The sequence below is a fragment of the Ramlibacter sp. AN1015 genome (genome assembly GCF_037726105.1).
Taxonomy (GTDB): Bacteria; Pseudomonadota; Gammaproteobacteria; order Burkholderiales; family Burkholderiaceae_C; genus Ramlibacter.
The window spans coordinates 1-113,576 of record NZ_JBBJUM010000007.1 but is presented as its reverse complement, the minus strand read 5'-3'; the positions used below and the strand labels follow the sequence as shown (position 1 = coordinate 113,576).

Genomic DNA, 113,576 nt, shown 5'->3' with positions numbered 1-113,576 from the left:
TCTTCTCGAGTTCGGCGTTCAGTGCCCCCCGGTCGAAGATCTCGCCGGTGTCGGTGTCGCGGTACTCCTGGTCCTGGATCCAGAAGTCGGCATAGGTCACATAGCGGTCGAAGATGTTCTGGCCGTACTCGGAATACGACTCCAGGTAGGCCGTCTGGATCTCCTTGCCGATGAACTCGGCGTACCGCGCCGCCATGTGCTCCTTGATGAAGGAGAGGTACTTCTGCTCGGTCTCGGGCGGGAACTGCTCGCGCTCGATCTGCTGTTCGAGCACGTACATCAGGTGCACCGGGTTCGCCGCGACTTCGTTGGAGTCGAAGTTGAAGACCTTCGACAGGATCTTGAACGCGAAGCGCGTGGAGATGCCCGTCATGCCCTCATCGACGCCGGCATAGTCGCGGTACTCCTGGTAGCTCTTGGCCTTGGGGTCGGTGTCCTTGAGGTTCTCGCCGTCGTAGATCTGCATCTTGGAGAAGATGCTGGAGTTCTCGGGCTCCTTCAGCCGCGTGAGCACCGCGAACTGCGCCATCATCTTGAGCGTGCCCGGCGCGCAGACCGCGTCCTTAAGCGACGAGTTGCGAATCAGCTTCTCGTAGATCTTCACTTCCTCGGTGACCCGCAGGCAGTAGGGCACCTTGACGATGTAGATGCGGTCGAGGAACGCCTCGTTGTTCTTGTTGTTGCGGAAGGCCTTCCACTCGCTCTCATTGGAGTGGGCCATCACGATGCCGTCGAACGGGATGGCGCCGAAGCCCTCGGTACCCTTGAAGTTGCCTTCCTGGGTGGCGGTGAGCAGCGGGTGCAGCACCTTGATGGGCGCCTTGAACATCTCGACGAATTCGAGCAGGCCCTGGTTGGCCAGGCACAGGCCGCCGGAGTAGCTGTAGGCGTCCGGGTCGTCCTGGGCATAGGACTCGAGCTTGCGGATGTCGATCTTGCCGACCAGCGAGGAGATGTCCTGGTTGTTCTCGTCACCCGGCTCGGTCTTGGCGATCGCGACCTGCTTGAGGATGGAGGGGTAGCGCTTGACCACGCGGAACTTGCGGATGTCGCCGCCGTACTCCTGCAGCCGCTTGACCGCCCACGGCGACATGATGCGCTGCAGATAGCGCGGCGCGATGCCGAACTGCTGCTCGAGCAGCGGCGCGTCCTCGGCGTTGTTGAACAGCGCCAGCGGCGACTCGTTCACCGGCGAGCCCTTGATCGCATAGAACGGCACCTGCTCCATGAGCGCCTTGAGCCGCTCGGCGATCGAGGACTTGCCCCCGCCCACCGGACCGAGCAGATACAGGATCTGCTTCTTTTCCTCGAGACCCTGCGCCGCATGGCGAAAGTGCGAGACCACCTGTTCGATGGGCTCTTCGAGACCGTAGAAATCTTTGAACGCAGGGTAGATGCGCACCATCTTGTTGCCGAAGACGCGCGACAGGCGCGGGTCGTGGCGGGTGTCGATGACCTCGGGTTCGCCTATGGCAGCCAGCATGCGCTCGGCGGCCGTTGCATAGACGAGGGGATCGCGTTTGCACAGATCCAGGTACTCCTCGAGCGACATCTCCTCCTCGCGCGTCTGTTCATAACGCGCCAGGAAGTTGCGGATCACGTCCATGGAACCTCCTTCCAACTACACGGTGATGCACTGCAGATTGCGGTGCCCACTGGTGCGTCCCACTTTAGCGCAGCAGGGTTTGCGGCCCCGCTTGCCCACTGTCAGTCGGCACCTGTCATCAATGTAGGTGAACGACAGACAAATGAGAAGCGCGCAAGTTCCCCCGGAAAACCCTTTACACACACCCGCTGCTTCCGGGCAACGGGCGCGAAAAACCCGCTTGCGAAGTGCTGCGCGTGCTATGCGAGACCGAGGAGACGCACCGCATTGCCCTTGAGGATGCCGGGCATCACTTCGGGCTTGAAGCCCGCCTCCTCGAAGTCCTTCATCCACCGCTCCGGCGTGATCAGCGGATAGTCGCTTCCGAAGAGCACGCGGTCCTTGAGCAGCGTGTTCGCGTACTGCACCAGCTGCTTCGGAAAGTACTTCGGGCTCCAGCCGGACAAGTCGATCCAGACGTTGGGCTTGTGGGTCGCCACGGAGAGCGCCTCGTCCTGCCACGGCCAGCTCGGATGCGCCATCACGATCTGCATGTCGGGAAAGTCGATGGCGACGTCGTCGAGGTGCATGGGGTTGCTGTACTCCAGGCGCAGCCCGCCTCCGCAGCGCATGCCCGAACCGATGCCGCTGTGGCCGGTGTGGAAGATCGTGGGCAGCTTGTGCGCGTTGATCACCTCGTAGATCGGCCACGCCATCTTGTCGTAAGGGTGGTAGCCCTGCACCGTGGGGTGGAACTTGAAGCCTTTCACGCCGTGTTCCGCGATCAGCCGCTCGGCCTCGCGCGCCCCCATCTTTCCCTTGTGCGGATCGATGCTGGCGAAGCACATCATCATGTCGGCGTTCTCGCGCGCGGCCTGCGCGATCTCCTCGTTGGGGATGCGCCGTCGACCCAGCTTGGCCTCGCTGTCCACCGTGAACATCACCAGCCCGAGCTTGCGCTCTCGGTAGTACGCGATGGTCTCGGCGATGGTCGGGCGCCGGCTCGAGCGGAAGTACTTGTCGGCCGCGCGGTCGTACTCCTCGCCGTAGTTGTCGAAAGGGTTCCAGCAGCTCACCTCGGCATGCGTGTGGATGTCGATGGCGATGAGGTTGTGGTGGTCCATGGACGGGTTTCCTAGGGTAAATCCCAGAGGGATCGGGTCTTGATTTGGTTATCGTACATAACAATAATCGCCACCACAGGCAAAACCCTCATATGACAACGCAAGACATCCAGCTCGAGGTCCGCGGCCAGGTCGCCGTGGTCCGCCTCAACCGCGCAGCCAAGCGCAACGCCCTCTCCGACGGGCTCGTGCTGGCCATCCGCGATACCTTCGACCAGCTGCCGGCGGAGGTCGGCGCGGCCGTGCTCGACGGCACCGGCGAGCACTTCTGTGCCGGGCTGGATCTGTCCGAGCTGCAGGAGCGCGATGCCGGGGCCGGGCTGCACCACTCGCGCATGTGGCACAAGGCGCTGGACAGCCTGCAGTACGGACGCGTGCCGGTGGTGGCGGCCCTCCACGGGGCGGTGGTCGGCGGCGGCCTCGAGCTCGCCTCCGCCTGCCATGTCCGCGTGGCCGACGAGTCCACGTTCTACGCACTCCCCGAAGGCTCGCGCGGCATCTTCGTGGGCGGCGGCGGGGCGGTGCGGATTCCGCGGCTGATCGGCGCCGCGCGCATGACCGACATGATGCTCACCGGCCGCGTCTACAACGCACAGGAGGGCGAGCGCATCGGCTTCGCCCAGTACCTGGTGCCGGCCGGCACCGCCTTCGACAAGGCCCTCGAGCTCGCAGAGCGCATTGCGCAGAACGCCCCCTTGACGAACTACGCCCTCATGCATGCGCTGCCGCGCATCGCCGAACAGCCGGCCGACCAGGGCTTCTTCACCGAAGCGCTGATGGCCGCCATCGCGCAGAGCGCACCCGAGGCCAAGGAGCGGGTGCGCGCCTTCCTCGAGAAGCGGGCCGACAAGGTCAAGCGGGCGGACTGACATGGACACCGCCAACTCCGCCCCCCGCTACCGTCCCCTGCGTTTCGGCGTCACCCGGGTCGCAGTGCGCGAAGGCCTGCAGGGCATCCGCTACGTGCGCGCCGACCAGGAGCTGCAGCCCTACGCCCACCGGATGACCGACCGCCTCGTGCACTGGGCCGAAACCGAGCCGCAGCGCACCTTCATCGCCCGACGCGAGAAGCAGCCCGACGGCAGCAGCGGCCCCTGGCGCCGCATCAGCTATGCCGAGGCGCTGCACGCGGCGCGCAGCATCGGCCAGGCGCTGCTCGAGCGCGGCTTGTCGGCCGAGCGCCCGGTGGTGATCCTGAGCGAGAACGACCTCGAGCACGCCCTGCTCGCGCTCGGCTGCCTCTATGCCGGCGTGCCGTGGTGCCCGGCCTCGCCGGCCTACTCCACCGTGAGCCAGGACTACGACAAGCTGCGCCACATCCTGTCCACGCTCACGCCCGGGCTGGTGTTTGCAGCCGATGCGCAGCGCTATGGACGCGCCATCGCCGCGGCGGTGGGCGACGATGTCGAGGTGGTGCTCGCTGCCGGCGAGCTCGCGCGGCCGACCACCGCGTTCTCGGCGCTGCTCGCCACGCCCGCAACGCCCGCGGTCGATGCGGCGATGCAGGCCACCGGCCCCGACACCATCGCCAAGTTCCTCTTCACCTCCGGCTCGACCAAGCTGCCCAAGGGCGTGGTCAACACCCACCGCATGTGGTGCGCCAACCAGCAGCAGATGCGCCAGAGCATGCCCCTGCTGGCCGAGGAGCCGCCGGTGCTGGTCGATTGGCTGCCCTGGAACCACACCTTCGGCGGCAACCACAACGTCGGCCTCACCCTCTACAACGGTGGCACGCTCTACATCGACGACGGCAAGCCCACGCCGGCGTTGATGGGCGAGACCCTGCGCAACCTGCGCGAGATCGCCCCCACGATCTACTTCAACGTGCCCACCGGCTTCGAGGCCATCGCCAACGCCATGAAGCAGGACGACGTTCTGCGGCGCAACCTGCTGTCGCGCGTGCGCATGTTCTTCTACTCCGGCGCAGCGCTCGCGCAGCCGGTCTGGGACGCGCTGCACGAGGTGCAGGAGCGCGAGATCGGCGAGCGCATCGTGATGGGCACCGGCCTGGGCATGACGGAGTCGGCGCCCTTCGCGGTGTTCGTCACCAGCCCCGAGGTGAAGTCGGGCTACCTGGGCGTGCCCACGCCCGGGGTCGAGCTGAAGCTGGTGCCGGTGGACGGCAAGACCGAGGTGCGCTATCGCGGCCCCAACATCACGCCCGGCTACTGGCGCAACGAGGCCGCCACGCGCGAATGCTTCGACGAGGAAGGCTTCTTCTGCACCGGCGACGCCGTGTTGTGGATCGACGAGTCCGACCCGCACAAGGGCCTGAAGTTCGACGGCCGCATCGCCGAGGATTTCAAGCTCGCCACCGGCACCTTCGTGAGCGTGGGGCCGCTGCGCGCCAAGATCATCGCGGCCGGCGCCCCGTATGTGCAGGATGCGGTGATCACGGGCCTGAACCGCAAGGAAGTCGGCGCGCTGATATTCCCCACCCTGGCGGTGCGCCAGCTCGCCGGGCTCGGTGCCGACGCCTCCCTGCGCGAGGTGCTCGAGAGCGCGCCGGTGCAGGCCCACTTCCAGCAGGTGCTGGACACGCTCGCGGCTTCCGGCACCGGCAGCGCCAGCCGCGTCGCGCGCATGCACCTGCTGCACGAGCCGCCCTCGATCGACCTCGGCGAGGTCACCGACAAGGGCTCGATCAACCAGCGCAGCGTGCTCAAGCACCGCGACGCACTCGTGCAGGCCTTCCACGACGGCCAGCTTCCCTTCACCCTCACGCCCCGCTGAAGACGCCATGAACGCCCAGGACCAGGCCGCCCTCGTCACCGGCGGCGCCTCCGGACTCGGCGAGGCCACCGCCCGCGAACTCGCGCGCCTGGGAGCGTGCGTCGCCGTGCTCGACATGCAACGCGAGCGCGCCGAGCGGGTGGCCGCCGACATCAATGCGCAGCACGGCGCCGGCCGCGCGATCGCCTGCGAATGCGACATCACCCGCACCGAGAGCCTGCAGTCGGCGATCGAGCAGGCCGCCGCCGCGCACGGCCCGGCCCGCATCCTGATGAACGTCGCCGGCATCGGCACGGCCAAGCGCATCGTCCAGCGCGACGGCAGCCCGGCACCGCTCGAAGACTTCACGCGTGTGGTCACCGTGAACCTGGTGGGCAGCTACAACGCCGCGCGGCTGTTCGCGGCCGCCTGCGCCCGGCTCGACCCGCTGGCCGACGGCGAGCGCGGCGTGATGGTGTTCACCGCGTCGGTGGCAGCGTTCGACGGGCAGGTCGGCCAGCAGGCCTACAGCGCATCCAAGGCGGGCCTGGTCGGCATGACCTTGCCGATGGCCCGCGACCTCGCGCAGCACGGCATCCGCGTGTGCACCATCGCACCGGGCCTGTTCGCGACACCGCTCATGCAGGAGCTGCCCGAGGCGGTGCAGCAGTCGCTGGCCGCATCCATCCCGTTCCCGCCACGCCTGGGCAAACCCGAAGAGTTCGCCCAGCTCGCAGCGCATATCGTCGGCAACGCCCATCTCAACGGCGAGGTGATCCGGCTGGACGGGGCGCTGCGCATGGCGCCGCGCTAGTTGCACACCTCGCCCACCGGCTTTCCACCACCACCACCACGACACTTCGGAGACCACCGCATGACCACGCGTCGCCAGTTCACCCAATGGGCGGCTTCGGCCGCTGCCCTCTCGGCATTCCCGCTGTCCGCCCTCGCGCAGGCCTTCGAGCAGGTGCGCATCGTCAACGGCTTCCCGGCGGGCGGCACGGCCGACGCCACCAGCCGCCGCATCGGCGAGAAGATGGGCGGCACCGCCTACTCGAAGAACGCCGCGGTGATCGAGAACAAGCCCGGCGCCGGCGGCCGCATCGCCTGCGAAGTGGTCAAGAACGCCGCGCCCGACGGCTCCACGCTGCTGCTCACGCCCTTCTCCTGCACGGCGATCTACCCGCACATCTACAGCCGCCTGAGCTACGACCCCTTCAAGGACCTGATGCCCGTATCCATCGCGGCCGTGATGACGCACGCGCTGGCGGTGGGCCCGATGGTGCCGGCGAGCGTCAAGACGGTGAAGGACTACCTCGCCTGGGCCAAGGCCAACCCCAACCTGGCCAGCTACGGCTCGCCGGCCGCCGGCAGCACGCCGCACTTCCTGGGTGCGCTGCTCGGCCTGAACAACAAGGTCGATCTCAAGCACGTGCCCTACCGCGGCTCGCTGCCGGCGGTTGCCGACATGATCGGCGGCCAGCTCGCCTCCACTTCCACGCCCACCGGCGATGCGCTGGCCAACCACCGCGCCGGCAAGATCCGCATCATCGCCACCTCGGGCGCGCAGCGCACGCCCTTCACGCCCGACGTCGCCACCTACGCCGAGCAGGGCTTCCCCGAGCTCACCACCGAGGAATGGTTCGGCTTCTATGCGCCCGCACGCACGCCGGCCAACGTGATCGCCAGCGCCAACGCCGCCATCAACACCGCCCTCAAGGAAAAGAGCGTCATCGACTCGCTGGCGTTGATGGGCCTGGTGGCCCAGGGCTCCACGCCGGCCGAGATGGACAAGAGCCAGCGCGAGGAGAACCTGCGCTGGGGCCCGCTGGTCAAGCAGATCGGCTTCACCGCCGACTCCTGATACGGCCTTGCGCCTCCGCTCCGCCGCAGCACGATGCACTACCAGCCGCCCCTCGCCGACAACCGTTTCCTCCTGCTCGAGGTGCTCGACGCGCCGGGCCAGTTGCGCCCCGCCTGCGGCGACGAGCGCACCGACCCCGAACTGCTCGGGCAGGTGCTCGAGGAGGCGGCGCGTTTCGTCGGCGGCGTGGTCGCGCCGCTGCGGGCGACCGGCGATGCGCCCGGCTGCCGCTTCGAGGCCGGCCGGGTCGAGACGCCGCCCGGCTTCCGCCAGGCCTACCGGTCCTTCTGGCAGGCCGGCTGGCCGGCGTTGTCCTGCGCGCCCGAGGACGGCGGCCAGGGCCTGCCCTGGGTGGTCGAGGGTGTGCTGTACGAATGGCTCAGCGCCGCCAACCACGGCTGGACGATGGCGCCCGGCCTGCTGCACGGCGCCTATGAATGCCTGCGCCACCACGGCAGCGACGCACTGAAGGCGCAATACCTGCCGAAGATCGCCAGCGGCGAGTGGCTGGCCACCATGTGCCTGACCGAGCCGCACGCCGGCAGCGACCTCGGCCTCGCGCGCACGCGCGGCACGCCCCAGGCCGATGGCAGCGTGCGCGTGTCCGGCACCAAGATCTTCATCTCCGGCGGCGAGCACGACCTCAGCGACAACATCGTCCACCTGGTGCTGGGGCGCCTGCCAGATGCGCCCGCCGGGCCCAAGGGGCTGTCGCTGTTCCTGGTGCCCAAGCTGCTGCCGGACGGCGAATGCAACGCGGCCCACTGCGAGCGCATCGAGGAAAAGATGGGCCTGCACGGCAGCCCCACCTGCGTGATGCGCTTCGACGAAGCGACCGGGTGGCTCGTGGGCGAGGCGCACCGCGGACTGGCCGCGATGTTCGTGATGATGAACGCGGCCCGCCTGCACGTCGCCTTGCAGGGCGTGGGCCTGCTCGACGCCGCGCTGCAACTGGCCCGCGGCTATGCGGCCGAGCGCCGGCAGATGCGGGTGCCGGGTCCGCGTGACGCGAGCCAGCCGGCCGACGCCATCGCGGGACACCCCGCCGTGCGCCGCATCCTGGAGACGCAGCAGGCCTGGGTAGACGCCGGACGTGTGCTGGCCTATCAGACCGGCATCGAGCTCGACCTCGCACGCAGCCACCCCGATCCGACGCGCCGCGAGGCGGCGCAGCAGTGGTGCAGCCTGCTCACGCCGGTGCTCAAGTCGGCCTTCACCGAGCAGGGCTTCCATGGTGCGAGCGACTGCCTGCAGGTGTTCGGCGGCCATGGCTACGTGCGCGAGTGGGGCATCGAGCAGATCGTGCGCGACGCCCGCGTCGCCATGATCTACGAGGGCACCAACGAGATCCAGGCGATCGACCTGCTGGTGCGCAAGGTGCTGCCCGATGGCGGCGCGTCGCTGGGCGCCGTGCTGGACCGGCTGGCGGGCGACCTGGACGCCGCGCGCGACGCACCGCTGCTGGCGTCTGTGCAGCGCCTGCGGGCCGCCACCACCGCCGTGACCGAGCGCGCCCGCTCCGATCCCGAACACGCCTACTGGGTCGCCGGCGACTTCCTGCGCGCCACCGCGCTGGTGCTGATGGGGTGGGCCTGGTCGCGCGTCGCACGGCACGGCGCAGCCGCGCAGCCGCGCTGGCGCCTGCCGGCCGAGGCCTTCGGCCGCTGGATCCTGCCGGAGCTGTCGATGCGCCTGTCGATGCTCGACGACCGCACCGCCTGACGCCCATGGTCCCGCGCTCCGATCTTCCCTGCGTCGAGCAGGTCGACACCGGCTTCCTGGAAGGCCTGCTCGGCTATAACGCGCGCCGCGCCGCGCTGGCCGTGATCGAGGTCTTCGTCGAACGCATGACTCCCTTCGGCCTGCGCCCGGTCGATTTCTCGGTGTTGTCCCTGGTGCATCACAACCCGGGCATCACCTCCCGCCAGCTCTGCGCCAGCCTGGGCATCCTGCCGCCCAACCTGGTGGGGCTGGTGAACACCCTCGAAAAGCGCGAGCTCGTGGAGCGACACCCCCATCCGCGGGACGGCCGCGCGATGGGCCTGCATCTGACTCCCGCGGGCCGGAAACTGGCCGAGGACGCCGAACGCACGGCCGCCGCGCTCGAAGCCGAGGCGGCCGGGCGCCTCAGTACGGCAGAGATGAAGACGCTGATCCGTCTGCTCAAGAAGGTCTATCTCTGAGCGTTACGTAAGGGCGCGGCGGCAGCGCGGCGCAGTGCGGGCAGGGCCGCTGGGGCGCGGACGGACCGCTGTGCCAGGCGTCTTGCGCCACATGCAGCCCGGCTAGCACGGCTCTTTCGCTATTGTTTATGTAGCATCATCTGCGTACACTGGGCGCCGCCGGGCAGCCTCGCCTGGCCCGGAGACCCGATACGCATGAGTTCCAAGGAGAACGCCGCCATCACCCAGCTGCTTGCGCTGCTCGAGGCCCGGTACGCGCTGCGCGTGCTGTGGGCCCTGCGCGACGGCCATCCGCAGACCTTCCGCCTGCTGCAGGACAGCGTCGGCGGCATCACGCCGAACACGCTCAACACCCGCATCAAGGAACTGCGTGAAGCCGGCCTGCTCGCCCACGAGGGCGAGGGCTACCACCTCACGGCGACCGGCACCGACCTGGTGCGACGGCTCGCGGAACTGCAGGGGTTTGCCACCCGCTGGTCGCCCGCCAAGGCACGGAAGAAGCAGGCGCCGGCGCCCTGACGCCCGCCGCGGCAGGCCGTGTGCGGCCCCTCCGCCCCCGGCTTGCACGGCTAAACTGGCCGGCTTTGCCAAGGAAAACCAGCATGAACACCACTCCCTCCGGCCTGCAGTACGAAGACACGACCGAAGGTCAGGGCGCCGAAGCGCGCGCCGGCCAGCAGGTGCGCGTGCACTACACCGGCTGGCTGTTCGAGAACGGCCAGCAGGGCCGCAAGTTCGACTCCAGCCGCGACCGCAACGACCCCTTCGAGTTCTCGCTGGGCGCCGGCATGGTCATCCGCGGGTGGGACGAAGGCGTCGCCGGCATGAAAGTGGGCGGTCAGCGCACCCTCATCATTCCGCCCGAGCTGGGCTACGGCGCCCGCGGTGCCGGCGGCGTCATTCCGCCCAATGCCACGCTGAAGTTCGACGTCGAGCTGCTGGGCACCCGCTGACGCCTGTCGCCCGGGCGGCTCTGGCGGGGCCGGCTGCGCCCCGGGGCACGCCCGCGTGCCGAATTTTCCTGGGCTCGCGCTTGAAATGAGCTGGCGTGCCCCCAAGCTGCTGCGGACTCCATCCTGTAGCAAGTTGCTTGCGCATCCGTAACCAATGTCCGAACAACGAACCGAACCCACCTTCGATCCCGACGGCCTGCCCGAGGATGTCAGCCCGGAAGAGCGCGAGGCGGCGCAGCTGGCCAACGAAGCCGAAAACGCACAGCTGCAGGCCGAGATCCAGTCGCTGCAGGCGCGGGTCGCCGAACTCGCGGCCAAGAACACCGAACTCTCCGAACAGTACCTGCGAGCCCAGGCGGATGTGCAGAACACCCGCCGCCGCGCGGACGAAGAGGTGTCCAAGGCCCGCAAGTTCGCCGTCGACAGCTTTGCCGAAAGCCTGCTGCCGGTTGCCGACAGCCTCGAGGCGGGCCTGGCGATCAAGGACGCCACGCCAGAGCAGATCCGCGAAGGCGCCGAGGCCACGCTGCGCCAGCTCAAGACCGCCCTGGAGCGGCACAAGGTCCTCGAAATTGCCCCGCCCGGAGGCACCAGGTTCGACCCGCACCAGCACCAGGCGATCTCCGTCGTGCCGCTGCCCGAGGGCAGCGACCAGGGGCCGAACACCGTCGTGACGGTGCTGCAGAAAGGCTATTCCATCGCCGAGCGGGTGCTGCGTCCCGCGCTGGTGACGGTTACCGCCTCGCAATGAGTCACGGCTTGAAACATCGGCGCGTCGCCACCAGCTAGACGCCAGCACACCCCACAGCATCCAGGAGAACACACATGGGAAGAATCATCGGCATCGACCTCGGCACCACGAACTCGTGCGTCGCGATCATGGAGGGCAACAGCCCCAAGGTCATCGAGAACAGCGAAGGTGCCCGCACCACCCCTTCGATCGTCGCCTACCAGGAAGACGGCGAGATCCTCGTGGGCGCCTCGGCCAAGCGCCAGGCGGTCACCAACCCCAAGAACACCCTCTATGCGGTCAAGCGCCTGATCGGCCGCAAGTTCGAGGAAAAGGAAGTCCAGAAGGACATCAACCTGATGCCCTACTCGATCGCCCGCGCCGACAATGGCGACGCATGGGTCGAGGTGCGGGGCAAGATGCTGGCGCCGCCGCAGGTGAGTGCCGAAGTGCTGCGCAAGATGAAGAAGACGGCCGAGGACTACCTGGGTGAGCCGGTCACCGAGGCGGTGATCACCGTGCCCGCGTACTTCAACGACGCGCAGCGCCAGGCCACCAAGGATGCCGGCCGCATTGCCGGCCTCGAGGTCAAGCGCATCATCAACGAGCCCACGGCCGCGGCGCTGGCCTTTGGCCTGGACAAGCAGGAAAAGGGCGACCGCAAGATCGCCGTGTACGACCTGGGCGGCGGCACCTTCGACATCTCGATCATCGAGATCGCCGACGTCGATGGCGAGAAGCAGTTCGAGGTGCTCTCGACCAACGGCGACACCTTCCTGGGCGGCGAAGACTTCGACCAGCGCATCATCGACTACATCATCGGCGAGTTCAAAAAGGAACAGGGCGTCGATCTGTCCAAGGACGTGCTCGCGCTGCAGCGCCTGAAGGAGTCTGCCGAAAAAGCCAAGATCGAGCTGTCCAACAGCTCGCAGACCGACATCAACCTGCCCTACATCACGGCCGATGCCTCCGGTCCCAAGCACCTGAACATCAAGCTCACGCGCGCCAAGCTGGAAAGCCTGGTCGATGAGCTGGTCGAGCGCACCATCGCGCCCTGCCGCACCGCCATCAAGGACGCCGGCGTGTCGGTGTCCGACATCCATGACGTGATCCTGGTGGGCGGCATGAGCCGCATGCCCAAGGTGCAGGAGAAGGTCAAGGAGTTCTTCGGCCGCGAGCCGCGCAAGGACGTCAACCCCGATGAAGCCGTCGCCGTGGGCGCGGCCATCCAGGGCCAGGTGCTGGGCGGCGAGCGCAAGGACGTGCTGCTGCTGGACGTCACCCCGCTGTCGCTGGGCATCGAGACCCTTGGCGGCGTGATGACCAAGATGATCGTGAAGAACACGACCATCCCGACCAAGTTCGCGCAGACCTTCTCCACCGCCGACGACAACCAGCCCGCGGTGACCATCAAGGTCTTCCAGGGCGAGCGCGAGATGGCAACGGGCAACAAGCTGCTGGGCGAGTTCAATCTCGAGGGCATCCCGCCGGCGCCGCGCGGACTGCCGCAGATCGAGGTCACCTTCGACATCGACGCCAACGGCATCCTGCACGTGAGCGCCCGCGACAAGGGCACGGGCAAGGAGAACAAGATCACCATCAAGGCCAACTCGGGTCTGTCCGAGGAGGAAATCCAGAACATGGTGAAGGACGCCGAGCTCAATGCCGCCGAGGACAAGCGCAAGCTGGAACTGGTGCAGGCCCGCAACCAGGGCGAAGCCCTGATGCACAGCGTCCGCAAGAGCCTGGCCGAGCACGGCGACAAGCTCGAAGCCGGCGAAAAGGAGCAGATCGAGGCAGCCCTCAAGGAAGTCGAGCAGGCGCTCGCCGGCGAGGACAAGGGTCAGATCGAGGAAAAGACCAACGCACTGATGACCGCAAGCCAGAAGCTCGGCGAAAAGATGTACGCCGACCTGCAAGCGGCGCAGGCCGCTCAGGCGGCCGGTGCCGGCGCAGGCGCAGGCGCAGGCGGCGCGCAAGGCGGCCCGCAGGGCTCCGCTTCCGGCGGTGCACGTGAAGCGGACGACAACGTGGTCGACGCGGAAGTCAAGGAAGTCAAGAAGGGCTGATGGCCTCGCCGGGGGGCTAGGGACCGGGGGCTCGGGACCACGGAGCGCGTGAACCGCGCCCGCTGGTCCCGAGATTCCAGGCCCTAGCCCTCGCTCCGTTTCCAAAGCCCTTCCCACCACACACAAGATGGCGACCAAACGCGATTACTACGAAATCCTGGGCGTGACCAAGAACGCCTCGGACGACGAGATCAAGAAGGCTTATCGCAAGCTGGCGATGAAGTACCACCCTGACCGCAACCAGGGGGACTCCGCCAAAGAAGCCGAGGCCAAGTTCAAGGAGGCCAAGGAAGCGTACGAGATGCTGTCCGACGTGGACAAGCGTGCCGCCTACGACCAGTACGGACACGCGGGGGTCGATCCCAACCTGCGCGGCGGTCCCGGGGCTGAAGGCTTCGGTGGGTTTGCCGAGGCCTTCGGCGACATCTTCGGCGACATCTTCGGCCAGGGCCGCGGTGGCCGCCCGGGCGGGCGCCAGGTGTTTCGCGGTGGCGACCTGTCCTACGCCATGGAGGTCACCCTCGAAGAGGCGGCGGCCGGCAAGGAGGCGCAGATCCGCATCCCGACCTGGGAGTCCTGCGACACCTGCCACGGCAGCGGCGCCAAGCCGGGCACCCAGGCCAAGACCTGCTCCACCTGCCAGGGGCAGGGCGTGGTGCAGATGCGCCAGGGCTTTTTCAGCGTGCAGCAGACCTGCCCCCAGTGCCGCGGCACCGGCCGGATCATCCCCGAGCCCTGCACCACCTGCCATGGTCAGGGCCGGCTGAAGAAGCAGAAGACCCTCGAAGTGCGCATCCCCGCCGGCATCGACGACGGCATGCGCATTCGCAGTGCCGGCAACGGCGAGCCGGGCATGAACGGGGGCCCACCGGGCGACCTGTACATCGAGATCCGCCTCAAGAAGCACGACATCTTCGAGCGCGACGGCGACGACCTGCACTGCGTGGTGCCGGTCAGCGTCACGCGTGCCGCGCTGGGCGGCGAGATCGAAGTGCCCACCCTCTCGGGAAAGGCCGCGATCGACATTCCCGAAGGCACTCAGCACGGCAAGCAGTTCCGTCTGCGCGGCAAGGGCATCAAGGGCGTGCGCTCCAGCTACCCGGGCGACCTGTACTGCCATGTCAGCGTCGAGGTGCCGGTGAAGCTCTCGGAGCACCAGCGCAAGCTGCTCAAGGAGCTCGACGATTCCTTGCGCAAGGGCGGCACCAAGCACACGCCCAGCGAGGGCAGCTGGACCGACAAGCTCAAGGGTTTCTTCAGCGCCTGACCGGAGGACCTTCGGCACACAGGGGCGGCTGCGGCATGCTGGCGCCGCAGCCGCCTTTTTCTTTGGAGTTCCGGCTGGGGTGCCGCCTGCGGATGGGCGTCCCAGCGGCATTGCTCGTCGTGCGTTCCCGTGGTTCCGTGCAGCGCCTCACCGTTGGCAAATCCCCACGTATTTCGCGGACCAACGTCCTTACTGCTGAGCCAGCAGGCGCACAATGGCGCGCCAGGAGGGTGGGGTAACCAGCATGTCACTGAAACTGTTCCGGTCCACGGGCTATTCGACCTTGCTCGCACCCGGCGAGGCGCGGCTCGCGCTGCATCCGCGCTGGGCCGTGGCCGGCGTCAGCGCATGGGTGGGTCTGGCCTGCAATGTCGCTCTCTGGCGGTCGCTGATCGACTGGCAACCGACGGGCCTCGCGCGCGCGTTGGCGCTCGGGCTGCTAACCACGGGCATGCTGGGCGCGGTGCTGAGCCTGCTGTGCTGGCGCCGCACCTTCAAGCCCGTGGCAACGGTGCTGCTGATGTTGGCCGGGGCCGCCGCCGCGGGAGCGTGGTCCCATGGAGCCGCAGCTCCGGTTTCGGAGCTCGGCGGTCCGTGGGTGTTCCCCGGATGGGCCAGCCTGCTCGGCTGGCGCGTGCCCCTGATGCTGTGCGTGCTGGCCCTGCTGCCCATGCTGGTCACCTGGAACACCCAGCTGCGGCGCCTGAGCGGCCCATCCCAGTGGGCTGCCAATGTTCGGGGCATCGGGTGGTCGGTGCTGCTGCTCGTCGCTGCCGGCGCAACGCTGCGCGCGCTGCCCGGCGCCTGAAGCAGCACGGTGCTGCGCTTCTCACCGGCGCCTCGCCAGATCGACGGGCGCGAACAAGCGGGTGGCGGCACACGCTGGGGGCCTCGGCCCCGTGCCGGGTAACAGCGTTCCCGAATTGCAAGCGCGAGCCGCACGCCGCGGCGCGCCGGGCGAGCATGCGCAGTCTGCCTGCAGCGCCTGCCGGGCGTCGCTCGCCTCTACGCGCAGCAGCCGCAACCGCCCATGGAACTCCTCGACTTCTCCCATCGCTCGCTGACCACCACCCTGGCCGTCTTCGCGGCCGCGGCCCTCGTGGTCTGGATCGCGGGCACCCGCGTGGCGGCCTATGCAGACCGCGTTGCGACGGTCACCGGCGTCGGACATGCGGCCGTCGGACTGGTGCTGCTGGCAGGGATCACGTCATTGCCGGAGGTGGCGGTCTCGCTCAGCGCCGCCGTCAGCGACACGCCGGCGCTTGCGGTGAACAACCTGCTGGGCAGCATCGCCATGCAGATCGCGATCCTCGCGGTGGCGGATGCGGTGTTCGGCAGGCAGGCGCTCACCGTCATCGCCGGCTCGTCGGTGGTGCTGCTCCAGGTCGTCCTGAACGTGCTGTTGCTGCTCGCCCTTGCCGCCGCGCTGATGGTCGGCGACGTGCCGGTGCTCGGCGCCGGCGCCTGGTCCTGGGCGCTGCTGCTGCTGTACGTGTTCGCGATCTGGAAGGTGTCGCACTCGCAGGACCGGCACACCTGGGTGGCGAACATGAGCGCGGGCCAGCGCAGGAAGCGCGAAGAGGAGAAGCGCCGCCGTACCGAGCAGGCGCGGGCCCGGCACGAAGACGACACGCTGCGCGCGCTGGTCGTCAAGCTCGTGGCGGGCGGCGTGGCGATCCTGGTGGCGGGCTATGTCCTCAGCCGCACCGGCGATGCGATCGCGCAGCAGACCGGCCTGGGCCAGAGCTTCGTCGGGGCGGTGCTGGTGGCCGTCTCCACCTCGCTGCCCGAGCTCAGCTCGGTGATCGCGTCCGTGCGCCTGCGGCAGCTCGAGATGGCGATCTCCGACATCTTCGGCACCAACCTCTTCAACGTCGGCCTCGTCTTCGCAGTCGATATGGCCTACCAGGGCGAGCCGGTGCTGAACCAGGTGGGACGGTTCTCGTTGTTCGCGAGCCTGCTGGGCGCGCTGCTGGCGGCGCTCTACCTCGGGGGCCTGATCGAGCGGCGCGACCGTACGGTGGCGCGCATGGGCGTGGATTCGATCGCGGTGCTGGTGGCGTACTTCGGCGGCCTCGCGTTCCTCTACCAGATGCGCTGAGCGCGAACGGGCCGGCGCAGGTCGCGGCCACGCCGGCGCACGCGCGTCAGAACAGCGCCTGCTGCCCGTTGCGCGCGGGGGGTCGGAACGCAGAGGCATCGAGCGCCACGCGCTCACGATTGAAGCCCAGCCGCTCGCAGGCGCGCCGGAACCGCTGCGCGATGAGGTCTGCCCACACCCCCTGCCCTTTCATGCGCGTGGCGAAATCGCTGTCGTAGTCCTTGCCGCCGCGCATGTCCTGCACGCGCGCCATCACCCGGGCGGCACGCTGCGGGTAGTGCAGTTGCAGCCACTCGCGAAACAGCGGCGCGACCTCCCAGGGCAGGCGCAGCACGTGATAGAAGGCGCTGCGCGCGCCGGCTTCCCACGCAGCCTCCAGCACCTGCTCCATGTCTTCGGTGAGGAAGGGAATCTGCGGCGCCAGGCTCACCCCCACCGGGATGCCCTGCTCGGCCAGCGTGCGGATGGTGCGCAGCCGCCGATGGGGCGCGGCAGCCCGGGGTTCGAGCTTGCGGGTGAGGCCGGCGTCCAGGGTGGTGAGCGTGACGAACACGCTTGCCAGGCGCTTGCCGGCCATGGGCGCGAGCAGGTCGATGTCGCGTTCGACGCCGCTCGACTTGGTGACCAGCGTCACCGGGTGCTCGCATTGCGCGAGCACCTGCAGCACCGAGCGGGTGAGCTGCAACTCGCGTTCGACCGGCTGGTAGCAGTCGGTGGCGGTGCCGATTGCCAGTGTCGCGGGTTGATAGCGCGGGCGGGCCAGCTCGTTGCGCAGCAGCTCGGCAATGTTGCGCTTGGCGACGATGCGGGTCTCGAAGTCCAGCCCGGGAGAGAGGTTCAGATACGAGTGGGTGGGCCGGGCGTAGCAGTAGATGCATCCGTGCTCGCCGCCTCGGTAGGGGTTGAGCGAGCGGTCGAAGAAGATGTCGGGCGAGTCGTTGGTGGTGATGGCGCTGCGGGCTTCTTCCCACATCACCTCGGTGGCCGGCGGCGGCTGCCCGCTCGCCTCGGCCAGGCTTTCCCAGCCGTCGTCGAATGCGCGCCGGTCTTCGCTCTGGAAGCGGTGCGCAAGCCGGCTCGCGGCGCCGCGGCCCTTGATGGCGGAAAGCGGAACCGCTACTTGGACGGAGTGCTCCGATGAACTGTGCATGCGTACAGTATCTCCCATGTGAGCGACGCCGGGCAAGCGCGACCGCTGCATTTCCGTGACGCGCGGCCGCGCGAAACCCTTCCATGAGCATTTGAATTTTCAGTAAGTCCTGAAAGTTCGGTAGGTCGAGAAGATAATCGCCGCCATGTCCTTGCACGAGCGCCTCCCTCCCCTCAGCCGCGAGTTCGTCGCCCACTTCGGCGAAATGGGCAGCCGCTGGGGCATCAACCGCACCGTGGGCCAGATCTACGCCCTGATCTTCATCGCGCAGCGCGCCCTCAACGCCGACGAGATCGCAGAGACGCTGGAGTTCTCGCGCTCGAACGTGAGCATGGGCCTGAAGGAGCTGCAGGCCTGGCGGCTGGTGCGGCTCAAGCACCAGGCCGGCGACCGCAGGGAGTATTTCGAGGCGCCTGCCGACGTGTGGGAGATCTTCCGCGTGCTGGCCGAGGAGCGACGCCGCCGCGAGATCGAGCCCACGCTGTCGATGCTGCGCAGCGCGCTGATGCAGGAGCCGGCGAGCGATGCGGACCGCCATGCGCAGGAGCGCATGCGCCAGATGCACGACCTCATCGACCGGCTGCTGCGCTGGCTCGACGACGTGCAGAAGCTCTCGCCCGAGACGGCGATGCAGCTCATGGGCATGGGCAGCACCGTCACCCGCGTGCTCGAACTCAAGGACCGCGTGACCGGTCGCACCGCCACCCGGAAAACAGGCGACAAGGAGGCCTGAAAACCATGGACGATCCCCTGCTGCTCTCGCGCATCCAGTTCGCCGCGAACATCAGTTTCCACATCCTCTTTCCCACCATCACCATCGCGCTGTGCTGGTTCCTGCTGTACTTTCGCCTGCGCTTCAGCGCCGCCAAGGGCAGCCCCGAGGCGCAGGCCTGGGAGGAGGCCTACTACCTCTGGACCAAGGTCTTTGCCCTGAGCTTCGCGCTGGGCGTGGTCTCGGGCGTGGTCATGAGCTTCCAGTTCGGCACCAATTGGCCGGGCTTCATGGAGCGCGTGGGCAACATCGCCGGTCCGCTGCTCGGTTACGAGGTGCTCACGGCCTTCTTCCTGGAGGCGGCCTTCCTGGGCGTGATGCTGTTCGGCCGCGGCCGGGTATCCGACCGCATGCACCTGCTGGCCACGTTCATGGTGGCGCTGGGCACCACGCTGTCGGCCTTCTGGATCCTGAGCCTGAACTCGTGGATGCAGACGCCTGCGGGCTATCGCGTGGTCGATGGGGTGCTGCACGCCGACAACTGGCTGCAGATCGTGTTCAACCCGTCGTTCCCGTACCGCCTCGCGCACATGCTGCTGGCGTCCACCTTGACGGTGAGCTTCCTGATCGCCGGTCTCTCCGCCTGGCAGATGCTGCGTCGCACGACGAACGCAGGCACGGTGAAGGCGCTGCGCACCGGCGTGGTGGCAGCGGCCATCGCCATTCCGCTGCAGATCGTCGCGGGCGACCTGCACGGGCTGAACACGCTCCAGCACCAGCCGGCCAAGATCGCCGCCATCGAGGGCATCTGGCACACCGAGCGTGGCGCCGCGCTCACCCTGTTCGGCATCCCGCGCGAAATCGCCGGGCGCACCGACTACGCCATCACCGTGCCGGGCCTGGCAAGCCTGATCCTCGCGCACGACATCAACGCCGAGTTGAAGGGGCTCAACGAGTTTGCCGGTGCCCACCCGCCGGTGGCGCCGGTGTTCTGGAGTTTCCGCGTGATGGTCGGCATGGGCATGCTGATGCTGGCTGCCTCCTGGTGGTGCGCCTGGTCGCTCTGGCGCGGCCGCCACAAGGTGGGCGTGGTGGCGCAGCCGGCCACCGGGGGGCTGCCGTCGCCTCCGGTGCGCCAGCTCGCCCTCTCCCGGCTGCAGCTGCGGCTGCTCGCGGGCATGACGTTCTCCGGCTGGGTGGCGACGCTGGCGGGGTGGTACGTGACCGAGATCGGCCGCCAGCCTTTCATGGTGTATGGCGTGCTGCGCACGGCCGACCTGGTGGCGCCGCACGCCGCCGGCATGGTGCTGGCCACCTTGATCGGCTATCTCGCGGTGTACGCCTTCCTGCTCGTCGCCTATGTGGTCGTGCTGATGTACATGGCCAGCCACCCGGCGCTGCCGGTGCCTGCAAGCCCCCAGGCGGCCGGGGCAGCGACCCCGATCGGCGGCATCGCCTGAGCCCGAACTTTTCGAGGATGACACCATGGACCTGAGCTGGCCCGAATTGCTCCCCCTGATCTTCATGGCCGTGATGGGGCTCTCGCTCCTGGCCTACGTCGTGCTCGACGGATACGACCTCGGCGTGGGCATCCTGCTGCCGCTGGCGGACGACGCGGAGAAAGACCTGATGGTCGCCAGCATCGGTCCGTTCTGGGACGCCAACGAGACCTGGCTGGTGCTGGGCATCGGTGTGCTGCTGGTGGCTTTTCCGTTCGCGCACGGCATGGTGCTCACCGCGCTGTACCTGCCTGTGGCCGTGATGCTGCTGGGCCTGATCCTGCGCGGCGTGTCCTTCGACTTCCGCGTGAAGGGACGCGCGCGCTTCAAGGGCATGTGGAACGCACTGTTCGCCGGCGGCTCGCTCATGGCCGCGATGGCGCAGGGCTGGATGCTGGGCAGCTATCTCACCGGCTTCGGCAGCACCGGCTGGTCGCTCGCCTTCGCCATGCTGATCGCGCTCACCATGCCCACGGCCTACGCGATGCTCGGCGCCGGCTGGCTGCTGATGAAGACCGACGGGGCCTTGCAGCGCAAGGCCGTCACCTGGGGGCGGCGCGCGCTCTGGCCCATGGGCCTGGCGCTGGTGGCGATCTCCGCCGCCACGCCTCTGGTGAGCCAGGCGGTGTTCGACAAGTGGTTCACCATGCCCGACTTCATCGGACTGCTGCCGATCCCCGTAGCCTGCGCGGTGGCCTTCTTCGCAGCCTGGCACGTGCTGTCGCGCCCGCCGGTGCTGGCGGCCGGCTACGGCTGGGTGGTCTTCGCGAGCACGGTGCTGATCTTCATCCTGGCCTTCCTGGGCCTGGCGTACAGCATCTATCCGTACATCGTTCCCGAGCGCATGACGGTGTGGGAAGCGGCCAGCGCCCACGAGTCGCTGGTGATCATCTTCGTGGGCGTGGCGATCACGCTGCCGGTGATCGTCGCCTACTCGGTGTTCATGTACCGGGTGTTCTGGGGCAAGGCGACGGCGCTGAGCTACCTGCCGGTGCCCGGACGTGAAGAGCCCGCGTCGCGCGGGACCTGATCTGGAAGGAGAAAAAGGTCAGGCGGCGCCGCGCAGGACGGCCATGCCTCAGCCGGCGCAAAGCCGGCTGCGTGCCTCGCGGTACTCGCGCGCGAGCCGCGCCACCAGCTGCGCGGTCGAGGTGATCTCGGTGACCGCACCGATGCCCTGACCGGAACCCCAGATGTCTTTCCACGCTTTCTTCGAGCCTTCCCCGCTCTGGAAGCTCATCTTCGTGGGATCGCTCTCAGGCAGGTTGTCGGGGTCGAGGCCGCTGGCGCGGATGGACGCCTTGAGATAGTTGCCGTGCACGCCGGTGAACAGGCTCGAATACACCACGTCGTCGCTGCTGCCCTCGACGATGGCCTGCTTGTAGGCCTCCGAGGCACGGGCTTCGTGGGTCGCGATGAAGGCCGAGCCGATGTAGGCGAAGTCGGCTCCCATGGCCTGTGCCGCCAGCACCGCACCGCCGGTGGCGATGGCCCCGGAGAGCGCCACCGGGCCGTCGAACCACTGGCGGATCTCCTGTATCAGGGCAAAGGGGCTCTTGGTGCCGGCGTGCCCCCCCGCCCCCGCGGCCACGGCAATGAGCCCGTCGGCCCCTTTCTCGATGGCCTTGCGCGCGAAGGTGTTGTTGATGATGTCGTGCAGCACCACGCCGCCGTAGCCGCGCACCGCCTCGTTGACGTCGGTGCGCGCACCCAGCGAGGTGATGACCACCGGGACCTTGTGCTTGACCACCAGCTCCATGTCGTGCTCGAGCCGCTCGTTGCTGCGGTGGACGATCTGGTTGATGGCGAAGGGCGCCGCCGGCTGCTCGGGATGGTCGCGGTTCCAGGCTGCCAGCGTCTCGGTGATCTCGTGCAGCCATTCGTCGAGCTGGGAGGCAGGCCGCGCGTTGAGCGCCGGCATGGCGCCCACGATGCCGGCCTTGCACTGCTCGATCACCAGCGTGGGGTTGCTGATGATGAACAGGGGCGAGCCGATGATGGGCAGGGGCAGGGAACGCAGGGCGGCGGGCAGACGGGACATGCGGTGCTCTCGGGTGGCGGTCAGAAGGAATCGAGGGCCAGCGCGGTGACGCTGTCCGCGCCCTCGACGATGCTGTCCCGCAGCCCTGGGGCCTTGGCCAGGATGTGGTCGGCGTAGAAGCGCGCAGTGGCGATCTTGGCCTGCATGAACTCGGTGTCCTCGCCCGCCGCGGCCAGGCGCTCGGCCGCCAGCAGGGAGCGCGCGAGCTGCCATCCGGCCACCAGGTTGCCCGCCAGCATGAGGTAGGGCACCGAGCCGGCGAAGGCCGCATTGGGAGCCGTCCTGGCCTGCTGCACCATGAAGTCGACCACGTCCAGGAAAGCCTGGCGCGCGGCGTCGAGCCGCCGCAGCACCGCGCGCGCGGCCACGCTGTCCGAGCGCGCCAGGTCGGCCTGCGTGCGCTCGATCTGCGCGGCCACCGCCCGGGCGGTCTGGCCCCCGTCGCGCACGGTCTTGCGCCCGACCAGGTCGTTGGCCTGGATGGCCGTCGTGCCTTCGTAGATGGTGAGGATCTTCGCGTCGCGGTAATGCTGCGCGGCGCCGGTCTCTTCGATGAATCCCATGCCGCCGTGCACCTGCACGCCCAGCGACGTGACCTCCAGGCTCATCTCGGTGCTGTAGCCCTTGACCAGCGGCACGAGGAATTCGTAGAAAGCCTGGTTCTGCCGCCGGCTGTCGGCGTCGGGGTGGTGGTGCGCGGCGTCGTAGGCCGCCGCGGCCACGGTGGCCATCGCGCGGCAGCCTTCGGTCATGGCGCGCATGGTCATGAGCATGCGGCGCACATCGGGGTGGTGAATGATGGGCGCGCTGGTGTTGAGCGAGCCGTCCACGGGGCGCGACTGGATGCGCTCGCGGGCGTAGGCCACAGCCTGCTGGTAGGAGCGCTCCGCCACCGCGACGCCCTGCACGCCCACCGCGTAGCGCGCGGCGTTCATCATGATGAACATGGTCTCGAGGCCGCGGTTTTCCTGGCCTACCAGCCAGCCGACGGCACCGGGCCCGGCGCCGTTCACGTCCTGGGCCGCCGTGCCGTCGCCGTACTGCAGCACGGCGGTGGGCGAGGCCTTGATACCCATCTTGTGCTCGATGCTCACGCAGTGCACGTCGTTGCGCACGCCGGGCGAACCGTCGGGCTGCGGCAGGAACTTCGGCACCACGAACAGGCTGATGCCCTTGACGCCCTCGGGCGCGCCGCTCACCCGCGCCAGCACCAGATGGACGATGTTGGCGGCCATGTCGTGTTCGCCGTAGGTGATGAATATCTTGGTGCCGAAGATGCGGTAGCTGCCGTCCGCCTGCGGCTCGGCGCGCGTGCGCACCAGCGCCAGGTCGCTGCCGGCCTGCGGCTCGGTGAGGTTCATGGTGCCGGTCCACTCGCCGCTCACCAGCCTGGGCAGGTAGGTGGCCTTGAGCTCGTCGGAGCCGGCGGTGAGCAGCGCCTCGATGGCGCCGTCGGTGAGCAGCGGACACAGCGCGAAGCTGAGGTTGGCCGAGTTGAGCATCTCGCCGCAGGCCGCGCCGATGGTCTTGGGCAGCCCCTGCCCGCCGAAGTCGGCGGGGTGCTGCAGGCCCTGCCAGCCACCCTCGGTGTACTGCCGGTACGCCTCGCGAAAGCCCGGCGTGGTGTGCACCTCGCCGTCCCGCCACAGCGAGGGCTCGCGGTCTCCTGCGACGTTCAGCGGCGCAACCACTTCCTGGTTGAAGCGCGCGCACTCCTGCAGCACGGCCTGCGCCGTCTCGAACCCGGCGTCCTCGAAACCCGGCAGCCGGGCGATGGCATCGATGTCCGCGAGGTGGCGGATGTCGAACAGCATGTCCTTGAGGGGTGCGTGGTAGGTCATCGGGGCAAGGCCTTGAAGCTGAGGTGAAGGGGCCGGAGATCGGAATGTTGGGTGGGCGATCGGGTGTCGAAGACGCAGGTACTCGGATTCTCCGGGGGGCGGGGCGCAAGGACGACTCTGATACGGAAGGCCCGCGCCACCGAAGCCGCAGGTGGCGCGAGACGGTCTCAGGGCACGGGCGGCGGACCCGCGGGGCCAGATGGATGCGTTGGCTCCATCCGGCCTGGCGCTCACAGCGCCTTCACGAGCTCCGGAACCGCCGTGAACAGATCGGCTTCGAGGCCGTAGTCGGCCACGCTGAAGATCGGCGCCTCGGCGTCCTTGTTGATCGCCACGATCACCTTGGAGTCCTTCATGCCCGCCAGGTGCTGGATGGCGCCCGAGATGCCGGCAGCGACATACAGCTGCGGCGCGACCACCTTGCCGGTCTGGCCGACCTGCCAGTCGTTCGGGGCATAGCCTGCATCGACGGCGGCGCGGCTGGCGCCGAGCGCCGCGCCAAGCTTGTCGGCCAGCGGCGTCATGACCTCGTTGAACTTCTCCGCGCTGCCGAGTGCCCGGCCGCCGGAGACGATGACCTTGGCGGCGGTGAGCTCGGGCCGGTCGCTCTTGGCGATCTCCTGGCCGACGAAGCTGCTCTTGCCGCTGTCGGCCACGGCATCCACCTTCTGCACCGAGGCGCTGCCGCCCTCGGCCGGCGCAGCGTCGAAGCCGGTGGTGCGCACCGTGATCACCTTCACCGCGTCCTGGCTCTGCACCGTGGCGATGGCATTGCCGGCGTAGATCGGGCGCTCGAAGGTGTCGGGACCCTGCACGCGCGAGATCTCGGAGATCTGCGCGACGTCCAGCTTCGCAGCGACGCGCGGCGCGCTGTTCTTGCCGTAGGACGTGGCTGGGAACAGGATGTGGCTGTAGTCGCCGGCCAGCGCCAGCACCTGCGCCGCGACGTTTTCGGCCAGCCCGTGCTCGAGTGCCGGGCTGTCGACATGGATGACCTTGCTGACGCCGGAGATCCGGGCGGCCGCCTCGGCGGCTGCGCCGGCGTTCAGGCCGGCGACCAGCACATGCACCTCGCCCGCACCGCAGGCTGCGGCGGCGGTGACGGTGTTGAAGGTGGCTCCCCTGATGGAGGCGTTGTCGTGTTCGGCGATGACGAGGGCTGGCATATCAGATCACCTTGGCTTCGTTCTTGAGTTTGTCCACGAGGGTGGCCACGTCGGGCACCTTGACGCCGGCGCCGCGCTTGGGCGGCTCGCTGACCTTGAGCGTCTTCAGGCGCGGCGTCACGTCCACGCCGAGGTCTTCGGGCTTGAACGTCTCGAGCGGCTTCTTCTTGGCCTTCATGATGTTGGGCAGCGTCACGTAGCGCGGCTCGTTCAGGCGCAGGTCGGTGGTGACCACCGCGGGCAGCGTGATCGCCACCGTCTCGAGACCGCCATCGACCTCGCGCGTCACCGTGGCCTTGCCGTCGGCGATCTCGACCTTCGAGGCGAAGGTCGCCTGCGGAAGGTCGGCCAGCGCGGCCAGCATCTGTCCGGTCTGGTTGCAGTCGTCGTCGATGGCCTGCTTGCCCAGGATCACCAGCTGCGGCTGCTCCTTGTCCATGACTGCCTTGAGCAGCTTGGCGACCGCCAGGGGCTGGAGCTCTTCGCTGGTCTCGACCAGGATGGCCCGGTCGGCGCCGATGGCCATGGCCGTGCGCAGCGTCTCCTGGCACTGTGCGACGCCGCAGGAGACGGCGATCACCTCGGTCACCACGCCCTTCTCCTTGAGCCGCACGGCCTCTTCGACGGCGATCTCGTCGAAGGGGTTCATGCTCATCTTCACGTTGGCGATGTCCACACCCGTGTTGTCCGACTTCACGCGGACCTTCACGTTGTAGTCCACCACCCGCTTGACCGGTACCAGGGCCTTCATGCTGGGGGTGCTCCTTGAGGTTGGGATTGACGTTTACGTAAACCAGTTGATTCTATGCCGCACCGCTGGCGGCAGTTGTCGCGGGCGCAGCGCCCCAGCTCAGCTATTGCTGAGGTGCACGACGCGCTGCGGATAGGGGATTTCGATGCCTGCGGCGCGCAGCCCCCGCAGTACGGCGAGGTTGACTTCCGAGCGCACGTTCAGCTGTCCGTTCGCGGGGTCGGCGATCCAGTACAGCAGCTGGAACTCGAGCCCGTCCGGACCGAAGCGCACCAGCCGCGCCGCCGGCGCCGGCGAGGCCAGAACGCGTGCGCAGCCCTGGGCCGCGGCACACAGGATCCGCTGCACCTCGTCGGGGTCGCTGTCGTAGGGCACCGAAACATCCGAAGTCAGCAGGATCAGGGTGTCCGCCAGCGACAGGTTTTCGATGCGCTCGGTGATCAGCTTCTCGTTCGGCACGATGGACTCGCGCCCGTTCGCTGCGCGGATGAGGGTGTAGCGGGTCTTGATGTCCATCACCTGCCCCTCGAAGTTGTCCACCCGCACCATGTCCCCGATGCGCAGGCTGCGCTCGAACAGGATCACGAAACCGCTGACGTAGTTGGACGCCAGCTTCTGCAGCCCGAACCCCAGGCCCACACCAAGCGCGCCGCCGAGCACGGACAGCGCCGTGAGATCGACGCCGACGGTGGACAGCGCCACCAGCGCGCCCACCACCAGCAGGGCCGCGCGCACCACGTTGGCCGCCACCCGCCGCAGGGAGAGATCGCCGGTGGACTGGCGCATCACGCGCTTTTCGATCGCTGCCGACACCCACAGGGTCAGCACGAGCACGGCGCCGGCCGACAGCACACCTTGCATCAGCCCCAGCACGCTCACGCGCGACTTGCCCAGCGAGAAGCGGATGGCGTCGAGCTCGGCCAGCAGCGGCGGCAGCACGCCCGCGATCCACAGCACCGCGGCGATCCAGGCCAGCCACGAGAAGAGCCGCTCGACCAGCCGCGCCAGCCCCGAGGTGGGAAACCCGAGCGTGAGCACGCGCGCCAGAAAGCGGATGCCCGCCAACGACATCAATACAGGAATGGCGATGCGCAGCAGCGCGACTTCCTGCACGCGCGCCAGCGCCAGCAGCGCGCTGTAGACCAGCGCCAGCGCGACCAGCGGGAACAGCAGGCCATCCACGATGAAGCGGCCGAACCAGACGGATTCGTTGCCGCTGCGCCGTCCGATGGCCCAGGCAATGCCACCTGCCGCGAGCAGGCAGGCCAGCAGCGCGCCCAGCTCCCACAGCAAGGCCGGTTGCCCCACCTGGCGCACCAGGCTCTGCAGCGCGCCGTTCACAGGTCGGCCAGGGCGCGCAGGTGCGCCTCGACGCTGCGGCCCAGCGCATCGAGGTTGTAGCCGCCCTCCAGGCAGGAGACGATGCGCCCTTTGGCGTGGCGACGTGCGACATCGCGGATGCGACCGGTGATCCAGGCGTAGTCGCTCTCGACCAGGCCGAGCTGCCCGAGCTCGTCCTCGCGGTGTGCATCGAAGCCAGCGCTCACGAAGATCATCTCGGGGCGGAAGGCCTCCAGGCGCGGCAGCCACACCTGCTCGACCAGCTCACGCACCTCCATGCCACGGGTGTAGGCAGGCACGGGGAGATTGACGATGTTGTCCGCGCGCGGCGACTCGCCGCTGAACGGATACAGCCCCTGCTGGAAGATGCCCACCATGAGGACCCGTTCGTCACCGGCCAGGATGTCTTCGGTGCCGTTGCCGTGGTGCACGTCGAAATCGATGACCGCCACCCGCGCGAGGCCATGCCGCTGCAAGGCATGCCGGGCGGCGATGGCCACGTTGTTGAAAAAGCAGAAGCCCATGGCCTGGTCGCGGCAGGCGTGGTGCCCCGGTGGGCGCACCGCACAGAAAGCGTTCTCGAGTTCGCCGCCGATCACCGCGTCGGTGGCCGCCACGGCCGCCCCGGCCGCGCGCAGCGCCGCCTCGAAGGTATGCGGGTTCATGGAGGTGTCGGCGTCCACGTGCACGTAGGGCGGACCGCCCGCATCGCGCTGCTCGTCGAGCTCGAGGCCGAGGCCGCGCAGGGCCGACACGTGACGGTGCGCGTGGGCGAGTTCGAGGTCGGCCAGGGACGCGGGGGGCGCCTCGCGGCGATCGAGCGCATCGGCCACGCCGCACAGCAACAGCCGGTCTTCGATGGCGTCGAGCCGTTCGGGGCATTCGGGGTGGCCTCGCCCCATTTCGTGCCGCCGGCAATCGGGATGCGTGAAATATCCGGTCTTGTGGGCTGGCATCGGCAACGGCTCGGGAGATGCGGGCATTTTCGGATAACGTCGGGCCATGCAAGCGCAACGTCAACTCGCAGGGCTGCTCGATCAGCTTAACACGGTGATCGTGGGCAAACCGGACCAGGTCCGCGACTGCGTGGCCTGCCTGCTGGCCGGCGGCCACCTGCTGATCGAGGACGTTCCCGGCGTCGGCAAGACCACTCTGGCGCACGCCCTCGCCCGGGCCTTCGGTCTGCAGTTTTCGCGCGTGCAGTTCACCGCCGACCTGATGCCCAGCGACCTCTCCGGCGTCTCGGTCTACGACCGCGGGCGCGAAGACTTCGTCTTTCACGCGGGGCCGGTGTTCGCGCAGGTGCTCCTGGCCGACGAGATCAACCGCGCCAGCCCCAAGACCCAGAGCGCACTGCTCGAAGCGATGGAGGAACACCAGGTCACCATCGATGGCGAGACGCGGCCGCTGCCCTCGCCCTTCTTCGTCATCGCCACCCAGAACCCGATGGACCAGCTCGGCACCTTCGCGCTGCCCGAGTCGCAGCTCGATCGATTCCTCATGCGCATCTCGCTGGGCTTTCCCGACCGAGCCGCCGAGCGCGAGCTGCTGCGCGGCGAGGACCGCCGCGAGATGGTCCACGGCATGCGCGGCACGCTCACGCCCGAGGCGCTGTCCGAGCTGCAGGCGCGGGTGCTGCAGGTACATGCCGCAGACAAGCTGCTCGACTACGTGCAGGACCTGGTGGCCGCCACGCGCTCGGGCCGCTGGTTCCTGCAGGGGCTGTCGCCCCGCGCGGCCATCGCCGTGCTGCGCGCGGCCAAGGCCCAGGCGCTGCTCGGCGGGCGCGACTACGTGGCGCCCGACGATATCCAGGCCGTCCTGCCACAGACCATCGCCCACCGGCTGCAGCCCGTCGGCGGCGCCGGCCGCGGCGCGGTGGAACAGGTGCGGGCCCTGCTGGAGGCCGTGCCGCTGCCGTGAGCTCCCTCCCCGCGCGAACGTCGCTGCGAGGCTGGCTGCACGCCCGCCTGCCCTTGACCGACAACCTGCTGCTGACGCAGCGCAACGTCTACGTCCTCCCCTCGCGCGCCGGCTGGCTGCTGCTGGCAACGCTCGCCGTCCTGCTGCTCGCCTCGATCAACTACCAGCTCAGTCTGGGTTATCTGTTCACGTTCCTGCTGGCCGGGTGCGCCGTGGTCGGCATGCACCTCGGGCACGCCACGCTGCGCGGGATGCGCCTGGGCCTGGAGACGCCGGCGCCTCAGTTTGCCGGGGCCAGCGCCGTGCTCGGCGTGGTCCTCACCAACGAAGGCCGGCGCATGCGCCACGCCATCGGCCTTGCGCTGCTCGATGCGCCCACGGCGGATCGATGGAGCTGGACCGACGTCGCGCCACAGGCCAGTGCCACCGTGCGCGTGTCCTTCCAGCCTACGCGGCGCGGCCTGCACCGGGTGCCGCCACTGGTCGCCGAAACGCGGTTCCCGATGGGCGCCTTCCGCATCTGGACGGTGTGGAAGCCGGCCGCCCAGGTGCTCGTGTGGCCGGCGCCCGAGGCGCATCCTCCTCCGCTGCCCCAGCCGCCACCCGGCGCATCCGGCGCTCCCGCCCCCCACCGCGCCCGTCAGGTGGGTGAGTTCGAGGGCGTGCGCAGCTACCGCCGCGGCGATTCGCTGGGGCAGGTGGTCTGGAAGAAGGCGGCACGCACGGGCGAACTGGTCAGCCGCGACAGCCAGCCGGCTCGCCGCGGCGAGCTCTGGCTGGATATCGCGAGCGCAGGCGACGGCGACATCGAGCAGCGCCTCGCACGCCTGACCGCCTGGGTGCTGCAGGCCGAGCGCCTCGGGCTGCGCTATGGCCTGCGCGTGCCGGGCCGCCAGATCGCGCCAGACGCCGGCGAAGCCCACAAGCGGCACTGCCTGGAGGCGCTGGCCCTATGTTGACCGCTGCCCTGCCACGCTTCGGCCGGCCATTTTCCGCGCTGCCGCGCGAAGGCCGCGACACCCTGTTCCTGCTGGCCGTGATCGGCTGGATCGTGCTGCCGCACACCGCGCGCCTGCCCTGGTGGTGCAGCGTGCTGGTGATCGCGATGCTCGGCTGGCGCGGATGGCTCGCCGTCACGAGCCGGCCGCTGCCCCGAAGCCGCTGGCTGGTAGGTTTGCTGGCGCTGGCGGTCGCGGCGGCGGCGCTCTCGCACGGCACGCTGCTGGGGCGCGATGCCGGCGTGACGCTGGTGGTCGTGCTGCTGTCGCTCAAGACGCTCGAGCTGCGCGCGCGCAGGGACGCCTTCGTGGTGTTCTTCCTCGGCTTCTTCACCATGCTCACCAACTTTTTCTTCTCGCAGTCGCTCGCCACGGCGATTGCGATGCTGGTGGGCCTGATGGGGCTGCTCACGGCGCTGGTGAACGCCCACCTGCCGGTGGGGCGGCCGCCGCTGCTGCAGTCCGCCCGCACCGCCGGATGGATGGCGCTGCTGGCGCTGCCGGTGATGGCCGTGCTGTTCGTGCTGTTTCCGCGGTTCGGACCCTTGTGGGGCATCCCCGCGGACGCCATGAGCGGACGCAGCGGCCTGAGCTCGAGCATGGAAGTGGGCAACGTGGCACGGCTGGCCCTGGACGACAGCATCGCGATGCGCGTGCGCTTTCGCGGGGAGGCTCCCGCGCGCAGCGAGCTGTATTTCCGCGGACCCGTCCTGACGCGATTTGACGGCCGCAACTGGCAGCCGCTCTATGGCACCGCGGCGCGGCTGCCGCCGCCCGGTCTGGTCGAACGCCGCAGCGCAGTACGCTTCGCAGGCGAACCGCTGCACTACCAGGTCACGCTCGAGCCGAACAACCGTCCCTGGCTGCTCACGCTCGACGTCGCAGGCGGGGCGCCGGACGTGGCAGGGCAGCGTGCGATCGGCACGCCCGAGCTGCAGTGGCTGCTGCCCCGGCCGGTGACCGACCTGCTGCGCTACGACGCCCACAGCTACCTGCGGTGGACGCAGGGGCCCCTGGGCAGCGCCGCGGCCCTGCCGCCCGAATACCGCGAACTGCCACCCGGCATGAATCCCCGAACGCTGCAGCTGGCCACCGACCTCATGCGCGAATCCCCCGCCCCGCCCGAAGACAAGGCGGCGCTGGTGCGCACAGCGATGCAGCGACTGCGCACCGGCGGCTATCGCTACACCCTCGAGCCGGGCCTGTACGGTGAGCACACCGCCGACGAGTTCTGGTTCGACCGCAAGGAGGGCTTCTGCGAGCACATCGCTTCGGCCTTCGTCGTGCTGATGCGCGGCATGGACATCCCGGCGCGCATCGTCACCGGCTACCAGGGCGGCGAGCGCAACCCGATCGACGGTTACTGGGTCGTGCGGCAAAGCGACGCCCACGCCTGGACCGAGGTCTGGCTGGCCGGTCAGGGCTGGGTGCGGGTCGATCCCACCACGGCCGTTGCGCCGGGTCGCATCGGCGCGCTGCAGCGCCTGCAAGCCCCGCCCGGCGTGCTGGCCAGCGCCATGATCACGATGAGCCCCGATCTCGCCGCCACGCTGCGCGCGGGCTGGGAGGCCATCAACAACGCCTGGAACCAGCGGGTGCTGAACTACACGCACAGCCGCCAGATGGACCTGCTGCGCAAGCTCGGCTTCCGTGCACCGGGCTGGGCCGACCTGGCCTACACGCTGATCCTGCTGGTGGTCGCGGTGTCCGCCGCCGGCGCGGCCTGGGCTGCCTGGGAGCGGCACCGCCAGGATCCCTGGCTGCGCTTGCTGGCGCGTGCGCACCAGCGCCTGCACCGCGCCGGCCTCGTGTTGCCCGCCACCCACGGCCCCCGGCAGCTCGCCACGGCCGCCACCACACGTTTCGGCGCAGCGGCCTCGCCGCTGGCAGACTGGTTGATACGCCTCGAGGCGCAACGCTACGCTGCGACACCCGGCCCCTCCCTCGCCGCTTTGCGGCGTGAGTTCAAGCACCTGCCATGGCCGGAGCCGCAGCCCGGAAACCGGCCACCGCCCCAGCCCCAGACCACCTGATCGATGCTCCGCCACCTCGCCACCAGCCTGATCGCCGCCGCCGCGCTCACCCTGTGCCTGCCAGGCACTGCGCAGCCCACCGGGGTTCCCGCTCAAGGAACGCCGTCGCCCAAACAGACGCCCAAGCAAGCGGGGGCGCAGAAGGCTCCGGGTTCCAAAGGTGCCGCGCATGCGACCGAGCGCAGGAAAGCCACACCGAAGCAGGCAGCCGCGCCACAGAACAAGGGCCGCCCGGTCGCCAAGAAGGTGGCCGCCAGTGCCGCCGAGCGTCGCAGCGGCGGCGCCCGGCAAGGCATTCCCTACTCCGGCAGCGAGGAAGCAATGCGCTTCGCCGAGGAGGTCGCCGAGCGGCGCGGGCTCGACCCGGCATGGACCCGCCGCGCCATCGGCGAGGCGCGCCAGCTCTCCGTGGTGCAGCGCCTGATGCAGCCCGCCGCGCCCGGCACGCGCAAGAACTGGGCGGTCTACCGCAGCCGCTTCATCGACCCCGTTCGCATCGACGCGGGCGTGCGCTTCTGGCAGGAGCACCGCGCCACGCTGGAGCGCGCCGAGCGCGAATGGGGCGTGCCGGCCGACATCATCGTCGGCATCATCGGCGTGGAGACCCTGTACGGGCGCCACATGGGCGACTTCCGCGTGATCGACGCCCTCACCACCCTGGCGTTCGACCACCCGCCCCAGCATCCGCGCGCGGCCGAGCGGGCGGCGTGGTTTCGAAGCGAGCTCGAGCAATTCCTCTCGACCCAGCACCGCCGCGGCGCCGACCCGCTGCTGCCCCTGGGCAGCTTCGCCGGCGCCATGGGCCTGCCGCAGTTCATGCCGAGCAGCTGGGTGAAATGGGCGGTTGATTTCGACGGCGATGGCACCGTGGACCTGCGCAACAGCCCGGCCGATGCGATTGGCTCGGTGGCCAGCTACTTCAAGGGGCACGGCTGGCAGACCGGCATGCCGACGCACTACCCGGTCCGCTTCGATCCCGAGCGGCTACAGCTGGACGCGCTGCTGGCGCCGGACATCCTGCCGACCTTCCCGGTGGCGCGCTTCACGGCGCAAGGCGCGCTGCTGGAGGGTGCGGCACTCGAGCACACCGGACCGCTGGCGCTGGTCGAACTGCAGAACGGCGAAGCGCCCCCCAGTTTCGTTGCGGGCACCGAAAACTTCTACGTGATCACGCGCTACAACCAGTCCAGCTACTACGCCATGGCCGTGATCGAGCTGGGTGCGGCGGTGGCGCAGCAGATGCGGTTGCAGCCTTGAGCGGTCGCCGTGGCCGCCAGATGACGCGGCCACCGCGTAGAGCGAGGCGCGCTCACACAGGTGGGTGGAGTAGCACGGGCTGGGGCTCGATGTGCCGGGTGAACCTGATCGGTCCGAGCAGCCGTGGCGGCATGTCGGCGCCGACCATGACGGACATCGTCGCGGTCATCATCGATCGCGATGGATCGAGTGCCGTGACGTCCTCCCCGCCGATCTGGGTCAGGCCGGCCGGGTACATGCCGATCGCGGTGCGGGTCAGAACGAAGTCGATCTGCGCGCGGCCTGGTGCGACGCGCTGAATCGAGTAGGAGCATTCCTCCTCCGCAGGCATCAGCACGACGGGTTGCTCCTTGTCGAGAATCGGAGTCGTTTCGTGCGTCAATGCCTTTTGGAGGGGTGCCATGCCGCCTTGGTGCGCGACGTGGGTGACCGCATACAGCAGCTCGTCGCTTCCGAGATGGTTCCTGAGCTCGCGCAGCGCCTCCTGAACTGCGGCGGTCCGTTCGGGCGAATTGATCGAAGTCGTCTGGTTGATGTTCAAGCTTGGCTTGTCATCCGGTCCGAACCGATAGGTGTCCCGCTCCAGGTCCTTGACGAAATCTTTGTGGATCTGCAGCTCCATACCCTTGTGGCCTGCTGCCGCGGGCACCTTGAAGTTGACGGCGGCCCGGCCCTCCCGCCCGATATCGTCGAAGCCTTTTCGCACCAGTGCAGTGAACCGCTGCCCCCTGCTCTGCGGAACCAGCGACAGCGCGTCGAGCGAGAGCCGCGGCAGCCGGCGCTGGAACGCCACCAGGCGGGCGCTGAACTTCGCATAGCTCTGTCGCAGCTGGGCGAGCAGCCCCTTCGGCGGCTGGCTTGCCGCAGGCGATTGCAGGTGCCGCGCTTGGGAAACGCTGGTGGAGCGGGGATCGATTGGCATGGTGGGTCTTTCTGTGAAAGGCCCCGGGTCAGTGACCGAACCAGCGCCCCGTATCCCGCCTTTGGCGAAAACGATGCCCACCTCTCATGGTTACGTCAGCGTGGAGCGGTATACGTCTGCGTGCCATTGCGTCACTTCGAGCCGGGGCTGGATCCGATCCACACGGCCCTGTTGCTGCGCTGCTGTGCGGCATGTGGCGTTCACGTCGGTCCGCGTCGCCACCAGCCCGGCCTCAACCCACGCCGGCGCCGCGTTCCTCCAGCCGCAGCACTTTCAGGGCACACGCCGTGGCGAGCAGCCCCAGCACGGTGGCGACCGCGTACATGCTCACGTAGCCCCAACGCGACACCAGCTGCCCACCCGCCAGCACGCCGACCACCCCGCCGATGCCATAGCCGATGACGGTGAACAGCGCCTGCCCACGCCCGCGCAGCCGACCCGGGAAATGCCGCGTCACCATGGCGATGCAGGCCGTATGGTGCGTGGCGAAGGTGAGCGCGTGCAGCACCTGCGCCGCGAACAGCGCCAGCAGCCAGTCGGCAGCGCCGGCGATCAGCGCCATGCGCAGCGCCGTGGCGGCGCCGCAGATCACCAGCCAGCGCGACATGGGAAAGCGCTTGATCAGCCGTCCCTGCCAGTAGAACCACAGGATCTCGACCAGCACCGAAACCGCCCAGAGCACGCCGATCATGGCCTTGCTGTAGCCGCGCGCGTCGAGGTAGAGGGAGATGAAGCCATAGACCGCAAAGTGCGCGGTGACGTGGAAGAACAGTGAAGCGAAGAACCAGCGCACCGCCGGCTGGCGCAGCACCGGCAGGATGGGCGCGCCGGCTGCCGAGCCGACCACCGGCGCGTCGCGCGTATCGGGCAGCCACCAGGTGCATGCCAGCACCAGGCCCAGCGTGAACAGCGTCCAGCCGGGAAAGTGGCCCATGCCGAAACGCTCGAACCAGGCGCCCGCCACGAACACGGTGACCATGAAGCCCACCGAGCCCCACAGCCGCACGCGCCCGTAGCGGCCCCAGTCGCCGGCGACGAGCTGCGCCATGGCGGCTTCGGTCAGCGACATCATCGAGCCGGTGTGCGTGAACATGAGCAGCAGCACCAGCCCGATCCAGACCGGCCCACCTGCAACCCACAGGCCGAGTGACGCCAGCAGCGCGACCAGTGCGCTCAGGCGCAGCAGGCGCACCCGCTCGCCGGTGCGGTCGCTCAGCGCGCCCCAGGCATAGGGCGCGAACACCCGTGTGACCGACTGCGTCGCCACCAGCAGGCTGATGACGACCACCGGCAACCCGAGGTGCTTGAGCCACAGCGGCAGGTAGGGATTGAAGAAGCCAATGTGCGCGAAATAGCTGGCCGACAGCCCGGCGAACGGTGCGAGCTGCCGCACCAGCGGCGCGGCCGGCGCAGGCGCCGCCATCAGAGGAAGGACGCCTGGATCGCGGGTACGGGCGGATTGACGTCGCCGTTCTGCGCCCTTTGATGCAATGCGTGCTCGATGACGACCAGCGCCAGCATGGCTTCGGCGATGGGCGTGGCGCGGATGCCGACGCAGGGGTCGTGTCGGCCCTTGGTTACCACCTGCGTGGCTTCGCCGCGCGCATTGATGGTGTCGCGCGGGCTGATGATGGAACTGGTCGGCTTGATGGCAATGGAGACTTCGAGGTCCTGCCCGGTGCTGATGCCGCCGAGCACGCCGCCGGCGTTGTTGCTGGCGAAGCCCTGCGGGGTGAGCGAGTCGCCGTGCGTGGTGCCGCGCTGGGTGACGCTGGCGAAGCCCGCACCGATCTCGACGCCCTTGACGGCGTTGATGCCCATCATCGCCCAGGCGATGTCCGCGTCGAGCTTGTCGAACAGGGGCGCCCCCAGCCCGACCGGCATGCCCGTGGCGGTGACCCGCAGGCGCGCGCCGCACGAATCGCCGCTCTTGCGCAGCGCGTCCATGTAGGCCTCCAGCCGGGAGACGTCGGCGACCGGAGCGAAGAAGGGGTTGCGGGGAACGTGATCCCAGCTTTCGAACGGAATGTCGATTTCGCCGATCTGCTGCATGCAGCCGCGGAACTGCGTGCCGTAGCGCTGGCGCAGCCACTTCTTGGCCACGGCGCCGGCCGCGACCATCGGAGCCGTGAGCCGCGCCGAAGACCGCCCGCCGCCGCGCGGGTCGCGCAGGCCGTACTTCTGCATGTAGGCGTAGTCGGCATGGCCGGGGCGGAAGGTCTGGGCGATGTCGCCGTAGTCCTTGCTGCGCTGGTCGGTGTTGCGAATGAGCAGGCAGATGGGCGTGCCGGTGGTCTGGCCTTCGTAGGTGCCCGAGAGGATCTCGACCTGGTCGGGCTCCTGGCGCTGCGTGACGTGGCGGCTGGTGCCCGGACGGCGACGGTCGAGGTCAGGCTGGATGTCGGCCTCGCTCAGCGCCAGGCCCGGAGGGCACCCATCGATCACGCAACCGATCGCCGGGCCGTGGGATTCTCCGAAGTTGGTGACCGCGAACAGGGAGCCGAAGGTGTTGCCGCTCATAGGATGAAGAGGTTGCGCTCGGCGCAGCGGCCGCGCTCACCCGGCGCGGACCATCTCGGCCGAGCCGGAATTATCCCCGGGGCGCCCGCCCCGGCGGCTTGCTAAAGCTGGGCAGAGGGCTGTGCGTCTTCGCTGCTGGGCCAGTCGCGGATGTAGGCCTTGAGCATGCGGTTCTCGAAATTCTGGCTGTCCACCACCGCCCGGGCGACGTCGTAGAAGCTGATCACCCCCATGAGCATCCGACGGTCCATGACGGGCATGTAGCGGGCATGGCGATCGAGCATCATGCGGCGGACTTCGTCGAGCTCGGTCTCCGAGGTGCAGGTAAGCGGATGGTCGTCCATGGCGCTGCGCACCAGCGTGCTGCCCACGCCGCCGTTGTTCTTGACGATGCACTGGATCACCTCGCGGAAGGTGAGCATGCCGACGAGGTCCCCGTGCTCCATCACGACCAGGGAACCGATGTCCTTCTCGGCCATGATCTCGATCGCGCGGGCCATGGGTTCGTCGGGAGCGACCGTGTAGAGCGTATTGCCCTTCACGCGCAGGATGTCGCTGACTTTCATGGGGTGTCTCCAGGGTGGCAGCACGCTGCCGGTCCGGATGAATATAGCCCACAATGCCGGGCACAACCATCAGGAGCGGAGACACGTTCATGCCCGGCTATTCGGATCCCGGCTTCGACACCCTCGCGCTGCATGCCGGCGCCGCGCCCGATCCGGCCACCGGCGCCCGCGCGGTCCCGATCCACCTCAGCACCTCCTTCGTCTTCGAATCGAGCGATCACGCCGCGGCGCTGTTCAACCTCGAGCGTCCCGGACACGTCTACTCGCGCATCAGCAATCCCACGAACGCGGTGCTCGAGCAACGCATCTCGGCGCTCGAGGGCGGCATCGGCGCCATCGCCACGGCCAGCGGCCAGGCGGCCCTGCACCTGGCCATCGCCACGCTCATGGGCGCCGGCGGGCACATCGTGGCCAGCACCGCGCTTTATGGCGGCTCGCACAACCTGCTGCACTACACCCTGCGGCGCTTCGGCATCGAAACCACCTTCGTTCGCCCCGGTGACATCGACGGCTGGCGCGCCGCCGTGCGCCCCGAGACGCGGCTGCTGTTCGGGGAGACGGTGGGCAACCCCGGCCTGGAGGTGCTGGACATTCCCAGCGTGGCGGCCATCGCCCACGAGGCCGGCGTGCCGCTGCTGGTCGATTCCACCCTCACCTCGCCGTGGCTGATGAAGCCGCTGGCACTGGGCGCCGACCTCGTCTATCACTCCGCCACCAAATTCCTGTCGGGCCACGGCACCGTCATCGGCGGCCTGGTGGTCGATGGCGGCAGCTTCGACTGGGAAGGCCCGCGCACCGCGGGGCGCTTCGCCGAACTCACCGCGGCCTACGCGGGCTTTCATCAGATGGTCTTCACCGAGGAGTCCACCGTCGGCGCCTTCCTGCTGCGCGCGCGGCGCGAGGGCCTGCGCGACTTCGGCGCGTGCATGAGCCCGCACACCGCCTGGCTCATCCTGCAGGGCATCGAGACGCTGCCCCTTCGCATGGAGCGGCACATAGCCAACACCGCACGTGTGGTGGAGTTCCTGGCCGCGCAGCCCTTCGTCGCGCGGGTGGGCCATCCCATGCTCGAATCGCACCCGAGCCATGCCCTCGCGCGCACCCTGCTGCCGCGCGGTGCCGGCGCCGTCTTCAGCTTCGACCTCAAGGGCTCGCGCGAGCAGGGCCGTCGCTTCATCGAGTCGCTCAAGGTGTTCAGCCATCTGGCCAACGTGGGCGACTGCCGCTCCCTGGTGATCCACCCGGCCAGCACCACCCATTTCCGCATGAGCGACGAGGCGCTGGCCGATGCCGGCATCGGTCCCGGCACGATCCGGCTGTCGATCGGACTCGAAGACCCCGACGACCTGATCGACGACCTCAAGCGCGCCCTGCGTTCGGCGGAGAAACTGTGATGGGCGCCCGCTTCGAGGTGCAGGGGCACGCCGCCTACTGCTACACCGGCGGCCGGGCCTTCGACGCGCTGCTGCCCACCGTGGTGTTCGTGCACGGCGTGCTCAACGACCACAGCGTCTGGGGCCTGCAGTCGCGCTATCTCGCGCACCACGGCTTCAACGTGCTGGCGCCCGACCTTCCCGGCCATGGCCGCAGCGCCGGCGAGCCGCCACGCAGCGTGGCGCAGGCGGCCGACTTCGTCCTCGCGCTGCTCGACGCCGCCGGCGTGCAGCAGGCCGCTCTGGTAGGCCACAGCTTCGGCTCGCTCGCGGCGCTGGAAGCCGCGGCGCGCGCGCCGGATCGCGTGAGCCGCCTCGCGCTGCTGGGCACCGCCTATCCGATGAAGGTGTCCGACGCGCTGCTGCAGGCCGCGCGCGAGCAGCCGCTGCGCGCGATCGAGATCACCAACACCTATTCGCACTCCACCCTCGCGCCGCCGCCCTCGGCACTCGGCCCCGGCACCTGGCTGTACGGCCATTCCCGCGCGCTGATGCGGCGCGTGCTGGCGAGCAACCCGCGCGTCAACGTCGCCGAGACGGGTTTCGGCGCCTGCCATGCGTACGAAGGCGGCGACGACGCCATCGAGCGCGTGCGTTGCCCGGTGCTGTTCCTGCTCGGCGAGCGCGACGCCATGACCCCGCCGCGCGCGGCGCGCAGCCTGCAGGCGCGCGCGCGCGAGTCCCGCACCGTGCTGGTGGATGCCGGCCACAGCCTCATGGCCGAAGCGCCCGACGCGGTGCTGGCGGCCCTCAAGACCTTCCTCGCGCCATGAACGGCTTCGCCATCACGCCCCCCATGTCGCCCGAGCGCGCGCGCGCCATCGCCGACAGCTTCGACCTGCGCGCCCTGCCGCCCGACTTCTACGCCAACCCTTATCCCGTCTATGCGGCGCTGCGCGCCCGCGAGCCGGTGCGCGCCATGCCCGACGGCTCCTGGTTCCTCACGCGCCATGCCGACCTCAGCGCCGTGTACCGCGACGCCCAGTGCTTCAGCTCGGACAAGCAGGTCGAGTTCGCCCCGAAGTACGGCAGCGCCTCTCCGCTGTTCGAGCACCACACCACCAGCCTGGTGTTCAACGACCCGCCGTTGCACACCCGGGTGCGCCGGCTGATCATGGGCGCGCTCACGCGCCGCGCCATCGCCCACATGGAGCCCGGCCTGGTGAGCCTGGTCGATAGCCTCCTCGAGCGCCTGGCCGAGCGTGGGGGCGGCGACCTCATCGACGACTTCGCCGCGGCGATACCCGTCGAGATCATCGGCAACCTGCTGGGCGTTCCCCACGCCGACCGCGCACCGCTGCGCGACTGGTCGCTGGCCATCCTGGGCGCGCTGGAGCCACGCCTCACGCCCGAACAGCAGGCCCGCGGGGACACGGCCGTGCGCGATTTCACCGCCTACCTGCGCACCCTGGTCGCCGAGCGCCGGCGCCGCCCCGGCGATCCCGAGCACGACGTGCTCACCCGGCTCATCCAGGGCGAATCGGCCGGCGAGCAGCTCAGCGAAGCCGAACTGCTGCAGAACTGCGTGTTCATCCTCAACGCCGGCCACGAGACCACCACCAACCTGATCGGCAACGCACTCGTGGCGCTGCAGGAATGGCCCGAGCAGCGCAGCGCCCTGGTGGCCGACATCGCCGCCCATGCGCCCGACGACGAGGGCCTCGCGCAGCGGCTGGACCGCGCGGTCGATGAGTTCCTGCGCTTCGAATCGTCCAACCAGCTGGGCAACCGCCGCGCCCTGCACGCCTGCGAGGTGGGCGGCGTGCCGCTGCCCGAGGGCGCGCTGGTCACGTTGTGCATAGGCGCCGCCAACCGCGATCCGGCGCAGTTCGCCGACCCGGACCGTCTCTGCCTGGACCGCGAAGACAACCGGCACCTGGCGTTCGGCTTCGGCATCCACCAGTGCGCCGGCCTCAGCCTGGCACGCCTGGAGGGGCGCATCGCCATCGGCCGCTTCCTGCGCCGTTTCCCCGACTACCGTTTGACCGAGTCTCCCGTACGCGGCGGGCGTGCGCGCTTCAGGGGGTTCCTGCAGGCGCCCTTCGCGCTGGGTTGAACCCGGGCACGGCGCGGTGCGGTGCGCGACGAGGGCAGGCACCTGAGAAGCTCATGGGCATCGGCATGGACACCGGCGAGCTTCCGCTCAGATCGCATCCCGCAGGTAGACGCTGGAGAGCCGACCGCTCCGCCAGAGCCGTTCGGTCGCTTCGGTCGAGGGCAGCAGCAGCTGGCGCATCAGCGGCTCCAGGGCCGTCGATTGCACATCCGCCAGCAGGATGAAGCGCCCGTCGTGGCTATGCTCCGGCTCGTCCAGGCGCGCGATCCAGTCGAGCGCCAGCAAGGTCTCCAGCACCGGCTCGAGCTGCAGGTCGGTCACCTGCAGCTGCAACGTGAGTTCGGCCATGTTCAAGCCGCGCCGCGCGCCCGGGCGCGCACGCTCCAGCGCCTGCAGCACCTGCAGCGCCAGCTGGAACTGCCAGGCGTGGCCTTCGGCTCGCCGGTGCGGCCCGGCCGTGAGCGACGGCAGGTAGGCCGTGAGCACGGCGCCGAGCAGCACCACCAGCCAGGCCACGTAGATCCACACGAGCAGGATCGGCACCGTGGCGAAAGCGCCGTACACGGCCGAATACGCCGGCACCGCCTCGATGTAGAGCGCCAGCAGCTGGCGCGCCAGCTCGATGCCGAGCGCCGCGAACACACCACCGGCCCAGGCATGGCGGGCACGCACGGGAGCGTTCGGAACGAAGCGGTACAGCGCCGCGAGCCCACCCGCGAGCAGCAGCAGCTCGAACCAGTCGAGCACGACCAGCACGACCGCGGGCAGCGCCGCCACGAAGCCGCGCGAAGCCGACATGACGTAGGAGCTGATGCTCACGGATGCCCCCATCAGCAGCGGCCCCAGCGTGAGCGCCGCCCAATAGAGCAGCACCTGCCGCCCGAGAGGCCGCGGCCTGCGAACCCGCCAGATGCCATTGAGCGTACGGTCGATGGTCACCACCAGGGACAGCGCCGTGAGCAGGAGGACAGCCAATCCGACCACCCCGAGCCGGTTCGCCTGGCCCGCGAACTGGGTCAGGTAGCGCATCACCTGGCGCGAGATCGCGTCGGGCACCAGGCTCTGTACCAGCCAGATCTGCAGGCTGCCCTGGAGCTTCGAGAACAGGGGAAAAGCGGTGAACACGGCCAGCACCACGGTGAAGAACGGGACCAGGGCAATGGTGGTCGTGAAGGTGAGGCTGCCGGCCGACTGCGCGAGGCGGTCTTCACCGATCCGCGTGCGCAGCGTCTGCGCCGCCGAGCGCCAGGGGAAGCGCGCGAGGGACTGGATCAACTGCCGGGGTGTCATCGGCCGCTATGATGCCAGCGCCCATGCATGCCCCCGCCCCTTCCGACGCCGCCACGGCGTCCGGCCACCACGCCCCCGCTCCGGCAACGGTCCTTCTCAGCCGACGCCTGGCCGTGGCCTGCCTGCTCGGGCTCATCGTCCTGAGCCTGGCCTGGGAGCTCTGGCTGGCGCCCCTGCGTCCCGGTGGCAGCTGGCTCGCGCTGAAGGCGCTGCCCCTGTGCCTGCCGCTGGCCGGCCTGCTGCGCCACCGCATGTACACCTATCGCTGGGTGAGCCTGCTGGTGTGGCTCTATTTCACCGAAGGCGTGGTGCGCGCCTGGAGCGACCGGCCCCCGTCGTCCTGGCTGGCGCTGGTCGAAGTGCTCCTGTGCCTCGGCCTGTTCGCCGCCTGCGTCCTGCACGTGCGCACCCGGCTGCGCAGGAACACTCCATGAACGATCTGATCTCCCAACTGCAATCCCTGGTGGGCGCGGCCCACGTGCTGGTCGGCGGCGACCTCAGCGCCTACGAGCTCGACTGGCGCCGGCGCCAGCACGGCAAGGCCTTCGCGGTGGTGCGCCCCGCCAGCACCGCCGAGGTCGCCGCGGTCGTGCGCGCCTGCGCCGCCGCCGGCACGCCCATCGTGCCGCAGGGCGGCAACACCGGCATGGTGGTGGGCTCCACGCCCGACACCTCGGGCACCCAGGTGGTTCTGAGCCTGCAGCGCATGCAGGCCGTGCGAGACCTGGACAGCGCCAACCTCACCGTCACGGTGGAAGCGGGCTGCGTGCTGCAGTCGCTGCAGGAGCGCGCGCGCGAGGCCGGCCTGCTGTTTCCGCTGAGCCTGGCCGCCGAAGGCAGCTGCACCATCGGCGGCAACCTGGCCACGAATGCCGGCGGCACGCAGGTCCTGCGTTACGGCAACACGCGCGACCTGTGTCTGGGGATCGAAGTCGTCACACCGCAGGGCGAAACCTGGGAAGGCCTGTCGGGCCTGCGCAAGGACAACACCGGCTACGACCTGCGGGACCTGTTCATCGGCAGCGAAGGCACGCTGGGCGTCATCACCGCCGCGACGCTGAAGCTCTATCCGCTGCCGGCCGCCACGCTCACCGCCTGGGCTGCGGTCCCCACGATGGAAGCCGCGGTGCAGCTGCTCACGATGGCACGGCGCAAGCTGGGAGCGGGCCTGACCGGCTTCGAGGTCATGGGGCAGTTTGCACTTTCGCTGGTTGCGCGCCATTACCCGCAAATGCGCGTGCCCTTCGTGCAGGACAGCCCCTGGTGCGTGCTGCTCGAGAACGCCGACCACGAATCCGAGGAACATGCACGCGCGCAGTTCGAATCGCTGCTCGAAGCGGCGCTGGAAGCCGGCTGCGCCACCGACGCGGTCGTGGCCGAGAACATCGCCCAGGCACGGCAGCTGTGGCACGTGCGCGAAAGCATTCCGCTGGCCCAGGCCGAAGAGGGCCTGAACATCAAGCACGACATCTCGCTGCCCATCTCGAGCATCCCGGCTTTCTGCGCCGAGACCGACGCGCGGCTGGTGCGCGAGATTCCCGGGGTGCGGCTGGTGAACTTCGGCCACCTGGGCGACGGCAACCTGCACTACAACGTGCAGGCGCCCGAAGGCGGCGACGCGGTCGCCTTCCTGCGCGAGCGCGAGCACGCGGTCAACGACCTGGTGCACAGGCAGGTGGCGCGTTTCAAGGGCTCCATCTCGGCCGAACACGGAGTGGGCAGCCTCAAGGTGGACAGCCTGCCCACCTACAAGAGCGCGGTGGCGCTGTCCATGATGCGCGCAGTGAAGCGGGCGCTGGACCCGGCCAACCTCATGAACCCGGGCAAGGTCTTGCGGCTCTGAGCCGCGGCGCGGGCACGGCGCGCGCGTTTGCGCCGGACCGCTGCGCGTATCATCGCCCCGCTCCCCGCCTGCCCCATTTCCCTACCGCCCCGCCGGAAGACCACGCCGTGACGCCGCCCCGCCCCGTTCGCAGCCAGTACGAAGACTTCATGCGCCATGTCTACACGCATGGCACCCCCAAGACCGACCGCACCGGCACCGGCACGCGCAGCGTGTTCGGCCACCAGATGCGCTTCGATCTTCAAGAGGGCTTTCCGCTGGTGACCACCAAGAAGGTGCACCTGAAGTCGATCATCCACGAGCTGCTGTGGTTCCTGGAGGGATCGAGCGACAACAACCGGCTGCGCGCGCGCGGCGTCACCATCTGGGACGAGTGGGCGCGCGAAGACGGCGACCTCGGCCCCGTGTATGGCGTGCAGTGGCGCAGCTGGCCCACGCCCGAGGGCGGCCACATCGACCAGATCGCCGAGGCGGTCAAGACCATCCGCACCAACCCCGACTCGCGCCGCATCATCGTGAGCGCCTGGAACGTCGCCGACATCCCGAAGATGGCGCTGGCGCCCTGCCACGCGTTCTTCCAGTTCTACGTGGCCGACGGCCGGCTCTCCTGCCAGCTCTATCAGCGCAGCGCCGACATCTTCCTGGGCGTGCCGTTCAACATCGCGAGCTACGCCCTGCTCACGCACATGCTGGCGCAGCAATGCGACCTGCAGGTGGGCGACTTCATCTGGACCGGCGGCGACTGCCACATCTACAGCAACCACCACGAGCAGGTCGAGTTGCAGCTCTCGCGCGCGCCCTACCCCTACCCCACCCTCCACCTGCGTCGGCGGCCGCCCTCGATCTTCGAGTACGCCTTCGAGGATTTCGAGGTGCTCGACTACCAGTGTCACGGCCCGATCAAGGCGCCGGTGGCGGTCTGATGCGCCTCGGCCTCGTGTACGCCCGGGCGCGCAACGGCGCCATCGGCCTGAAAGGCGCGCTGCCCTGGCACCTGCCCGAGGACCTCGCCCACTTCAAGGCGCTCACGCAGGGCTGCCCGGTGATCATGGGTCGCAAGACCTGGGACTCGCTGCCTGCGCGCTTTCGTCCGCTGCCGGGGCGCCGCAACATCGTGGTGACGCGCCAGGCCGCCTGGAGCGCAGACGGTGCCGAACGCGCGTGCTCCCTGGACGAGGCGCTTGCCCGCTGCGCCGACGCGCCCCAGGCGTGGGTCATCGGCGGCGCCCAGCTCTACGCGCAGGCGCTGCCGCACGCCCGCGTCGTCGAGGAAACGCAGATCGATGCCGACTTCGAAGGCGATGCCTTCGCGCCGGCGCTCGACGCCGACTGGGTCGAGCGCCGGCGCGAGTCGCGATCCGCGGCCAACGGCCTGCGCTTCGCCTTCGTCACCTGGGTGCGCGGGAGTGATCCAGGCAGCCGGGATGCTGCGGATCCTTCGCACGCCTGGGCCGGCAGCGCGGGGCACGCGGGCCGCTGAATCCGCCGGTACCGCGAACTGCGAATTGCTTTGACCGGTGACCGGTGACCGGTGACCGGTGATCGCAAGATCCGCGAATCGCGTACGCAAAGATCCAGACGCCGGATCCTTGCGAGCAGGACGCGACGCGGATCTGGTGCCCCGCCCCTCAGGCCGGGTCCGGGTCGCCGGCAGCGGGGCCGGCGGCCTGCAGCGGCTGCGGCACGTCCACGCTGAAGGTCGTGCCTGCAGCGGCGCTCGACTCCACCTGCACCTGGCCGCCATGCGCCCTGGCGATCTCACTGACGATGTAGAGCCCCAGGCCGACGCTGCGCGTCGCGCTCGCATCGGAATGGCCCCTCGACAGCGGCTCGAACAGGCGGGCGCGAAGCTCCTCGGGGATGGGCTCGCCTTCGTTGTGGACCTGCAGGATGAAACGGTCGCGGGCGCAGAGCGAGCGCACCGTGACCGGCGCGTCCGGGCGGCCGTAGGCCATCGCATTGCCCACCAGGTTGCCGAGCAATTGCACGATGCGGTCGGGATCGGCCTGCACATCGCCGGCGCCCTCCTGGACGTGTCGCAGCGTACGCCCGAGAAATGCCAGCCTCAGCTCCTCGACCGCCTCGGCCACCTGCGCATGCAGTGCCATCGGTCGCGGGGACACGCTGACGCCGCCCCCGAGCCGCGCCTGGGTGAAGTCCAGCAGGTCACCGATCAGGCGGTGCGCTCGCTCGCCCGCCCGCTGGATACGCTCGATGACCCGTTGCTGCTGCGGCGCCGGATCGAAGCGCGCCAGCAGCTGTGCGCCGGTGTGGATGGTGGACAGCGGGTTGCGCAGGTCGTGGCTCACGATGCCGATCATCTGCTCTGCGAACAGCGCCCGGTCCTTGGCCTCGTCCTCGAGCCGCCGGGCCTGCGCAACGGCCGCTTCCAGGCGCTTGCGTGCAAGCACCAGCTCGCGTTCATAGGCGTCCCGGTCGCGGGCAATGTAGATGGCGATGTGGTGGACCACGACCCCCTCTTCCTCGCGCCGCACCGCGTTCATCACCGTCGGAATGCGCTGTCCATCGCGATGCACGAGTTCTAGTTTGACCTCGGAGATCGAGCCCTGCATCTGCAGCAGCGGCGTCCAATGCGTCTGGTGGAAGATGCGTCCCCCCATCGTGAGCAGCTCCTGCAGCCGCACGCGGCCGACGAGTTCGTCGGCATCGCGCCCCAGCCACCGGCACAGGGTGGCATTGACATAGAGCAGCTTGCCCTGCGCGTCGGTCTGGGCCAGGCCGCAGGCGGCCTCGTCAAGCGCCTTCAGCGCCCGCGCCAGCCGCGCGGCGAGGGCGGATTCCGGTGGCAGGCTAGATCCCATGCGCCTCGAGGAAGGAATCGATGGCGTCGCTACAGGCGCCCGGAGCGCTCATGTGGGGACAGTGCCCCTGGTTGTCCACCACCACGAGGGTGCTGCGCGGCAAGGTGCGGTGCATGTAATCACCGACGCAGCGCGGCGCGATCAGGTCCTCGCTGCACTGCACGATCAGGGTCGGCGCCGTCAGGCGCGGGAGGTCGGCGCGGTTGTCGGACATGAAGGTGACGCGCGCGAACTGCTTGGCGATCTCCGGGTCGGTGCGGCAGAAGCTGTTGGCCAGCTCGGCGCCCAGCTCAGGGCGGTCGGGCGCGCCCATGATGGCGGGCGCCATGGTCGAGGACCAGCCGAGATAGTTGCTGTCCAGCGTGTCGAGCAAGCCCTCGATGTCGCTGCGCTCAAAGCCGCCGACGTAGTCGCCGTCGTTGATGTAGCAGGGCGAGGGGCCGACCATGACGTGGGCCGCGAACAGGTCGTTGTCCTCGCGCAGGTGGGCCAGCATGCCGATCATCGCGCTCACCGAATGGCCGACGAAGACACGCGGCCCTTGTCCGTACGCCTGCGCGATCTCCAGCACGTCGTCCGCGTACCCCTGCAGCGAGGCGTATTTGGCGCGGTCGTACGCGCGCAGATCGGAGTTCCCACTGCCCACCAGGTCGAACAGGACGGTGCGGTAGCGCGCGGCGAATGCGGGCTGCAGAAAGCGCCACATGTTCTGGTCGCAGCCGAAGCCGTGCGCGAAAAACAGGGTGGCCGGGCCCTCACCCGAAACCTTGACGTTGTTGCGTTGTTGGATGTTCATGTTCGGCACGCATAGTGCCCGATTGGAGTGTGCACCGCGCACCATAGCCGAGCCAGCCCGCTGCCGTGTCGGCCGCATCCCGCAACGGCGTAGGACAGCGCCCCATGTCGAATTTGTCGCGGTTGCGGCGAATGAGCGCGCCGTCGATCCGGCACTCACACCACCGTCGGGAGCAGCACGCGAAAGCGCGCGCCCTGATCCAGCCCCGGGCTGGTGGCTTCCACGCACCCCCCATGCAGTTCGGCCAGCCGCTTGACGACCGTTAGCCCCACGCCGAGACCTCCACGCGAGCGCGCAAGCCCCCTCTCTGCCTGGGCGAACAGCTCGAAGATCTGCGCCAGGAACTCTGGCGCTATGCCGATGCCGCTGTCCTCGACGAGCAGTTCCGCATGGCCCTCGCACCGTCGCAGCACGACGGTGATTTGTCCGCCCGCGTCGGTGTACTTCGCCGCGTTGCCGAGCAGGTTGACAGCAATTTGCTCGAGACGGGCCGCGTCGCCGTGTACGGGCAGCTCCTGGTCGCTGCGCTCCACGCGCAGCTGCAAACCCTTCTCATCCAGCAGCGGCTGAACCGTCTCGGTGGCGCGATCAACCACTTGGCGCAGGTCCAGGCGTTCGCGACGCAGGGTCACCAGCCCGCGTGTCACCCGGGAAACGTCGAGCAGGTCATCGACCAGCCCGGTGAGCTGGCGCGTCTGCCGCCCGAGGATCTCCAGGCTGCGGGCGAGCTCCGGCCCCTTCGCCTTGCTGCGCATCAGCCACCAGGCATTGCTGATCGCGGCCAGCGGATTGCGCAGTTCGTGGGCGAGCATGGCCAGGAATTCGTCCTTGCGACGGTCCGCCTCGCGCAGCGCGCCCTCCGCCATCTTCAGGTCGTGGATATCCATGGACACCCCGAACCAGCGAACCGGATCGCCCGTGCGGGCACCGCGCTGCGGCACGCCCCGCACCAGGAACCAGCGGTACTCGCCCTGCGCGGACCGGATGCGGTGCTCGACCAGAAAGTGTTCGCCGCTGACCAGCGCGGCCTCGAAGCGCGTGACGGTGCGCTCCACGTCCTCGGGGTGGACGAACCGCTGCGCGACCTCCGCCGCGGTGGCCGGCGCCTCCTCGCCGGTGTAGAGCGTCCATTGACGATTGAAGAACTCGGAATTGCCCTGCGCGTCGGTGATCCACACGACCTGCGGCACGGAGTCGGCCATCATGCGGAACCGCTCTTCGCTGCGCACCACCTGGTCGTACAGCCGCGCGTTCTCGATGGCAGCGGCGGCGCGGCTTGCCAGCGCCTCCGCCAGCGGGATGTCGTCGGCGCCGTAGCGACGCTCGAGCACATAACCCAGGCTGATCACACCGACGGTGACGGATCCGCTGAGCATGGGCACCGCCAGATGCGAGCGCACCCCCAGCCGCCGCAGCAGTTCAGCATGCTCGGCGCCCACGGAACGTGAGGCAGCCATGACGGCATCCACCTGCGCCAGCAGCTCGGGGCGTCCGCTGTCGAGCACCCGCCGTGCCGGCTGCGGCGAGCCGGGCACCGGGGGATGCCGCAGCATGTCGTCCATGATGGGCTGGCCCAACGGGCTCGCATGGGCCGCGGCCACGCGCCGCACCGACCCGTCGGGCTCGAGAAGATCGACGATGCAGAAATCGGCCAGCGTGGGGGTCGCCAGGCGCGCGAGGCGACTCAGCGTCTGGTTGAGGTCGAGGCTGGTGGAGAGCATCCGACTGGCCTCGGACAGGAACTCCGCGCGCCGTGCCGCCGCCTCCGCGCGCTCGCGCGCCTCCTGGGCTTCCGTCACGTCGCTGAAGACGAACAGCACGTTGGTCACCTCGCCCCCATGGCTGCGCAGCGGCACCAGCTCGGCGGCGACGGCAATACGCCGCCCATGCGCGATGCGCACATTGGTCAGCTCGCGCACGTCGTACCAGACGGGCGGAATGGTGACGCGATCCCCGGCGAAGGCGCGCCGCACCTCACCGAGCAGGCCGGCGCGTTCGAGCACGGTGTCCTCGAGCACGTTGTAGCTCGAGGTCGGCACGGCCCCGAAGAGCCGCGTGTGCATCGGGTTGACCAGCACACAGCGGCCGCTGCCGTCGTACAACTGCAGCCCGACGGGCGCACTGCGGAAGATCTCCTCGAGCAGCCGCGCGGGGGACCCGATCGCATCGAGCTGCCCTGTCAGTGCATCGCCGTGAGGGGCCCTGCGGTCGTCCGCATGCTGGTCGTTCTCGTGCGCCACGGAAGCAGTGTAGGGGCTGCGCCGCTCGAGAGCGGCTCCGCTCAGCGGTTGCCCATGGTGGTGCTGCGACCGTCGTCCCGGTCCGGCGCGGGCGTGATGTTCACGTTCGGCACGGTGACGGTTTCCTTGCGGGTGCTGATGTCCACGTCCGGCACGGTGACCTGGCGCTCCTGCGTGGTGACGTTCACGTCCGGCGTGCGGACGTTGTACTCGGGCAGCCGGACGTCACCCTCCTGCTGCTTCGTCACCTCGTACTTCGGCAGCTCGAGGTTGCCCGACTGCGTCTTCTCCACGTCGCAGGCCGCAAGCCCCAGGGCAGCGATAGACAGCGCGGCGGAAAGGGCGAGCTTGGACTTGATCATTTGGTACTCCTGATGCATTGAATGCCTCCATGGTGGTGCTTGGCACGCGATCCCGCTGTCGGACGGTGCCGGCCCTGCATGGCGGCCGATCCGGCACGGCTGGGCGAGGAAAAACGCCGACGCGTTGTCGCCCCGCGGCGCGCATTCGCCAAGCGGCAGCAGCCTCGGGCTCGCAACGTGCCGGCGATTGCCCCTCCGCGTGGAGGCAGCATCCACTTGTCCGTGATCGGCCTGGAGTTGCTGCCGGCTCGCGGCTGCGCGCTATTTGTCCACTGCGGCCAGTGCCGCGCGGACGCGCTGGGCAGCGTCCGCGTCTCGGGCCGGCAGGGCATCGAAGTCGCCGCGCATCGCCTTGAGTGCATACCGCTCCCGGGCGATCTCGCGATGGGTCCGCACACCCATCCGACGGAACAGCGGAATCGGCGGGCACCATCCCTGCAGCGCGTGCTGGCCCAGGAAGGTGAACACCGCAGCCGGCAGCAGCAGAAAACGGCGGTCCACGTTCGCGCCGAGCAGGACGCCGAGTATCACCAGGACAGAGGCGTTGACCTGCAACAGGCGCTCGACGTCCCACTCTTCGTCCAGTTCACGCAGGCGATCCGCGATCAGCTCGTCACCGGCCGATTCGAGTCGCACCAACTCGGCATCCGTGCGGGCGCGAATCAGGTCGTTCAGGCGTATGTCCGTGCTGTCCTCCACCCTTCGGGCCGTGGCAGGCAGTTGCATCGCGTCCTCCTTCGGCGTTCAGTGGCGCAGTGGCGCGGCGTCGTCGGATCGGTCCGCCGCCGAGCCTGGCTGCTGCTCCTGGGCCATCGAATCGAAGTCGCCGCGCAGCGCCTTGACTGCGTAGCGCTCGCGCTCGATCTCGAGCGCGGTACGGACACCCAGCCGGCGGAAGATCGGCAGCAGGGGGTAGATCCCGCGCGTGCCGAACAGGAATACGGCGGCTCCCACCGTGGCCGGCATCGCCAGGAAGGCCGGCCGCACGAACGCTCCGAGCGCCAGGCCCATCAGGCCCATGGCGGCTGCTTCGGCCTCGATGGTGCGGTCCATGTCCCACTCCCGATCCAGCGCCTCGAGCCGGCGGCTCGCCGTCTCGGGCTTCTGGGCCACCTCCATCAGGTGACCCACCGTGTCGTCATCGATGCGCCGCAACACGGAGCGTGCCGTGTGGCGCCGGGCGCGGTCGTGCGAACGTTCCATCTGGCAGTCCTCTCATGTGGAAGGCCGCAGCCAGCTGAAGCAGCCGGTCGCGAGTGCGGAATTGCTCACCAGCAGCGCGCCGCTCGCGTAGAGCTCGCGGGCCCGCCTGGGCTCGGACATCGAGACCGCCCAGAGTCCTCCGGAGCGGTCCACCCACAGCACACGCGCATCGGCCGCGGCCAGGGCGTTGAATGCGTGCGCACCTTCCATGCCGGGGCGGAACAGGACGATGACCTGGTCGGTATCGCCTGCGGGCAGGGCCGCCAGCGGCGCCGCCGCCACCGCCGCGAGCGCCAGGGCGGCTGCCGTCATGCGGCCGCGGTCCCCACCCGGTCGCCGGAGCATCCACCAGCCGAGGACGGCCGGGAACACACCGAATACGAAGAACCAGAGCAGGTCCCAGAACAGCGGATCGGGCGAATCCACCCGGATGCGATGGATGCCCGTGATCCAGTGCGAGAACACGCTGTCGATGATGTGCCATACGCCGAAACCGATCAGCGCTCTCGCCCACAAGGCGCGGTCCGCGCCCGGCGCGGAGTAGTCGGCACGTGCCTTCCACAACAGCCGGAGAGCCCAGGCTGCAATGAAGTACATCAGCACGTGGAACAGCCCGTCGGCCAGCATCTGGGCGCGGATATCCTGCAGCGCGGCGGCCTGCACATCGCTCAGCAGGTGGTGCCATTGCAGCACCTGATGCAGCAGGATGCCGTCGAAAAAACCGCCCAGGCTGAACCCCAGCAAGAACCCGGCCCAGCGCAGGGTGCGCGAGGCCGGGGCGCTCTGTGCCTGATCGACGGGCTGCATGGGCGCAGCTTAGGGCACCACACCACCGAGGTGGGCCCGCTGTAACCGAGGAGGGATCAGCAGCTCACGCGTGCGCCGCGCGCAGTGTCTTGCGCCGCTCCACCAGCTCGAAGACGCCCATGCCGACCAGCATAGCGGCAACGAAGACCAGGGCCTTCTGCTCGCCCATGCCGAGCGCCACCAGGGCCGGGCCCGGGCAGAAGCCGGCAATGCCCCAGCCGATGCCGAACAGCAGGCCTCCGCCGACAAGTCGCTTGTCCACCTGCGTCGCCGCGGGCATGCGCATCTGTAAGCCGAGCAGCGACAGCGCACGCCTGCGGGCAAGGGTGAAGGCGACCACCCCGACCAGGATGGCTCCACCCATCACGAACGCGAGCGACGGATCCCAGCGACCGAAAAGGTCGAGAAAGCCCAGGACCTTGGCCGGATCGGCCATGCCGGAAACGATCAGTCCGATGCCGAACACGGCGCCGGCGAGCAGTGCGAAGAACGTTGGCATGAGTCTCTCCTCAGGCGCCGATCAGGTGGCGCGCGACAAACACGGTGACGAAGCCAGCCAGCATGAACGTGGCCGTGGCGACCAGGGAGCGCGGCGACAGGCGCGAGATCCCGCAGACCCCGTGGCCGCTGGTGCAGCCGGAGCCGTACCGGGTGCCGATACCCACCAGCAGACCGGCGGCGATGAGGCCGAGGTAGCCTGCGTCGATCCGCGGCCGCGGCACCTCGGTGAAGAGCGCATACAGCAGCGGCGCCCCCAGCAGCCCGGCGATGAAGGCCGCGCGCCAGGAGATGTCGCCGCGCACCGGCTTGAGCAGCCCGCCCAGCACGCCGCTGATGCCGGCGATGCGACCGTTCAGCAGGATGAACATGGCAGCGGCGATGCCGATGATCACGCCGCCCGCGAGCGACGCCCAGGGGGTGAACGAGTTCCAGTCGATAGTCATGGTGTCTTACTCCTTGGGGCAGTAGAGGCGGTACAGGACGACCAGGATTTCCAGCAGATTGGGGTCGGCCACGCTGTAGTAGATGTTCTTGCCTTCACGGCGCGTGGCCACCACGCCCTGGGTGCGCAGCACGCCGAGCTGCTGTGACAGCGTCGGCTGGTGGATGTCCAGCAGTTCCTCGAGCTCGCTGACGCTGAACTCTCCCTGCGACAGCTGGCACAGCAGCAGCAGCCTTTCCGGATTGGCCAGCAGCTTGAGTGCGGCAACGGCGTTCTCGGCTGCGCAGCGCAGCCGCTGCGGATCGATCACGAGATCACTCGGGCCTTCTTTCATGGTGTCCTTTCAAGGCGTTTCGGTTGACTTACAGTATATCTATCAATATATTATCTGGCAATGTACTGAAAGGACGACCCAATGACTGAACGCGCAGTGACCGAACGCATCACCACCCAGGCTTTCTTCGATCCTGCTACCTGGACCGTCTCGTACGTGGTTTCGGACAACGCCACCATGGCTGCCGCCGTTATCGACCCGGTGCTCGACTACGACTTCAAGTCGGGCCACACAGGCACCAAGGCTGCCGACCAAGTTCTCGGGTATCTGAAGGACAAGGGTCTGCAGGTCCAGTGGATCCTGGAGACCCACGCGCATGCAGACCACCTCTCCGGCGCGCGCTATCTGCAGCAGCGCGTCGGCGGCCGCATCGCCATCGGCGAGAACATCCGCGAGGTGCAGGCCACGTTCAAGAAGCTCTACAACCTGGAGCGCGACTTCCTGCCCGACGGCAGCCAGTTCGACCACCTGTTCAAGGACGGCGAGACCTTCCGCATCGGCGAGGTCGAGGCGAAGGCGATGCTCGTTCCCGGGCACACCCCGGCGGACATGGCCTACCTCATCGAGGACAGCGTTTTCGTGGGCGATACGCTGTTCATGCCGGACGTCGGCACCGCGCGCGCCGACTTCCCCGGCGGCGATGCCGCCACGCTGTATCGCTCCATTCGCCGCCTGCTGGAGCTTCCTCCGCAGACGCGCATGTACGTCTGCCACGACTACCCGCCGAAGACACGAGACGCGCAGTGGGAGACCACGGTTGCCGAGCAGCGCGCAAAGAACATCCACGTCCATGACGGCACGACGCAGGAGGGTTTCGTCGCCATGCGCAATGCACGCGATGCCACCCTCGAGGTGCCGACCTTGATCCTGCCGTCGATCCAGGTGAACGTCCGCGCGGGCCACATGCCGCCGGCCGACGACAACGGGGTCGCCTACCTGCGCATCCCGATCAACGCGCTGCCCAAGGGTGCTGCCGCGCAGACAGGTGTGAAGCCGAGCTGAAGCTCCAGCGGATCGCCTGTAGGACCTTGCCGCACACGGCGCAAGGCCGGGTCCTCAACCTCGAGCCACAAGCCAGAATTTGACGATGACTACCCGCTCCACCGAACAGATCGATGCAGCCCTGTACGTGACCCCGCAGGTGCAGCCCGAGGACATGGCCGCACTCGCCGCCGCCGGGTTCCGCGGCATCATCAACAACCGCCCCGACCATGAAGGCGGGGAAGGCCAGCCGACCAGCGCGCAACTGGAGGCAGCGGCGCGACAGGCGGGGCTGGCGTACCGGTACTTGCCGATGCCGCCGACCGGCCACACGCCGGAACAGGCCCGCGACATGGCGAACGCGGTGGATGCGCTCCCCAAGCCGGTGGTGGCGTTCTGCCGGACGGGCCGCCGGTCCGCCGCGCTGTACCGGATGGGCAAAGGCGGCGCATGACACAACGGTGGCTGCCCGCGTGGCTGGCCGCCTACGACCGGAGCAAGGCGGCCCAGGACCTGGTGGCGGGCATCGTGGTGACCATCCTGCTGGTGCCGCAAAGCCTCGCGTACGCCATGCTCGCGGGACTGCCGCCGCACGTCGGCATGTACGCCAGCATCCTGCCGCTGGTGGTGTATGCGGTGCTCGGCTCCAGCATGACCCTGTCCGTCGGCCCGGTGGCGGTGGCGTCTCTCATGACCGCGTCGGCCGTGGCGCCGCTGGCTGCCGCCGGCAGTTCGGAGTACGTGTTCCTGTCCATGCTGCTGGCGCTACTCGGAGGCGTGGTGCTGCTGCTGCTGGGGCTGTTGCGCATGGGCTTCGTGGCAAACCTCCTGAGCCATCCGGTGATCTCCGGTTTCGTGACCGGATCCGCGGTGCTCATCGCGCTCGGGCAATTGAAGCCGCTGCTGGGTATTCCGGCCAAGGGAGAGACGGCCCTGGAACTGCTGGCTTCGCTGTTGTCGCGGGCCACTGAACTGCACATCCCCACGGCGGTGCTGGGGCTCTCGTCCGTGCTGGCCTTGTGGGCCTCCCGACGGTTTCTTGCGACGGGATTGCGCCGTGCGGGCCTGGGAGCCAAGAGCGCGGAGATTCTCGCGAAGCTGGCGCCGATGGCGGTGGTGCTGCTGGCCATTGCAGCCGTGGTGACGTTGGGGCTGGACATGCGCGCGGGCGTGGCGGTGGTGGGTGCCATTCCGGCAGGGTTGCCTACCCTGAGCTTCACGCTGCCAACGCAGGGGCAGCTGCAGCAGCTCGCGGTGCCCGCCGTGATGATCGCGCTGATCGGCTTCGTGGAGAGCGTGTCGGTGGCGCAGTCGCTCGCCATCAAGCGCGGTGAAAGGATCAACCCCGACGCGGAGCTGCGGGGCCTCGGCGCGGCCAACCTGGCAAGCGCGATGTCCGGCGGCTTTCCGGTGACCGGCGGCTTTGCGCGCAGCGTCGTGAACTTCGCTGCAGGCGCTCGCACACCTCTTGCCGGCGTGATAGCCGCAGGCTTCATGGGAGTAGTCCTGCTGGGCCTGACGGGACTGTTCGAAAGGCTGCCTCTCGCGGTGCTCGCCGCGACCATCGTCGTCGCGGTCATCGGACTCGTAGACCTCGCGACGCTGCGCCATGCGTGGCAATACGACCGGGCCGATGCCGTGGCCTGGCTGGTGACCGCGATGGGGGTGCTCGGGCTCGGCGTCGAGGCCGGCGTCGGTCTTGGCGTCGCGATGTCGATCGGCACCTTCCTGTGGCGCGCGAGCCGGCCTCACATTGCCGTGGTCGGCCGAATAGGCGAGAGCGAGCACTTCCGCAACGAGAGGCGCTTCACCGTCACGACCTATCCGGAGCTTCTGCTGATGCGGATCGACGAGAGCCTCTTCTTCGCCAACATGCAGTCGGTTCTCCAACGCATCGAGGAGGAGATCGAGAAGCGGGGTGACGTCCAGCACCTCGTGCTGGATCTGTCCTCGGTGAGCCACATCGACCTCACGGCGGTCGAAGCACTCCAGCGTCTGCAGGCCGACCTGCGCGAGCGCGGCATAGAACTGCATCTGGCCGAGGTGCGTGGTCCGGTCATGGACAGGATCGCGCAAACCGACCTGCCACGAAAGCTCGCCCACGAGCCTTTCCTGAACCTGCACGAAGCTGCCGGCGTCCTCGCGCCGGCGGCATCGCCGCAGCCCCCTTCACTCCGCCTGAAACCCTCCACCGCCCGGAGCAACGCATGATCTTCCGACAACTTCTCGAACCCGTCTCCAGCACCTACACCTACGTGCTTGGCTGCCCGGATACGGGCGAGGCGATCCTGATCGACCCGGTCGTGAACTCCGTGGATCGCGACCTGCAGGTGCTGCAGGGCCTCGGCCTGCGGCTGGCGTACACGCTCGACACGCACATCCATGCAGACCACATCACCGCAGCCCTGGAGCTGAAGAAGCGCACGGGAAGCAGGATCGCGGCGCCCGCTTTCGACCGGCTTGCCTGCACGGACTTCGGAGTGGAGGAAGGCCGCCCGCTGCAGGTCGGGTCCATCTCCATAAGCGGCCTGCACACCCCAGGGCACACCGACGGACACTTCGCTTATGTCATGGGCGAGCGGGTGTTCACGGGCGACGCCCTGCTGATCGACGGCTGCGGCCGCACGGACTTCCAGAACGGCGATTCACAGGCGCTCTATAAGAGCGTGACGCAGAAGCTCTTCGCGCTGGCGGACGAGACGCTGGTGTATCCAGCGCACGACTACACCGGCAGGCACGTGTCCTCCATCGCTCAGGAGAAGGCCCGCAATCCCCGCCTGGGCGCGGGCAAGAGCCTCGCGCAGTTCCAGCAGATCATGGCGACGCTGAACCTGCCCTACCCGAAGTTCATCGACTATGCCGTGCCCGGAAATCGTGGATGCGGCGTGTGCCCGACCGACCTGGCGCAGGAGCTGCAGAAATACTGCCTGCCCATGGCGCAGAGTCCGCAAGGCTAGGGTGATGCGAAAGGATCAGAAGAAGGCTATTGGGCAGACTCCTCGCCCACTTCAACCCGCACGCGGGACTCTGGCGCCAGACCACTTCTAAGCGCTACGGTCGATGGAGAAACCAGTTTGTTCCCCATCGGCTCCTGCTCGGCTGTTTTCCTGCTCATCCAACTGGAGGCCGAAAAAAAAACCCGCCGAAGCGGGTTTCGAGAATGTGCCAGGCGTCTCATCCATGGCACCGGAGGTCTACCCTTCCCTTGTTTTTCCCTGGTCTTCCCTTGCTCTCTTCCCTGTTCGCGTGACAGCCGTTTTCGAATGAGCAGATGCTCGCCCGCAGGCGCTGGCTCGGCTGTAGGAGGCGGTCGCAAGCTGAAGCCGGACAAATGAAGAGGCTGGCGAAACGCCACGAAAAAACCCGCCGAAGCGGGTTGTGGTCGTGGCGCATGCTGCGCCAGGGCGGAAGGCGTTCAGGCCGCGCAGGGCCGTGCCGGCTTGCCGACCCATTGCAGGCCCTCCTGGAGCGCGTAGTCGGCGGCTTGGCCGGCGCTGCGGAACAGGCGGGTGAGCCGCACGACACGGTCGGTGGTGGCCGACCCCGATCCGGAACGGATCGAGACGGAGCAGGCGTGCCAGCCGCCGTCAACAGGCTTGGTCAATGGGGAGATCAGATACTTCCCGGCAGTCACCGGGGCATGGTTCGTTTTCATCATGAGTGCGGTACGTGGGGCCAATCGGACCTAATGCAAGCGTCGCGAACCGCGTGCCTGAGAAATATTCAGCGGAGCACGGCGTCGATGCGCGATAGGTACGAGGCGCAAACGCAGCCGAACCGCAACCGCCGCCAAGCACCAAGCACCAAGCACCAAGCACCCAGCACCCAGCACCCAGCACCCAGCACCCAGCACCAAGCAGCGGCAGCGGGCAGCGGGCAGCGGGCAGCGGGCAGCGGGCAGCGGGCAGCGTCGTTTCGCACCGCCCTGATCGCCCATCAGGATCTCCGCGAAGCCAGCCCGCTGCGGGTGCCCTCTACCTACAATGGCCGCGCCAGACTCCATGCGCTTCCCCGGTCACTGAGCTCCTCCTGCATTCTTCAACCTGGCCCTGCCCCATTCCATGCTTGCCGGTCGCTACGATCCCGCCCTCGTCCTCGTATCGGTCCTCGTGGCGATGTTCGCGTCCTACACCACGCTGGCGCTGGCGGGCCGGGTCGTCCACGCATCCACGCGCGCCGCCGCCTGGTGGATCGCCGGCGGGGCGTTCGCCATGGGCACCGGCATCTGGTCCATGCATTTCATCGGCATGCTGGCGTTCCAGTTGCCCATTCCCCTGGGCTACGACCTGCAGATCACGCTGCTCTCGTGGGCATTGCCGGTGGCCGCGTCGGCGGTGGCCCTCTGGCAGCTCAGCCGTGCGGCGCTGCACTGGCTACGTCTGCTCGCATCCGCCGTCCTCATCGGCGCCGGCATCAATGCGATGCACTACCTCGGCATGGCGGCGATGCGCATGCAGCCGGGCATCGCCTGGGACCCGCTCCTGGTCGCAGCGTCGGTGGCCATCGCCGTCGCGGCAGCCGGCGCATCCCTGTGGATCGCATCGCGTCTGCGCGACTGGCGCGGCCCCCACCTCTGGGTTCCGCGCGCGGCGGCTTCGGTGGTGATGGGCCTGGCCATCGTCGGTATGCACTACACCGGCATGGCCGCCGCGCGGTTCCCACTCGACAGCGTGTGCCTGGCCGCCACGGGGCAGTTCACGCTCACCCAGCTGGCCGTGCTCGTGATCGTCGCCACGCTGGCGGTGCTGTGCATCGCCCTGCTCACCTCGGTCTATGACGCGCGCCTGGAGGCGCGCAACCAGGTGCTGGCCCTGTCGCAGCAGACCGCCCAGGAGCGGCAGGTGCTGCTCGACCGAGAGCGCGCCGCCCGCGCCGAAGCCGAGCGGCTCGGGACCGTGAAGGACGAATTCCTCGCCACGCTTTCGCACGAGTTGCGCACGCCGCTGCACGCGATCCTCGGCTGGGTGCAACTGCTGCGCGCCAAGCACGACGCGCGCTCGCTGGCCAAGGGACTGGACACGATCGAACGCAACGCGCGCCTGCAGGCACAGCTGATCGACGATCTGCTGGACATGAGCCGCATCGTCTCGGGCAAGGTGCGACTCGAGCGCGCGCTGCTCGATCCGCTGCCGATCGCCCAGGCCGCGGTCGAGGCGGCGCGACCGACCGCCCTGGCCCGCGATCTGACGATCAGCAGCCATCTGTCGCTCGACTGCGCCCCCCTCTGGGGCGACGCAACCCGACTGCAGCAGATCATGTGGAACCTGTTGTCCAACGCGGTGAAATTCACCCCGGCCGGCGGCCGCGTCGAGGTAGCGCTGCGCTGCACCGAAGGCTCGGTCGTCTTCAGCGTGTCCGACTCCGGCTGCGGGATCGCTCCGGAATTCCTGCCCCATGTCTTCGAGCGCTTCCGCCAGGCGGACTCCTCGACCACGCGGCACCACAGCGGACTCGGACTCGGCCTGGCCATCGTGCGCCAACTGGTCGAGCTGCATGGCGGGCACGTGGAGGCCACCAGCCCGGGCACCGACCTCGGCGCGACCTTCACCGTCCGCTTGCCGGCAGCTGTCGCACACGAGCTGCCCGTGCGGCCGCGCGGCTCCGGGACGGTCGCGGCTTCGTCGCAGGCGAGCACGCTGCCCGACCTGGGCGGCTGGACCGTGCTGGTGGTGGACGACGAGCCCGATGCGCGCCAGCTCCTGCACGAGCTGCTGACGCAGTGCGGGGCGCAGGTGGAGCTGGCTTCGGATGCCCAGGAGGCCCTGGATGCGCTGGACAGGCGCAGGACGGACGTCCTTCTCAGCGACATCGGCATGCCCGGAATGGACGGCTACGCGCTGGTGCGGCGCATGCGCGCGCATGCCGATCCCTCGGTGGCGCGCCTTCCGGCGGTGGCGCTCAGCGCCTTCGCGAGCGACCAGGACCAGCGCCGCGCCCGGGAAGCCGGATTCGACGCGCACATCGGCAAACCGATCGATGTGCAGGAGCTCGCCAAGGTGCTGCGGGCGAGCCGCGTCTCCGCCACCAGCGCCGACCCGCCGGCTTGAGCACGTCTGCGCCACGTTGCCGCCGGCCGCTGCGCTCACGCCTGCCTCGCTCTGCGCTATCGTTCGACCGCGTTGACCGCCGCCCGTCGCGCCGCCGCCAGGCGAGCGGCGAAGGCAGGTCCCACCGATGCCCACCATGCTGCCGCCATGAAGATCACCACCTGGAACGTCAACTCCCTCACCGCCCGCCTGCAGCACGTGCTCGACTGGCTGGCCGCCAACCCGGTCGATGTGCTGTGCCTGCAGGAGCTCAAGCTCACAGAGGACAAGTTTCCGCTGATGGCCCTGCAGGAGGCCGGCTTCACCCACTGTGCCGTGTTCGGGCAGAAGACCTACAACGGGGTTGCGATCCTCAGCCGCGCACCGCTGGACGGCGTGGTGCGCAACATCGACGGCCTCGATGACCCGGCCTCGCGCGTGATCGGCGCGACGCTGGCGCTTCCCTCCGGGCCCCTGCGCATCGTCAACGCGTACTTCGTCAACGGGCAGGCGCCGGGCTCGGAGAAGTTCGCCTACAAGATGGCCTGGCTCGATGGCCTGCAGCGCCACATGGCCGAGGAACTGCGCCGCCACCCGCGGCTCGTGCTGCTCGGCGACTTCAACATCGCCCCGGAGGACCGCGACTCCTACGATCCGGTCGGCCTGCACGAGACCATCCACCACAGCACGCCCGAGCGCGCGCACTTCCAGCAGCTGCTCGCGCTGGGCCTGGTGGACAGCTTCCGGCTGTTCGAGCAGCCCGAGAAGAGCTTCACGTGGTGGGACTACCGCATGCTCGGCTACCAGAAGAACCGCGGGCTGCGCATCGACCACATCCTGGTGAGCGAACCCCTGCGCGCAGCCGTGCGCGCCTGCAGCATCGACCGAACACCGCGCAAGTGGAAGCAGCCGAGCGACCACGCCCCGGTGACGGTGACGCTGGCGCTGGAGCCCTGACCTGCGGCGCACGCGAGAGCCGGCAGCACCCGGCGAAGCCGCCCGCCCGCGGTGCCGGTCTCTGGCCGCATCGCGTCCGCCACGTCGCGCACGCGCTAAGGCTGCGATCGGCTGCCGATCTTCCGCTTCCGCTCGTGGCACGCAGACGGTCGCCCCCTCACGGCGCCTCACCCTTCGAGGCCAAGTTCCTGGATCTTGCGGGTGATGGTGTTGCGGCCGATGCCGAGTTTCTGGGCCGCTTCGATGCGCCGGCCCCGGGTGTTGTGCAGCGCCGTGAGGATCAGGCGTGACTCGAAGCGCCGGCTGAGTTCCTCCCAGACGTCGTGTCGACCGCTGGACAACAGGGCCTGCGCCTCGGCTTCCAATGCGCTCTCCCAGCTGGCGGGCAGACCCATCGCCGTCGCGGCGTGGGCGGGCAGCGGGCTTGCGCCGCCGCCGCCCACCTGCTGCGGCAGCGCACCCGCGTGCAGATCCGGCGCCGACGGCGCGGCGGCCGCACCGTCGGGTGCAGCGGCCGGCTGCGCGGGGGCGCCCAGCACCTCGGGGGGCAGGTCCTTGGGTTCGATCAATTGCGCCGGGGCCATGACGGTGAGCCAGTGGCACACGTTCTCGAGCTGGCGCACGTTCCCGGGGAACGCGAAGGAGGCGAGCCGGGCCAGCGCGGAATCCGAGATGCGCTTGGGCTCCACGCCCAGTTGCTTGGCCGACTGCTGCAGGAAATGCCGCGCCAGCATGGGGATGTCCTCGCGCCGCTCCCGCAGCGCCGGCAGCCGCAGCCGGATCACGTTCAGCCGGTGGAACAGGTCTTCGCGGAACACCCCGTCCTTGACGCGTTGCTCGAGGTCCTGGTGGGTGGCGGCGATCACGCGCACGTTGGCCTTGACCGCGTTGTGTCCGCCGACGCGATAGAAGTGGCCGTCGGACAGCACGCGCAAGAGCCGCGTCTGCAGGTCGAACGGCATGTCGCCGATCTCGTCGAGAAAGAGCGTGCCGCCCTCGGCCTGCTCGAAGCGGCCGCGCCGCATGGTCTGCGCCCCGGTGAAGGCGCCACGCTCGTGGCCGAACAACTCGGACTCGAGCAGGTCCTTCGGGATGGCTGCGGTGTTGATCGCCACGAAGGGCCCGCCGGCGCGCGGAGAGTGGCGGTGCAGGGCACGCGCGACCAGTTCCTTGCCCGAGCCCGACTCGCCCGTGATCATCACGGTCACGTTGCTCTGCGAGAGCCGTCCGATGGCACGGAACACGTCCTGCATGGCCGGCGCCTGGCCCAGCATCTCGGGCGCCGCCGCCATGCGCTCCTCGGCTACCTGCTCGCGCAGGCTTTCTTCCACGGCGCGGCGAATCAGCTCGATGGCCTTGGGCAGATCGAAAGGCTTCGGCAGGTATTCGAAGGCGCCTCCCTGGAATGCCGAGACGGCGCTGTCGAGGTCGGAGTACGCCGTCATGATGATCACGGGCAGGCCCGGATGACGCTCCTTCACCTTGGACAGCAAATCCAGCCCCGAGCCGCCCGGCATGCGGATATCGCTGACCAGCACCTGCGGCCCCTGCGCGTCGGACTCGCCCTCGAGCGCCTGCAGCACCTCGCGCGCGCTGGTGAAGCTGCGGGTCGGCAGGTCTTCGCGCAGCAGCGCCTTCTCCAGCACGAAGCGGATCGATTGGTCATCGTCAACTATCCAGATCGGCTTCATGCGTTGTCCTCCCTCAGGGCATGCGGTTCAAGGCAACGGAATCAGTATCTTGAAATCCGTTCGGCCCGGCACGCTGTCGCACTCGATCAGGCCGTGGTGCTGCTGCACGAAGGTCTGCGCCAGTGTCAGTCCGAGGCCGGAGCCGCCTTCCCTGCCCGACACGAGCGGGTAGAAGATGCGGTCCTTGATGGCCGGGGGCACGCCGGGTCCGTTGTCGATGACATGCAATTCCAATGCCAGTCGGTAGCGCTGCTTGCCGAAGGTGACCTGCCGCGCGATGCGGGTGCGCAGTCGCAGCTCGGCGTCGCCTGCGACGATGCGTTCGGCGAGCGCCTGGCAGGCGTTGTGCGCGATGTTCAGCACCGCCTGGATCAGCTGTTCCTTGTCGCCCCGGAACTCCGGCAGCGAGGTGTCGTACTCGCGCACGACGCGCAGCCCGCGCGGGAACTCCGCCAGGATCAGCGAACGAACCCTTTCGCAAACCTCGTGGATGTTGACGTCGCCCACCACGTGGGGGCGGCGGTGCGGAGCGAGCAGCCGATCGACCAGCGTCTGCAGCCGGTCGGCCTCATGGATGATGACCTGGGTGTATTCCTTGAGCTCGCGCGAGTCGATCTCCATCTCGAGCAGCTGCGCCGCGCCGCGGATGCCGCCCAGCGGGTTCTTGATCTCGTGCGCGAGGTTGCGAATGAGCTCCTTGTTCGCGAGCGCCTGGTCGATCAGGCGCTCCTCGCGCTCCTGGCGGGCCTGCTGCTCCAGCGGCAGCATCTCGACGACGACTTCGCCCGGGCGCTCGGTCTGCACCACCACCACGTGCACCGACAGCGGCTCGCCGGCGTGCCGAGCGAGCGCCGCGTCGTAGCGCAGCACCGCAAAATCGTTGCTGCGGGCGCCCTGCAGCGCGGTGCGCAGGGGCGCCGGATCGGTAAAGGCCTGCGCGAAATCCGAGCCCTCGATGCTGCGGCGCGACAGCCCCAGAGCGTCTTCCAGTGCCGCATTGGCGAACAGCACGGTGCCTTCGAAGCGCACCACGGCCACCAGCGTGGCCAGCAGGTCGAATGGCTGGAACTCGGCCGCGGTAGGCCCGGCGGGTGCGCTCGGCGAGGCCACCGGCGCTCTAGCGGGAGGCGGTCAGCCGCGAAAGCTCGCGGCGGATGCCGGCGATGTCGGCTTCGTTGCGGGCAATGGCCGCCTTGAGTTCGGCCACACGGTCCAGGTATTTCTGGTGGTTGCGGGTCTCGGGGCCGAGCTTATCGGGCACCCCGTTGTTGTATTCCTTCTGCAGCTCGGCCTGGCGTGCCTCGGCCTTCTTCAGTTCCGCTTCGAGAATGAGGCGGGCGTCGGCGTCCCGGGCGCGCTGCTCGTTGCTGTCCACGCGCTGGCTCGCCGGGTCGGCCTGGCCCGCGGGCGCGGTGGCGGAGGTGGCGGAGGAGGTGGCGGCCGCGGGGGCGGTGCCCGGCGTGCGGGCCGGCGGTGTCAGGACGCGGGTGCCCTCGATCACGGTGAAGTTGCCGCCGTCCATGGGCTTGCAGTCGCGCGCCTTGGCATCGACGGCGTCGTTGGTGTAGGTGTTGCCGCAGCGGAAGACGCGGGTCTGGGCCAGCGCGTCGCTTGCCGACAGGGCAACGAGAGCGGCGAACAGGATGGCGAACGGCATCGTGGTGGGTCCCTGGTTGCGCATGGGTCGGAAGTATGGCGGAACTCTGCAGCGCCATGCCGAGCAGTCCCGCCCGAAAGGGAAAAGGGCGGCCTCGGCCGCCCTTTTGTCACGGCGGCGCGCAGTGGCGCCGCCTGCCCGCCATCACAGGCTGTAGTACATGTCGAACTCGATCGGGTGCGTGGTCATGCGAAAGCGCGTGACTTCGGCCATCTTCAGCTCGATGTAGGCGTCGATCATGGTGTCGGTGAACACGCCGCCCTTGGTGAGGAAGCTGCGGTCCTTGTCCAGGTAGTCGAGCGCCTGGTCGAGGCTGTGGCAGACGGTCGGGATCTTCGCGTCTTCTTCGGGCGGCAGGTGATACAGGTCCTTGGTGGCCGCCTCGCCCGGGTGGATCTTGTTCTCGACGCCGTCCAGGCCCGCCATCAGCAGCGCCGCGAAGCCCAGGTAGGGGTTCATCAGGGGATCGGGGAAGCGCGCCTCGATGCGGCGGCCCTTCGGGTTGGACACGAAGGGAATCCGGATGGACGCCGAGCGGTTGCGCGCCGAGTAGGCCAGCTTCACCGGTGCCTCGAAGCCGGGCACCAGGCGCTTGTAGCTGTTGGTGCCGGGGTTGGTGATGGCGTTGAGCGCGCGTGCGTGCTTGATGATGCCGCCGATGTAGTACAGGGCAAAGTCCGACAGGCCGCCGTAGCCGTCGCCGGCGAACAAGTTCTTGCCGTCCTTCCAGACCGACTGGTGCACGTGCATGCCCGAGCCGTTGTCGCCCACCAGGGGCTTGGGCATGAAGGTGGCGGTCTTGCCGTAGGCGTTGGCGACGTTCTGGATCACGTACTTCTGCAGGATGGTCCAGTCGGCGCGGCGCACCAGCGTGTTGAAGCGCGTGCCGATCTCGTTCTGCCCGGCGCCGGCCACTTCGTGGTGGAACACCTCGACGGGGATGCCCAGCGATTCGAGGATCAGGGACATCTCGGCGCGCATGTCCTGGGTGCTATCGACCGGGGGCACCGGGAAGTAGCCGCCCTTGACGGTCGGACGGTGGCCCTTGTTGCCGCCTTCGATCTGCTTGCCGGTGTTCCAGGGCGCCTCGTACTCGTCGATGTGGACGAAGGAGCCGGACATGTCGGCGCCCCAGCGGACGTCGTCGAAGATGAAGAACTCTGGCTCGGGGCCGAAGAAGGCGGTGTCGCCCAGGCCGGACGCCTTGAGGTAGGCCTCGGCGCGCTTGGCGATGGAGCGCGGGTCGCGGTCGTAGGCCTTGCCGTCACCCGGCTCGAGCACGTCGCACGACAGGAACATCGTCGTCTCTTCGAAGAAGGGGTCGATGTTGGCGGTGTCCGGGTCGGGCATCAGCAGCATGTCGGAGGCCTCGATGCCCTTCCAGCCGGCGATGGACGAGCCGTCGAAGGCGTGGCCCGAGGAGAACTTGTCCTCGTCGAAGTGCGAGACGGGCACGGTAACGTGCTGCTCCTTGCCGCGGGTGTCGGTGAAGCGGAAGTCGACGAACTTGACTTCGTTGTCCTTCACCATCTTCATCACGTCGGCGACGGTCTTGGCTGCCATCAGGTTTCTCCTGGTTCGATGGTTGGTTGCTGATTCAAAGACGGGCTGCGGAATGCAGGTTCTGTGCCACCTGCTGGTGCATGGCGCGCTTGGGCTCGGGCGGCATTCGACGCACCAACTCGGCGCGTTTGCACCAAGTCAGTGCACAAAAGAGAGGCGAGCTAGCTTATCGCACCATTCGCGCGCACCAACTCGGGTCCGAGGGGCACGGACAGCGCCCGCAGACCCGACAGCAGTTGGGCGTACGCAGGCTCGACGGCGCCCGGGGCACCCTTGACGCCGAGGTCGATGTGGCGGCCCCACTGCGGATGATCGACGCTGGGCAGGCTGAACACCCTGATGGCCGGATGGTCGCGCTCGACCGCCTCCATCAAGGGCGTGAGGGTCGCCTCCATGGCGCCGTGCACGATGACGGACTTTTCCACGTAAGCGCCCTGGCCGAACAGCGGCCGATAGTGCTGCTCGAGCACCCATTCCATCATCGGCCAGGCCATCACCGGAAAACCGGGCAGGAAATGCAGGTCGCCGACGCTGAAGCCCGGGATCTTGTTGTAGGGGTTGGGGATGATGCGAGCCCCTTCGGGGAAGACGCCCATGTTGAGGCGGTGCTGGTTGTCGGCGCGGTCGGGCTCATAGGGGACCCCCTGCTCGCGCGCAACGTCCTGCATGCGCTCGCGGATCAGGACGGCCGCCTCCGGGTGCAACGCCAGCGGCACGCCCAGCGCACGCGCGGCGCACTGGCGGGTGTGGTCGTCGGGCGTGGCGCCGATGCCTCCGCAGCAGAACACCGGGTGCCCCGCGGCGAAAGCACGGCGCAGGATTGCCGTGATGCGCTCGGGCGAGTCGCCCACGTACTCGGCCCAGGCCAGCTGCAGGCCCCGGGCGGTCAGCAGTTCGATGCACTTGGGCATGTGCTTGTCGAGCCGTTTGCCCGAGAGGATCTCGTCGCCGACGATGACGAGGCCGAATTCGTTGGATGCGCTCATGGGAAGGATGGTGAGGGCCTCAGGCCTTGCCGGCCAGGCGCTTGAGCCCGAGCCACTGCTGCGACCAGAAGCCGCGTCCGTAGTCGCGGCCGGCTTCGACCTGGTCGCGGATGCCGGTCGGATCGTAGCGGTGCTCGAAGTTGGCGGTGCCGAACAGCAGGTCCCAGACGGGCAGCAGCACGGCGAAGTTGTGTCCGCCCAGGCTGCCGCGGCCGCGCCGCTCGTGGCCCAGGCCGACGCTGTGGTGCAGCCGGTGGTACCGCGGGCTGACCCAGAGCCGCTCGCCCACGCGGCCGAACCACAGGCGCACGTTGGCGTGGTGCAGGCTCTCGCTGAGCTGCGTGATCGCCACCACGGCGACGAACTGCCCCGGGGCCACGCCGATCGCCTGCGCCAGCAGCACCAGCAGGCTGTCGCGGATCAGGTCGTCCAGCAGGTGGTTGCGGTTGTCGCTCCACATCGTCATCTGGCGCTGCGAGTGATGCAGCGCATGCAGCTTCCACCACCATCCCAGGCCGTGCTGCCCCCGATGGATCCAGTAGTCGGCGAAGTCGAAGATCGCGAGGTAGATCAGCAGGCTGACCCACGCCTGGTCGGTGACGCCGGGCCAGAGCTGGTCGAGGTGGAAGGTGCTCCATCCCGCCACGCGCAGGGTCCCGAACAGCTGGTCGAAGAGCGGCTCGACCGTAAAGAACAGCGCAACGCGGAACAGGCCCAGCCGGTGCACCAGGGTGTAGGCGATGTCGGTGCGCACCGCCGCCCGGTCGCTCAGCGGCTCGACCGGCCGCCAGCGCTGCAGCGGAGCGATGAGGGCCAGCATCACGAGCAGCTGCAGCAGCCCGACCAGCAGCCAACCGGTGGCGACGAAGCCGTCTTCGAGCAGGTTGCCGAGCCCGAAGGCGAACATGAGCGGCTGCACCGCCGCCTCGAACAGCCACTGCTGTCCCGTGCCGAACAGGGATTCGAGCGTGTCCATGGTGCTCACTCGCGCGCCGCGATCCAGGCGCGATAGTCGGGATGCTCGCGCAGCGTGCGAAAGCAGAACCCGCGTTCCTTCAGCCCCACGATCAGGGGCTCCAGCACCGCCGGTGCCCAGGGGTCGCGTCGCGACCAGATGCCGAGATGGGCCATGAGGATGTCGCCGCCGCGCACCGTGCGCAGGGCCTTCTCGAGCAGGGCCGCGTTGGGATGGCTCTCGCTGGACAGCTCATCGCCCAGGAAGCCGGCCGCGGACCAGCCCACGTGCGCATAGCCGCAGCCGCGTGCCGTCTGCAGCAGGCGTGGCGAGGTCTTGCCGCCCGGTGCGCGGAACAGCGGCAGTGGTGCGCGTCCGGTGAGCTCGCGCAGGCGCTGCGCGGCGCGGTCGATCTCGGCGCACACCTGGGCTTCGGTCCAGGTCTGCCGTTGGCCCTCCAACGGCCCGGCCGAGGCCTGCATGCGGAAGCGCCCGTCCGGCAGGTCGGCGCGCCAGTAGACATGGTCGAAGGTGTGCGAGGCGAACTCATGGCCTTCGGCGGCGCGCGCCTTCCACCAGCCGGCCCAGTGCGCGCCGAGGCTGCCGTCGCCCTCACGGGTGCGCTCGTGCGCCGCGAAGAAGGTGACCCGCACCTGCTGGCGCGCCAGCACCTCGGCCACCAGCGGCGCCACGCCCATGTGGCCGGTGTCGAAGGTGAGATAGACGGGCCTGGCGCAGGACGGCGCGGCGGCGGCGTGGACGCACACCGCCGACAGCGCGGCCGCGAGTACCGCGCGCCTAGGGGCGAACGTGATCGAGCGTCCAGACGCCATGGGGCGACTTGCCCACCGGCACCTGCCGGACGAGCTTGCGGGTTTCGGTGTCGATCACGCTCAGGCGCCGGGCCCAGCGCGAGGTCACCAGCAGCAGCTTGCCGCCGGCGGCCAGCTCCATGCAGTCGGGACCGCCCGGCACGTCGAAGCTATCGACCACCTGCAGCGACTGCAGGTCGATCTTGGAGACCGTGTTGGCGACCCGGTTGCTCACGAACACGTGGCGGCGGTCGCCCGCGGAGCGGAAGGCGTGCGCGCCGGCGCCGGTGGGGATGCGCTTGGTCACGCGCGGCTCGCGGCCGGAGAGGTCCCAGACCTCGACGTGGTCGCTGCCGGTCATGCCCAGCAGCAGGAAGCGGTCGTCGGCGGTGCCGAACACGTCGGCCGGCATGGGGCCGGTCTTGGCCCGCCACTTCAGCGTCTGGCTGGGCAGGTCGATGGCCACCAGCTCATCGCTGTCCTGCATGGTGACGTAGGCCGTGACGCTGCGACTGTCGATCCAGATATGGCTGGGCGTCTTTCCCGTGGCGATGCGGCGTGCCAGCTGCAGCTCCTTGCCGTCCCAGTGGTAGACATCGACGTGGTTGAGGCGGTTTGCCGCCGTCACGAACCACTTCATGTCGGGCGAGAAGCGCAGGTGGTAGGGATCGACGATGCCGCGCACGGTGCGCTGAACCTCGGCCGTGCGCGGGTCGATGAAGGTCAGGGAGTCCGCAGCGGCGTTGGCCACGATGACCGACTTCTCGTCGGGCGTCATGTACAGGTGGTGCGGCTCCTTGCCGCTGGGCAGGCGGCGCAGCTCCGTCCAGGTGACGGGATCGATGACGCTCACGTTGGCGTCCTGCGAGTTCAGCACGAAGATCGGCGCCTTCGCGGCAGCCGCGGGGGAGACGGCCACGCCCGCAGCTGCAGGCGCTGCGGCCGCTGGCGCTGCGGGAGCGCTGGCAGCCGCCGCTGCCGGACCCTTTGCACCCGCAGCTGCGGAGGCCGGCGCAGCAGGCGCGACCGCCGGGCGTGGGGACGCGGGCGCCGCCGCCGCGGGAGTACCCGCCGTCTTCGGCCGCGTGGCACCTGCGGCTGCCGGTGCTGCGGCAGCAGGCGCGGTGGCCGCTGCGGGGCTGGGCCCAGGGGTCGCGGGGGCCTGCGCGAGCGCCGTGAGCGAGGCGGCCAGCCCCAGGGTCATGGCGCAATGGCGGATAAAGCGGATCACGGGGGGGACGGCGGGGCGTGCGGGAGGTGCGCAAGTGTAGCCGCGCGCGCCGGCGCTTCCCGTAACATTCCTGCGATGGACGGCAGCATCGATATCGACGGCGTGAGGCTCGAAATCCGGCGTGAAAACGCCTCGGCGCAGGGCGACCGCGCACCGCTGGTCTTTCTGCACGAGGGCCTCGGCTCGGTGGCCATGTGGCGCGATTGGCCGGCCCGCGTGTGCCGTGAAACCGGCCGCGCAGGCGTGGTGTATTCGCGGCGTGGCTACGGAGCCTCCGACGCGGTGCCGCAGGTGCGCGGCGCCGGCCGGCTCACCCCCGACTACATGCACCGCGAGGCCTGGGAGGTGCTGCCCAGGCTGCTGGCTGCGCTCGGCATCGAGCGGCCGGTGCTGGTGGGCCATTCCGACGGTGGCAGCATCGCGCTGCTGCACGCCAGCCGCCATCCGGTCGCCGCCTGCATCGTGATGGCCCCGCACGTGATCGTGGAAGATGTCTCGGTGCGCTCCATCGAGCAGGCGCGCGACGCCTTCGAGGGCGCCGGGCTGCGCGAGCGGCTGGCGCGCTTCCACGCCGACGTGGACGGCGCCTTCTGGCAATGGAACGACGTGTGGCTGAGCGAGGCCTTCCGCGGCTTCGACATCCGCCCCGACTGCCGGCGCATTGCGGCGCCGGTGCTCGCCATCCAGGGCGTGCAGGACCCCTACGGCACGCTGCGCCAGATCGAGGAGATCGCGCCCACCGCCGGGCCGATGAAAACCCTGGTGGTGCCCGACTGCGGGCACTCGCCGCACCGCGACCAGCCCGACGCGGTGACCCGCGCGATCGCCGACTTCCTCGCGGGCAAGGATTAGCCGCGAGCGCCTGGCGGTGCCGGCATCAGCCGGCCGCGCCTGCCCGCGCCGGCGCCGGCGCCGCCATCAGCGCGCGCACCTCGGCTTCCGTGAGCCAGCGCCACTGCCCCGGTTCCAGCTCAGGCGGAAGTTCGAGCACCCCGATGCGTGAGCGGTGCAGCGCCTCCACCCGGTTGCCCGCCGCGGCCACCATGCGCTTGACCTGGTGGTACTTGCCCTCGGTGAGCGTCATGCGCAACGCACGCTCGCCGGTCTGCTCGCAGGCGGCGGCACGCACCGGCACCCGCTCGTCCTCCAGCAGGACGCCCTCCAGGAGCCGCCCCAGCTGAGCCGCATCGACCGGGTGGCGCGTGACGACCTCGTACACCTTCGGGACGTGGTGGCGTGGCGAGGCCATGCGGTGGATGAACTTGCCGTCGTCCGTGAGCAGCAGCAGCCCGGTGGTGTCCTGGTCGAGCCGGCCCACCGCCTGCACGCCGTTGACGGCGCCCTTGTTGGGCCGCTGGCGCAGCGGCGCCGGCAGCAGGGTGTAGACGCTGGGATAGGTCGAGGGCTTTTGCGAGCACTCGGTGCCGGCCGGCTTGTGCAGCATCACGTAGGCCAGGCGCTGGTAGAGCCAGGGCACGCCCTGCACGGTGTATCCCAGCCCCTCGGGCTGGACGTCGGCGCCGGGATCGTCGCAGATCGCGCCCTCCACCGTGACCAGCCCCTGCTGGATGAGGCCGGCGCAGACGCGCCGGGTGCCGAAGCCTTGGGAAAACAGCAGGTCGTCGAGTCGCATGCGGCGCGTATCGTAAGCTGCCGCCGCCCATGACCACCGCCTACAACCTCGCGCGCTTCGACCTGGTCTCCATCCGCCTGGTGGTCGATTGCGTGCGCCTGGGCAGCCTGAGTGCGGCAGCCGGCGCCTCGCACCTGGCGCTGGCGGCCGCCAGCCGGCGCCTGCGCGAGCTGGAGGATGCCGTGCGCGAGCCGCTGTTCGAGCGCCACGGGCGCGGCCTGCGGGCCACCCCGGCGGGCGCGGTGTTCGCCCGGCACGGCCTCGCGCTGCTGCAAAGCATGGAGCAGATGGCCACCGAGCTGTCCGACCTGCGCCAGGGCATCGCCCGGCACGTGCGCCTGTGTGCCAACACCGCCGCGATCAACCAGTTCCTGCCGCCCCTGCTGGCCGAATACGCGAGCCGCGCCCGCCATGTGCGGGTGGAGCTGGAGGAGCAGCTGTCCACGGGAGTGGTCGCGGCGCTGCGCGAGGGCCGCGCCGACGTGGGCGTCTTCGCCGAGGGGCCCGACACCACGGGGCTCGCCTGCCGCGTCTTCCGGCGCGATGCACTGGTGCTGGTGCTGCCGCGCGGCCACCGGCTGGTCGGCCGCGGGCCGCTCGCTTTCAGCGAGGCGCTGGACGAAGACTGGGTAACGCTCAGCGATGGCGCGGCGCTCCTGCTCAAGCAGCAGCAGACCGCGCTCGCGGCAGGCCGGCCGCTGCGCATCCGCATGCAGGTGCGCAGCTTCGACGCCGTGTGCCACCTGGTCGCCTCGGGGCTCGGCATCGCCGTGCTGCCGCACAACGCGGTGCGGCCGCTGATGGGCCCGATGAAGCTGCACGCCCGGCCCCTGTCCGACGCCTGGGCCACGCGCGACCTGCTGGTGGCCACACGCGACGGCGCGGTCGAGCCAGCGGTGCAGGACCTGCTCGCCTTCCTGGCGCAGCCTTCGCAAAAAGCGAAAGCTCGCGCAACGCAATAGCAATGGACGCGCGGCGCCGGCGCCCGCCACACTGCGCCCCATGGACAGCACGCATGCGCCGGGCACGACCGGCTCCCCAGACGCGGCCGCCGCCCCGGCCGGCCCCCTCGCCGGTCTGCGCGTCGTCGAGCTCGGCCAGCTGATCGCCGGCCCGTTCGCCGCCAAGACGCTGGCGGATTTCGGCGCCGACGTGATCAAGGTCGAGCCGCCGGGAGCGGGCGATCCGCTGCGCAACTGGCGCCTGGTCCGCAACGGCACCTCGGTGTGGTGGCAGGTGCAGTCGCGCAACAAGCGCTCGGTCGCGCTCGACCTGCGCAATCCGCAGGCCCAGGAGGTGGTGCGCCGCCTGGCCGACGAGGCCGACGTGCTGATCGAGAACTTCCGGCCGGGCGCGCTGGAGGGCTGGGGCATCGGCCCCGAGGTGCTGCAGGAACGCAATCCGCGCCTGATCGTGCTGCGGGTGAGCGGCTATGGCCAGACCGGGCCGTACCGCAACCGCCCGGGCTTCGGCGTGGTCGGCGAGGCCATGGGCGGACTGCGCCACCTCACGGCCGAGCCTGGCCGGGTGCCGGTGCGGGTGGGCGTGAGCATCGGCGACACGCTGGCCGCGCTGCACGGCGTCATCGGCATCCTCCTGGCGTTGCACGAGCGCACCCGCTCCGGCCGCGGCCAGGTGATCGATGTGGCGCTGTACGAAGCGGTCTTCAACTGCATGGAGAGCCTGCTGCCCGAGTACAGCGCCTTCGGTGCGGTGCGCGGCCCCGGCGGCAGCGCCCTGCCCGGCATCGCGCCGAGCAACGCCTACCTCTGCGGCGACGGCGGCTATGTGCTGATCGCCGGCAACGGCGACAGCATCTTCCGCCGGCTGATGAGCCTGATCGGGCGCGACGACCTGGGCACCGACCCCGGCCTGGCCGACAACGCCGGCCGGGTGGCCCGCGTGGCCGAGATCGACCGGGCGATCGGCGCCTGGACCCTCGCCCGCGATGTCGATGCGGCCCTCGCGGCGCTCGACACGGCGGCGGTACCGGCCGGCAAGATCTACACCGTGGCCGACATCGCGGCCGATCCGCACTACCTCGCCCGCGGGATGCTGCAGGAAATCCAACTCGAGGACGGCGCCACGCTCACCGTGCCCGGCATCGTGCCCAAGCTCTCGCGCACCCCGGGCAGCCACCGCCGCAATGCGCCCGCGGTTGGCCAGGACACCGAAGCCGTGCTGCGCGAGATCGGCCTCACGCACGAACAGATCCAGGCGCTGCAGGACCGCGGCGTCCTCAAGGGAGACAGCGCATGACGATGCCACGCATCCACTTCAACGAGGTCGTCACGCGCGACGGCTTCCAGAACGAGCCGACCTTCATCCCGACCGAAAGCAAGATCGCCCTGGTCGATGCGCTCGGCGAGTGCGGCTACGCGAAAATCGAGGTCACGGCCTTCGTCTCGCCCAAGGCGATCCCGATGCTGCGCGACGCCGAAGAGGTGATGGCCCGCATCCGACGCGTGCCGGGCGTGGAGTACACCGTGCTGGTGCCGAACCAACGGGGCGCCGAGCGCGCGCTGGACGCGGGCGCCGACGAGCTCAACCTCGTGATGTCCACCTCGGAGCTGCACAACCTGGCCAACCTGCGCATGCCGCGTGAGAAGAGCTTCGCCGGCCTGGCCGAGGTGATCCGCCTGGTCGATGGGCGCAAGCCGGTGAACGTCTCCCTGTCCACCGCCTTCGGCTGCCCGATGGCGGGCGAGGTGCCGCAGGACGAGGTGCTGGCCTGGGCTGCGCGTTTCGTCGATCTCGGCGTGCGCGGCCTCACCATCTGCGACACCACGGGCATGGCCCACCCGGCGCAGGTGGCGGGCATGGCCGAGACGCTGCAGCGGCGCTTCGCCGGGCAGCAGCTCACCCTGCACTTCCACAACACGCGGGGCATGGGGCTGGCCAATGTGCTGGCCGCGGTGCAGGCCGGCATCGTCCGCTTCGACGGCTCGCTGGGCGGCCTGGGCGGCTGCCCCTACGCGCCGGGGGCGAGCGGCAACATCTGCAGCGAGGACGCCATCCACATGCTGCACGAGATGGGCTGCGACACCGGCATCGACCTGCCGCGGCTGCTGGACATCGCCCGCGCGCTGCCCGCGCTCGTCGGCCACGAGGTGCCCGGCCAGGTCGCCAAGGCCGGCCGCAGCCGCGACCTGCACCCCGTCCCGGCCTCCGTGTCGGAACTCCAGAACCAGCTTCAGGCAGCCTGAAATGTCACGTACATACCGCGTGGGACTGATCGTCCCCAGCTCCAACACCACGATGGAGACCGAGATCCCGGCCATGCTGCGCGCGCGCGAAGCGGTGCTGCCGGAGCGCTTCACCTTCCATGCGAGCCGCATGCGCATGCAGGAAGTGACGAAAGAGCAGCTCGCGGCGATGGACCGCGACTCCGACCGCTGCGCCCTCGAACTCTCCGACGCCCGCATGGACGTGATGGGGTACGCCTGCCTGGTCGCCATCATGAGCATGGGCCTGGGCTACCACCGCCAGTCGCAGCAGCGGCTGCGTGCGGTGGCGGCGGGCAACGGCGGCGACGCCCCGGTGACCACCAGCGCCGGCGCGCTGGTCGAAGGCCTGCAGGCGATCGGCGCGCGGCGCGTCTCGATCATTGCGCCCTACATGAAGCCGCTGACCCGGCTGGTGATTGATTACCTCGAGAACGAAGGCATCCAGGTCATCGACAGCGTCTCGCTCGAGATTCCGGACAACCTGGCCGTCGGCGCGCGCGACCCGCGTGCGCCCGCCGAGCTGTGGAAGCGCCTGAACGTGCAGGGCGCCGATGCCATCGTGGCGTCGGCCTGCGTGCAGATGCCCTCGCTCGCATCCGTGCCCCTCATCGAGCAGGCGAGCGGACTCCCGGTGGTCTCGAGCGCCGTCTGCACCACCTGGTCCCTGCTCAAGCACCTCGGGCTGGAGCGCCGCGTTCCCGACGCCGGCGCACTGCTGTCCGGCCGTTATTGATTACCCCCCCTGGAGACACCACCATGCAACGACGTCCCTTCCTGCGCGCGGCCTTCGCAGCTGCCACCACCACCGCGTTCGCGGGCCTCGCCGCGGCGCAGGGCTTTCCGAGCAAGCCGGTCTCGATCATCGTGCCCAACCCGCCGGGCGGCATCGTCGATGGCTCGGCGCGCATCGTGGCAGACGGCATCGCCAAGGTGCTGGGGCAATCCGTGGTGGTCGACAACCGCCCCGGCGGCAGCGGCAACGTGGCGTATGCGCACGTGGCCCGCGCGCCGGCCGACGGGCACACGCTGCTCGCCTCGTACTCCGCCTACCACGTGGGCAACCCTTCGCTCTCGGCCAAGCTGCCCTGGGCCCAGAAGGACTTCGCCCCGGTGGCCCTGGCCACCGCCGGAACCAACGTGATCGCGGTGCACCCCTCGGTGCCGGCCAACACGCTGGCCGAGTTCATCGACTACCTCAAGAAGAACCCCGGGAAGCTGAGCTACGCGTCGCAGGGCAACGGCTCGCTGGCGCACATCGGCACCGAGATGTTCAAGACGCAGACCGGCACCCAGATGGTCCACATCCCGTACAAGGGTTCGGGCGCGGCCATCCAGGACGTGCTCTCGGGGCAGGTGCAGGTCTTCATCACCACGCCGCCGTCGGTGATGCAGCACATCAAGAACGGCAAGCTCAAGGGCCTGGCCGTGACCGGCACGAGCCGCCACCCCGGCCTGCCCGAGGTACCGACCACGGCAGAGGCCGGCCTCAAGGGCTTCGAGCTGGAGGCCTGGGTCGGCCTCTTCGCGCCGGCCGCGACCCCGCCCGACGTGGTGCAGAAGCTCTCGGCCGCCGTGAAGCAGGCGCTCGAGCAGCCCGAGACCAAGACCCGCGCCGACAACGCCGGCATCGAGCTGCGCTACCTGCCGCCGCAACAGCTCGACGCCCAGGTCAAGCGCGAGACGGAGTTCTGGGCCAAGACCATCAAGGCTGCGAATATCACGGCGGACTGATCGGTCCGGCGCGGCCGGCGAGAGGCGCGCTCACCGCTGCCGGATGCGCGGCCTGCGCAGGGCACGGTCCCCTCCGCTCAGGAGGAACGCATGGCCGCGGTTTGCGGGTGCGGTCATGCTCAGACAGCATGCCGCGGCATGCCTGCCGGCGGCGTGGGCGGCTTCAGTGGGGCCGCGGGTTCGCGGCCGACGCGCCCTGTACCCGGGCGTGCTCCTGCGCCAGCGCCAGCAGGTCCGAACGTGCAGGCTCGGGCGCGTCGAGCGAGGCGACGAATTCGCCCCAGGACCAGCCGAAGCTCCACGCCCATTCGGCAAACTGCTGGCGGTGCTGCTCGGCCAGAGCCGACCCGAGCAGCAGCGCTGCCCCCCGGGGAAGGCAGCGCAGCAGCCATAGCAGCCGCCGCGCAGGCAGTCCCGCTGGCCGCTGCCAGCCATAGCGCTGCAGCAGGCGCACGTAGTCGCCTCCCCAGTTGCGGCCCTGGCGCATCCGCGCTCGCGCGCTGTGCCGCTCCCGGTAATGGATCAGCGCGTCCGCAACAAGGTGGAGCGAATAGCCCTGGAGCTGGGCACGCCACGAATAGTCGGTGTCGGCCACGTAGGGCAGCCGCACCTCGAGCGCACCGACACGTTCCCACACCGCGCGCCGCAGCCCGAAGCTGCACCCGCTCGCGTGCGCGAGGTACGGATATCCGGACATGCGGGACAGATGCGCGGACTGGTATCCCTCGCCTTCCCGCGGATGCAGCCAGTGCGGGTTGAGCTTGCGGTGGTCCAGGCGCGCGGCAACGAAGTCATGCCGGCCGAGGGCCGTGCCCATGGCGTGCAGCCAACCGGGCGCGACTTCGTCGTCTGCCTCGCAGAACACGAACGCGTCGCCTGCGGCGGCGGCCAGGCCGGTGTTGTAGGAGTGCGCGACGCCAAGGCGCGGCGTGCCGTGGACATGGGCCTGCAAGGTACGCAGTGTCGGCAGGCGCGCTCGATATCGTTCGACGATGCGCATCGACTCGTCGGTCGATCCGTTATCGACCACGATGAGCTCCCAGCCCTCCTCCCAATGCTGTGCACAGAGGGCTTCCAGCTGCACTCCGATGGTCGCGCCACCGTTGTAGCAAGGCAGGATCACGCTCAGGAACATCGCGTCGTCTCCCTCGCGGCCGAGGCGCCGCTGCGACCACTCTGCCGAACCTGGCCCAGCGGTGCATCCGCACTTTCCATGAGCTCGTGCCCGGCAGCAGGCTGTGCGAATCCGCTGCCCAACGAGAAAAGCGGCCCGCGGGCCGCTCTTCTCCTTGCAGCGCGACGCGAGGCGCCGCGCTGCGTCAGGCGGGCAGCTGGTCGGCCACGCGCTTGAAGTCGTCGATGCGGTCGAAGTTCATGTACTGGTAGATCGTGTCGCCGTTCGCAGTGAGCACGCCCATGTCGGCCAGGTACTCCTCGCGCGTCGGGATGCGGCCCAGGCGCGAGCAGATGGCGGCCAGCTCGGCGCTGCCCAGGTAGACGTTCGTGTTCTTGCCGAGGCGGTTGGGGAAGTTGCGGGTGCTGGTGGACATCACCGTCGCGCCCTCGCGCACCTGTGCCTGGTTGCCCATGCACAGCGAGCATCCGGGCATTTCCATGCGGGCGCCGGCGGTGCCGAGCACGCCGTAGTGGCCCTCTTCGGTGAGCTGCTTCTGGTCCATCTTGGTCGGCGGCGCAACCCACAGCTTGACCGGGATGTCGCGCTTGCCCTCGAGCAGCTTGGACGCCGCGCGGAAGTGGCCGATGTTGGTCATGCACGAGCCGATGAACACCTCGTCGATCTTGGCGCCGGCGACATCGGACAGCGTCTTCACGTCGTCCGGATCATTGGGGCAGGCGACGATCGGCTCGCCGATCTCGCTCAGGTCGATTTCGATCACGGCGGCGTATTCGGCATCGGCGTCGGCCTTGAGCAGCTTCGGGTCGGCAAGCCAGGCCTGCTGGGCCGCGATGCGGCGCTGCAGCGTGCGCGCATCCTGGTAGCCCTGCGCGATCATCCACTTCATCAGCGTGATGTTGCTGTTGATGTATTCGATGACCGGCTCCTTGTTCAGGTGCACGGTGCAGCCGGCGGCCGAGCGCTCGGCGGACGCATCGGACAGCTCGAAGGCCTGCTCGACCTTCAGGTCGGGCAGCCCCTCGATCTCCAGGATGCGGCCGGAGAAGATGTTCTGCTTGCCCTTCTTCTCCACCGTCAGCAGCCCCTGCTTGATGGCATAGAGCGGAATCGCGTTGACCAGGTCACGCAGGGTCACGCCCGGCTGCATGCGGCCCTTGAAACGCACCAGCACGCTCTCGGGCATGTCCAGCGGCATCACGCCGGTGGCGGCCGCGAAGGCCACGAGGCCCGAGCCGGCAGGGAAGCTGATGCCGATCGGAAAGCGCGTGTGGCTGTCGCCACCCGTGCCCACGGTGTCGGGCAGCAGGAAGCGGTTGAGCCAGCTGTGGATCACGCCATCGCCGGGGCGCAGCGAGATGCCGCCGCGATTGGCGATGAAGTCGGGCAGCTCGTGGTGCATCTTCACGTCCACCGGCTTCGGATAGGCCGCCGTGTGGCAGAAGGACTGCATCACCAGGTCGGCCGAGAAGCCCAGGCAGGCGAGGTCCTTGAGCTCGTCGCGGGTCATGGGGCCGGTCGTGTCCTGGGAGCCGACCGAGGTCATGCGCGGCTCGCAGTAGGTGCCGGGGCGGATGCCCTGCCCTTCGGGCATGCCGCAGGCGCGGCCCACCATCTTCTGCGCCAGGGTGAAGCCCTTGCGGGTGTCCACCGGCGCCTGCGGCAGGCGGAACAGCGTCGAAGGCGGCAGGCCCAGGGCCTCGCGCGCCTTGGCGGTGAGGCCGCGGCCGATGATCAGCGGAATGCGGCCACCGGCACGCACCTCGTCGAACAGCACCTCGCTCTTGACGCTGAACTCGGCGACCACCTGGCCGTTCTTGAGCGCCTTGCCCTCGTAGGGGCGCAGCTCGATGACGTCGCCCATCTCCATCTTGCTCACGTCGAGCTCGATGGGCAGCGCGCCCGCGTCTTCCATGGTGTTGTAGAAGATCGGTGCGATCTTGGTGCCCAGGCACACGCCGCCGAAACGCTTGTTGGGGACGTAGGGAATGTCTTCGCCCGTCCACCACAGCACGCTGTTGGTGGCCGACTTGCGCGAGGAGCCGGTGCCGACGACGTCGCCGACATAGGCGACCAGGTTGCCGCCGGACTTGAGCTCTTGCAGGAACTTCACCGGGCCGCGCTTGCCGTCTTCCTCGGGCGTGATGCCGGGCCGTGCGTTCTTCAGCATGGCCAGCGCGTGCAGCGGGATGTCGGGGCGGCTCCAGGCGTCGGGCGCGGGAGACAGGTCGTCGGTGTTGGTCTCGCCGGTGACCTTGAAGACAGTGACCTTGAGGCTTTGCGGCACCTCGGGGCGGCTGGTGAACCAGTCGGCCTCGGCCCAGCTCAGGAGCACGGCGCGCGCGTTGGCATTGCCGGCGTCGGCCTTGTGCTTGACGTCGTGGAACTGGTCGAACATCAGCAGGGTGTTCTTGAGCGCGTCGGCTGCGACGGAGCCCACCTCTGCGTCGTCCAGCAGATCGATCAGGGGGCTGATGTTGTAGCCGCCCAGCATGGTGCCGAGCAGGAAGGTGGCCTTGGACCGGCTGATCAGGACGCTCTGCTCGGTGCCGTGGGCCACGGCCGCCAGGTAGCTCGCCTTGACCTTGGCGGCGTCATCGACGCCGGCGGGCACGCGATGCGTGATCAGCTCGAGCAGCGTCTGCCCCTCGCCGGCGGGCGGGTTCTTGAGCAGCTCGACCAGCTCGGCCGTCTGTTGGGCCGACAGCGGCAGCGGCGGAATGCCGAGCGCGGCGCGTTCGGCGACGTGGTCACGATAGGCTTGAAGCATGTTTTCTCCGTACGTTGGGCAAGCGATCTGGTGTCTGGTATCAGGGGGCCTCGGGGCCTAGTGGCGCGGTTGAGGGCGCCGCGGGAGCCGCAGCCGCAGCCGCAGCCGCAGCCGCAGCCGGAGCCGGAGCCGGAGCCGGACCGGGTGCCGGTGCCGGTGCGGGAGCAGAAGGCGTTTCAGCGGCAGCCGGTGCGACCGGAGCCGGTGCCGACGCAGCAGGTGCAACAGGTGCGGCGGAGGGATCGGCTCCGGTCGTTCCGGTCGTTCCGGTCGTTCCGGTCGTTCCGGTCGTTCCGGTCGGCGCGGTCGGCGCGGTCGGCGCGGTCGGCGCAGTGGCGGCAGGAATACTGCCGGCAGGCGCGGCGCCGCCGCCGCCGCCGTGCATGGGGCCGTGCCCCTGCCCGTGCATGGGTCCGTGGCCGCCCTCGCGGTGCATGGGCGGACGATCCTCCAGCAGGCTTGGCTGCGGATTCTTCTTGAGGTATTCGGCGTGCGTGACCTGCTCGGGGCCCTGGCATTCGTCCGCCAGTCGCTGCCCGAGCTTCTGGCTCATGAGCATGGACTTGTTGCCCAGCTGCAGCCACATCGCACCGCGGCGTGTGTCTTCGAGGCGAATGGCGCCGGTACGGCTTTCGACCGGGTGCATGCGAAAGCGATGGCCTTTGGTGGTCACGAGGAAGAAGCCCTCGCGCTTGAGCGGCGTGACGCGCACGCTCGCACCCAGCTCGCACTTCATCTCGCCGACGTAGACCTGGCGGGCGACCGTCAGCTGCTCGGGCGAGAGCTCGGGGCCCGACTCTTCCTCGATCGGCGTGGCCTCCTCGACGGCCTTGCGTGCCGACGGCGCTATGCCGCCGGTGTTGGCCGCCGGTTTGCTGGCGGGCTTGCTTGCCGACTTGGTGGGCGGCGCAGCCTTGGCGGCCGCAGCGGGCTTTGCCGGCTTGGCGGGCTGGCTGGCCTGCGCCTGCGCGAGCAGGGGCACGCCGGCCAGGAGCCAGGCCGCGAACAGGATCTTCATGGGTGGGTTTCTCCAGCGGGGTTCATGCCTGCGGGCGCTGGAACCAGCCCCGCACGTCTTCGGGAAGCGCGCGTCCGGTCTGGTGGGCGCGCTCGAGCACCTGCCAGTGGAAACGGTAGCTCGCCCGGTCTTCCAATTTGCCGGCGTGGCTGATCGGGGCCCAGTCGGCCCGGTCGGCCGCAAGCACGATCGCAGCCGCGGTGTCGATGTCGCGCTCGGTGGGTGCAAAGGCATCCAGCAGCACGCGGATCTGGTCGGGGTGGATGCTCCACATGCGGGTGTAGCCCAGCGAGCGGGCGGCCGTCCGGGCCGCGTCTGCAAGCGCCTGGGTATCCCGGAATTCGGTCACCACGCAGTGGGAAGGCACCTTGCCGTGGGCGTGGCATGCCGAAGCGATCGCGAGCTTGGCGCGCAGCACCAGCGGATGCGTGAACTGGCCCTGCACGCCCATGGCGTCGCCGGGGATGGCGCCGCCGTGCGCGGAGACGAAGTCCATGAGGCCGAAGCTGAGCGACTGCACACGCGGGTGCGCGGCGATGTCGAAGGCGCGGTGCACCGCTGCCGGCGATTCGATCAGGGCGTGCAGCGGCAGGCCGGCCCCACCGGCGGCATCGACCGCCCGCACCGCCGCGACGATGTCGTCGGGGTGCTCGACTTTGGGGATCATCAGGTGGACCAGCCGCGAGCCGGCGCGGCCGACGATGGTGCGAACGTCCTGCTCGAACGCTGGATGATCGACCGGATGCACCCGTGCGGCGACGCGGGCGCCAGGCCCAGCGCCCAGCGCCAGTTCGGCCACCAGCTGCGCGTGCGGGGCCTCGCCGCCGACGGGCGCGCCGTCCTCGCAGTCGAGCGTGACGTCGAAAACGCAGGTGCCGAACTCCGCCGTCATCTGCGCTTGCAACTCCAGGCTCTTGCGCATCCGGGCCTCGACGCCGCTGTAGTGGTCACACACCGGGAGAACGCCGCTGCGCGCCTGGGCACCGAGAAGGACGTCGCGGGGGTGCATGGTTGGGGGACGATTCGGAAGCGAGAGGCTGAAGCAGGAAAGAGTGCGAAAGCAAGCGCGCGGGGAAACGCCAAACCGGCGAGACGAAAGCGGGAGTCTGGCCAGAGGGCGGGAACGTCGATTCCACCAGCTCCGGCTCGACAAGCGCCATGAAGCGCAGCGCCCGCCGCGGCGCGCACCCACCGGAGTGCGTGCCGCTTCCACGTGGGCCCTGCCCCCCCCCCGGACAGCTCAGAGCAGGTGGGCGACGCCCGCCTGCTCGTCCTGCAGCTCCTTGAGCGTCTTGTTGATGCGCTCCTGGCTGAACTCGTCGATGGGCAGGCCTTCGACGATCTTGTACGCGCCGTTCTCGGTGGTCACCGGGAAGCCGAACATGATGTCCTTGGGAATGCCGTACTCGCCGTTGGAGGGCACGCCCATGGTGACCCACTTGCCGTTCGATCCGAGCGCCCAGTCGCGCATGTGGTCGATGGCGGCGTTGGCGGCCGAGGCGGCCGACGAGAGGCCGCGCGCCTCGATGATGGCGGCGCCGCGCTTGCCCACGGTGGGCAGGAACACGTCGGCGTTCCAGACCTGGTCGTTGATCATGTCCTTGACGCTCTTGCCGTTCACGGTGGCGAAGCGATAGTCGGCGTACATGGTGGGCGAGTGGTTGCCCCAGACGGTGAGCTTCTCGATCTCGCCCACCTTGGTGCCGGTCTTGGCCGCGACCTGCGACAGCGCACGGTTGTGGTCCAGGCGCAGCATGGCGGTGAAGTTCTCGCGCGGCAGGCTGGGCGCGCTCTTCATGGCGATGTAGGCGTTGGTGTTGGCGGGGTTGCCGACCACCAGCACCTTCACCTTGCGGCTCGCGACCTTGTCGAGCGCCTTGCCCTGGGCCGTGAAGATCTGGGCGTTGGCGGCCAGCAGGTCGGCACGCTCCATGCCGGGGCCGCGGGGACGGGCGCCGACCAGCAGGGCGTAGTCGGTGTCCTTGAAGGCGGTCATCGGGTCGCTGTGCGCTTCCATGCCAGCCAGCAGCGGGAAGGCGCAGTCTTCCAGTTCCATCATCACGCCCTTGAGCGCCTTCTGGGCTTTCTCGTCGGGGATCTCGAGCAGCTGCAGGATGACGGGCTGGTCCTTGCCGAGCATCTCGCCGGAGGCGATGCGAAACAGCAGGGCGTAACCGATTTGGCCGGCGGCGCCGGTGACGGCGACGCGGACGGGCTTCTTGCTCATGGAAGATCTCCGGATGATGGTGGAACTGGGGCGTTCGCCGAGCCGGCGCGGCAGTCGGTGGGCGCGCCCGCGAAAGGCGGCAAGTGTACTGCCGAAAACCGCGGCCGGTCAATTTGTCTTATGTCTTATATAAGATATGATCCGGCATCCACGCAGCACGCGCCATGCCTTCTCCCCACCACCCCCAGGCCGAGCTCTCCAACGGCACGCCGGCCGAGCCGGGCACCCCGGCGTTCAGCCCGCTGTACCAGCAGATCAAGGGCCTCATCCTGCACAGCCTGCAGGCGGGGGAGTGGAAGCCCGGCGAGGCCATTCCGAGCGAAATGGACCTCGCCGCGCGCTTTCGCGTGAGCCAGGGCACGGTGCGCAAGGCCATCGACGAACTCGCCGCCGGCAACCTGGTCGTGCGCCGCCAGGGCAAGGGGACCTTCGTGGCCACGCATGCCGAGCAGCAGGTGCAGTACCGCTTCCTGAAGCTCGTGCCGGACACCGGCGACCAGGCCGGCGAGGGCCCCGCCGAGCGCCGCATCCTGGAGTGCCGCAGGGTGCGCGCCAGCGCCGAGCTCGCGCGCCTGCTCGCCATCCGCACCGGCGATCCGCTGGTGCAGGTGCGTCGCGTGCTCGCTTTCGGCGGTGTGCCCACCATCCTGGAAGACCTCTGGTTGCCGGGCACGGCCTTCAAGGGGCTGTCGGCCGAACAGATGGCCGAATACCGCGGCCCCACCTACGCCATGTTCGAGCTCGAGTTCGGCGTGCGCATGCTGCGCGCCGAGGAAAAGATCCGGGCTGTCGCCGCCGACGAGCATGCCGCGCAACTCCTGCAAGTGGGCACGGGCAGTCCGCTGCTGTCGGTCGAGCGGGTCTCCTTCACCTACAACGAGGCCCCGATGGAACTGCGGCGCGGCCTCTATCGCACCGACACCCACCACTACCGCAACGAGCTCAGCTGAAGAATGAGCCGGCCCTACGGCCGAGCCAGGTGCGCCATTGAAATAGAATTTTGGGTTTGTCAGCCCAGCCCGAACCTCTCCATGACCGAATTAGCCAAGAAGCGGCGTGAATTCCGCAACATCCACGCCTTCCGGGATCTCACCACCTACCGGCTGCCAGCGCCGGGCTGGGTATCGATCCTGCACCGGGTGAGCGGCGTGCTGATGTTCCTGCTGCTGCCGTTCATCATCTGGATGTTCGACGTGTCGGTCTCGTCCGAGCTGTCCTTCGCGCGCTTTCGAGCCGCCTTCGAAAGCGGCCTGGGCGGCATCCCCGGCTGGTTCGCCAAGCTGGTGGCGCTCTCCCTGATCTGGGCCTACCTGCACCACTTCATCGCCGGCGTGCGGCACGTCTGGATGGACACCAACCATGCCGCCGTCACCAAGCAGCGGGGCGGCCTGTCGGCCAAGGTGGTGCTGGTGTCGAGCCTGCTGCTGACCCTCGTGCTCGGCGCCAAGCTGTTCGGCCTGTACTAATCGCATTCCGGAGAACAAGAACATGACCGTGAACTACGGCTCCAAGCGCACCGTCGTGGGCGCGCACTACGGCCTGCGCGACTGGCTGAGCCAGCGGGTCACCGCGGTGCTGATGGCCCTCTTCACCGTGGTGGTGCTGGCGCAGGTGATCTTCACCAGCGGGCCGATCGGGTATGACCTGTGGGCCGGCATCTTCGCCAGCCAGTGGATGAAGGTGCTGACCTTCACCGTGGTGATCGCGCTGGTCTGGCACGTGTGGGTAGGCATGCGCGACGTGCTGATGGACTACGTCAAGCCCGTCGGCATTCGCCTGGCCCTGCAGATTTTCGTCATCGTCTGGCTGGTGGGTTGCGCCGGCTGGGCCATCCAGGTCCTCTGGAGGCTCTGAAACACCATGTCGTACACCTCAAAGAACATCACCAAGCGCAAGTTCGACGTCGTCATCGTGGGGGCCGGCGGCTCCGGCATGCGCGCCTCCCTGCAACTCGCCCGCGCCGGCCTGAACGTGGCCGTGCTGTCCAAGGTCTTCCCCACCCGTTCGCACACGGTGGCCGCGCAGGGCGGCATCGGCGCCTCGCTGGGCAACATGTCCGAGGACAACTGGCACTACCACTTCTACGACACCGTCAAGGGCTCCGACTGGCTGGGTGACCAGGACGCCATCGAATTCATGTGCCGCGAAGCGCCCAAGGTCGTGTACGACCTCGAGCACATGGGCATGCCCTTCGACCGCAATCCCGACGGCACCATCTACCAGCGCCCCTTCGGCGGCCACACCGCCAACTACGGCGAAAAACCGGTGCAGCGCGCCTGCGCGGCGGCCGACCGCACGGGGCACGCCATGCTGCACACGCTCTACCAGCAGAACGTGAAGGCGCGCACCAGCTTCTTCGTCGAGTGGATGGCGCTCGACCTGATCCGCGATGCCGACGGCGACGTGGTCGGCGTCACGGCGCTCGAGATGGAGACCGGCGACCTGCACATCCTGGAAGCCAAGACCACGCTGCTGGCCACCGGCGGCGCGGGCCGCATCTTCGCCGCCTCCACCAACGCGTTCATCAACACCGGCGACGGCCTGGGCATGGCGGCGCGCGCCGGCATCCCGCTCGAAGACATGGAGTTCTGGCAGTTCCACCCCACCGGCGTCGCCGGCGCGGGCGTGCTGCTCACCGAAGGCTGCCGTGGCGAAGGCGCGATCCTGTTGAACAGCAACGGCGAGCGCTTCATGGAGCGCTATGCCCCCACGCTGAAAGACCTGGCCCCGCGCGACTTCGTCTCGCGCTCGATGGACCAGGAGATCAAGGAAGGTCGCGGCTGCGGTCCCAACAAGGACTACGTGCTGCTCAAGCTCGACCACCTCGGCGCCGACACCATCCACAAGCGGCTGCCCTCGGTCTACGAGATCGGCGTGAATTTCGCCAACGTCGATATCACGCGTGAGCCGATCCCCGTGGTGCCCACCATCCACTACCAGATGGGCGGCATCCCGACCAACATCCACGGCCAGGTGGTGGTGCAGAACGCCAGCAGCCACGACGCGGTGGTCAGCGGCCTCTACGCCGTGGGCGAGTGCTCCTGCGTGAGCGTGCACGGCGCCAACCGGCTGGGCACCAATTCGCTGCTCGACCTGCTGGTGTTCGGGCGCGCCGCGGGCAACCACATCGTCGAGTTCAACGACAAGAACAGGAACCACAAGCCCCTGCCTGCCGACGCCGCCGACCGCACGCTCGAGCGCCTGAACCGGCTGGAGCAGACGGCGTCGGGCGAGTATGCGCAGAACGTGGCCAACGACATCCGCGCCGCCATGCAGCAGCACGCCGGCGTGTTCCGCACGCAGGCGAGCATGGACGAAGGCGTCGAGAAGATCGCCGCCATCCGCGCCCGCGTTGGCGACCTTGCGCTCAAGGACAAGTCGCGCATCTTCAACACGGCCCGCATCGAGGCGCTCGAAGTCGAGAACCTGATCGAGTGCGCGCAGGCCACCATGGTGTCCGCCGCCGCCCGCACCGAGTGCCGCGGCGCGCACACCGTGAGCGACTACGAGCGCCCCGCCGACGACCCGGTCGCTCCGCTCGGACGCGACGACGCCAACTGGATGAAGCACACGCTGTGGCACAGCGAGAGCAACAGCCTCAGCTACAAGCCGGTCAAGCTCACGCCACTGACGGTGGAGTCCGTGCCGCCCAAGGTCCGTACGTTCTAGTACGTACTGGTTCCACGGCACACGAGCACCTAGATTCCGAGGAATACAGAGCCATGCAAAAACGCACTTTCCAGATCTACCGCTACGACCCGGACCGCGACGAGAAGCCCTACATGCAAACCGTCGAGATCGAGCTCGACGGCAACGAGCGCATGCTGCTGGACGCGCTCATGAAGCTCAAGGAGCAGGACCCGACGCTGTCGTTCCGCCGCTCCTGCCGCGAGGGCGTATGCGGCTCGGACGCGATGAACATCAACGGCAAGAACGGGCTCGCGTGCCTGACCAACATGCGCACGCTGAAGGACCCGATCGTGCTGAAGCCGCTGCCCGGGCTGCCCGTCGTGCGCGACCTCATCGTCGATATGACGCAGTTCTTCAAGCAGTACAACTCGATCAAGCCCTACCTCGTCAACGACACGATCCCGCCCGAGACCGAACGCCTGCAGTCGCCCGAAGAGCGCGACGAGCTCAACGGCCTGTACGAGTGCATCCTGTGCGCGAGCTGCTCGACCAGCTGCCCGAGCTTCTGGTGGAACCCCGACAAGTTCGTCGGACCGGCCGGCCTGCTGCAGGCCTACCGCTTCATCGCGGACAGCCGTGACCAGGGCACTGGCGAACGTCTGGACAACCTTGAAGACCCGTATCGCCTGTTCCGCTGCCACACAATCATGAACTGCGTCGATGTCTGTCCGAAGGGGCTGAACCCGGCCATGGCCATCGGCAAGATCAAGGAACTGATGGTGCGGCGCGCCGTCTAGGATTGTCATGAGCGGCCAGCTGCTGGACGAACGCGGGTTGAGCCGGCTGCGCTGGCGCTGCCGGCGTGGCCTGCTGGAGAACGACCTGTTCATCGAACGGTTCTTTCAGCGCCACGAGGCGTCGCTTACCGTACGGCAGGCCGACGCGCTCGAGCAGCTGATGCAGCTGCCCGACAACGACCTGCTGGACCTGCTGCTGCGCCGCACCGAGCCCGAGGGCGAACTCGATGCCCCGGAGGTGCGGGACGTGCTAGCCCTGCTGCGGACCTGATTTGAAGGAAGAAAAGATGAAACTCGCCGACAACAAAGCCACCCTGTCGTTCACCAACGGCGGTCCCAGCGTCGAGCTGCCCGTGTATTCCGGCACCGTCGGCCCCGACGTGATCGACATCCGCAAGCTGTACGCACAGACCGGCATGTTCACGTACGACCCGGGCTTCCTGTCCACGGCCGCCTGCCAGTCGTCCATCACCTACATCGACGGTGACAAGGGTGAGTTGCTGTACCGCGGCTACCCGATCGAGCAACTCGCGACCCAATGCGACTTCCTCGATACCTGCCACCTGCTGCTGTATGGCGAGTTGCCCGACGCGAAGGCCAAAGAGGAGTTCGACCGCCGCGTGACCATGCACACCATGGTCAACGAGCAGATGCAGTTCTTCCTGCGCGGGTTCCGGCGCGACGCGCACCCCATGGCCGTGATGACCGGCCTGGTGGGCGCCCTCTCGGCCTTCTATCACGACAGCACGGACATCAACAATCCGGAGCACCGGGAGATCTCGGCCATCCGCCTGATCGCCAAGATGCCCACGCTGGTGGCCATGGCGTACAAGTACTCCATGGGCCAGCCCTACATCTACCCGAAGAACTCGGAGTCGTACACGGGCAACTTCATGCGGATGATGTTCGCCACGCCCTGCGAGGAGTACGAGCCCAACGAGGTGCTGGTGCGCGCGATGGACCGCATCTTCATCCTGCACGCCGACCACGAGCAGAACGCTTCCACCTCCACCGTGCGCCTGTGCGGCAGCTCCGGCACCAATCCGTTCGCCGCCATCGCGGCCGGCGTGGCGTGCCTGTGGGGCCCGGCACATGGCGGCGCCAACGAAGCGGCGCTGAACATGCTGCACGACATCCAGCGCAACGGCGGGGTCGAGAAGATCGGCGAGTTCATCAAGCAGGTGAAGGACAAGAATTCCGGCGTGAAGCTGATGGGCTTCGGGCATCGGGTCTACAAGAACTACGACCCGCGCGCCAAGCTCATGCAGGAGACCTGCCGCGAGGTGCTGGGCGAACTGGGCCTGCAGAACGACCCGCTGTTCAAGCTGGCGATGGCGCTGGAGAAGATCGCGCTCGAGGACGAATACTTCGTCTCGCGCAAGCTCTACCCCAACGTCGATTTCTATTCCGGCATCGTGCAGCGCGCCATCGGCATCCCGGTGAGCCTGTTCACCGCGATCTTCGCTCTCGCGCGGACCGTGGGCTGGATTGCGCAGCTCAACGAGATGATCAGCGACTCCGAGTACAAGATCGGCCGGCCCCGCCAGCTGTACAGCGGCTCGGCCAAGCGCGACGTGCAGCCCATCGGCCAGCGCTGACCTCTTCCTGCTTCGGCACGACAAGCCCGCTTCGGCGGGCTTTTTCATGGGCTCCTCCGAACGCCGCCCACTGCCGGCCGCGGTCGCGTCGATAGCCGGGTGGCTCGGCGCAGCGCGCCTGAGTGCATCGCTGCCCACGCGGGGCACGCAGCCAGCCATCGCGGAACGAGAGGGCACGCGCAGCAGCTTCGGCGAAAATACGCCACTCCTTCGCAGATCGCGAACCCTATGCCTCCCGACCGCAGCTTCACCCGCCGGCTCGACCTCACCTCGCTGCAGCTCTTCAGGGCTGCAGGCGAGCTGGGCAGCATCGGCCGCGCTGCGGAGCACGAATTCCTCGCCCCCTCGGCGGCCAGCAAACGCATCGCCGACCTCGAGGAGGCCGTCGGCACACCACTGTTCTACCGGCGCGCGCGCGGCGTCGAACTGACCCCGGCCGGCCAGACGCTGCTGCACCACGCCCGCGCGGTGCAATTCAGCCTCGAACGCATGCAGGCCGACCTGAGCGAATACGCAGAGGGCGTGCGCGGCCACGTGCGGGTGCACGCCAACATTTCGGCCATCGTGCAGTTCCTGCCCGAAGACCTGGCGGGCTTCGCACGCAAGCAGCCCGAGGTGCGGATCGACCTCAACGAACACCTGAGCGCCGACGTGGTGCGGGCGGTGCGAGATGGCGACTGCGATCTCGGAATCTGCCATCCACCCGCCGACACCGGCGAGCTCGCCATGCGCCCCTACCGCGCCGACCGGCTGGTCGTCGTGGTGCCGCAGGGGCACATCCTCGCCACCCGCGCCGCGGTGGCATTCACCGACACGCTGGAATTCGACCACCTCGGCCTGCACAGCAACAGCTCGATCTATCTCGCCATGAGCCGGGCGGCGCACGATGCGGGCCGGCCCATGCGCCTTCGCATGCAGGTCACAGGCCTGGACGCGCTGTGCCGGATGGTGCAAAGCGGCCTCGGGATCGGCCTGGTGCCGGACCGGGCATTTGCGCTGCTGCACCACATGGGCGGCTTGCAGGCGGTCGCACTGACCGACGCCTGGGCCCTGCGTGAGCTGCAGCTGGTGGCCCGCGACTTCGCCACCCTGCCCGTCACCGCGCGCCTGCTGGCCGACCACCTCGGCGGCCCGGACATCGCCGCTGCCTAGAATTTTCCCCTGCACAGGACCACACCATGGGACGCACCCTCTACGACAAGATCTGGGACGAACACGTCGTCCATTCCGAGGAGGACGGCACCGCCACCCTCTATATCGACCGCCACCTGGTGCACGAAGTCACCAGCCCGCAGGCTTTCGAGGGCCTGCGCGAGACCGGCCGCAAGGTCTGGCGCATCAGCAGCGTGGTCGCGACCGCCGACCACAACACCCCCACCTCCGGCTGGGAGCGCGGCTACGACGGGATCACCGATCCGATCTCGAAGGAGCAGGTGACCACGCTCGACCGCAACATCGAGGAGTTCGGCGCCGCCGCCTACTTCCCCTTCCTGTCCAAGCGGCAGGGCATCGTGCACGTGATCGGCCCCGAGCAGGGCGCAACCCTGCCGGGAATGACCGTGGTCTGCGGCGATTCGCACACCTCCACCCACGGGGCGTTCGGCGCGCTTGCGCACGGCATCGGCACGAGTGAAGTGGAGCATGTGCTCGCCACCCAGACCCTGCTGGCGAAGAAGGCGAAGAACATGCTGGTGAAAGTCGAGGGCGCCCTCGCCCGCGGCGTCACCGCCAAGGACGTGGTGCTCGCCATCATCGGCCGCATCGGCACGGCGGGCGGCACCGGCTACACCATCGAGTTCGCCGGCTCGGCCATCCGATCGCTGTCGATGGAAGGCCGCATGACGGTGTGCAACATGGCGATCGAAGCCGGTGCCCGCGCCGGCATGGTGGCGGTGGACGACAAGACCATCGAGTACGTCAAGGGCCGGCCGCTCGCCCCCACCGGGCTCGAGTGGGAGCAGGCCGTCGCCTACTGGCGCACCCTGCACTCCGACCCCGACGCGCACTTCGATGCGGTGGTCGAACTCGATGCGACGCAGATCGTGCCGCAGGTCACCTGGGGTACCTCGCCCGAGATGGTGCTGGGCATCGACGGCCGCGTGCCCGACCCGGACAAGGAAAAGGACGACAGCAAGCGCAATGCGATCGAGCGCGCGCTCGCCTACATGGGCCTGGAGCCGGGCAAGCCCCTGGCCGACGTGCACGTGGACAAGGTGTTCATCGGTTCGTGCACCAACAGCCGCATCGAGGACATGCGCGAAGCCGCCGCGATGGTGCGGCGCCTGAACCAGAAGGTGGCGCGCAACGTCAAGCTGGCGATGGTGGTGCCGGGCTCCGGCGTCGTGAAGGAGCAGGCCGAGCGCGAGGGCCTGCACGAGATCTTCAAGGCCGCGGGCTTCGAATGGCGCGAGCCGGGCTGCTCGATGTGCCTGGCCATGAACGCGGACCGCCTGGAGCCGGGCGAGCGCTGCGCCTCCACCAGCAACCGCAACTTCGAGGGACGCCAGGGCGCCGGCGGCCGCACGCATCTCGTGTCGCCGGCCATGGCCGCGGCCGCGGCGGTGCACGGCCACTTCGTCGATGTCCGCCAGTTCGCCTGATCCACAACGACAGAGGAGACCTCATGACCAAACTGATTGCCACCCTGCTCGCCGCAACCTTCGTCCTGGCCGGCTGCAACACCGTCCGCGGCGTGGGCCAGGACATCCAGAAGGCCGGCAGCGCACTCGAGGGCGCCTCGCGCAAGTAATTCCATGGAAAAGTTCACCGTCCACACCGGCCTGGTCGCCCCCATCGACCGCGAGAACGTCGATACCGACGCGATCATCCCCAAGCAGTTCCTCAAGTCGATCCGCAAGACCGGCTTCGGGCAGAACCTCTTCGACGAATCGCGCTACCTCGATCCGGGCGAGCCCGGGCAGGACCCTGCCAGCCGCAGACCGAATCCCGACTTCGTGCTGAACCAGCCGCGGTACCAGGGCGCTTCCGTGCTGCTGACTCGGCGCAACTTCGGCTGCGGCTCCTCGCGCGAGCACGCGCCCTGGGCCATCCAGCAGTTCGGCTTTCGCGCACTGATCGCGCCGAGCTTCGCGGACATCTTCTTCAACAACTGCTTCAAGAACGGGCTGCTGCCGATCGTGCTGCCCGAGAGCACCGTGGCGCGGCTGTTCGACGACGTCGCCGCCTTTCCCGGCTACCGGCTCACCATCGATCTGGAGCGGCAGGTGGTGGTGCGCCCGGACGGCGAAGAGACCGCTTTCGAGGTGCAGCCGTTTCGCAAGTACTGCCTGCTCAACGGCTTCGACGACATCGGCCTCACGCTGCGCCAGGCGGACAAGATCCGCGCGTTCGAAGCCGAACGCCTGGCCCGCAAGCCCTGGCTCGCCCACACCCTGAACGGCTAAGAAGAGAAGAGAACAGGCTATGTCCATGAAGATCGCAGTCCTGCCGGGCGACGGCATCGGCACCGAAATCGTTGCCGAGGCGGTAAAGGTCCTGAACGTGCTCGACCTCGAGTTCGAGATGGAGAGCGCCCCCGTGGGCGGCGCCGCCTACGAGGCGCACGGCCACCCGCTCCCCGAGGCGACCCTGAAGCTGGCCCAGTCCGCCGATGCGGTGCTGTTCGGCGCCGTCGGCGACTGGAAGTACGACAAGCTCGAGCGGGCGCTGCGCCCGGAGCAGGCCATCCTGGGGCTGCGCAAGCACATGGGCCTGTTCGCCAACTTCCGCCCCGCCATCTGCTACGAGCAGCTCACGCACGCTTCGAGCCTCAAGCCCGAGCTGGTCGCGGGGCTGGACATCCTCATCATCCGCGAGCTCACCGGCGACATCTACTTCGGCCAGCCGCGCGGGCGACGCACCGCTGCCGACGGGCACTTTCCGGGCGCCGAGGAAGCCTTCGACACCATGCGCTACAGCCGCCCCGAGATCGAGCGCATCGCGCACGTGGCGTTCCAGGCCGCCCGCAAGCGCAGCAAGCGCGTGACCAGCGTCGACAAGGCCAACGTGCTCGAGACCTTCCAGCTGTGGAAGGACGTGGTCACCGAAATCGGCAAGCACTATCCGGACGTCGAACTCGACCACATGTACGTGGACAACGCGGCCATGCAGCTCGTGAAGGCGCCCAAGAAGTTCGACGTGGTGGTCACGGGCAACATGTTCGGCGACATCCTCTCGGACGAAGCCGCCATGCTCACCGGCTCCATCGGGATGCTGCCCTCGGCCAGCCTGAATGCCGGCAACCAGGGCCTGTACGAGCCCAGCCATGGCAGCGCGCCCGACATCGCGGGCCAGGGCGTAGCCAACCCTCTGGCTACAATCCTGTCCGCCGCCATGATGCTCCGCTTCTCCCTCAACCAGCCCGAAGCCGCCGACCGGATCGAATCCGCGGTCAAGCACGTGCTCGCGCAGGGGCTGCGGACGGCGGATATCCATTCCGAAGGCACCACCAAGGTCGGCACCCGCGAGATGGGCGACGCCGTCGTGGCCGCTATCACCAAGAAGACGACCATTAAGAGCTAGCAGGCTCCGGTTCGTCGCGCGCCCTCCCCGGCCCTGACGAGCCGGGGAATCCAGTGAATACCAACTGAAGCTGAAGGGCATGACGATGATTTCCAAGGCACAACAACCGCTGGTCGGCCTCGTCGGCTGGCGCGGCATGGTCGGCTCGGTCTTGATGGACCGCATGCAGGCCGAAGGCGATTTCGACCTGATCGAGCCGGTGTTCTTCTCGACCTCCAACGTCGGGGGCAAGGCACCGGCCCAGGCGAAGAACGAGACTACCCTGCGCGATGCGTACGAAGTCGCCGCACTCGCGAAATGCGACGTGATCCTCACGGCGCAGGGCGGTGACTACACCTCGGAGGTCTACCCCAAGCTGCGTGCGGCCGGCTGGAGCGGCCACTGGATCGACGCCGCGTCCACCCTGCGCATGAAGGAAGACGCCGTGATCGTCCTCGATCCGGTGAACTCACCCGTCATCAAGAACGCGCTGGCCAAAGGTGGGCGCAACTGGATCGGCGGCAACTGCACCGTCAGCTGCATGCTGATGGGCGTGGGCGCCCTGTACAAGGCGGGTCTGGTCGAGTGGATGACCAGCATGACCTACCAGGCCGCGTCGGGCGGTGGCGCGCAGCACATGCGCGAACTGCTGACGCAGTACGGCACGCTCAATGCCGAGGTCCGGGCGCTGCTGGACGATCCCAAGTCCGCCATTCTCGAGATCGACCGCAAGATCCTGGCGAAGCAGCAGTCGCTCTCCGCCGCCGAGACGCAGAACTTCGGCGTGCCGCTCGGTGGCTCGCTCATTCCGTGGATCGACAAGGACCTGGGCGACGGCGTGAGCCGCGAGGAATGGAAGGCCGGCGCGGAGACCAACAAGATCCTCGGCCAGGGCGCCGGCTTCGGCACGCCGGCGGTGCCGGTCGATGGGTTCTGCGTGCGTATCGGTGCCATGCGCTGCCACAGCCAGGCGCTCACCTTCAAGCTCAAAAAGGATGTTCCGCTGGCGGACATCGAGGCGCTGATCGCCGAGGACAACGCCTGGGTGAAGGTGATTGCGAACAACCGTGAGGCCACCCTCGCCGGCCTCACCCCGGTGGCTGTGACCGGCACCCTGGACATTCCGGTGGGCCGCTTGCGCAAGCTCGCCATGGGTCCCGAATACCTCGGCGCCTTCACCATCGGCGACCAGCTGCTCTGGGGCGCGGCGGAACCCCTGCGGCGCATGCTGCGTATCCTCCTCGAGGCGTAAGGGCGGGTCAGCGTCGCGGAGTGAAACGGCCTGTAACCTGCGGTTGCAGGCCGTTGCCGTGTGGCAACATGAAATGCTGAGTTGGCACGCTGCCGTCCCGGCGGCTGGCAAGCACCCCCTGAGTTGCCTTGTCGGGCTTCGAATGTTGGTGCTATCTTCTTTGTAGTAAGTCCACCACACGAGGGCATCGTCCGCATGATGAGAACCCAGCTGCCCGCGCTCCGAGCAGTCCATTCGCCGGTGCCCGTCGGCCTGCCGCGCTTGCGTACACGGGCCGTTGCCCTGGCGGCAGCCATGCTGCTGGGCACGGCGGCATGGGACGCCAATGCACTCGCCCTCGGCCGCGTGGCCGTGCAGTCGGCACTCGGCGAGCCGCTTCGCGCGGACATCGAGGTGCCGCAGATCACCCCCGAAGAAGTTGAGAGCCTGCGCGCAGCGGTGGCCTCTCCCGAGGCCTTTCGCTCGATCGGTGCGCAGTTCCATCCCGTGCTGGCCGAAGCCCGGCTGGCGCTGCAGCGGCGCCCCAACGGCAGCTATTTCCTGCGCCTGAGCAGCGAGCGTCCGGTCGCCGATCCCTTCATCGACGTGGTGCTCGAGGCCACGTGGTCGTCGGGACGCATCGTGCGCGAGTTCACGCTGCTGCTCGATCCGCCCCATCTGCGCAACGCCGCCCCGCTTGCGCCCCAACTCCCACCCGCACCCGCACCCGCAGCGCGCAGTGCAGCGCCGGCCTCGGCTGCGGCCGCATCCTCCGCCGTGCCCGCCGGCCCGGGCGTGTCTGCTCAACCGCTGACAGCCCCACCCGAGACCGCCCAACGCGTGACCGTCCGGCCTGGCGAAACCGCAGGCCTGATCGCGTCCCGCCAGCGCCCCGCCGCCGTCTCGCTCGAGCAGATGCTCACGGCCATGGTGCGCAGCAACCCGCGCGCCTTCATCGACGGCAACATGAACCGGCTCAAGGCCGGTTCGGTGCTCGAGCTCCCCACCGCCAGCCAGGCGCAGCAGATCGGCGTGGCCGAAGCGCGCCAGGTCGTGCTGGCCCACAGCCGCGACTTCAACGAATTCCGCCGGCGGCTCGCGCAGGGCATCGCCACCACGGCCGCCGTCGATGACGCGTCGCGCGCGGCCGCCGGCAGGGTCGAGGCGCAAGTTCAGGAGAAGTCGCCCGCGAATGCCAGCCCCGACCGGCTCACCCTGTCCAAGGGCGCGGTACAGGGGCGCGCGGCGCCCGATGCCGCAGCCGAGGAGCGCATCGCACGCGCGCGCAGCGAGCAGGAAACCGCCGCCCGGGTAGCCGAACTGAACCGCAACATCGCCGAGCTCAGCCGCCTGAGTGCGAGCACCGCGAACGCCGGCCCCACCGTGCCGGCGGGCGGTCCGCCTCCGACCGCCGGCGCTGTCGTGCCGGGCTCGCCGGCGCAATCGGGCGTGACGATGGCGACGCCCGCAGCCCTGAGCGCCGCAACAGCGGCCATGCCGACATCCGCCGAGGCTGCCGCAGCGCCGGCTGCCGCTGCGGCCGCATCCACGCCCGAGGCCGCACCGGCTGGCGCTTCCGCGCCCGCTCCTGTCGCACCGGCCACCGCCGCGACCGCCCCGGCTGCCGCGGGCACTCCCGCCCCCGCAGCGGCGGCATCGCCGGCCGCTGCGGACGCGCAGAGCGCCTTCTCCGGGCTGCTCGATCACGTCCTCGAAAACCCGCTCGTGCCCGCCGCCGCCGGCGGTGCCCTCGCCCTCCTGCTCGGTCTCCTGGCCGTGCGGCGCAGGCGGCGCAGGACGCACCAGGTCGACAGCTCCTTCCTGGAAAGCCGGCTGCAGCCGGACTCCTTCTTCGGCGCAAGCGGTGGCCAGCGCATCGACACCGCCGAAAGCAACCAGGTCACCGGCACGTCGATGGTGTATTCGCCCAGCCAGCTCGACGCGGCGGGCGACGTCGATCCCGTGGCCGAAGCCGACGTGTACCTGGCGTACGGGCGCGACCTGCAGGCCGAGGAAATCCTCAAGGAAGCCCTGCGGATCAATCCGCAGCGCATTGCCATTCACCTGAAGCTGCTGGAAATCCATGCCAAGCGCCGCGACCGCGACGCATTCGAACTGGCGGCTGCCGAAGCACACGCACTCACCCGCGGGACAGGTGCGGAGTGGAGCCGCATCTGCGCCCTCGGCCAGGATCTGGACCCCGACAACCCGCTCTACCAGAGCGACCGCGCTCCCGCATCGAGCAACCGCCGCGCGGCCGACCTCCCCCCGGCCGTTGCGGCTGCAGCCACGAGTGGCAGTGCGTTGGCGGCCGTGGACCGCGCCTACGAGTACGGCAACGCCCGCCCGTCCGACGCCCTCGCCGAAGGCGAAGCCCACGCTGTGGCGCAAGCCGACCCGGACCCCGGGAGCGATGTCGATCTCGACCTCGATCTCGACTTCCTGCAGGAGGCGATCAGCGCCAGCCGTTCCTTCCCGGCCGACGATCCGACGGATGCGGCGCCGATCGCGGCCGCGGCCATGGCAGCGGCAGCGACAGCCGCAAGCGATGAGTCGATGGCTGAGAACCAGCCGTCCATCGTTGCACGCCAGGCAGGCGACGAATTCGCCGCCGACATCGAGTTCGCGCAGGTAAGCCACGGCTTCGACAGCACTGCGCTGGACAGCCGCGCGAGCGGCGATATCGACGCCAGGCTCGCGTCCCTCGCAGACGTAGAGACGCCGAGCCTGCGGAGTGCAGCGGCCTTCGACGAGGCTGCTGCCGCAACGCAGGCGGAATCCCCGGCTCCCACGACGACGAACTTCGGCACACGGTCCGCAGAGGAGTCCGCGTTCACGACCACGGCACCGGACGCGACGACCGATGCCTTCGAGTTGCCCGACCTCGACCTGGCCTTGCCCGGCTTTCCCGAAGCAGCACCCGATGCCGGCCCGTCCAACACCATGGAGTTCCTGGCGGCCGCGGGCGCCGGCGAGGCCGCTGCGTCCGCGCATCCCGCCGCCGAGCCGGCGCCGCTGAGCTTCGACCTCGACGGGCTGTCCCTGGACTTCGACACGCTCGCGCCTTCCGCGCAAGCAATGGCGCCCAGCGCCGCGGAACTGCCGACGCAGTCCCTTGGCGCGCAGCTTCCGGAGGAAGCTGCCGAGCTCAGCTTCGGAGATTCCGTGCTGACGTCGTTCGACGAGACCGACCCGCTGGAAACCAAGCTCTCGCTGGCCGAGGAGTTCCACGCGATCGGCGACATCGACGGCGCGCGCAGCCTTGCGCAGGAAGTGTGCTCCGAAGCGATGGGGGCGCTGCGTGATCGCGCCGAACGCTTCCTGGCCGAGCTGGGTTGATCACGGTCGAACCATCCGCCGCAGCGCCCGCCCTGGCGCGCATCGCCCTTGGCCTGAGCTACAGCGGACAAGGCTATGCCGGATGGCAGAGCCAGCCGTCCGGCAACACCGTCCAGGACCGGCTGGAGCAGGCCCTCGCGCGCTTTGCCGCCGGGCCCATCAGCACCGTCTGCGCCGGCCGCACGGACGCCGGCGTCCATGGGCTCATGCAGGTGGTCCACTTCGACACCGCCCTGCGACGCGAGGCGTTTTCCTGGGTGCGCGGCACCAACACCTTCCTGCCGGCCGACATCGCCGTGCAGTGGGCGCAGCCGGTGCCAAAGGCCTTCCACGCGCGCGCCAGCGCCACCGCGCGCCGCTATGCCTACATCCTGCTCGAATCGCCGGTGCGCCCCAGTGTCGATGCCGGCCGCTGCGGGTGGGTGTTCCGACCGCTCGACGGCGATGCCATGCGGGCGGCGGCAAGCGCGCTGCTGGGCGAGCACGATTTCAGCTCGTTCCGGGCGTCGGGCTGCCAGGCCCGCACGCCCGTCAAGACCATGACGCGCATCACCATCACGCGGCGCGGCGCTTACTGGCGCTTCGAGTTCGAGGCGAATGCCTTCCTGCACCACATGATCCGCAACATCATGGGGTGCCTCGTTGCGGTCGGGCAGGGCCAGCAGCCGCCAGCCTGGATGCACGACGTGCTCGCCGCCCGCAGCCGCGATGCGGCGGCGCCGACCTTCGCACCCGACGGCCTGTACTTCCTCGGGCCGGTGTACGACCCCGCCTGGGGACTGCCGAGCCGCTGCGCTGCGTATGATTGGCTGCCCTGACGCGGCGTCGAATTCCTGTTGCCGCCCCTGCCCTGCACAACCCGATCGCCGCCGAGGCAGGCGTTGCGCAGCGGCTGGTGACGGGGCAGCCCGCGCTCCTTCGCATCCGATCCCTATCCCACGCCGACACCCGCCATGAGCCGTCCTGTGCCCCAGCGCACGCGCATCAAGATCTGCGGCCTCACACGCGAGCAGGACGTCGATGCAGCCGTGCAGGCCGGCGCGGACGCGCTCGGCTTCGTGCTGTACGAGAAGAGTCCGCGCCATGTCAGCCCCCAGCGCGCCGCGGCGCTCGCGGCGCGGCTGCCACCTTTCGTCACCCCGGTGCTGCTGTTCGTCGATGCGCCGGCCCAGCAGGTGCGCGCGGCCTGCGAACAGGTGCCGGGCGCACTGCTGCAGTTCCACGGCGATGAGAGCCCCGAGCAGTGCGCGGCAGCCGCGGCCGGTCGCGCGTTCCTGCGGGCCGCGCGCGTCCCCCTCGACGCGGCGGCGCACTTCGACTTGCTAAGATTCGCGTCCGATTTCTCCCAGGCCCACGCCCTCCTGCTCGACGCGCACGTCGATGGGTTCGGCGGTGCCGGCAAGGCTTTCGATTGGTCACGCATTCCAACAAACGTCGGCGCTCACCTCGTCTTGTCTGGTGGGTTGACACCTGCAAACGTGGGCGATGGCATCGCCTTGCTGCGGCCGCGTTGCAGGACGCTGGCCGTTGACGTGAGCTCCGGTGTCGAGTCCGCCAAGGGCATCAAGGACGCCGGCAAGATTGAACAGTTCGTGGCCGCCGTTCGCGCGGCCGACGAGCGCCTGGCCCGAGATCCATCATGAGCACCTATTCCCATCCGGATGCCGCCGGTCACTTCGGCATCTACGGCGGCAGCTTCGTCAGCGAGACCCTGACCCATGCCATCGACGAGTTGCGCACCGCCTACGCACGCTGGCAGAACGACCCCGAGTTCCAGGCCGAGTTCGCCTACGAGCTCAAGCACTTCGTCGGCCGCCCGTCCCCCGTCTACCACGCAGCGCGCATGAGCCGCGAATCGGGCGGGGCGCAGATCTACCTCAAGCGCGAGGACCTCAACCACACCGGCGCGCACAAGATCAACAACGTGATCGGCCAGGCCATGCTGGCCAAACGCATGGGCAAGCCGCGCGTGATCGCCGAGACCGGCGCCGGCCAGCACGGCGTGGCAACGGCCACCATCTGCGCCCGCTACGGTCTCGAATGCGTGGTGTACATGGGCGCGGAAGACGTCAAGCGCCAGAGCCCCAATGTCTACCGCATGAAGCTGCTGGGGGCCACCGTGGTGCCGGTGGAACTAGGCAGCCGCACGCTCAAGGACGCGCTCAACGAAGCCATGCGCGACTGGGTCACCAATGTGGAAAACACCTTCTACATCATCGGCACCGTAGCCGGCCCGCACCCCTACCCGATGATGGTGCGCGACTTCCAGAGCGTGATCGGCAAGGAGTGCCTCGAGCAGATGCCGGCCCTTGCCGGGCGCCAGCCCGACGCCGTCATCGCCTGCGTGGGCGGCGGCAGCAATGCCATGGGCATCTTCCACCCCTACATTCCGCACGCGGGCACCCGCCTCATCGGCGTCGAGGCGGCTGGCGAAGGCCTGGAGAGCGGCAAGCACTCGGCATCGCTGCAGCGCGGGAGCCCGGGCGTGCTGCACGGCAACCGCACCTACATCCTGCAGGACGCGGACGGCCAGATCACCGAGACGCACAGCGTCAGCGCCGGGCTCGACTACCCGGGCGTCGGCCCGGAGCACGCCTGGCTGAAGGACACCGGACGCGCCGAGTACGTGGGCATCACCGACGCGCAGGCGCTCGAGTCCTTCCACTATCTGTGCCGCACCGAAGGCATCATCCCCGCGCTCGAGTCGAGCCACGCCATCGCGTATGCGCGCCAACTGGCCGCCACCATGCGCCCGGACCAGCACATCCTCGTGAACCTCTCGGGGCGTGGCGACAAGGACATCGGCACGGTGGCCGACCTGGGCCACGCCGATTTCTACTGCCGCCCGAGCTGCCGCGGCCAGAGCGTCAAGGGCGATGCGCGCGTGGAGTTCAAGGCATGAGCCGCATCGCTCGCACGTTCGAGCGCCTTCAGGGCCAGGGGCGCACCGCGCTCATTCCCTACGTGACCGCCGGCTTCCCCTACGCGGACATCACTCCGGCGCTGATGCACGGCATGTGCCGCGCCGGAGCCGACGTGATCGAGCTGGGCGTGCCGTTCTCCGACCCGATGGCCGACGGTCCCGTGATCCAGAAGGCAGGCGAGCGCGCGCTGGCGCTGGGCATCGGCATGTCCCAGGTGCTGCAGATGGTGCGCGAGTTCCGCACCGGCGACGATACGACGCCGGTGGTGCTCATGGGCTATGCCAACCCGGTCGAGCGCTACGACCTGACCCACGGCCGCGGCGCCTTCGTGCGCGACGCGGCGAGCGCGGGCGTGGACGGCCTTCTGATCGTCGATTACCCGCCCGAGGAGTGCGAAGAGTTTGCAGCCCTGCTGCGCGAACACGGCATGGACCTCATCTTCCTGCTCGCGCCCACCAGCACCGATGCGCGCATCGGCCAGGTGGCGCGGGTGGCGAGCGGCTATGTCTACTATGTTTCGCTCAAGGGCGTCACCGGCGCCGGACACCTCGACACGGCGGCAGTGGAGCAGATGCTTCCGCGCATCCGCGCACAGGTGCGCATCCCGGTGGGCGTGGGCTTCGGCATCCGCGACGCCGAGACGGCCCGCGCCATCGGGCGCGTGGCCGATGCGGTCGTCATCGGCACGCGGCTCATCCAGTTGATCGAAGGCCAGCCACCCGCACAGGTCGTGCCGGTGGCCGCCGAGTTCCTCGCCGGTATCCGCCAGGCGTTGGACGCGTAAGCACTCACTAGAATCCAGCCCCGAAAGGAAGCGCATGTCCTGGCTCGAAAAACTCCTCCCCCCCAAGATCCAGGCTTCGGAGCGCGCCGACCGGCGCAGCGTCCCCGAGGGCCTGTGGATCAAGTGTCCGAGCTGCGAATCGGTGCTGTACAAGACCGACCTCGAACAGAACAAAAACGTCTGCCCAACCTGCAGCCACCACCACCGGATGGGCGCGCGGGTGCGGCTCGACACCTTCCTCGACGGCGAGGGCCGCTACGAGATCGGCCAGGAAGTGCTGCCGGTCGACGCGCTCAAGTTCAAGGACAGCCGCCGCTACCCCGAGCGGCTGAAGGAAGCCCTGGAGAACACCGGCGAGACCGACGCCCTCATCGTCATGGGCGGAGCCGTGCACAGCATCAGCCTGGTGGCGGCGGCCTTCGAGTTCGACTTCATGGGCGGCAGCATGGGCAGCGTGGTCGGCGAGCGCTTCGTGCGGGGCGTCGAGACCGCCATCGAGCAGAAGGTGCCCTTCGTGTGCTTCACCGCCACCGGCGGCGCTCGCATGCAGGAGGGCCTGCTCTCGCTCATGCAGATGGCCAAGACCAACGCCGCGCTCACGCGGCTGGCCAAGAAGGGGCTGCCCTACATCAGCGTGCTCACCGACCCCACCATGGGCGGCGTGAGCGCCGGCTTCGCCTTTGTCGGTGACATCGTGATCGCCGAGCCGAAGGCGCTGATCGGGTTCGCAGGCCCGCGCGTCATCGAGTCCACCGTGCGCGTGACGCTGCCCGAAGGGTTCCAGCGCGCCGAGTTCCTGCAGCAGAAGGGAGCGGTCGATCTCATTTGCGACCGGCGCGAGCTGCGCAAGACCGTGGCCAACGCCTTGGCCATGCTGCAGCGGCAGCCGGCCGATGCGGTGAGCTGACTCCCATCGCCGACGCGGCGACCGACTGCCAGGGCGGCGGGCGCAACCGGTGGTCGCCGTGCACGGCGCGTTCGCAAGGCGGCGCGCCGATGTGGGCGGACTCACTGGCGCGCCTGGCTGCGCCGACCTTCAGGCCATCACGCTGGCCTGCACCCCTGCCAGCACGATCCCCGCCACCTGGAGCAGCACCAGCAGTACCAGCGGCGACAGATCGATACCCCCGACCAGCGGCACCAGGCGACGGAACGGCCGCAGGATCGGTGCGCACAGGCGCTCGACCAGATCGACCATGGGTGAGTCGGCGCGCACCCACGACAGCACCGCCCCGACGATCACCAGCACGGTGAGCGCGGAGATCGCCAGCCGCAACAGCCCGAACACGGCCGCCACCGGCAGCCAGGCCGCCCCCCCCGCGGCGCCCAGCAGCAGCCACAGCAGCGTCACCTGCGCCAGCTCGATCAGCCAGGCGCCGACCAGGCTGGCGGTGTCCCAGCGGCCCACCGCCGGCAGCACCTTGCGCAGCGGCAGGACCAGCCAGTCGGTAAGCGCGAACACGAATCGGCCGATCGGATTGGAGAACGAAATGCGCTGCCGCTGCATGTACAAGCGCAGCAGGCAGGAGCCCGCCAGCAGGCCAGCTGCGACATCGAGGAGCAATGAGAGGATTTGGAACAGCATGACCCGGGCGTTGAAGGCTCGTGGGATCATAGCGATCCGAATGGACCACCCCGTGTCGCCCTCCCTCACCCTGCAGTCGCTGCCGCTGTTCCCGCTCGGGACCGTGCTCTTTCCCGGCGGCGTGCTGCCGCTGCGCGTCTTCGAGGTGCGCTACCTCGACATGGTCAACCGCTGCCACAAGGCCGGTGCGCCCTTCGGGGTGGTCTCGCTCACGCACGGCCACGAGGTGCGGCAGCCCGGCGCCGAACAGGAAGGCTTTGCGCCGGTGGGGACCCTGGCCACCATCGAATCGCTTGCGACTCCCCAGCCGGGACTGATGATGATCCGCGCGCTGGGCGGGCAGCGCTTTCGCATCTCCGCCAGCCAGCGCCTCAAGCACGGCCTCTGGATCGCCGACGTGGACTGCCTGCCCGACGACGTTCCCGTGCCGGTGCCGCCCGACCTGGAAGATGCGGCGCGGGCGCTTCGCAAGGTACTGCAGTCCTTGCCCGCCAAGCTGCCTGCCGGCGAGGAGCCGCCGGTGCGTGCACCCTGGCACCTCGACGATGCGGGCTGGGTTGCCAACCGCTGGTGCGAACTGCTGCCGCTGCCCTTGCAGTTGAAGCACCGCCTGATGGACCTGGATAACCCACTCGTGCGGCTGGAGCTGGTGGGAGACCTGCTGACCAAGATGCGGATCGCCTGAGAGCAGATCGCCACGCCGCGCGCGCTGCGGCAGCGAAAGTGTCCGTTCCGCCCCGGCTGCCGAGCGGGCACCGAGAGGACGGCGGCGCTGGCCCGGCGCGGGACTGCGTCGCGCCCAGCCGACTGGCGGACAGCGGCGCGCGCGGGCCCATCCCCGCCACCACAGATCCGGGTTCGAGGCGCACGCTGGCCGAGGCTCGGCAAAAACCTAGAATCCCCGGTTTGGCTGCGCGCCACCCGCATTCCTTCCATCCGCTTCCTTCTGCCCTTCCACGATGTCCGACAACACCCCAGCCGCCCCAGCCGCAACCGACGAGAACCAGCTGATCGCCGAACGCCGCGAAAAGCTCAAGGCCTTGCGCGAGGTGCAGAAGCAAGGCGGCCCGGTTGCTTTTCCTAACGACTTCAAGCCCGCCGACCAGGCGGCTGGCCTGGTGGCCGCGCATGGGGACAAGGACGTAGCGGCGCTCGAAGCGCAGGCCATCGGGGCCAGCATCGCGGGACGCATGATGCTCAAGCGGGTCATGGGCAAGGCCAGCTTCGCGACGCTGCAGGACGCCTCGGGGCGGCTGCAGGTGTACGTGGCGCGTGACCAGGTGGGCGAGGAGAGCTACGCCGCCTTCAAGCACTGGGACCTGGGCGACATCGTGGCCTGCGAGGGCACCCTCTTCAAGACTCGCACCGGCGAGCTGACCGTGCAGGCCACGCGCATCCGCCTGCTCACCAAGAGCCTGCGTCCGATGCCCGACAAGTTCCACGGCATCAGCGACCAGGAGCTCAAGTACCGCCAACGCTACATCGACCTGATGACCGACGAAGACGCGCGCAAGCGCTTCATCGCGCGCAGCAGGGCCGTCACCAGCCTGCGCGAATTCATGGTGGCCCACGGCTTCCTCGAGGTGGAGACACCGATGCTCCACCCCATCCCCGGCGGTGCCAACGCGCGCCCCTTCGTCACGCACCACAACGCGCTGGACCAGGAAATGTTCCTGCGCATCGCGCCCGAGCTGTACCTCAAGCGCCTGCTCGTCGGCGGTTTCGATCGGGTGTTCGAGATCAACCGCAACTTCCGCAATGAAGGCATCTCGGTACGCCACAACCCCGAGTTCACGATGATGGAGTTCTACGCGGCCTACTGGAACTACCGCGACCTGATGGATTTCACCGAGGCCCTGGTGCGCGACGCCGCCCAGAAGGCCACCGGCTCGCTGCAGCTCTCCTACGCCGGCAAGCCGGTGGACCTGTCACGGCCTTTCGAGCGGCTCACGATCCGTGAGGCCATCGCCCGCCACACCGACGCGGGCGACGGCGCCGGCGACCGTGCGTGGCTGGTTGCCGCGCTGCGCGCGCTTGGCTTCTCGGAGGAGAAGGACCGCCTCGCGAGCCGCTCGCTCGCAAGCCTGCAGGTGATGTACTTCGAGGAGACGGTCGAGGACAAGCTCTGGCAGCCCACCTTCATCATGGAGCATCCCACCGAGATCTCGCCGCTCGCGCGCGCCAACGACCAGCGCCCGGAGGTCACCGAACGCTTCGAGCTGTACATCACGGGCCGCGAGTTCGGCAACGGGTTCTCCGAGCTGAACGACGCCGAGGACCAGGCCGCGCGCTTCGCCGCGCAGGTCGATGCCAAGGATGCCGGCGACCACGAAGCCATGTATTTCGACCACGATTTCGTGCGGGCGCTCGAGTACGGCATGCCCCCTGCGGGCGGATGCGGCATCGGCATCGACCGCCTGGTCATGCTGCTCACCGACAGCCCGAGCATCCGCGACGTGATCCTGTTCCCGGCGCTGCGGCGCGAGGGGTGAGCGCGAGCGCGATGATGGCGGTTGGCGGATCGAACATGTCAGGCGCTCGGGAATCGCGACGCTCGGTAGGCCGCACTGCGTTCCACGCCAAGGCACCGGCAGGCTCCTCCTGAAGTTGCCCCTTCACGGACGCCATCCTGTTCACATCAGCGGAGTCCGAGATGCCCGAATCAAGGCCGCCGCACCCGGCGGAGCTTCGTCAGAATCCTTGAACTGGCGCGCGTTGACTGCACGCCGGCGGAGCTGTCTCGGGAGTTCGGCCCGAGTGCGCAGAGCATCACGACCCAGATCGCGCAGAGCGCGAGTGACAGCGAACGCCGATGCCTGGCAAGCAGAGCCTGACGACGGCCGAGCGCGAGCGACTGGGGCGGCTGCGCCGCGAACTGCGGCAGGTCGAGCAGGAGCGCGACATGCCGGTAAAGGCTGGGGCCTGGTTCGCCGCCGGGCACGACAAGACGTCCACGCCGTCTGCGAACTGGTGAATGCAAACCATGCCGGCGTCAGCGGGTGAGCGTGCGCGCGATGTGCCGGGTGTTGGCCGTGTCGCACAGCGGCACCTACGACTCGCGCGGTCGTGCGTCCACTGCCCCGGCGATCGGCGACGCGGTGCTAACCGGGAGGATGCGCGCACGCGTGGTTCTGCGCCGACGCGCTCGACCAGCTGGGGGTCGCGGACATGACGTACACCACGTCCGGAGAACGACTACAAAATGCTTGCAAATTCCTGTACGGCTGAGTAGTCTGAGGCCAAGGTGAGTACTCGGGTATTCATTGAATTCCGCGATCCGCAGAGATGTACGGCGCGGCGAGTGGCCTCTACCAACCGACGGTCTGAACGAGCACTTATGACACATTCACAACCTCGCATTGCCATCATTGGCGCCGGCCCGTCCGGCCTGTACGCAGCCGAAGGTCTGCGCCGTCACGGCTGGCAGGATGTGACCGTCTTCGAGCGGCAGGCCCGTGTAGGTGGCATGGCGCTCACGCGCTATTACGAGCCCGGAGACGGCCGGCGCATCCCCTATGACATGGGCAGTTTGCAACCTTCCAGCTCAAGGCAGTTGGTCCGACTGATCGAAGAACTGGGGCTGCACTTCGGGGTCGATCTCGGCGAAGGTCACCGCGTTGGCCAGCCGATCCGCCTTCGTCTCTACAACGAGCGCCAACGCAAATACGTGGCCGATTTCGTAAGCCATCCCCACACTGGCCAGCCCTGGAGCAAGCAACTGGTTTTCTTGCGCGACATCGCCCGGCTGGCACCCTGGGTGTTTCGCATGAGGAAGCTGGCAAAGCCGGGGTTTTCCCATGGCCTGCCCCCCAAATTTCTGCGTATGTCAGTGTCCGAGTGGATGGACGCGTGTGACTTCAAGCTCATTCGCCCGCTACTGCTGGCCCAGGCCAGCGGGGTAGCGTGCGGCGGACAGCATGAGCACGCCGCGTCCGAGCGGTCCATGGTGCAGGCGCTCAAGGATCTGGTCTTCGCGCTCAAGCCGCCTCGAGTCTATGGAAAGGGCCTATATCACCCCGTGCGCGAAGGCTACCAAGAGGTCCTGATCCGGCTGGCAAAGCGCTTGAATGTGGTGACGCACGCCAACATCACCGCCATTCGCCGGGACAGTGCAGGCGTGCATCTGACCTGCAATGGCCAATCCCATCACTTCGATCGACTGATCATCGCTTGTCCTCCCAACAGTCTGGCGCCGGTGATGGATGCCGATGCCCATGAACGAGCCCTCTATCACATGGCTCGGTGCAATCGGCCGACCTGGCGGGTGGCTTTCCTGGCGCGGGGAATTCCTGAGCCAGCCGCAGGCTATCTCTTCACCGACCAGGCCGAGTACGCCGATGCACCACCATCGCTCAGCTTGTTCGCATGCAACGCACTGGTGGAAGGCAGCGGCAAGGACGCCCTGCGCCTTTATGGCGGTCTCGTCGGCCACGGGAGCGTGGAGGGGATCGAAGTCGCACTCGACAACGCGGCGAACCGTCTCAAGAACGTCTTTGGCGCCCACGACATCCAGTGGATCGACAAGGTGTTCTGGCCACAGTTCAACACGCATATCGGCATCGAGGACGTGGCGCGGGGCGCCTACGATCAGTTCGAGCAGCTGCAGGGGCGCAATGCCACCTATTACACCGGCGAATACCTGTCCGGCAACTCGCACGGCAAGACGCTGGAGTATTCCTGGGAGCTGGTGCGCCGACACTTCGCCAAGGCGCCCGCGCCTTCGGCCACCCCGGCTTGGCAGCACGGGTTCGGCACCAGGGCGGGCAGCTGACGAGAAGACAGACGTCCCCGCCAAAGCACGGATCGACCGTCTGACCACTCCCGTGGCCGAACCGACTGAACACATCGGAAAGCCTTCCAGCAGGTCCAGCGGCGTGGCGCTACTGCCAGGTGACTCGCCACGCGCCTGCGCATCCAACGCTCACACGCGCAACCCGCATGCGACGAGGTGGCGTACCAAGCCTGCGAATCGCTGCGCGCTTCCTTCCCAGCCATGCAGGCACAGGACCAAAGGTCCCGCTCTCCCCAGCAATGAACCATCGAGCCGCCAGGTGTGGTGACCCGTTGATCGGCAGACCGCAGACGGCTCTTTCCGGCGACGCGGCGTCGCATGCCACCACAAGCCGATTCCGCGCGGCAACGGCCGCTGCAGCCAGGCGATGAATCCCCCTGGCAAGCGTTTCGTCATGCAAGTTGTCCCTCGCCGGCCGCCGGCGCAATGGACAGGCATCACCGGAACGCGGGTCGCGCGATGCAGACCCTTTGCCGCTCTCCTCTACAGCGCAAGCAACCTTCATGGTGTGGCGCTAACACATACATAAATCTAAAGCTTGCGTGAAGCTGTGCTGATGTGCAGAATAGGTTACAGGTCGTAGCGGGGATCGATACCCCGAACACCTGAGCCAGGGAGCGATAGAACAGCCGTACCAGCCATCGGGAGAGCCTTGTGCCCACCGGACTGACTTCTCCACGCCATCGGCACGGCATGTTTGCTGCGCGCGGCTCGCCCCCCTCGATTCCACGCTCCGCGCCGCCAGGGGCCTGACCCCCTCACTCACCCGTTTCCCTCAGTGTTCTGCCGCCACCACGCGGCGGCGGGGCATCCTTTTTTCGGAGGTTTTCAATGTCCATGTCCATGTCGAACGCCAACTCGAAATCAGCGCGTGCGTCCATACCCGTCGCAGTCGTGGGCGCCAGCGCACTGTTCCCGGGCTCTGCCGACAAGCTGGGCTTCTGGCGGGACATCCTCGCCGGCAAGGACCTCGTCACGGAGGTGCCCCCGAGCCACTGGCTGATCGACGACTACTACGATCCGAACCCGTCAGCCGCGGACAAGGTCTACGCCAAGCGCGGGGCTTTCCTCAAGGCGGTGGACTTCAATCCCATGGAGTTCGCGATCCCGCCGACCACCCTCCCATCGACCGACACGGCGCAGCTGCTGGCGCTGCTCGTGGCCAAACAGGTTCTCGAGGACGCCGCCGGCAGCCAGTTCGCGAAGATGGACCGCAGTCGCATGAGCGTCGTGCTCGGGGTGGCGTCGGCCACCGAACTGGTGACCGAACTGAGCGCCCGCATGCAGCGTCCCGTCTGGGCCGACGCACTGCGCAAGCACGGCTTCGACGAGGCACAGGTTCAGGCGATCTGCGACCGGATCTCCGACCAGTACGTGCCGTGGACCGAGAACTCCTTCCCCGGGATGCTGGGCAACGTGGTGGCCGGGCGAATCGCCAACCGGTTCGACCTCGCGGGCACCAACTGCGTGATCGATGCCGCCTGCGCCAGCTCGCTGGCGGCCCTGCACCTGGCCTTGCTCGAGCTCGAAAGCGGCCACAGCGACCTGGTCATCACGGGCGGGGTGGACACGCTCAATGACCCGCTGATGTACGCCTGCTTCAGCAAGACACCCGCGCTCTCGCCCACGGGCGACTGCCGCCCCTTCTCCGCATCGGCCGACGGCACCATCCTCGGCGAAGGCCTGGGCATGCTGGCGCTCAAGCGCCTGCAGGATGCCGAGCGCGATGGCGACCGCATCTACGCCGTGATCCGCGCACTGGGCACCTCCTCCGACGGCCAATCGAAGAGCATCTACGCCCCCGTGGCCGCAGGCCAGGCCAAGGCGATTCGCCGCACCTACGACACCGCCGGCTTCGGCCCAGAAACGGTCGAACTGCTGGAGGCACACGGCACGGGCACGCGCGCCGGCGACCTGGCCGAATTCCAGGGCCTGGCCCGCGTGTTCGGTGATGCCGGCGCCCAGGCCAGGCGCTGGTGCGCGCTGGGGTCCGTCAAGTCGCAGATCGGTCACACCAAGGCAGCCGCCGGCAGCGCCGGCCTGTTCAAGGCCGTCATGGCCTTGCACCACAAGGTGCTGCCGCCGACGATCAAGGTCGATGAGCCCAATCCGGGCCTGAACGTCGCCGACAGCCCCTTCTACCTGAACACCCGAGCCCGGCCGTGGGTTCGCGGATCCGACCACCCCCGGCGAGCCTCGGTCAGCTCCTTCGGCTTCGGCGGCTCCAACTACCACGTGGCGCTGGAGGAATACACCGGCGCAGCGCCGCGCCGGCCACGCCTGCGCACGCACGAGCACGAGTTGCTCCTGGTGGCCGCGAACTCGGCCAGCGAGCTGATCGATCGATGCCGTGCGCTCGACCTTAGCGAATCGGTCGCGGCCTTCACCGCCCACGAGAGCCTGCGGGCCTGGCAAGGAGGCGCGCACCGACTGGCTTTGGTCGTCACGCCGCAGGACGCCGCCGCGACCATGGCCACGGCCCTGAACCGCATCGCCATGCAGCCGCAGCAGCCGTTTGCCCTGCCCGGTGGCGCTGTTCACTACGGCGTCGGGCCCGCAGTCGGATCGCTCGGGCTGGTCTTTTCGGGCCAAGGCAGCCAGTACGTCGACATGGGTCGCGACCTGGCCATGAGCTTCGATGCCGCACGAAAGGTGTGGGACCGCTGCGCCGACCTGACGCTCGGACCCGTGCCGCTGCACGAGGTCGTCTTTCCGCCCCCCGTGTTCGACGAGGGCTCTCGTGCAAGCCAGAAGCGAACGCTCACGAATACCGAGTGGGCGCAACCCGGCATCGGCGCGGTTCAACTTGCACAGCTCGCGCTCCTCGAGCAAGTTGGCATCACGCCCAGCGCGGTGGCGGGCCATAGCTTCGGCGAGTTCACCGCGCTCGCGGCGGCCGGCTCGTTGTCCAAGGGCGATCTGCTGCGCGTGGCGCGCCGTCGCGGCGAGCTGATGGCCGCGGCAGCCACGGTGCCCGGCGCGATGACGGCGGTGATGGGCGGCCCGCAGGACCTGGAACAGCAGGTCAGGGCCTGCGGCTTCGCCGTGGTCGCCGCCAACCGCAACGCGCCTTCACAGCTCGTGTTCTCGGGCGCCTTGTCCGCGATCGAGCAGCTCGAGCGCTGGCTCCTGTCCAGCTCGCTCGAATTCAAGCGCCTGCCAGTGAGCACCGCCTTCCATTCACCGCTGGTACAAGCCGCGGTCGAGCCCTTGGCGCAGTTCCTGGCCGGCATCGACGTGCGCCCGCCCACCTTTCCCGTGTACGCCAACACGACCGGGCAACCCTACCCGACCTCTGCCGAATCGATCCGCAGGCAACTGGCCCAGCAGCTCGCCGCACCCGTGCGCTTCAGCGAGCAGGTCGAAAACATGTACGCGGCCGGCGTGCGCGTCTTTCTGGAAGTGGGTCCACGCAGTCCGCTGTCGGGCTTCGTCGAGCAGACGATCGGTGGGCGCCCATGCGTGGTTGCGAGCCTGGATCGCATGGGCACCGATGGTGTGCTGACGTTGTGCCACGCCCTGGCCAAGCTCGCAGCCGCCGGCATCGCCATGCAGCCGGCCGAGCTGTGGCGGGACTACGCAGCGCCGTCCGACCCCCGGCTGCAGAAGAAGCCGGCGCTGGCCTTTCCCATCCTGGGATGCAACTACGGCCGGCCCTATCCGCCCGCACCGGGCACTAATCCGTCCGGGGCCCACCCAGTGCCGGTCCCGGTCAGCGCGCCATCGAGCACGGCCCCCCATGCATCGGCGGCCGCCGCCGCCGACATGGAGGTTCAGCAATGGATGGCGCAGTTGCAGGCCGACTCGCAGGCCAGACGAGCGAGCCAGGCAGTGAAAACGGTGCAAACGGTGCAGGCAGTGCAGGCACCTAGCCAGGAGGCGCCTGCGCCAGCGGTCAGCCCGCAGCCAGCCGCACTGCCCGCCGATACCGGCAGCCGCACCGGAAGCTCCGCGCTTCGCGATGCGCTGCTGGCCGTGGTGTCTGAGAAGACCGGCTACCCCGCCGACATGCTCGATCTGTCCCTCGAACTCGAAGCCGGCCTGGGCATCGATTCGATCAAACGCGTCGAAATTCTCTCGGCCTTCCGCGAACGCATGCCCGGCCTGCCCGAGGTCGCGCCCTCGCAGCTGGCCGCGCTCAACACCCTCGGCGACGTGCTGGCGTTCATGCACACCGATGCACCCGCGCCCCCTGCGACAGCGCCCGTCGCGACCATCGCACCGCCGGCGGCTGAGGCGCCTGCGTCGGCAGCGGCCACGACGCCAGCCATCGACGCTACAGCCCTTCGCCAGACCCTGCTGGCCGTCGTGTCCGAGAAGACCGGCTACCCCGCCGACATGCTCGACTTGTCCCTCGAG

At 68.8% G+C, this 113,576-nt stretch carries 102 protein-coding genes and 1 pseudogene (1 of these 103 running past the window's edge); 63 read left to right on the top strand and 40 right to left on the bottom strand.

Annotated features, from left to right (window positions below; genetic code table 11):
* Together WG922_RS12870 and WG922_RS12865 are read right to left on the bottom strand one after the other, a co-directional pair.
* Positions 1-1,606 carry the 5' portion of a PrkA family serine protein kinase gene (locus tag WG922_RS12870; RefSeq protein ID WP_340283058.1) on the bottom strand. The gene continues 317 nt to the left of window position 1, outside the view, so only the first 1,606 of its 1,923 coding nucleotides appear in the window; the start codon lies at positions 1,604-1,606; its stop codon lies off the left edge, out of view.
* Between the two features lie 239 nt (positions 1,607-1,845).
* On the bottom strand, positions 1,846-2,709 hold the full coding sequence (locus WG922_RS12865) for an amidohydrolase family protein (RefSeq protein ID WP_340283057.1): 864 nt from the start codon (positions 2,707-2,709) through the stop codon (positions 1,846-1,848).
* A gap of 92 nt (positions 2,710-2,801) precedes the next feature.
* Between WG922_RS12865 and WG922_RS12860 the strand changes: the two genes are divergently transcribed.
* From WG922_RS12860 to WG922_RS12800, 13 genes and pseudogenes are all read left to right on the top strand, one after another.
* Complete coding sequence (locus WG922_RS12860) at positions 2,802-3,578, top strand: crotonase/enoyl-CoA hydratase family protein (RefSeq protein WP_340283056.1); 777 nt, start codon at positions 2,802-2,804, stop codon at positions 3,576-3,578.
* A gap of 1 nt (position 3,579) precedes the next feature.
* Positions 3,580-5,442 carry a feruloyl-CoA synthase gene (locus WG922_RS12855; RefSeq protein WP_340283055.1) on the top strand — a complete coding sequence of 621 codons (1,863 nt, stop codon included), beginning with the start codon at positions 3,580-3,582 and terminating at the stop codon, positions 5,440-5,442.
* Between the two features lie 7 nt (positions 5,443-5,449).
* Positions 5,450-6,235: an SDR family NAD(P)-dependent oxidoreductase gene (locus WG922_RS12850; RefSeq protein WP_340283054.1), complete on the top strand. Its 786-nt coding sequence runs from the start codon at positions 5,450-5,452 to the stop codon at positions 6,233-6,235.
* A gap of 60 nt (positions 6,236-6,295) precedes the next feature.
* Positions 6,296-7,285, top strand: coding sequence for a Bug family tripartite tricarboxylate transporter substrate binding protein (locus WG922_RS12845; protein WP_340283053.1), 990 nt, complete (start codon positions 6,296-6,298; stop codon positions 7,283-7,285).
* A 33-nt stretch (positions 7,286-7,318) separates the two neighbouring features.
* On the top strand, positions 7,319-9,007 hold the full coding sequence (locus WG922_RS12840; RefSeq protein ID WP_340283052.1) for an acyl-CoA dehydrogenase: 1,689 nt from the start codon (positions 7,319-7,321) through the stop codon (positions 9,005-9,007).
* A gap of 5 nt (positions 9,008-9,012) precedes the next feature.
* Positions 9,013-9,468, top strand: coding sequence for a MarR family winged helix-turn-helix transcriptional regulator (locus WG922_RS12835; protein ID WP_340283051.1), 456 nt, complete (start codon positions 9,013-9,015; stop codon positions 9,466-9,468).
* Between the two features lie 195 nt (positions 9,469-9,663).
* Positions 9,664-9,987: a winged helix-turn-helix transcriptional regulator gene (locus WG922_RS12830; protein WP_340283050.1), complete on the top strand. Its 324-nt coding sequence runs from the start codon at positions 9,664-9,666 to the stop codon at positions 9,985-9,987.
* Positions 9,988-10,070: 83 nt separating this feature from the next.
* Complete coding sequence (locus tag WG922_RS12825) at positions 10,071-10,421, top strand: FKBP-type peptidyl-prolyl cis-trans isomerase (RefSeq protein WP_340283049.1); 351 nt, start codon at positions 10,071-10,073, stop codon at positions 10,419-10,421.
* 154 nt (positions 10,422-10,575) lie between these two features.
* On the top strand, positions 10,576-11,172 hold the full coding sequence (grpE, locus tag WG922_RS12820) for a nucleotide exchange factor GrpE (protein ID WP_340283048.1): 597 nt from the start codon (positions 10,576-10,578) through the stop codon (positions 11,170-11,172).
* A 62-nt stretch (positions 11,173-11,234) separates the two neighbouring features.
* A pseudogene (dnaK, locus tag WG922_RS12815) lies at positions 11,235-13,220 on the top strand (molecular chaperone DnaK); the annotation flags it as partial.
* Between the two features lie 127 nt (positions 13,221-13,347).
* Complete coding sequence (gene dnaJ, locus WG922_RS12810; RefSeq protein ID WP_340283047.1) at positions 13,348-14,487, top strand: molecular chaperone DnaJ; 1,140 nt, start codon at positions 13,348-13,350, stop codon at positions 14,485-14,487.
* A gap of 244 nt (positions 14,488-14,731) precedes the next feature.
* On the top strand, positions 14,732-15,295 hold the full coding sequence (locus WG922_RS12805; RefSeq protein ID WP_340283046.1) for a hypothetical protein: 564 nt from the start codon (positions 14,732-14,734) through the stop codon (positions 15,293-15,295).
* Between the two features lie 222 nt (positions 15,296-15,517).
* On the top strand, positions 15,518-16,588 hold the full coding sequence (locus WG922_RS12800) for a sodium:calcium antiporter (RefSeq protein WP_340283045.1): 1,071 nt from the start codon (positions 15,518-15,520) through the stop codon (positions 16,586-16,588).
* Between the two features lie 46 nt (positions 16,589-16,634).
* On the opposite strand, the gene WG922_RS12795 is transcribed toward WG922_RS12800, so the two are convergent.
* Positions 16,635-17,738, bottom strand: coding sequence for a PA0069 family radical SAM protein (locus WG922_RS12795; RefSeq protein ID WP_340283044.1), 1,104 nt, complete (start codon positions 17,736-17,738; stop codon positions 16,635-16,637).
* 145 nt (positions 17,739-17,883) lie between these two features.
* On the opposite strand from WG922_RS12795, the gene WG922_RS12790 reads away from it, so the two are divergent.
* The 3 genes from WG922_RS12790 to WG922_RS12780 are packed head-to-tail and all read left to right on the top strand — an operon-like array spanning position 17,884 to position 20,979.
* A complete protein-coding gene (locus tag WG922_RS12790) occupies positions 17,884-18,471 on the top strand; it encodes a GbsR/MarR family transcriptional regulator (protein WP_340283043.1) in 588 nt (195 codons plus the stop codon).
* A 5-nt stretch (positions 18,472-18,476) separates the two neighbouring features.
* A complete protein-coding gene (locus tag WG922_RS12785) occupies positions 18,477-19,910 on the top strand; it encodes a cytochrome ubiquinol oxidase subunit I (protein WP_340283042.1) in 1,434 nt (477 codons plus the stop codon).
* Between the two features lie 25 nt (positions 19,911-19,935).
* Entirely contained in the window at positions 19,936-20,979 is a 1,044-nt protein-coding gene (locus WG922_RS12780) for a cytochrome d ubiquinol oxidase subunit II (protein WP_340283041.1), read from the top strand.
* 48 nt (positions 20,980-21,027) lie between these two features.
* On the opposite strand, the gene WG922_RS12775 is transcribed toward WG922_RS12780, so the two are convergent.
* The 6 genes from WG922_RS12775 to WG922_RS12750 form a co-directional block, all read right to left on the bottom strand.
* Positions 21,028-21,990 (bottom strand): NAD(P)H-dependent flavin oxidoreductase, encoded by a 963-nt coding sequence (locus WG922_RS12775; RefSeq protein ID WP_340283040.1) that lies wholly within the window; start codon positions 21,988-21,990, stop codon positions 21,028-21,030.
* Between the two features lie 20 nt (positions 21,991-22,010).
* Positions 22,011-23,831 carry an acyl-CoA dehydrogenase gene (locus tag WG922_RS12770; RefSeq protein WP_340283039.1) on the bottom strand — a complete coding sequence of 607 codons (1,821 nt, stop codon included), beginning with the start codon at positions 23,829-23,831 and terminating at the stop codon, positions 22,011-22,013.
* 230 nt (positions 23,832-24,061) lie between these two features.
* On the bottom strand, positions 24,062-24,997 hold the full coding sequence (locus WG922_RS12765; protein WP_340283038.1) for an electron transfer flavoprotein subunit alpha/FixB family protein: 936 nt from the start codon (positions 24,995-24,997) through the stop codon (positions 24,062-24,064).
* Between the two features lies 1 nt (position 24,998).
* Positions 24,999-25,748 carry an electron transfer flavoprotein subunit beta/FixA family protein gene (locus WG922_RS12760; RefSeq protein ID WP_340283037.1) on the bottom strand — a complete coding sequence of 250 codons (750 nt, stop codon included), beginning with the start codon at positions 25,746-25,748 and terminating at the stop codon, positions 24,999-25,001.
* 99 nt (positions 25,749-25,847) lie between these two features.
* On the bottom strand, positions 25,848-27,089 hold the full coding sequence (locus WG922_RS12755; RefSeq protein WP_445322828.1) for a mechanosensitive ion channel family protein: 1,242 nt from the start codon (positions 27,087-27,089) through the stop codon (positions 25,848-25,850).
* Entirely contained in the window at positions 27,086-28,045 is a 960-nt protein-coding gene (locus WG922_RS12750; RefSeq protein ID WP_340283035.1) for a histone deacetylase family protein, read from the bottom strand. The genes WG922_RS12755 and WG922_RS12750 overlap by 4 nt, the downstream gene beginning before the upstream one ends.
* Before the next feature lie 46 nt (positions 28,046-28,091).
* Here WG922_RS12750 and WG922_RS12745 point away from each other — a divergent pair, with 46 nt between their 5' ends.
* Genes WG922_RS12745 through mltB form a run of 4 tightly spaced genes read left to right on the top strand, consistent with a single transcriptional unit; the run spans position 28,092 to position 33,300 of the window.
* A complete protein-coding gene (locus WG922_RS12745) occupies positions 28,092-29,012 on the top strand; it encodes an AAA family ATPase (RefSeq protein WP_340283034.1) in 921 nt (306 codons plus the stop codon).
* Positions 29,009-29,971, top strand: coding sequence for a DUF58 domain-containing protein (locus WG922_RS12740; protein ID WP_340283033.1), 963 nt, complete (start codon positions 29,009-29,011; stop codon positions 29,969-29,971). Before WG922_RS12745 ends, WG922_RS12740 begins: the two co-directional genes overlap by 4 nt.
* Entirely contained in the window at positions 29,965-32,043 is a 2,079-nt protein-coding gene (locus WG922_RS12735) for a transglutaminase family protein (RefSeq protein ID WP_340283032.1), read from the top strand. The genes WG922_RS12740 and WG922_RS12735 overlap by 7 nt, the downstream gene beginning before the upstream one ends.
* Positions 32,044-32,046: 3 nt before the next feature.
* Positions 32,047-33,300, top strand: coding sequence for a lytic murein transglycosylase B (mltB, locus tag WG922_RS12730; RefSeq protein ID WP_340283031.1), 1,254 nt, complete (start codon positions 32,047-32,049; stop codon positions 33,298-33,300).
* A 52-nt stretch (positions 33,301-33,352) separates the two neighbouring features.
* On the opposite strand, the gene WG922_RS12725 is transcribed toward mltB, so the two are convergent.
* From WG922_RS12725 to WG922_RS12710, 4 genes are all read right to left on the bottom strand, one after another.
* Positions 33,353-34,222, bottom strand: a complete 870-nt coding sequence (locus WG922_RS12725) for a hypothetical protein (protein ID WP_340283030.1) — start codon at positions 34,220-34,222, stop codon at positions 33,353-33,355.
* A gap of 232 nt (positions 34,223-34,454) precedes the next feature.
* Positions 34,455-35,645 carry an MFS transporter gene (locus WG922_RS12720; RefSeq protein ID WP_340283029.1) on the bottom strand — a complete coding sequence of 397 codons (1,191 nt, stop codon included), beginning with the start codon at positions 35,643-35,645 and terminating at the stop codon, positions 34,455-34,457.
* Positions 35,645-36,742 (bottom strand): chorismate synthase, encoded by a 1,098-nt coding sequence (aroC, locus tag WG922_RS12715; RefSeq protein ID WP_340283028.1) that lies wholly within the window; start codon positions 36,740-36,742, stop codon positions 35,645-35,647. Before aroC ends, WG922_RS12720 begins: the two co-directional genes overlap by 1 nt.
* Positions 36,743-36,843: 101 nt before the next feature.
* Positions 36,844-37,308, bottom strand: a complete 465-nt coding sequence (locus tag WG922_RS12710; RefSeq protein WP_340283027.1) for a CBS domain-containing protein — start codon at positions 37,306-37,308, stop codon at positions 36,844-36,846.
* 89 nt (positions 37,309-37,397) lie between these two features.
* Between WG922_RS12710 and WG922_RS12705 the strand changes: the two genes are divergently transcribed.
* From WG922_RS12705 to WG922_RS12695, 3 genes are read left to right on the top strand one after another with little or no spacing between them, the layout of a single operon-like run.
* A complete protein-coding gene (locus tag WG922_RS12705) occupies positions 37,398-38,702 on the top strand; it encodes an O-acetylhomoserine aminocarboxypropyltransferase (RefSeq protein ID WP_340283025.1) in 1,305 nt (434 codons plus the stop codon).
* On the top strand, positions 38,702-39,514 hold the full coding sequence (locus WG922_RS12700) for an alpha/beta fold hydrolase (protein WP_340283024.1): 813 nt from the start codon (positions 38,702-38,704) through the stop codon (positions 39,512-39,514). Before WG922_RS12705 ends, WG922_RS12700 begins: the two co-directional genes overlap by 1 nt.
* Positions 39,511-40,797, top strand: a complete 1,287-nt coding sequence (locus WG922_RS12695) for a cytochrome P450 (protein WP_340283022.1) — start codon at positions 39,511-39,513, stop codon at positions 40,795-40,797. Before WG922_RS12700 ends, WG922_RS12695 begins: the two co-directional genes overlap by 4 nt.
* Before the next feature lie 87 nt (positions 40,798-40,884).
* Here WG922_RS12695 and WG922_RS12690 read toward each other — a convergent pair whose 3' ends face one another.
* On the bottom strand, positions 40,885-42,087 hold the full coding sequence (locus tag WG922_RS12690) for a YihY family inner membrane protein (RefSeq protein ID WP_340283021.1): 1,203 nt from the start codon (positions 42,085-42,087) through the stop codon (positions 40,885-40,887).
* 23 nt (positions 42,088-42,110) lie between these two features.
* Between WG922_RS12690 and WG922_RS12685 the strand changes: the two genes are divergently transcribed.
* From WG922_RS12685 to WG922_RS12670, 4 genes are all read left to right on the top strand, one after another.
* Positions 42,111-42,521 (top strand): DUF2069 domain-containing protein, encoded by a 411-nt coding sequence (locus WG922_RS12685; RefSeq protein WP_340283020.1) that lies wholly within the window; start codon positions 42,111-42,113, stop codon positions 42,519-42,521.
* Positions 42,518-43,930 (top strand): FAD-binding oxidoreductase, encoded by a 1,413-nt coding sequence (locus WG922_RS12680; RefSeq protein WP_340283019.1) that lies wholly within the window; start codon positions 42,518-42,520, stop codon positions 43,928-43,930. The genes WG922_RS12685 and WG922_RS12680 overlap by 4 nt, the downstream gene beginning before the upstream one ends.
* Positions 43,931-44,079: 149 nt before the next feature.
* Positions 44,080-44,853, top strand: coding sequence for a thymidylate synthase (locus WG922_RS12675; protein ID WP_340283223.1), 774 nt, complete (start codon positions 44,080-44,082; stop codon positions 44,851-44,853).
* Positions 44,853-45,410 carry a dihydrofolate reductase gene (locus WG922_RS12670; RefSeq protein ID WP_340283018.1) on the top strand — a complete coding sequence of 186 codons (558 nt, stop codon included), beginning with the start codon at positions 44,853-44,855 and terminating at the stop codon, positions 45,408-45,410. The genes WG922_RS12675 and WG922_RS12670 overlap by 1 nt, the downstream gene beginning before the upstream one ends.
* A 148-nt stretch (positions 45,411-45,558) precedes the next feature.
* On the opposite strand, the gene WG922_RS12665 is transcribed toward WG922_RS12670, so the two are convergent.
* The 10 genes from WG922_RS12665 to WG922_RS12620 all read right to left on the bottom strand — a co-directional run bounded on the left by WG922_RS12665 (position 45,559) and on the right by WG922_RS12620 (position 53,437).
* On the bottom strand, positions 45,559-46,752 hold the full coding sequence (locus tag WG922_RS12665) for a PAS domain-containing sensor histidine kinase (RefSeq protein WP_340283017.1): 1,194 nt from the start codon (positions 46,750-46,752) through the stop codon (positions 45,559-45,561).
* Positions 46,742-47,548, bottom strand: coding sequence for an alpha/beta fold hydrolase (locus WG922_RS12660; RefSeq protein WP_340283016.1), 807 nt, complete (start codon positions 47,546-47,548; stop codon positions 46,742-46,744). The genes WG922_RS12665 and WG922_RS12660 overlap by 11 nt, the downstream gene beginning before the upstream one ends.
* Before the next feature lie 155 nt (positions 47,549-47,703).
* Positions 47,704-49,788 carry an ATP-binding protein gene (locus WG922_RS12655; RefSeq protein ID WP_340283015.1) on the bottom strand — a complete coding sequence of 695 codons (2,085 nt, stop codon included), beginning with the start codon at positions 49,786-49,788 and terminating at the stop codon, positions 47,704-47,706.
* A gap of 41 nt (positions 49,789-49,829) precedes the next feature.
* Entirely contained in the window at positions 49,830-50,150 is a 321-nt protein-coding gene (locus WG922_RS12650) for a hypothetical protein (RefSeq protein WP_340283013.1), read from the bottom strand.
* A 261-nt stretch (positions 50,151-50,411) separates the two neighbouring features.
* Positions 50,412-50,876 (bottom strand): hypothetical protein, encoded by a 465-nt coding sequence (locus tag WG922_RS12645; protein WP_340283012.1) that lies wholly within the window; start codon positions 50,874-50,876, stop codon positions 50,412-50,414.
* A gap of 18 nt (positions 50,877-50,894) precedes the next feature.
* The gene (locus WG922_RS12640; RefSeq protein ID WP_340283010.1) at positions 50,895-51,353 is read right to left on the bottom strand and encodes a hypothetical protein; all 459 of its coding nucleotides are present in this window, start codon (positions 51,351-51,353) and stop codon (positions 50,895-50,897) included.
* Positions 51,354-51,365: 12 nt separating this feature from the next.
* Positions 51,366-52,160, bottom strand: coding sequence for a DUF2243 domain-containing protein (locus WG922_RS12635; RefSeq protein WP_340283009.1), 795 nt, complete (start codon positions 52,158-52,160; stop codon positions 51,366-51,368).
* A 64-nt stretch (positions 52,161-52,224) separates the two neighbouring features.
* Entirely contained in the window at positions 52,225-52,659 is a 435-nt protein-coding gene (locus tag WG922_RS12630) for a YeeE/YedE family protein (protein ID WP_340283007.1), read from the bottom strand.
* Positions 52,660-52,669: 10 nt separating this feature from the next.
* The gene (locus tag WG922_RS12625) at positions 52,670-53,104 is read right to left on the bottom strand and encodes a YeeE/YedE family protein (protein ID WP_340283006.1); all 435 of its coding nucleotides are present in this window, start codon (positions 53,102-53,104) and stop codon (positions 52,670-52,672) included.
* A gap of 6 nt (positions 53,105-53,110) precedes the next feature.
* A complete protein-coding gene (locus WG922_RS12620) occupies positions 53,111-53,437 on the bottom strand; it encodes a metalloregulator ArsR/SmtB family transcription factor (RefSeq protein ID WP_340283005.1) in 327 nt (108 codons plus the stop codon).
* An 81-nt stretch (positions 53,438-53,518) separates the two neighbouring features.
* Here WG922_RS12620 and WG922_RS12615 point away from each other — a divergent pair, with 81 nt between their 5' ends.
* From WG922_RS12615 to WG922_RS12600, 4 genes are all read left to right on the top strand, one after another.
* Positions 53,519-54,439, top strand: a complete 921-nt coding sequence (locus tag WG922_RS12615) for an MBL fold metallo-hydrolase (protein WP_340283004.1) — start codon at positions 53,519-53,521, stop codon at positions 54,437-54,439.
* A gap of 85 nt (positions 54,440-54,524) precedes the next feature.
* On the top strand, positions 54,525-54,872 hold the full coding sequence (locus WG922_RS12610; protein ID WP_340283003.1) for a TIGR01244 family sulfur transferase: 348 nt from the start codon (positions 54,525-54,527) through the stop codon (positions 54,870-54,872).
* The gene (locus tag WG922_RS12605) at positions 54,869-56,629 is read left to right on the top strand and encodes a SulP family inorganic anion transporter (RefSeq protein WP_340283002.1); all 1,761 of its coding nucleotides are present in this window, start codon (positions 54,869-54,871) and stop codon (positions 56,627-56,629) included. Before WG922_RS12610 ends, WG922_RS12605 begins: the two co-directional genes overlap by 4 nt.
* Positions 56,626-57,375 (top strand): MBL fold metallo-hydrolase, encoded by a 750-nt coding sequence (locus WG922_RS12600; protein WP_340283001.1) that lies wholly within the window; start codon positions 56,626-56,628, stop codon positions 57,373-57,375. Before WG922_RS12605 ends, WG922_RS12600 begins: the two co-directional genes overlap by 4 nt.
* Positions 57,376-57,833: 458 nt before the next feature.
* Here the strand turns inward: WG922_RS12600 and WG922_RS12595 are convergent, their stop codons facing one another.
* Positions 57,834-58,022: a hypothetical protein gene (locus WG922_RS12595; protein WP_340283000.1), complete on the bottom strand. Its 189-nt coding sequence runs from the start codon at positions 58,020-58,022 to the stop codon at positions 57,834-57,836.
* A 457-nt stretch (positions 58,023-58,479) separates the two neighbouring features.
* On the opposite strand from WG922_RS12595, the gene WG922_RS12590 reads away from it, so the two are divergent.
* Together WG922_RS12590 and WG922_RS12585 are read left to right on the top strand one after the other, a co-directional pair.
* Positions 58,480-60,465 (top strand): hybrid sensor histidine kinase/response regulator, encoded by a 1,986-nt coding sequence (locus WG922_RS12590; RefSeq protein WP_340282999.1) that lies wholly within the window; start codon positions 58,480-58,482, stop codon positions 60,463-60,465.
* 147 nt (positions 60,466-60,612) lie between these two features.
* The gene (locus tag WG922_RS12585; RefSeq protein WP_340282998.1) at positions 60,613-61,401 is read left to right on the top strand and encodes an exodeoxyribonuclease III; all 789 of its coding nucleotides are present in this window, start codon (positions 60,613-60,615) and stop codon (positions 61,399-61,401) included.
* Positions 61,402-61,568: 167 nt separating this feature from the next.
* Here the strand turns inward: WG922_RS12585 and ntrC are convergent, their stop codons facing one another.
* The 8 genes from ntrC to WG922_RS12545 form a co-directional block, all read right to left on the bottom strand.
* The gene (gene ntrC, locus WG922_RS12580; RefSeq protein ID WP_340282997.1) at positions 61,569-63,092 is read right to left on the bottom strand and encodes a nitrogen regulation protein NR(I); all 1,524 of its coding nucleotides are present in this window, start codon (positions 63,090-63,092) and stop codon (positions 61,569-61,571) included.
* Positions 63,093-63,119: 27 nt separating this feature from the next.
* Complete coding sequence (glnL, locus tag WG922_RS12575) at positions 63,120-64,202, bottom strand: nitrogen regulation protein NR(II) (RefSeq protein ID WP_340282996.1); 1,083 nt, start codon at positions 64,200-64,202, stop codon at positions 63,120-63,122.
* A 7-nt stretch (positions 64,203-64,209) separates the two neighbouring features.
* A complete protein-coding gene (locus WG922_RS12570; protein ID WP_340282995.1) occupies positions 64,210-64,773 on the bottom strand; it encodes a hypothetical protein in 564 nt (187 codons plus the stop codon).
* Positions 64,774-64,893: 120 nt separating this feature from the next.
* Complete coding sequence (gene glnA, locus WG922_RS12565; RefSeq protein ID WP_340282994.1) at positions 64,894-66,312, bottom strand: type I glutamate--ammonia ligase; 1,419 nt, start codon at positions 66,310-66,312, stop codon at positions 64,894-64,896.
* A gap of 161 nt (positions 66,313-66,473) precedes the next feature.
* Complete coding sequence (locus tag WG922_RS12560) at positions 66,474-67,298, bottom strand: competence/damage-inducible protein A (protein WP_340282993.1); 825 nt, start codon at positions 67,296-67,298, stop codon at positions 66,474-66,476.
* Positions 67,299-67,317: 19 nt separating this feature from the next.
* Positions 67,318-68,274: a sterol desaturase family protein gene (locus WG922_RS12555; RefSeq protein ID WP_340282992.1), complete on the bottom strand. Its 957-nt coding sequence runs from the start codon at positions 68,272-68,274 to the stop codon at positions 67,318-67,320.
* Positions 68,275-68,279: 5 nt separating this feature from the next.
* Positions 68,280-69,086: a polysaccharide deacetylase family protein gene (locus WG922_RS12550; RefSeq protein ID WP_340282991.1), complete on the bottom strand. Its 807-nt coding sequence runs from the start codon at positions 69,084-69,086 to the stop codon at positions 68,280-68,282.
* Positions 69,052-69,984, bottom strand: coding sequence for a YncE family protein (locus tag WG922_RS12545; RefSeq protein ID WP_340282990.1), 933 nt, complete (start codon positions 69,982-69,984; stop codon positions 69,052-69,054). Before WG922_RS12545 ends, WG922_RS12550 begins: the two co-directional genes overlap by 35 nt.
* A gap of 387 nt (positions 69,985-70,371) precedes the next feature.
* Between WG922_RS12545 and WG922_RS12540 the strand changes: the two genes are divergently transcribed.
* Positions 70,372-71,148, top strand: coding sequence for an alpha/beta fold hydrolase (locus WG922_RS12540; protein WP_340282989.1), 777 nt, complete (start codon positions 70,372-70,374; stop codon positions 71,146-71,148).
* 25 nt (positions 71,149-71,173) lie between these two features.
* Here WG922_RS12540 and WG922_RS12535 read toward each other — a convergent pair whose 3' ends face one another.
* Positions 71,174-71,929 carry a pseudouridine synthase gene (locus WG922_RS12535; protein ID WP_340282988.1) on the bottom strand — a complete coding sequence of 252 codons (756 nt, stop codon included), beginning with the start codon at positions 71,927-71,929 and terminating at the stop codon, positions 71,174-71,176.
* 29 nt (positions 71,930-71,958) lie between these two features.
* Here WG922_RS12535 and WG922_RS12530 point away from each other — a divergent pair, with 29 nt between their 5' ends.
* The 5 genes from WG922_RS12530 to WG922_RS12510 are packed head-to-tail and all read left to right on the top strand — an operon-like array spanning position 71,959 to position 76,887.
* Complete coding sequence (locus tag WG922_RS12530) at positions 71,959-72,891, top strand: LysR family transcriptional regulator (RefSeq protein WP_340282987.1); 933 nt, start codon at positions 71,959-71,961, stop codon at positions 72,889-72,891.
* Between the two features lie 40 nt (positions 72,892-72,931).
* Positions 72,932-74,188, top strand: coding sequence for a CaiB/BaiF CoA transferase family protein (locus WG922_RS12525; RefSeq protein ID WP_340282986.1), 1,257 nt, complete (start codon positions 72,932-72,934; stop codon positions 74,186-74,188).
* Positions 74,189-74,190: 2 nt separating this feature from the next.
* Positions 74,191-75,135 carry a hydroxymethylglutaryl-CoA lyase gene (locus WG922_RS12520; RefSeq protein ID WP_340283222.1) on the top strand — a complete coding sequence of 315 codons (945 nt, stop codon included), beginning with the start codon at positions 74,191-74,193 and terminating at the stop codon, positions 75,133-75,135.
* A 1-nt stretch (position 75,136) separates the two neighbouring features.
* A complete protein-coding gene (locus WG922_RS12515; protein WP_340282985.1) occupies positions 75,137-75,889 on the top strand; it encodes a maleate cis-trans isomerase family protein in 753 nt (250 codons plus the stop codon).
* A 23-nt stretch (positions 75,890-75,912) separates the two neighbouring features.
* Entirely contained in the window at positions 75,913-76,887 is a 975-nt protein-coding gene (locus WG922_RS12510; protein WP_340282984.1) for a Bug family tripartite tricarboxylate transporter substrate binding protein, read from the top strand.
* 163 nt (positions 76,888-77,050) lie between these two features.
* On the opposite strand, the gene WG922_RS12505 is transcribed toward WG922_RS12510, so the two are convergent.
* From WG922_RS12505 to WG922_RS12485, 5 genes are all read right to left on the bottom strand, one after another.
* Positions 77,051-78,022, bottom strand: a complete 972-nt coding sequence (locus WG922_RS12505) for a glycosyltransferase family 2 protein (RefSeq protein ID WP_340282983.1) — start codon at positions 78,020-78,022, stop codon at positions 77,051-77,053.
* A 184-nt stretch (positions 78,023-78,206) separates the two neighbouring features.
* Positions 78,207-80,792: a bifunctional aconitate hydratase 2/2-methylisocitrate dehydratase gene (gene acnB, locus WG922_RS12500; RefSeq protein ID WP_340282981.1), complete on the bottom strand. Its 2,586-nt coding sequence runs from the start codon at positions 80,790-80,792 to the stop codon at positions 78,207-78,209.
* A gap of 40 nt (positions 80,793-80,832) precedes the next feature.
* A complete protein-coding gene (locus WG922_RS12495) occupies positions 80,833-81,810 on the bottom strand; it encodes a hypothetical protein (protein ID WP_340282979.1) in 978 nt (325 codons plus the stop codon).
* 22 nt (positions 81,811-81,832) lie between these two features.
* A complete protein-coding gene (locus WG922_RS12490; protein WP_340282978.1) occupies positions 81,833-82,819 on the bottom strand; it encodes an HpcH/HpaI aldolase/citrate lyase family protein in 987 nt (328 codons plus the stop codon).
* 231 nt (positions 82,820-83,050) lie between these two features.
* On the bottom strand, positions 83,051-84,037 hold the full coding sequence (locus tag WG922_RS12485) for a malate dehydrogenase (RefSeq protein WP_340282976.1): 987 nt from the start codon (positions 84,035-84,037) through the stop codon (positions 83,051-83,053).
* Between the two features lie 164 nt (positions 84,038-84,201).
* Between WG922_RS12485 and WG922_RS12480 the strand changes: the two genes are divergently transcribed.
* The 19 genes from WG922_RS12480 (at position 84,202) to accD (ending at position 103,747) form a co-directional block, all read left to right on the top strand.
* Positions 84,202-84,987: a GntR family transcriptional regulator gene (locus WG922_RS12480; protein ID WP_340282974.1), complete on the top strand. Its 786-nt coding sequence runs from the start codon at positions 84,202-84,204 to the stop codon at positions 84,985-84,987.
* An 81-nt stretch (positions 84,988-85,068) separates the two neighbouring features.
* Positions 85,069-85,503: a succinate dehydrogenase, cytochrome b556 subunit gene (gene sdhC, locus WG922_RS12475; RefSeq protein ID WP_340282973.1), complete on the top strand. Its 435-nt coding sequence runs from the start codon at positions 85,069-85,071 to the stop codon at positions 85,501-85,503.
* Positions 85,504-85,525: 22 nt separating this feature from the next.
* Positions 85,526-85,891: a succinate dehydrogenase, hydrophobic membrane anchor protein gene (sdhD, locus tag WG922_RS12470; protein ID WP_340282972.1), complete on the top strand. Its 366-nt coding sequence runs from the start codon at positions 85,526-85,528 to the stop codon at positions 85,889-85,891.
* A gap of 6 nt (positions 85,892-85,897) precedes the next feature.
* On the top strand, positions 85,898-87,706 hold the full coding sequence (gene sdhA / locus WG922_RS12465) for a succinate dehydrogenase flavoprotein subunit (RefSeq protein ID WP_340282971.1): 1,809 nt from the start codon (positions 85,898-85,900) through the stop codon (positions 87,704-87,706).
* Between the two features lie 53 nt (positions 87,707-87,759).
* Positions 87,760-88,464, top strand: a complete 705-nt coding sequence (locus tag WG922_RS12460; protein WP_340282970.1) for a succinate dehydrogenase iron-sulfur subunit — start codon at positions 87,760-87,762, stop codon at positions 88,462-88,464.
* A gap of 7 nt (positions 88,465-88,471) precedes the next feature.
* Positions 88,472-88,735, top strand: a complete 264-nt coding sequence (locus WG922_RS12455; RefSeq protein ID WP_340282969.1) for an FAD assembly factor SdhE — start codon at positions 88,472-88,474, stop codon at positions 88,733-88,735.
* Between the two features lie 16 nt (positions 88,736-88,751).
* Positions 88,752-90,062 carry a citrate synthase gene (gltA, locus tag WG922_RS12450; protein ID WP_340282968.1) on the top strand — a complete coding sequence of 437 codons (1,311 nt, stop codon included), beginning with the start codon at positions 88,752-88,754 and terminating at the stop codon, positions 90,060-90,062.
* Positions 90,063-90,290: 228 nt separating this feature from the next.
* The gene (locus WG922_RS12445; protein ID WP_340282967.1) at positions 90,291-91,214 is read left to right on the top strand and encodes a LysR substrate-binding domain-containing protein; all 924 of its coding nucleotides are present in this window, start codon (positions 90,291-90,293) and stop codon (positions 91,212-91,214) included.
* A 26-nt stretch (positions 91,215-91,240) separates the two neighbouring features.
* A complete protein-coding gene (gene leuC / locus WG922_RS12440) occupies positions 91,241-92,662 on the top strand; it encodes a 3-isopropylmalate dehydratase large subunit (RefSeq protein ID WP_340282966.1) in 1,422 nt (473 codons plus the stop codon).
* A gap of 23 nt (positions 92,663-92,685) precedes the next feature.
* A complete protein-coding gene (locus WG922_RS12435; RefSeq protein ID WP_340282965.1) occupies positions 92,686-92,811 on the top strand; it encodes an entericidin A/B family lipoprotein in 126 nt (41 codons plus the stop codon).
* Between the two features lie 4 nt (positions 92,812-92,815).
* Entirely contained in the window at positions 92,816-93,466 is a 651-nt protein-coding gene (leuD, locus tag WG922_RS12430) for a 3-isopropylmalate dehydratase small subunit (RefSeq protein ID WP_340282964.1), read from the top strand.
* A 25-nt stretch (positions 93,467-93,491) separates the two neighbouring features.
* Positions 93,492-94,583, top strand: a complete 1,092-nt coding sequence (gene leuB, locus WG922_RS12425) for a 3-isopropylmalate dehydrogenase (protein ID WP_340282963.1) — start codon at positions 93,492-93,494, stop codon at positions 94,581-94,583.
* An 85-nt stretch (positions 94,584-94,668) separates the two neighbouring features.
* Complete coding sequence (gene asd, locus WG922_RS12420) at positions 94,669-95,814, top strand: aspartate-semialdehyde dehydrogenase (protein WP_340283221.1); 1,146 nt, start codon at positions 94,669-94,671, stop codon at positions 95,812-95,814.
* A gap of 195 nt (positions 95,815-96,009) precedes the next feature.
* Positions 96,010-99,132: a FimV/HubP family polar landmark protein gene (locus WG922_RS12415; protein ID WP_340282961.1), complete on the top strand. Its 3,123-nt coding sequence runs from the start codon at positions 96,010-96,012 to the stop codon at positions 99,130-99,132.
* Between the two features lie 32 nt (positions 99,133-99,164).
* The gene (gene truA / locus WG922_RS12410; RefSeq protein WP_340283220.1) at positions 99,165-99,950 is read left to right on the top strand and encodes a tRNA pseudouridine(38-40) synthase TruA; all 786 of its coding nucleotides are present in this window, start codon (positions 99,165-99,167) and stop codon (positions 99,948-99,950) included.
* A 135-nt stretch (positions 99,951-100,085) separates the two neighbouring features.
* Positions 100,086-100,775 (top strand): phosphoribosylanthranilate isomerase, encoded by a 690-nt coding sequence (locus WG922_RS12405; RefSeq protein WP_340282960.1) that lies wholly within the window; start codon positions 100,086-100,088, stop codon positions 100,773-100,775.
* A complete protein-coding gene (gene trpB / locus WG922_RS12400) occupies positions 100,772-102,034 on the top strand; it encodes a tryptophan synthase subunit beta (protein WP_340282959.1) in 1,263 nt (420 codons plus the stop codon). The genes WG922_RS12405 and trpB overlap by 4 nt, the downstream gene beginning before the upstream one ends.
* Positions 102,031-102,840 (top strand): tryptophan synthase subunit alpha, encoded by an 810-nt coding sequence (gene trpA / locus WG922_RS12395; protein WP_340282958.1) that lies wholly within the window; start codon positions 102,031-102,033, stop codon positions 102,838-102,840. Before trpB ends, trpA begins: the two co-directional genes overlap by 4 nt.
* Positions 102,841-102,874: 34 nt before the next feature.
* Positions 102,875-103,747, top strand: coding sequence for an acetyl-CoA carboxylase, carboxyltransferase subunit beta (gene accD, locus WG922_RS12390; RefSeq protein ID WP_340282957.1), 873 nt, complete (start codon positions 102,875-102,877; stop codon positions 103,745-103,747).
* 129 nt (positions 103,748-103,876) lie between these two features.
* Here accD and WG922_RS12385 read toward each other — a convergent pair whose 3' ends face one another.
* Positions 103,877-104,425 (bottom strand): YggT family protein, encoded by a 549-nt coding sequence (locus WG922_RS12385; protein ID WP_340282956.1) that lies wholly within the window; start codon positions 104,423-104,425, stop codon positions 103,877-103,879.
* A 52-nt stretch (positions 104,426-104,477) separates the two neighbouring features.
* Here WG922_RS12385 and WG922_RS12380 point away from each other — a divergent pair, with 52 nt between their 5' ends.
* The 5 genes from WG922_RS12380 to WG922_RS12360 form a co-directional block, all read left to right on the top strand.
* Complete coding sequence (locus WG922_RS12380) at positions 104,478-105,110, top strand: LON peptidase substrate-binding domain-containing protein (RefSeq protein WP_340282955.1); 633 nt, start codon at positions 104,478-104,480, stop codon at positions 105,108-105,110.
* Between the two features lie 274 nt (positions 105,111-105,384).
* Positions 105,385-106,917: a lysine--tRNA ligase gene (gene lysS / locus WG922_RS12375; RefSeq protein ID WP_340282954.1), complete on the top strand. Its 1,533-nt coding sequence runs from the start codon at positions 105,385-105,387 to the stop codon at positions 106,915-106,917.
* Between the two features lie 320 nt (positions 106,918-107,237).
* Positions 107,238-107,399 (top strand): hypothetical protein, encoded by a 162-nt coding sequence (locus WG922_RS12370; RefSeq protein WP_340282953.1) that lies wholly within the window; start codon positions 107,238-107,240, stop codon positions 107,397-107,399.
* 363 nt (positions 107,400-107,762) lie between these two features.
* Positions 107,763-109,196, top strand: coding sequence for an FAD-dependent oxidoreductase (locus tag WG922_RS12365; protein ID WP_340282951.1), 1,434 nt, complete (start codon positions 107,763-107,765; stop codon positions 109,194-109,196).
* Positions 109,197-110,048: 852 nt separating this feature from the next.
* Positions 110,049-113,576: beta-ketoacyl synthase N-terminal-like domain-containing protein (locus WG922_RS12360; RefSeq protein ID WP_340282950.1), on the top strand; the 3,528-nt coding region annotated here is incomplete at its 3' end.

What these genes read in the sequence shown, in the direction of transcription:
- WG922_RS12865 (WP_340283057.1), bottom strand. Translation starts at nt 2,709, where the DNA reads ATGGACCACCACAACCTCATCGCCATCGACATCCACACGCATGCCGAG.
- WG922_RS12860 (WP_340283056.1), top strand. Translation starts at nt 2,802, where the DNA reads ATGACAACGCAAGACATCCAGCTCGAGGTCCGCGGCCAGGTCGCCGTG.
- WG922_RS12855 (WP_340283055.1), top strand. Translation starts at nt 3,580, where the DNA reads ATGGACACCGCCAACTCCGCCCCCCGCTACCGTCCCCTGCGTTTCGGC.
- WG922_RS12850 (WP_340283054.1), top strand. Translation starts at nt 5,450, where the DNA reads ATGAACGCCCAGGACCAGGCCGCCCTCGTCACCGGCGGCGCCTCCGGA.
- WG922_RS12845 (WP_340283053.1), top strand. Translation starts at nt 6,296, where the DNA reads ATGACCACGCGTCGCCAGTTCACCCAATGGGCGGCTTCGGCCGCTGCC.
- WG922_RS12840 (WP_340283052.1), top strand. Translation starts at nt 7,319, where the DNA reads ATGCACTACCAGCCGCCCCTCGCCGACAACCGTTTCCTCCTGCTCGAG.
- WG922_RS12835 (WP_340283051.1), top strand. Translation starts at nt 9,013, where the DNA reads ATGGTCCCGCGCTCCGATCTTCCCTGCGTCGAGCAGGTCGACACCGGC.
- WG922_RS12830 (WP_340283050.1), top strand. Translation starts at nt 9,664, where the DNA reads ATGAGTTCCAAGGAGAACGCCGCCATCACCCAGCTGCTTGCGCTGCTC.
- WG922_RS12825 (WP_340283049.1), top strand. Translation starts at nt 10,071, where the DNA reads ATGAACACCACTCCCTCCGGCCTGCAGTACGAAGACACGACCGAAGGT.
- grpE (WP_340283048.1), top strand. Translation starts at nt 10,576, where the DNA reads ATGTCCGAACAACGAACCGAACCCACCTTCGATCCCGACGGCCTGCCC.
- dnaJ (WP_340283047.1), top strand. Translation starts at nt 13,348, where the DNA reads ATGGCGACCAAACGCGATTACTACGAAATCCTGGGCGTGACCAAGAAC.
- WG922_RS12805 (WP_340283046.1), top strand. Translation starts at nt 14,732, where the DNA reads ATGTCACTGAAACTGTTCCGGTCCACGGGCTATTCGACCTTGCTCGCA.
- WG922_RS12800 (WP_340283045.1), top strand. Translation starts at nt 15,518, where the DNA reads ATGGAACTCCTCGACTTCTCCCATCGCTCGCTGACCACCACCCTGGCC.
- WG922_RS12795 (WP_340283044.1), bottom strand. Translation starts at nt 17,738, where the DNA reads ATGCACAGTTCATCGGAGCACTCCGTCCAAGTAGCGGTTCCGCTTTCC.
- WG922_RS12790 (WP_340283043.1), top strand. Translation starts at nt 17,884, where the DNA reads ATGTCCTTGCACGAGCGCCTCCCTCCCCTCAGCCGCGAGTTCGTCGCC.
- WG922_RS12785 (WP_340283042.1), top strand. Translation starts at nt 18,477, where the DNA reads ATGGACGATCCCCTGCTGCTCTCGCGCATCCAGTTCGCCGCGAACATC.
- WG922_RS12780 (WP_340283041.1), top strand. Translation starts at nt 19,936, where the DNA reads ATGGACCTGAGCTGGCCCGAATTGCTCCCCCTGATCTTCATGGCCGTG.
- WG922_RS12775 (WP_340283040.1), bottom strand. Translation starts at nt 21,990, where the DNA reads ATGTCCCGTCTGCCCGCCGCCCTGCGTTCCCTGCCCCTGCCCATCATC.
- WG922_RS12770 (WP_340283039.1), bottom strand. Translation starts at nt 23,831, where the DNA reads ATGACCTACCACGCACCCCTCAAGGACATGCTGTTCGACATCCGCCAC.
- WG922_RS12765 (WP_340283038.1), bottom strand. Translation starts at nt 24,997, where the DNA reads ATGCCAGCCCTCGTCATCGCCGAACACGACAACGCCTCCATCAGGGGA.
- WG922_RS12760 (WP_340283037.1), bottom strand. Translation starts at nt 25,748, where the DNA reads ATGAAGGCCCTGGTACCGGTCAAGCGGGTGGTGGACTACAACGTGAAG.
- WG922_RS12750 (WP_340283035.1), bottom strand. Translation starts at nt 28,045, where the DNA reads ATGCCAGCCCACAAGACCGGATATTTCACGCATCCCGATTGCCGGCGG.
- WG922_RS12745 (WP_340283034.1), top strand. Translation starts at nt 28,092, where the DNA reads ATGCAAGCGCAACGTCAACTCGCAGGGCTGCTCGATCAGCTTAACACG.
- WG922_RS12735 (WP_340283032.1), top strand. Translation starts at nt 29,965, where the DNA reads ATGTTGACCGCTGCCCTGCCACGCTTCGGCCGGCCATTTTCCGCGCTG.
- mltB (WP_340283031.1), top strand. Translation starts at nt 32,047, where the DNA reads ATGCTCCGCCACCTCGCCACCAGCCTGATCGCCGCCGCCGCGCTCACC.
- WG922_RS12725 (WP_340283030.1), bottom strand. Translation starts at nt 34,222, where the DNA reads ATGCCAATCGATCCCCGCTCCACCAGCGTTTCCCAAGCGCGGCACCTG.
- WG922_RS12720 (WP_340283029.1), bottom strand. Translation starts at nt 35,645, where the DNA reads ATGGCGGCGCCTGCGCCGGCCGCGCCGCTGGTGCGGCAGCTCGCACCG.
- aroC (WP_340283028.1), bottom strand. Translation starts at nt 36,742, where the DNA reads ATGAGCGGCAACACCTTCGGCTCCCTGTTCGCGGTCACCAACTTCGGA.
- WG922_RS12710 (WP_340283027.1), bottom strand. Translation starts at nt 37,308, where the DNA reads ATGAAAGTCAGCGACATCCTGCGCGTGAAGGGCAATACGCTCTACACG.
- WG922_RS12705 (WP_340283025.1), top strand. Translation starts at nt 37,398, where the DNA reads ATGCCCGGCTATTCGGATCCCGGCTTCGACACCCTCGCGCTGCATGCC.
- WG922_RS12700 (WP_340283024.1), top strand. Translation starts at nt 38,702, where the DNA reads ATGGGCGCCCGCTTCGAGGTGCAGGGGCACGCCGCCTACTGCTACACC.
- WG922_RS12695 (WP_340283022.1), top strand. Translation starts at nt 39,511, where the DNA reads ATGAACGGCTTCGCCATCACGCCCCCCATGTCGCCCGAGCGCGCGCGC.
- WG922_RS12690 (WP_340283021.1), bottom strand. Translation starts at nt 42,087, where the DNA reads ATGACACCCCGGCAGTTGATCCAGTCCCTCGCGCGCTTCCCCTGGCGC.
- WG922_RS12685 (WP_340283020.1), top strand. Translation starts at nt 42,111, where the DNA reads ATGCATGCCCCCGCCCCTTCCGACGCCGCCACGGCGTCCGGCCACCAC.
- WG922_RS12680 (WP_340283019.1), top strand. Translation starts at nt 42,518, where the DNA reads ATGAACGATCTGATCTCCCAACTGCAATCCCTGGTGGGCGCGGCCCAC.
- WG922_RS12675 (WP_340283223.1), top strand. Translation starts at nt 44,080, where the DNA reads ATGCGCCATGTCTACACGCATGGCACCCCCAAGACCGACCGCACCGGC.
- WG922_RS12670 (WP_340283018.1), top strand. Translation starts at nt 44,853, where the DNA reads ATGCGCCTCGGCCTCGTGTACGCCCGGGCGCGCAACGGCGCCATCGGC.
- WG922_RS12665 (WP_340283017.1), bottom strand. Translation starts at nt 46,752, where the DNA reads ATGGGATCTAGCCTGCCACCGGAATCCGCCCTCGCCGCGCGGCTGGCG.
- WG922_RS12660 (WP_340283016.1), bottom strand. Translation starts at nt 47,548, where the DNA reads ATGAACATCCAACAACGCAACAACGTCAAGGTTTCGGGTGAGGGCCCG.
- WG922_RS12650 (WP_340283013.1), bottom strand. Translation starts at nt 50,150, where the DNA reads ATGATCAAGTCCAAGCTCGCCCTTTCCGCCGCGCTGTCTATCGCTGCC.
- WG922_RS12645 (WP_340283012.1), bottom strand. Translation starts at nt 50,876, where the DNA reads ATGCAACTGCCTGCCACGGCCCGAAGGGTGGAGGACAGCACGGACATA.
- WG922_RS12640 (WP_340283010.1), bottom strand. Translation starts at nt 51,353, where the DNA reads ATGGAACGTTCGCACGACCGCGCCCGGCGCCACACGGCACGCTCCGTG.
- WG922_RS12635 (WP_340283009.1), bottom strand. Translation starts at nt 52,160, where the DNA reads ATGCAGCCCGTCGATCAGGCACAGAGCGCCCCGGCCTCGCGCACCCTG.
- WG922_RS12630 (WP_340283007.1), bottom strand. Translation starts at nt 52,659, where the DNA reads ATGCCAACGTTCTTCGCACTGCTCGCCGGCGCCGTGTTCGGCATCGGA.
- WG922_RS12625 (WP_340283006.1), bottom strand. Translation starts at nt 53,104, where the DNA reads ATGACTATCGACTGGAACTCGTTCACCCCCTGGGCGTCGCTCGCGGGC.
- WG922_RS12620 (WP_340283005.1), bottom strand. Translation starts at nt 53,437, where the DNA reads ATGAAAGAAGGCCCGAGTGATCTCGTGATCGATCCGCAGCGGCTGCGC.
- WG922_RS12615 (WP_340283004.1), top strand. Translation starts at nt 53,519, where the DNA reads ATGACTGAACGCGCAGTGACCGAACGCATCACCACCCAGGCTTTCTTC.
- WG922_RS12610 (WP_340283003.1), top strand. Translation starts at nt 54,525, where the DNA reads ATGACTACCCGCTCCACCGAACAGATCGATGCAGCCCTGTACGTGACC.
- WG922_RS12605 (WP_340283002.1), top strand. Translation starts at nt 54,869, where the DNA reads ATGACACAACGGTGGCTGCCCGCGTGGCTGGCCGCCTACGACCGGAGC.
- WG922_RS12600 (WP_340283001.1), top strand. Translation starts at nt 56,626, where the DNA reads ATGATCTTCCGACAACTTCTCGAACCCGTCTCCAGCACCTACACCTAC.
- WG922_RS12590 (WP_340282999.1), top strand. Translation starts at nt 58,480, where the DNA reads ATGCTTGCCGGTCGCTACGATCCCGCCCTCGTCCTCGTATCGGTCCTC.
- WG922_RS12585 (WP_340282998.1), top strand. Translation starts at nt 60,613, where the DNA reads ATGAAGATCACCACCTGGAACGTCAACTCCCTCACCGCCCGCCTGCAG.
- ntrC (WP_340282997.1), bottom strand. Translation starts at nt 63,092, where the DNA reads ATGAAGCCGATCTGGATAGTTGACGATGACCAATCGATCCGCTTCGTG.
- WG922_RS12570 (WP_340282995.1), bottom strand. Translation starts at nt 64,773, where the DNA reads ATGCGCAACCAGGGACCCACCACGATGCCGTTCGCCATCCTGTTCGCC.
- glnA (WP_340282994.1), bottom strand. Translation starts at nt 66,312, where the DNA reads ATGGCAGCCAAGACCGTCGCCGACGTGATGAAGATGGTGAAGGACAAC.
- WG922_RS12560 (WP_340282993.1), bottom strand. Translation starts at nt 67,298, where the DNA reads ATGAGCGCATCCAACGAATTCGGCCTCGTCATCGTCGGCGACGAGATC.
- WG922_RS12555 (WP_340282992.1), bottom strand. Translation starts at nt 68,274, where the DNA reads ATGGACACGCTCGAATCCCTGTTCGGCACGGGACAGCAGTGGCTGTTC.
- WG922_RS12550 (WP_340282991.1), bottom strand. Translation starts at nt 69,086, where the DNA reads ATGGCGTCTGGACGCTCGATCACGTTCGCCCCTAGGCGCGCGGTACTC.
- WG922_RS12540 (WP_340282989.1), top strand. Translation starts at nt 70,372, where the DNA reads ATGGACGGCAGCATCGATATCGACGGCGTGAGGCTCGAAATCCGGCGT.
- WG922_RS12535 (WP_340282988.1), bottom strand. Translation starts at nt 71,929, where the DNA reads ATGCGACTCGACGACCTGCTGTTTTCCCAAGGCTTCGGCACCCGGCGC.
- WG922_RS12530 (WP_340282987.1), top strand. Translation starts at nt 71,959, where the DNA reads ATGACCACCGCCTACAACCTCGCGCGCTTCGACCTGGTCTCCATCCGC.
- WG922_RS12525 (WP_340282986.1), top strand. Translation starts at nt 72,932, where the DNA reads ATGGACAGCACGCATGCGCCGGGCACGACCGGCTCCCCAGACGCGGCC.
- WG922_RS12520 (WP_340283222.1), top strand. Translation starts at nt 74,191, where the DNA reads ATGCCACGCATCCACTTCAACGAGGTCGTCACGCGCGACGGCTTCCAG.
- WG922_RS12515 (WP_340282985.1), top strand. Translation starts at nt 75,137, where the DNA reads ATGTCACGTACATACCGCGTGGGACTGATCGTCCCCAGCTCCAACACC.
- WG922_RS12510 (WP_340282984.1), top strand. Translation starts at nt 75,913, where the DNA reads ATGCAACGACGTCCCTTCCTGCGCGCGGCCTTCGCAGCTGCCACCACC.
- WG922_RS12505 (WP_340282983.1), bottom strand. Translation starts at nt 78,022, where the DNA reads ATGTTCCTGAGCGTGATCCTGCCTTGCTACAACGGTGGCGCGACCATC.
- acnB (WP_340282981.1), bottom strand. Translation starts at nt 80,792, where the DNA reads ATGCTTCAAGCCTATCGTGACCACGTCGCCGAACGCGCCGCGCTCGGC.
- WG922_RS12495 (WP_340282979.1), bottom strand. Translation starts at nt 81,810, where the DNA reads ATGAAGATCCTGTTCGCGGCCTGGCTCCTGGCCGGCGTGCCCCTGCTC.
- WG922_RS12490 (WP_340282978.1), bottom strand. Translation starts at nt 82,819, where the DNA reads ATGCACCCCCGCGACGTCCTTCTCGGTGCCCAGGCGCGCAGCGGCGTT.
- WG922_RS12485 (WP_340282976.1), bottom strand. Translation starts at nt 84,037, where the DNA reads ATGAGCAAGAAGCCCGTCCGCGTCGCCGTCACCGGCGCCGCCGGCCAA.
- WG922_RS12480 (WP_340282974.1), top strand. Translation starts at nt 84,202, where the DNA reads ATGCCTTCTCCCCACCACCCCCAGGCCGAGCTCTCCAACGGCACGCCG.
- sdhC (WP_340282973.1), top strand. Translation starts at nt 85,069, where the DNA reads ATGACCGAATTAGCCAAGAAGCGGCGTGAATTCCGCAACATCCACGCC.
- sdhD (WP_340282972.1), top strand. Translation starts at nt 85,526, where the DNA reads ATGACCGTGAACTACGGCTCCAAGCGCACCGTCGTGGGCGCGCACTAC.
- sdhA (WP_340282971.1), top strand. Translation starts at nt 85,898, where the DNA reads ATGTCGTACACCTCAAAGAACATCACCAAGCGCAAGTTCGACGTCGTC.
- WG922_RS12460 (WP_340282970.1), top strand. Translation starts at nt 87,760, where the DNA reads ATGCAAAAACGCACTTTCCAGATCTACCGCTACGACCCGGACCGCGAC.
- WG922_RS12455 (WP_340282969.1), top strand. Translation starts at nt 88,472, where the DNA reads ATGAGCGGCCAGCTGCTGGACGAACGCGGGTTGAGCCGGCTGCGCTGG.
- gltA (WP_340282968.1), top strand. Translation starts at nt 88,752, where the DNA reads ATGAAACTCGCCGACAACAAAGCCACCCTGTCGTTCACCAACGGCGGT.
- WG922_RS12445 (WP_340282967.1), top strand. Translation starts at nt 90,291, where the DNA reads ATGCCTCCCGACCGCAGCTTCACCCGCCGGCTCGACCTCACCTCGCTG.
- leuC (WP_340282966.1), top strand. Translation starts at nt 91,241, where the DNA reads ATGGGACGCACCCTCTACGACAAGATCTGGGACGAACACGTCGTCCAT.
- WG922_RS12435 (WP_340282965.1), top strand. Translation starts at nt 92,686, where the DNA reads ATGACCAAACTGATTGCCACCCTGCTCGCCGCAACCTTCGTCCTGGCC.
- leuD (WP_340282964.1), top strand. Translation starts at nt 92,816, where the DNA reads ATGGAAAAGTTCACCGTCCACACCGGCCTGGTCGCCCCCATCGACCGC.
- leuB (WP_340282963.1), top strand. Translation starts at nt 93,492, where the DNA reads ATGAAGATCGCAGTCCTGCCGGGCGACGGCATCGGCACCGAAATCGTT.
- asd (WP_340283221.1), top strand. Translation starts at nt 94,669, where the DNA reads ATGATTTCCAAGGCACAACAACCGCTGGTCGGCCTCGTCGGCTGGCGC.
- WG922_RS12415 (WP_340282961.1), top strand. Translation starts at nt 96,010, where the DNA reads ATGATGAGAACCCAGCTGCCCGCGCTCCGAGCAGTCCATTCGCCGGTG.
- WG922_RS12405 (WP_340282960.1), top strand. Translation starts at nt 100,086, where the DNA reads ATGAGCCGTCCTGTGCCCCAGCGCACGCGCATCAAGATCTGCGGCCTC.
- trpB (WP_340282959.1), top strand. Translation starts at nt 100,772, where the DNA reads ATGAGCACCTATTCCCATCCGGATGCCGCCGGTCACTTCGGCATCTAC.
- trpA (WP_340282958.1), top strand. Translation starts at nt 102,031, where the DNA reads ATGAGCCGCATCGCTCGCACGTTCGAGCGCCTTCAGGGCCAGGGGCGC.
- accD (WP_340282957.1), top strand. Translation starts at nt 102,875, where the DNA reads ATGTCCTGGCTCGAAAAACTCCTCCCCCCCAAGATCCAGGCTTCGGAG.
- WG922_RS12385 (WP_340282956.1), bottom strand. Translation starts at nt 104,425, where the DNA reads ATGCTGTTCCAAATCCTCTCATTGCTCCTCGATGTCGCAGCTGGCCTG.
- lysS (WP_340282954.1), top strand. Translation starts at nt 105,385, where the DNA reads ATGTCCGACAACACCCCAGCCGCCCCAGCCGCAACCGACGAGAACCAG.
- WG922_RS12370 (WP_340282953.1), top strand. Translation starts at nt 107,238, where the DNA reads ATGCCTGGCAAGCAGAGCCTGACGACGGCCGAGCGCGAGCGACTGGGG.
- WG922_RS12365 (WP_340282951.1), top strand. Translation starts at nt 107,763, where the DNA reads ATGACACATTCACAACCTCGCATTGCCATCATTGGCGCCGGCCCGTCC.